Origin of the sequence: Dokdonia ponticola, from assembly GCF_042653865.1 — a bacterium.
Taxonomy (GTDB): Bacteria; Bacteroidota; Bacteroidia; order Flavobacteriales; family Flavobacteriaceae; genus Dokdonia; species Dokdonia ponticola.
This window is the reverse complement of the sequence record NZ_JBHSFV010000002.1, coordinates 349,751-465,093: the sequence shown is the minus strand read 5'-3', so window position 1 is coordinate 465,093 and position 115,343 is coordinate 349,751. Positions and strand designations below refer to the sequence as shown.

Sequence of the window (115,343 nt, the reverse complement as noted above, 5' to 3'; positions counted from 1 at the left end):
TGGCTTTCATGATATCACATTTTTTTGTAAGGGATTACCAATGTGACTAGCGTCCCTTGTTCATTGTATTTTTGTCTATTTTCTATGGTTACAGAACCTTCCCTATTAAAATCTTTAGAAAGTATTTGTAAACGCTCGGAAGTAATCGTAGTGGCTAGTGAATTTTTATCTTTTCGCTTAGCTATTGGTTGCGAATGAATACCTACCCCATTGTCTGTAATTGTACATATGAGTTTCTGGTCTTCATACGTTATACGCACATGAATCTCTCTATTTTCTAGTTGATTGGTAAAGGCATGTTCAATGGCATTTTCAACAAAAGGTTGAATCAACATAGGCGGAATTTCAAATGCATTGGTATCGATGGTCTCGTCTATAGAAACGGTATAATTGTAGGACTCATTTTCTAAGTTTTGTAATGAAAGGTAATTTTCAATGGCTGCTAATTCTTGAGAAAGTAACACCATTTTTTCTCGTGAATTTTCTAGAATAATACGAAGGAGTTTTGAAAATTTAGAGAGGTACACCACCGATTTCTTTTCTTCTTTATTTAAAATCATTCCTTGCAATACCGAGAGTGAATTAAAGATAAAATGAGGAGTCATTTGTGAGCGTAGGAGTCGTTGCTCCACAATAATGTTGTGTGTTGTGGCTTTAATATTTCTGAATTTAAGATAGAATATGATCCCACCTAACAGCATAGAAATAAGTAAAAATATAATAATGGAAACTAGATAGTTACGTTGCGATTTTTTTAAATTCTGTGATGTATCATTGACCGTCTTTGTTAGTTTCAATTCTCGTATACTAGCTGAATCAAGGGCTTGTTTGTATTTGTATTCAGCTTCTAGTTGCGCAATTTTTTCTATATTTTTTTTATTGAAAAGACTATCATTTAAAAATTTAAATATTTTATGACTTTCAAATGCTTTTTTATATTGATTTGTATTTTTATAAATTTCTGCTAATAATTTTGAGGCATCACGTTGATAATCTATCAGTTCAAGTTGATTTGAAATTTCTTGGCTTTTTAAGGCAAAATTCAAGGCATTTTTATATTTTTTTTGTTTTGTATATACGGTTGCTATGCCCAAATAAGAATTGCACAACCCTAGTTGATTGTCCACTTCTATGTTGATTTCTTTAGCTTCCTCATAATATTGATACGCAATAGAATATTTTTTTAAAGCTACATGCACGTCTCCGATATTATTTAAAGATAAAGCTTGACTTCCTCTATTATTTATTTCCTTAAACTTTTCTAGTGCATCTTTAAGATATTGATTGGCGTACTCGTAATCCTTCATGGCTTTGTATACAAGTCCTATATTATTTAAGTTACTTGCCATCCCATTTTTATCGGTACCATTTAAAAATCGATTAGATTCTTTATAGCATTCGATTGCTTTTTCATAATTTTCTAAGTGATCGTAAACAGGTCCCATATTTCCTAGCGTATTTCCTATGGATATGCTGTCACCACTTTTTTTCCCAATGATTAGTGATTTTTTAAAATACTCCAACGCCAGTGGATAATTGCTTTGGTGGGTGTATATAACCCCTAAATCACTAAGACAATAAGAGAGGAGGCTTTGGTTACTTGTTTCTTCACTACTATTCAATGCCTTTTTATAAAAAATAATCGCTTGATCATAGTCGCCTGTTAGTAAGTAAGACCATCCTATGTTATTTAAAACAACAAAGACTTCATCAATATCGTTGAGTTGTTCATAAATATTCAATGATTTTTTATAATTTTCTATAGCTTGTTTTTGATTTCCATTCTTATAAAAAAAACGTCCTATACTATTATGACATTCAGCAATTCCTTTTTTAAAATTAATCGCTTTATAAACCTCAATAGCTTTATTATAATTCTCTAAGCCTAGCGTAAAATTTGAATGAAATGCTTGAGACATTCCCATTAGATATAAGCTTTTTCCTATCCCCTTTTTATAATTTATCTCCGCTGCAATGTGTTTGGCTTCATTTAAGTACAATACCATTTTGGTACTATCTTGGTTAGTAAAATAAGATTCTGCTATTTCATTTAGTAGGTTTACCCGAACGGAATCATTAGTCGTGTGGGTATTCAATTTTATTTCTAGACTATCAATACGTGTATTTTGTGAAAAAATAGCCGTTGAGAAAAGTAAAAATAATCCTAAAAAAATTACACGTTTCATATAGGCAGTGATTGGTTTTAAAAATGGGCTACTAGTCATCATGACGCTGCTTTAAACGTACCCTTTACATAAGGAATAATCAACGTAACCAAAGTCCCTTGTTCATTATATTTTTGTCTATTTTCTATGGTTACAGAACCTTCCCTATTAAAATCTTTAGAGAGTATTTGTAAACGCTCGGAAGTAATCGTAGTGGCTAGTGAATTTTTATCCTTTCGCTTAGCTATTGGTTGCGAATGAATACCTACCCCATTGTCTGTAATTGTACATATGAGTTTCTGGTCTTCATACGTTATACGTACATGAATCTCTCTATTTTCTAGTTGATTGGTAAAGGCATGTTCAATGGCATTTTCAACAAAAGGTTGAATCAACATAGGCGGAATTTCAAATGCGTTAGTATCGATGGTCTCTTCTATAGAAACGGTATAATTGTAAGACTCATTTTCTAAGTTTTGTAATGAAAGGTAATTTTCAATGGCTGCTAATTCTTGAGAAAGTAACACCATTTTTTCTCGTGAATTTTCTAGAATAATACGAAGGAGTTTTGAAAATTTAGAGAGGTACACCACCGATTTCTTTTCTTCTTTATTTAAAATCATTCCTTGCAATACCGAGAGTGAATTAAAGATAAAATGAGGAGTCATTTGTGAGCGTAGGAGTCGTTGCTCTACGATGATATTGTGTGTTGCAGCCTTGATATTTCTATATTTAAGGTAAAATATAATGCCTCCTAACAGCATTGAAATAAGGAGAAAACCAATAATTGATCTTAAATAATTACGTTGTGATTTTTCTAAATTTTGAGAAGTAGCTTTCACTGTTTTGGTTAAGCTTAATTCTCTCATACTGGCTGAGTCTAAAGCCTTTTTATACTTATACTCATATTCTATTTGAGTTAGTTTTTCAATGTTCTCCTTATTAAAAAGGCTGTCACTTAATTTTTTAAAAAATATATGATTCGTATACGCCTTTTTATAATTTTTAGTTTCAAAATAAATTTCAGAAAGCAACCTATGTGCATCCTTTTGATACTCCATGAGATCTAATTCATTGGAAATTTCTAAACTTTTAATAGCATTAGGAAGTGCTTCTTTATATTTTTTTTGCTCCGCGTAACATTCTGCTATTCCTAGATAAGAAAGACTTATACCATCTTGATTACCTATATCTATGTTTATATTTTTTGCTTCTTGAAAATACGCAATCGCATTTGAATAATTTTTAAGTGTAACATTGGCATCACCAAGACTATTTAAACACTCAGCTATCTGTGGTATTATACCAAATTCTCTGTTTATGTGTAATGCTTCTAGTATGTATTTAATTCCTATTTCATTTTCATTTTTTTTTAGATAAATTGAGCCTATGTTGTGTTTAGTTGCAGATATACCTTTTTTACTTCCTATTTTTTCATAAATAGTTAATGATCTTTCTAACATAACTAAAGCATTATCGTAGTCTTCACGAGCTTTATAAATCAAACTAGTATTATTCAAAGAATTTGAAAGACCAAAAGAATCTTGCATTTTTTCAGCAAGTGCTATTGCATTATTATTATATTCTAAAGCTAAAGGATAATTCCCTTGCCTTTTATAAATTAATGCAATGTTTTTTAAATTGGTTGCTATCCCTTGTTCATGATTAGCTTCAGTAAATAATTGTAAACTCTTTTTAAAACTTTCAAGAGCTTCGACATTTTTTCCTAGATTTAATTGGTTAATACCAATATTGGTAATATAGCTGGGTATATTTCTTTCTAAACCCACTATTTTATCAGCTTCTATTGCTTTTTGAAAATATGTAGAGGATTTGTCATAATCACCTTGATATAAATATATAACACCTATACCATTATAGCAACCTGCTATATTTTTTTTAACATCATTATCTCTATATATCTGAGCAGCAGTTTCATAATAATTGATAGCTAACTCAAATTCAGATTGTGTCGTAGCAATAATACCACGCATATAAGTCGCGTTACCTATTCCCTTGCCAAAGTCAAGCTCATTAGATAAGGCCTCAGCTTTTTCAATATAACTTTTAGCTTTATCAATATCAGTTCTGTAATATAAATACGATAAGCGATCCAAATTATTTACACGTATAGTATCTTTTGTTTTGTTAATGATTAATGCGTTTTCTAAACTGTCAATAACCTTTTTTTGCGAAAAAACAGTGGTTGAACAAAGTAAAAATGCTCCTAAAAAAAATAAAGAAAACACATGTCTCATATAGGCAGTTATTGGTTTTAAAAATGGGCTACTAGTCATCATGACGCTGCTTTAAACGTACCCTTTACATAAGGAATAATCAACGTAACCAAAGTCCCTTGTTCATTATATTTTTGTCTATTTTCTATGGTTACAGAACCTTCCCTATTAAAATCTTTAGAAAGTATTTGTAAACGCTCAGAAGTAATCGTAGTAGCTAGTGAATTTTTATCCTTTCGCTTAGCTATTGGTTGAGAATGAATACCTACCCCATTGTCTGTAATTGTACATATGAGTTTCTGGTCTTCATACGTTATACGCACATGAATCTCTCTATTTTCTAATTGATTGGTAAAGGCATGTTCAATGGCATTTTCAACAAAAGGTTGAATCAACATAGGCGGAATTTCAAATGCATTGGTATCGATAGTCTCTTCTATAGAAACGGTATAATTGTAGGACTCATTTTCTAAGTTTTGTAATGAAAGGTAATTTTCAATGGCTGCTAATTCTTGAGAAAGTAATACCATTTTTTCTCGTGAATTTTCTAGAATAATACGAAGGAGTTTTGAAAATTTAGAGAGGTACACCACCGATTTCTTTTCTTCTTTATTTAAAATCATTCCTTGCAATACCGAGAGTGAATTAAAGATAAAATGAGGAGTCATTTGCGAGCGTAGGAGTCGTTGCTCTACGATGATATTGTGTGTTGCAGCCTTGATATTTCTATATTTAAGATAAAATATAACGCCTCCTAACAGCATTGAAATAAGGAGAAAACCAATAATTGATCTTAAATAATTACGTTGTGATTTTTCTAAATTTTGAGAGGTATCTTTTACTGTTTTAGTAAGTTTCAACTCTCTGATACTAGCCGAATCCAATACCTTTTTGTATTTGTATTCGGCTTCTAATTGTGCAAACTTCTCAATATTTTCTTTATTAAAAAGACTGTCATTTACTATTTTGAATTGTTGATGACTTATCAATGCTTTTTTGTAGTTACCTGTATTTTCATATAACTTGGCTAGTAAATCATATGAGTCACGCTGAAAACCTAAAGCTCCAAGTTTATTAGCAATAATATTGCTTTTTTGTGCATTTATTAAAGCATCTTTATAGTTTTTTTGTAAGTAATAAGATTCTGCTAGTAATTTATAGGTATAACATAAGCCTAATTGATCACCTAACGCCATATTTATTTTCAAGGCTTCTTTATAATTATCAATAGCCTTATTGTGATCTTTGAGGCGCATATAGACTCCCCCTATATAGGTTAAATAACGTGCTTGACTGTCTCTATCATTTATTTCCTCACTAATATTAATCGCCTCATTATAGTGTAAAAGGGCATTTTGATAATCTTTTTTTCCAAAATATACGAGCCCTAAATTTCCTAATCCTTTTGCCACATTTCTTCGAGTCCCAATTTTTTTTTGAATCTCTAATGCCCTATCATAATATGTTAGTGCCTGATCATAATTATTAGTAATATCATAGATAATACCAATATTGTTAAGAGCTTTAGCAATACCTATTGTGTCTTTTATTTCTTCAGATATTTTTAAAGACTTGGTGTAATACTCTAAAGCAGTAGGGTATTTCCCTTTCTTTAAATAGACACTTCCTATATTCAGGTTGCAGCTTGAAATTTCCAACTTATTATCATACTTTATATTAATGGCTAGCGCTTTATCATAATAAGTATTGGCTTGATCATAATCACCCATATCTAAATAATTGTATCCTATAAACTTTACAGGCAAAGCAGTTTCAGCCTCAAATCCATAGTTACTACTGATGTCTATTGATCTTTTTAAGTTAATAATGGAGTTGTTAAATTCTCCAGAGTAATGTAATGAATAGCCTATAGCTGCATAACACTTAGCAATTCCTTCCCAATTATTCAATCTTTCGTAAACTAATAATGCATTATTATATTGAGCAATGGCTTCTAGATAATTAGATTGCGCCTGTTGCATTTTCCCTTTTAAATATAAACTTCTTGCTTTTCCTTTTTTATAATCTATTTCTTCTGCATTTATTTGAGCATTCTCTACATAATCAAAAGCCTTATCAAAATCTTTCTTGTAATGTAAAAAAGCCAACTCATTCAATAAATTCACTCTTACTGTATCCTTTTCCGTATGCTTCTGTAATTCAAGTTTCAGACTATCTAGAATCGCATTTTGAGTATACACGGTTGTAGAGAAAAACCATACGATTACAAATAAAAAAGAAGATGTACTACTTATTTTCATGAAGTGAAGTGGTGGTTAAGGAACGAAAAATAGTCATTTTTATACAATAATGTTGGGCTTTTTAGTTTGATTCGATGTATCACACATGCTGGGTTTTTGATCATGGGGATATCAACAATTTATCAATAACTCGTATTAGATTTTTATATGTTTGAAATCCTGATTTTTACGCTTTCGCGAAAGCGTATCATCCTATAATTTAGAATCGTTTTGGTTTTATGAAGTATCCTATACATATCGAAGCGTATATAAGTGCAATGGCCTAGACGTTGAATCATTAAATATAGAAAACCCTTTTCGCTGATGTGGTTGTAATACTTCCTTATAAGTCACCATAGAAAAGGGTCTATTTAGTTAAAATACGCTTATTTTAGAGTCGTTAGCTCAATTATCGCACAAACTTTTTAGTAAAAATACCATTACTTACGTCTAGTTTTAAGACATAAACACCGCTAGCCAATGTTTCTATAGAAATGGTACTTTCTGTACCTGACTTTATTTTTGCTCCAGCCATGTTATAAATCTCATAGCCTTTTAACTGAGTAGAATTACTTGTACTTATCTGTAATTCTACATTTGTATGATAGACAGCGATATCACTTTCTAATGTCACATCAGAGATGCTTAATGCTGGATCTTCGGTTACCGAGTTAAAACCTGTCCACAACGCACCAGTATCTGTTACATACACCCCTGTGGTACCTGGAGGGATGATTAAATCAATACCACTGCGGTCTCCAAAAGTGTCTTCTCCACCTGTGCTGATTATGGCAGGTGTAGCAGCTAAAGAAGTAACACTATTAAGAGGATTGTCCAAAAATACATTTCCTTCCATCAAGGTAACACTGCTTGGTATCGTTATACCAGTTAGTAGGTTATTTTCGAAAGCACCATCTTCAATACTGATAACAGAATTAGGAATTGTGAGACTACTTATTTGATTATTCTGAAAACAAAGTTCACCAATACTTGTAATGCCGTTACCCAAACTAACATTTGTAAGTAGATTGTTTTTAAATACATTATTCTCTAAACTAGTTACGCTATCTGGAATAGATATGCTAGTTAATTGATTATCATAAAACGCATCTTCGCCAATAGCAAGTAGTCCATTAGGTAGTATCAAATCTGCTAATTGGTTTTCTGCAAATGCAAAATCACCTATAGTGGTAATTCCAGCAGGGATGGTAGCTGTTGTTAATTGATTTTCATACAAAAAACCCTCAGGAATACTTGTAAAAGTATTTGGAATTGTCACATCGTTAAAATCTGTAATATTATTCTGCCAAAAAACAAAAATTCCAATATTTGTAACACTGTTGGGAATTATGATATTTGTTAATTCATTCGATCTAAAAGCGCTATCGCCAATAGTAGTTACACCATCAGGAATACTAATACTTGTTAAGTTGTTAATTCCAAAAGCTATAGCTCCAATAGTGATTACTGTGTTAGGAATTGTTACAGTTGTTAAACCTTTTTGCTCAAAGGCACTTGCCCCAATTTCAGTAACACTATAGGTAACACCCCCATTGGTAACCGTAGCTGGTATATCAACTACAGTTCCTCCAGCAACATCATAATCTATAATACTTACGGTATTATTTGCACTCGAAGTAATTTCATAAGCAATAAAGTTCTGGACAAAATTTACATTTTCTGCTACCGAATTAAACCCGGTCCATAAAGCGCCTGTATCTGTGACATAAGGCCCTGTAGTTCCTAGAGGTATGGTTAAATCAATATTTGCACGGTTGTCAAAAGTATCATTAGCCCCTGTCGTTATGGTTGGCGGAACAGTAGCTTCAGAAATAACACTTGTTAAAGCATTACCAGCAAAAGCACTATCCCCTATACTAGTAACACTATCTGGAAAAATAACTGTGGTTAATAGATTATTTCTAAATGCATTAGTGCCTATTGTTTGAACGCTATTCCCTATTGTAAGACTAGTCAACTGATTGATGAAAAAGGCATTATTACCAATGCTCGTCACATTATCAGGAATAATTAGACTTGTTATTTGATTTTGAAGAAAGGCATCATCACCAATAGTCAAAAGACTATCAGGTAATAATAGTGTTGTTAACTGATTAGAATTAAATGCATTACTCCCTATACTCTCTAGACTATTTCCTAAGGTAAGACTATTTATAGGGTTGTTTAAGAAAGCACCGTTACCTATGCTTATAACAGAATCTGAAATAACAACACTGGTTAATTGATTTTGAACAAAAGCTGAATCACCTATATCAGTGACACCATTAGGTATTGTGAGTGTTGTTAATTGGTTAGTACTAAAAGCACTATTTCCAATACTTGTCACACTCGCTGGTATGGTCAGATTGGTAAGTTGGTTTAAAGCAAATGTGCCCAACCCAATACTTGTAATGTTATTGGAGATCGTAAGACTAGCTATCTGGTTATTACTAAAAGCGCTATTGCCCAAACTTGTTACCGTGTCAGGAATTATGATACTTGTTAATTGATTATTCGCAAAAACTTCCCCATCTATGAAAGTTACACTATTGGGGATGATAAAACTGGTTAATTGATTTCCTAAAAAAGCGGCATTCCCTATACTCGTCACCGTAGTAGGAATCACTGCACTTGTTAATTGTTTATTTGCAAAAGAGCCTGCGCCAATTTCTGTAACACTGTAGGTGACGCCTCCATTTGAAACAGTTGCTGGAACTGTGACAGTAACACCTCCAGCGGTATTGTAATTGGTTGTTGTAACAGTATTAGGATTTGTTGAAGTGATGGAATACGTGATAAAATTATCTATAAATGTTTGAGAATACCCTATACTGACTGCACATAGAGCGATTAAAAAAAGTAGTGTTTTTTTCATTTGATTACTATTTTGGGTTTAATAAAAAACCAAAATAGATGTATAAGACGTATCAGGAAATAGACAATCTTTTTTTGAGAGACTTCAAACCATAAGCGTTAGAATTCATTTTATAATCGTTATTCTATAAAAGTTAACTGTTGATTTTCTTCAAGTATTTGTAAGGCAAAGTTTGCTTTCAAGGATTGTAATGACGCAGAAGTTTATGCTGAGCGTAGCCGAAGTGCGAAAGCGTATAAAGTTGTATTTTGAAGATAGTTTAAGTAATTACTTTTTATTAGGAGTTACAATATAAACTAACTTGTATTCCAGAATATTCTAACCTTTTTAATTGCAAAATGAAAATAATATATTTGGTCATGAATCCTTATTTTTCTTTAAGAGATTTCCGTATCTTACCTTTAAATAAAAAGATTGGATTTACTTACAACACTAACCTGGTTTTCTAGTTTGGCATTTATGTATTTTGGTGTTAACTGCTTTTATTCAAAGTTTATCATCGCAGAGTTTGAACGTTATGGATTACCAAAATACAGGAAACTAACAGGTTTTCTTCAAATTATAGGGGCAGTAGGATTATTGGCAGGACTTTACTATAGTCCATTACTACTCCTATTGGCATCTGTGGGATTATGTTTATTGATGCTCTTAGGGTTTATTGTTAGACTAAAAATTAAAGATAATTTTATTAAATCCTCTCCTTCTTTTACGTTTGCGGTAGTGAATTTATTAATTGCATTAAAAACGTTTACTACTTATTTTTTATAACGTTAAATAGGCAATTGTAAGATTCATTACTATAAATAAGAAGGCAGGAAATGATTTATATAACTTGTCATTCACTAAAAGGTGCATGATTATGGATCCCATTAATAACGTAGCTAATCCCAAAGTACTGATTAAAGTTAAAGTTTCAAATTTTATCGAAGCTAGTAGTAGTATGGCTAAACTTACTTTTAAAAAACCTATAACATAACAAAAGGTTTTTGATAAGCCATACACCTTAAATTCCTCTACAATGGTTGTAGCATCACCACCTCTCCAAATAGTGTTTTTCTTGGGCTGTATCAACCATACATTTAAAATGCTTATTCCTACAATTACTTTTAAAATAATGAGAACATAATCGATCAACTCCATTGATTCTTGATTTTAGTGGTTTTAATATTGTATCTAATTTATAAAAAATAATCCAACTAAACCCATATAAGGGCACATACTCAGTAACTGTGTTCAATAGATATTTATGAAACTGCTTTTTCTATTGTAACTAAACCACTTTGCACTTTAGTAAAGAGTGGTTTAGGTTAAAAAATAAATGAATAAACATTCAGTTTATTATTTGCCTGACTCCAAACAAATTAAAAATAAACCACTTGTTAAAGTATAGTATCATCGTACTCTTTTCAAAATTATGAAGATACCTTCTGAGCTAATAATTTATCAATCAATTCCTCTTTAGTAAGATGATGAAAAATGGTATGTATTTTCTGTACTAATGCTGGATTCAGATCCCTGTTAGGCTTGGTTTTAAAGATTTTCTTAGCCCATAACAAGGTATTGTTATCTTCTAGTTGTTGTGGGTTTGCTTTCGCGAAAGCGGAAAAAGAAATACCCAACTCTTCTTCAAACTCTGGAATTTCCTTTACTTCTTCTTGCTGTAAAATCGTAAGCGCATATCCCGTCGCCCCTGCCCTAGCCGTACGTCCACTTCTGTGTACATACATATCGTAAAATTCGGGTAAGTGATAATTGACCACATACGTAATCTCTTTGACATCAATTCCACGGGCTGCAAGGTCTGTCGCCACCAAAATATCAATATGCCCTTCTCTAAACTGCCCCATAATTCGATCACGAATCGGCTGACTTAGGCTTCCGTGGAGGGCTCCTGATGAGAATTTATGGATGGCTAAGTTTTTGGCTAATTTGTTAACCGCTGCTTTGGTTTTACAAAATATGATCCCACGCTCCCCCATGCGGGAGTTTAAGAAATGCATTAATACATCTAATTTCTCGATAGGCTCCACCACCACATATTCATGCGTAATCCCCTGATGTCCGATCGTTTCCATATCTGCTTCGATATGAATTGGATTTTTAGACATATACTTTTGAATAAGCTGCTTAATGGCTCCAGGCATCGTCGCTGAAAAAAGAAACGTCCGCCGATTATTGGGCATGGCTGCGACAATCTCATCGAGTCCGTCTTTAAGCGAAGTCACCATCTCATCGGCTTCATCTAGTACGAGATAATTGGCATTCTTGATGTTGATCGCTCCTCGTTTCATCAAGTCAATAAGGCGTCCAGGTGTAGCAACGACGATCTGAGTTGATTTGGTGAGGCGTTCTATTTGAGGTTTTATTGGTACTCCTCCACAAATCACAGCTGCGGTGACTTCGGGTAATTCTGAAGCAAAGGCCGTGATATTAGCGTGTATTTGTTGTCCTAACTCACGTGTAGGTACCAAAATAACCGCTTGTATAGTGGGATTGGTGCGATCTATCAATTGTAAAAGAGGAACGCCAAAAGCCACTGTTTTACCAGAACCTGTTTTTGCAAGCGCAACCACATCCTTTTTTGATGTAAACAACTCAGGGATTGCCTTTTGCTGAATATCTGTTGGTGTTGTAATTGCAAGGTTGTTTAATGCTGTTTGTAAAGGAGCAATAACGCCTAAATCTAAAAAAGAAGTTGCCATACTATATGGATTTGTATATAATTGGTATTCATTTCGCTCCTACCTATCGAACAGGTAGATTTGTGAAGAGTATAAAAAGCACCTAATTATGCTTCTTGCAAGGTACGTTTTGACTTACGATATAAATACTTAGGATAAATGCTGCGTTTTGCAAAACGATTTAGGTTACTAGCATTGATCATTTTGATGTATACAGGCTTTGTCACTCCAAAATACTCATACGTAGTGCCATCTGTAAAAGTAATTTCTAATAAGAGCCCTTTGTGCTGATAGTCTGCAATGGCAGCGTTTGTGATCGTTTCTGTGTAAGCGGGCAATTCTTTTTCTTTGGTTTCTGGTGCCATACTTACTAGAAAATGGTATCCATCTATAATCCGACGACTCTGTATTTCTGCTTCGTCCTTCAAGATATCTTCGTCTTGAAATTTATCTGGATGCCATTCTTTGACAAGATTTCGGTAGCTTTTTTTTAGTTCTTTAAGGTCAATTTCTTTTTCTACCCCAAAGAGTTTTTTGTATTCATTGATGCGCTTCATAGACGTACTTTAATTAGGGCGCGAAACTACTCCTTTTAAATGTATTTAGGGGTATGTATGACCTAATAAAAATACTCCCCACAAAGTAATACCAGTTATTAATTGAATTTACTGGAAAAGAAAACGATGATTTTTTTCTTTATATGAGAAAGAAAATTAAAGCATAGTCTAAGCTACGGTTTCTTTTTTCTTATGAAATAGAAAGGAAAAAAGGGTGTTTTATTACTGTAAATTCAATTGGTAAATGGTATAACAATCATTTTGTATGAAATTTGCACAAAAATAGCCTATAATACATTGGATTATTTTGCTTGTAATTCTCCAGATTGTAATGCTCCATTAATGTTGGCAGTAATAATTTTATGAGTTCTAAAAAAACGTGTGCCATCTTGACGCTTTAATTTAACAATGGTGGTTCCATCTTTTTTACTTTTAATTCCAGTCACAACAACAATACTTCCTTCAAGATTCAAATCAAGGGTAATACCACCACGCTTTTTGATAATGTTCAGTTTGGGGAGTTGAATGTTTTTGTAGGTGTTGGTTTGTAGTTTTCCGATTTCAAAAACATCACCTACCTTCACATCTGCTATTTTTTCAGATTGCGCAAAGAGTCCTAGAGTGCTTAGCATAAGAGCAACTAATAGTATATACTTTTTCATTATGATAATTTTTAAAACGTTTTTTTATTGATTTCTTATTTCATATTCAAATACATAGCAATTTATGAAAAATGATAGATTTTAAAGAATCGTTTGATTTATTTTTTTTGGAAGAATTATGCACAACAAAAAAGCCCCATCTTGAGATGGAGCATCACATTTAACTTAAATGTAACTAATTTATTTATAAAAGATAGACTTAGGAGCACCTGTATTGAATGAGATCTGTGGGATCACAATCACACTGCTTACTATCTGTACATAATTTTTCAGGCCATTGTGATGAATCGGTGATTTCTTGAAATTTAGCATCACTACGTGAAGGGTCATAATCAACTACTTTCAAAAGTAAAGAACCATCATCATTACACTCAAAGATATAGATGATTTGTCCTTTGTATGGGGAGTGATCTGAAAGTAAGTTATAATTAGAAACTTTTTTTCCTCCTGGTCCACAGTGACCAAGAGTTGCTAAAATAGAATCTGATTCAAAACCAGTATCACTTCCATGACGCCACATTCCTTTAGCTTCCCAACAAATTACAGTAGAAAACTGACCTTTTCCATCTTTTAATAAGGCATCAACGCTAAATACGCTTGGGTCTTTATAGGCATTATTATCATAGAGGTCGATGCTTAATTTTCTATTTGTGAATGTACTAGCCGTTTTTTTAGCATAACAACTTATGGTAGAGATAGGATTGGGAGTTCCTTTCTCTCCATTTCCAGGCCCCTCACTTAGAATACGACTTACCGGAGCATAAGGTTTTAAAAGCGTTGTCAAATCATCTTGTAAGCCATGCATTTGCTTAAGACCAAGACACCCTAACCAATTTTTAACAACAGTAACCTTATTATTTGTTACAGTTCCTCCACCTCCATGAAAAGTGACAGTACTATTGGAATTAAAATCTATGATTTGATTAGTAGGCTGGGAGCCGCCATCACAACCGTGTCGTAATACAACAATGGCAGATTTGGCAGTCGTTGGTGTAGTTTCACTCATAATAGAATAGGTTTATAGTTTTAGTAGTTATTATTAGATATTCTGAATGTATGCATTCTAAATGATATAATTTATACGTGAATAAGATATGATACAAAACCCGCTGAATATTAAACCCGAATTATGCATTAGAAAATCTATTACGACTTAAACAAGCTTCAAAATATACCGTTACACTACCTTTTTAAGTTTAACCATAACGATGCTATACTAAAGCTCAGAAAATGTCATATTTTATTACTTCTTTAAGCCTCATTACGAAGTTCTAATGCATAATTCGGGTTTCATTCTCACAAATCAATTTAGAACAACAAAAAAGCCCCATCTTGCGATGGAGCTTTTTATTAAACTTGAAGTATATGTATTAGATAACTTTTACGTTTACTGCGTTTAAACCTTTGTTTCCTTCTTGTAGATCGAATTCAACTTCATCGCCTTCACGAATTTCGTCTACTAATCCAGAGATGTGCACAAAATGATCTTTGTTTGCACCTTCTTCAGTGATAAATCCAAAACCTTTAGTCTCATTGAAGAATTTTACTGTTCCTTTGTTCATTGTAATGTAATTAAAATTTATAATACTTATTAAAGTACAAAGGTGATGCCATTAATTTGATATACAACTAATTAAATGGATTATTTTACAAAATAAGCGAAAATAAATTTATTGCAATCGCCAATCACCCGACTACCAAACACTTAGCTAAGTAGAGGATGTATTTAATTATGAAAGAATAGTTCTGATTTCCCCGACAATTACCCGTCATTAGCCCGTATTCTGTTTTTATAAGCATCAAAAATAGGTAGTTTTGGTCTGTTAATTCAACACTATGCAAAAAACACAAAGACGTTATGACTTAGATTGGTGGCGCGTGATCTCCATCTTTTTAGTTTTTTTACATCATGTAGGGATGCCTTTTAATGGTGATAATTTTCATATTATGAACGAAAGTTCTAGTAAACTACTAGATGATGTCATGGTCTTTTTTGAACAATTCAGACTTCCCTTATTATTTATAATATCAGGTACAGGAACTGTTTTTGCTTTTTCCAAACGCACTTGGAAACAATTTATAAAAGAACGTGCATCCCGGTTATTAATTCCCTTGATTTTTGGGGTATTTATTATTGTACCCCCTCAGACGTATATAGAAAACATCAACTCTTATGCTTCTTTTATCGATTTCTATAAAAATATTCTGAACCATATAGAAGTCAATCATCTTTGGTTTATTGAAAACTTATTCTACTTATCTGTACTTCATATTCCTTTTATTTTATTCATAAGATCGAAGGCTGCTATCACTTTTAAGAAAGCGATTGGTCATTTTTGTGCTAAACCCTTAGGAATGGTAACATTTGTTATTCCGCTTATTCTACTAAAAATCATCTCTAAAAAATACTATCCCGAAGATAATACTGATATCACCAATCTATCCACTACCCTCTTTTATGGGTATTTCTTTATCGCAGGAATCACATTGGCTGCAACGACTTCATTATGGAGTTCTCTTAGAAAATATCGAAAGTACAACCTCTTTCTTACAGGTGTCGCCATCCTCTTATTTTATACCTACTATTTCTTACCCAATGATATCGCAAGTGCGTATTGGGATATCCCGACGCGATGGACTATTTGGTATGGTGTCAGTGCCCTAGTGAGTTGGACAGTCATTATTACGTTACTAGGGTATGGACAAGAATGGTTTGCAAAATCAAGTGTTGTATTGACCAAGCTTAATGAAGCCATCTACCCTTTTTACATATTACATCAGACAGTACTTATTGTTATTGGGTATTACGTGCTACAACAGTCTTGGAATATCCCTGTAAAACTTTCTGTTTTGGCGATTACATCTTTTATTGTGATTATCTTCATCTATCGATTGATGGTGTATCCATTAAAAATCACTCGTTTTCTCTTTGGAATGAAAAAACGAGCAAATTAATTAATGCATATCTTATAAATAATAGGTACATTGACACCAAAAGGAACTCTTTTTGAATTCAATTTTCGACACTATGAGATTTACAATTACCCTATTATTTATATTTTTTGTTTTTATTAATGTATCAGCTCAGAAATCTTCTGCTACGCTATTTTTTAAAGATGGTACTTCCCAGCAAGGATATGTCATAGGTGATGCATCATGGGATATTCGATTTAGCAAAGAATTGAAAGGTAAAAAAACCACCTATGATTTTAAAGAATTAGATAGTCTTCATATTACAGAAAATGAGCAATTAATCTCCTATCACATACAAAAATACAGGTTTGGTAAAAGCTCAAAAAAATCAAAGAAATTAAAGTATACCATGGCTCAATTGATTATTGATGGTCCTGTTCGATTTTATATACAGAAATTAAAATATACGACGCCAGAATCTGTAGAAACAATTAGATATTCAAACGGTCATGTAGAAGAAAAAACAGCGCTCGCAACCGACTATTCACAGCATAGTTTATTTGTTATAAAACCAGATGAAGATCGGTTATTTTGGCTTTATACTCCCGGAGGTGGCTTATTTTCTAGAAACTTTAAAAATGCAGCTACAGAATATTTTCAAGACTGTCCTGCAGTTATCGCAAAAATTGAATCTGGCGAGTTTAACTCGAAAACCGTAGCAAAAATGGTTCAGTTTTATAATAATCAATGCCAATAGATAGTCAATAGAAATTCTATGTTATAATTTTTAATCTGCCCCTTAAGTGGTAGTGAGGTTTTATACGCTTTCAAGGAGTGATAACGACGTAGAAGTTTATACTGAGTTTATCGAAGTACGAAAGCGTAAACCAATATAAATATAGTGTCAACCAAAAATTTTACATTCGTTGACACTTCTTTTGCATCTGTTTGACACTTATCGGCGTCTATCGATTTAGTTTTATCAAAAATAAAATCACGATGCAAAAATTAGTAATTACCCTTATGATTATGACTGGCGCTATAATGACGAGTCAAGTGCAAAACAGTAAAGAATCCTATACGCTAAATCTCGAAAAAAGTCTGTTGTACTGGAAAGGCTCCTATACCTTTAACATTAGTGAACACAATGGGATAGTTCTTTTTAAAACTGGTGAACTCGCTACAACAGATGATTTCATTACTGGAGGATCGTTTGTGATAGATATGCAATCTATAAACAATATGCCTGATAGTGATCACAAAGGCCCTATTGAGCATTTAAAAGACACTGATTTTTTTGATGTAGAAAAATTTCCAGAAGCCAAACTTGTATTTACGGCTGTTGAATATTTACCTAACTCCAATACACACAAAATTTATGCAGACCTTACCATCAAAGGAATTACAAAGTCTATTAAATTTTATGCAGATGTCGATGGGGTAAAAAAGACCTTTAAAGCCCATTTTAAGATAGACCGTACACGCTGGGGGATTACCTACAACAACAAGGCGAAAGATAAAGCGATTTCTGATGCCATAGAATTTAAAGCTTTTTTAAAGTTTTAAAGGATCAGTCAATCAAATTTTAACAAAAAAACCATCAGTGACGATGGTTTTTTTGTTTTGTAATCCTTTTGGATATTAAGCTAATCTTACTTTTACAGCGCTTAAGCCTTTATCACCTTGCTCTATATCAAATGTTACTTGATCGTCTTCTTTAATATCATCTATTAGATTTGTAGCGTGTACAAAGATATCTTCATCAGTATCTTTTACTTTTATGAATCCAAATCCTTTTGCGTTATTAAAAAACTTTACGGTACCTTCTTTCATTTTAGTTATTTTATGAGTCGTTATTAATTTATGTATGAATTTTCTTAACATGATTTTTGTTTTATTAAATTAGAATTATGTAACAGATTTTCTATTGCATAATTCTGGTTAAAATTTACATTGTTTCTAGAACAATGTTTACTGTTTGTTTTTTGCCTAACATTTTAAGCATTTTGGTGTGATCATAAATCGCCTGCACCATCGATTTTTTTACATGATAGGGCATGCCGTATTCTTGAGCTGTTTCCGATACAATTTTAGTAAGATCTTTGTAGTGTATATGACACACGTCTGGCAATACGTGATGTTCTACTTGGTAATTCAATCCGCCTATAAGCCAGTATAAAAGTTTGCTGTTAGGAGAAAAATTAGTCGTCGTTTCAAATTGATGTCTGTACCAGTTATTTTGAACTATTCCTTGCGTATCAGGAAGGGGGAACTCATTAGCTGGCATAATATGGGCAATTTGAAAAACAATACTCACTAACATTCCTGTTACAAAATGCATGGCCAAAAAGGCTAATAAAATCAGCCACCAAGGATGAGGAAGTAAGATCATAGGAAGCACAATAGCATAGGAGTAATAAAGCAATTTCCATGCAATCATACGTATTAGAGTCTTATTATATTCATTTTTTTTATCCAAAAATCCCATCTCTTTATAACGTTTTAAACGGACAAAATCTTTGGTGGTAATCCACGAAAGTGTTGAGATTCCATAAAAAAACCAAATATACAAGTGCTGGTATTGATGCACCCAATAATGCTTAGCATGAGGTGAAAATCGAAGGAAAAAAGGCGCGTTTAGGTCATCATCTGCTGCATCAATATTGGTGTAGGTATGATGCAATATGTTGTGTTGTATTTTCCAAATAGTGGCATTGGCACCTATCATATTAAACGTATATCCTAAAAGTGTATTAATCTTCTTATTTTTAGAATATGAGCCATGTATGGCATCGTGCATCACGCCCATTCCGATACCTGCCATTCCCAATCCGCTTAGGATGTAAAGGGTAAATAACAACCATACTGGGGTTACAATACCAGAGGCAAGCGTGAGGAGCGGTACAAAGAATAAGCTCAGCATACATACAGTTTTAAAAACCATATTTGCATTGGCATTCCGGCTTTTTTTATGCGTTTTAAAATAGGTGTTTACTCTGTTACGTAAGGTTTTAGAAAAGTCATGATCTATGACTCTAGAAAATTTTAAGGGATCGATACTATTACTCTTTATTGGATTGATACTCCTTCAAAAAACAATGAATTCTGTGTGTTAGGAAGCATAATGGGCACTCCAAAAACCTACATGCAATTGTTATGAAGATCTATGACGAAACAGCTTTATATTGACTGATAATCGTCTATTAAAAAATTGAAGAGAGCGAAGTATTGATAAAAGTTGTAAGAAATTAAAAATGAAAGCTGTCTAAATAATTAACTTTGTAAATATAGACTAAATAAAAGTAGGAATAACAAAAACCGAACAAGAGCCTTATTAAAACCTTTATAATAAGCAAAGTAACTAGTTATTTATTTCTAGTTTATACCCCACGCCATGTACATTGGTGATTTTAATGGAGGTATCGTCTTTTAATTTTTTACGAAGTTTGGAGATATACGTATCAAGACTTCTGCCCACAATCACGCCATTATCTTCCCAAACTCGTTTGGTAAGTTCATCTCGCTTAATGATCTGATTGGGTTGTGCTACAAAAATGGCTAACAATTCACATTCCTTTTTAGAAAGGCCAATCTCTACAGCCTCTTTTACTAATTTATTCTGTTCTGGATAAAAAGCAAAGATTCCGATAAAACTATGTGCAGTATGGGTTTCAGAGGTTGTGTGACTTTTTTTGCTTTCGCGAAAGCGTACCCATAACCGATCCCAAAAAGCCAGATATATGAGTACTAAAAAGAGAATAAATAGGAGTATTAAAAAGAATTGTTTACTTAAAAATGAAGTAGATTTCCCTGTAAATTGCGTTTTGATGGTAAAGCAATTTTCTGGCAAAACCCGGTTTGCACAAGGAATAATGTCTCTTTCTACATCATTTAAAATTCCAAAGCTATAGGCTACTTCTTGCCCCTCACATTCAATCACCTCGATAAGATATTGATCTGGAAGCGCTGCTTTTTTAAAATTTGTTTTTACAATACCTACAATATCATTGGGTGTAATAGAAAGAGGGCGCTCAAAAGAAAGTTCAAACAACCATGGGCTAATCTCAATCACAGGAAGCACAATAGACGTGCTGTCCTCATTAGCAAGAAGCAATTGATTTCCCACTTCTCGTAAAGCAATTTTCACTCTTTTAGGTATATTTTCGTCTTCCTGATTTGGGGTGAAAAAGAGCCACAGTAGGATCATGAAAACCACAAGTGCCAACCATGCGTAGCTATTTTTTCTGTTAAACATCATAGTTGCAAATAACACCTAATTTCTCGACTTATTACAGAGGTTGACATTTCTTTTACACTTTTTTGACACTTTCTGAAGGTGTAGTACTGGTTGTAAACCCCCATTACCATTGGATGATAGAGATACCCACACCCACCGTAGTTTGTTGATGATTATAATCTATTAAGTTTTCGCCATAGCCATGAAATACTTGTGCTAGAATTTGAAGATTATCCAATACCTTAAACGCATAATCTAATCGGACACTGCCTCTACTTTTAGAGCCTCCTCTGAGGGAATGTTTAGCTATAATACTGACATCATGCCTTCCTTTGGAAAAATTAGAAAGTAACTCTGCACGACCAACATAGTCTTGTATGTCTGGATTATTATCTTCGGTTTCATTTTCTGGTAACCGCCACCAAGGGCGTAACACGACACTCCAAGCTGGACGCTCCCAACCAAATTGTAACACAATCCGATTCCAACTTCTTGAAAAAGGATCTGATCGCCCGTTACTTTGATGATTTACACCTATACCACTTAAAACACCTTCAAAACCAAAAATTTTGTAAGGCGTATGAAAAACAAGCATCAATTCGGGTTCATAATTGGTTTCTCTAAAAGGTCTTGAAATACTGGCACTATACAACTGCCATCTAGAAGATTGTGTGTATCCAATCCACAGGTCCCCTCCTAGCTCATCTCCAAATATTTTTTTTATCGCTCTCGATTTAAAACTAAGTTGAAATTTGAGTTCTGTATCAGAAAAAAGTGTAGGAGTCGTTACCGTATTTAACGGATTTGGACTCGTAGGGAGATTGTTAATTGCAGAAGTATAATTGGCAAATAACACATACACTGGTTTATAGGGTGTTACTTTAAATAGCTTGGTGCTATCATCTTTTAGTAACCACCGCTTAGATAAAGTTTCTTTCCTGTTTTGAAAAAAGGTTTGTCCTATGCTATTGCTCGTTATAAAAATAAATACGAATAGGAAACGATAGGTATTCATGGGTAATATTGCTTTTGTTTTGATATAGTGCCTTGATGTAAAAGTACTAAGATCGTAAGATATCTCTTTTGTACAAAAATAGCAGGATATCTATAGCATACGCTTTTGTAATTCAATAAACGTATTAAAAATTATAAACATCTGTTTGATAATACGCTGCATTTTATATCTTTAGATGGCTTATTCTTCACTTTATAACATACAGTATGTCACAATCCAACCAAAATTTTATAGACCAATTTCCAAAACACATTAGAATTATTAGTATGGGAGATTCGTTGTACCATTACGCCCGTGTGATTTCAAATACCCGTTTTGGCCATTTACCCGCTATGATTGCCTATTGCAAAGCAGCCAGTGATGTACAGGATTGTCTTGCGTTCTGTAAAGCGCATACGTTTCCTTTCAGAATAAGGTCTGGGGGACATCAACATGAAGGAATGTCTTCTGGAAATGGGGTGCTCATTATTGATCTGTCAGAGATGGATACTATTGAATACTTAGACCATGACCATGCATGGATTTCTTCAGGAAAACAACTAGGAAAAGTATATTCAGCATTAGAAGCACGTGGTCAGATCATTCCTGGTGGTGGTTGTCAGTCTGTCAATGTAGGCGGATTAACCCAGGGAGGTGGCTGGGGACCTTCTATTCGGAAATATGGGATGACCTGTGACTCGGTTCTTGAATTTGAAATCGTCCTTGCCGATGGTACTATTGCGTATCCCTCTGCTACACACTTGCCAGACTTGTTTTGGGCGCTCAAAGGTGGCGGTGGTGGAAATTTTGGTGTGGTGACAAAGTTTAAATTTAAATTATCATCGCTTGGAGAAGTCACTACCTCTTTTTCATTACTTTGGACAGAAAGAAATGAGGCCATAAAAGCACTAAAAATATGGACTGTCCTTCATGCAGATCTCACAGCATTAGATCCTGCCTTATCTACTGCGTGTGGAATGATGATCGCTGATCCTAAGGGAGCAAATCTTCCAGAGGGACATCTAAGTGCGGTGCATAGTCGTATGGGAGGACTTTTTTACGGTTCTAAAGACGCATTACTCGCACTATTAAAAAAACATTTTGGAGATTTGATTCCAGAAGAAAGTGGTTTTGTTTCCCTTTTAGAGAAAAAGCACCATCCATCCAATAAAAAAAATCTAGCTAGCCAAAAAGAAACGTTTTCGCTTTCAAGACATCAAAGTGTTGTTTCTGAATTTGTGAATCCCACTACGCCCATGTACAATCCTACTGTACTTCATGATCGTTGTGGAGATCGTAACCTCCGAGTACTTCCTGATGCCCCCGCTTCTACCTGTGATCGTCCGCATCCTCATAAAGTGACTTCGGGCTTTCCGAAAGCAAGTACAGTCCAAGAACATCATGCGTTAGTAGAGGCTATCTATGAGTATTTAGGACGTACCTGTTTTTATTCAGATGTAAGTAGATATATGAGCTTTCATTGTTTGGGAGGTGCGGTCACACATCATCCAGAACAACGCGCTTTTGCATTCCCTACAAAACCATATTTATTACAAATACAATGTTGGTGGGATGATGCAGGAAATGCGTTTACCAATGAAGAACGAAATAAAACCTATGTACACTGGGTAGTAGATTTCAGAAAAAATCTATTGCCTCATATAGAAAACGCCTTTATCAATTTTGTAGATAAATCGTTAGTACCACATCCAGAAACCCCTGCAGGGCGTCTTGACCTTTTAGAAATGTATTACGGGGCTAACTTTAAAAAACTACGTGAGATAAAAAAGAATTATGACACTGACAATCTATTTGATTTTGAGATGAGTATTCCTCAAGATAAAAAGTAAGTACACATACTCATTGGAATTTTTTTGAGGTATGAATTGATGATGTTTACGCTTTCGCGAAAGCGCATACAGAAAGAATTATATAGGTATTTATGCCCTTATCTTTCTATTCAGAAATCTCTAACACCTTTTTAGTAACTATAAACAAGGTATTTAGAATTTTTATGACTATAAATATAGTCAAATAACTATATTTATAGTCATTGTTTGGAAAAAGTTATATATTTGTCCTATGAAAGAACTTACAAAGGCAGAAGAACAAGTCATGCAATACGTATGGAGATTGGAAAAAGCTTTTCTCAAAGACATTGTAGATGCATTTCCAGAACCAAGACCTGCGTATACCACCATTTCTACAGTAGTGCGCGTACTGGTCAAAAAAGAGTTTTTACAATACGATACCTTCGGAAAAATAAGACAGTACTCTCCTACCATTTCTAAAGAAGCCTATTTTAAAGGGCATATCAAAGATGTGATTGGGAATTTTTTTAGTGGTTCTGTAAGCACATTTGCTTTATCCTTTACCGAAGGAGAAGATATGAATCTTACCGAATTGGAAAAGATGAAACGTATGATCGAAGAAAAAATAGAACGTTTAAGAGAAAATGGAAATTAATATGTTATCGTATCTTTTTCAAGTCATGATTGCTTTTTCAGTGCTATATGTTCTATATCGTTTCGTATTTAGTACACTTACATTTCATTCGCTCAATAGAGTTGTTCTACTAGCGATACTTCCTTTATCTATTGGATTACCGTTACTAACACACATCCTGCCTCCTATAGTACACCCTATCCAAGAAATACCGCAATTAGTTGAGCAAATGACCATAGTACTCACGACATCTGCATTACCTGCCGGAGATGAGCATGTAATTATGAATTCTTTTAACTATTGGATTCTTGTCTATACTAGTTACTTTTTGGGTCTTGGGATTTACTTACTTCGATTTTGTGTGAGTATACATCGTTTGTTTCGTATTAAAAAAAAGGCTACCGGTATTCGTCAGGATGATCATGTTCTTTATCAAGCTCCTGTTTCAAATATCTTTTCCTACTTCCATTGGATATTTGTGCCTCAGTCAATCACATATGACCCCCTAATTATAGCACACGAGAAAGCGCATAGCCAATTTAAACATACAATAGATATCTTACTTGTTGAAATCTACATTGCTTTCTTTTGGTGGAATCCGCTGGTATATCTATACAGGAAATCTTTGAAATCTGTTCATGAATACCAAGCAGATCAATGTGTACTTAGAGAAGATGTAAAAACATCTGACTATTTACAATTAATTGCACAAAGCCTAGAAATTAAGAGACCTAATCAGCTTTACAGTTATTTTAACACCCCCATTCTCAAAAAACGTATAGATATGATGACCAAAAAAACCTCTCATAATCGTTCAAAGCTTATGTATTTTCTACTACTTCCCGTAGCTGCACTATGCTTCATCGCTTTTACAAAACCAATGACAGCACCTTCTATTGTGCAAGACACTTTACAAATTATAAAACATACGGACATCACGCCTACGTTGGCTTTTCCTATTGAAGGTGGTTCAACGCAACAGATTACGGCTTTTTTTGATGCAGATATAAAAGACCCAACAACTAAAAAAGAAAAAGTACATACAGGAATAGATATTAGAGCAGCAATAGGTACACCCATCATCGCTACTGCTGATGGTACTGTTTTTCTATCTAGAGAAGTTGGTGCATGGGGCAATCTTATTAAAATCCAACATCAAGATGGTTATGAAACTTGGTATGCACATCTAAAAGATTTTAATACACATTATGGGAAATCTGTAAAAAAAGGAGATGTGATAGGCTATGTAGGTATAACAGGTAATTCTTCAGGCCCTCATTTACATTTTGAATTAAAACATGATAAACAAAGCTTGAATCCTCTTAACTATTTCGAAAAATAAAAAAATATCATAATCCAAACATATCTACGTTACGTATCTAAGTTTTATTAATGCACATATATCCCTACATTAATTATTTTATGAAACGCATTTTTTTATTTTTTCTTTATATGAGTGCCTACCAAGGGTACAGTCAAATGGTTGATCAAAGTTTAATAAAGCTAGATTCTATTTCCCTAAGCACACAGGTTGAAGCCATCACAGCTATAATGCAACAGCAAACTCAGGATAGCTTACGTCACGTTTTTATGACAGAACATTGGGACACGATTACATTTAACCCATATAAAGAATATCAACTCACCTACCCTTTTGGGATCACCTTTAGCGATAGTACCTATGCCTCTCCTGTGGCTCATAAAAAGGTAATAACCTCTCGGTATGGATGGCGTAATCGAAGAGCGCATAAGGGTATTGATATCGATTTGGTTACTGGTGATGATGTGATGGTGATGTTAGATGGTAAAGTACGCGCAGTGAGAACCTTTCCTGGATTGGGGAAAACTGTTGTAGTAAGACATGAAAACGGCTTAGAAACGGTATATGCACATCTTTCTAAGCAATTGGTAAAAGTTAATGATCTCGTTACCAAAGGTACCGCTATTGGAAAAGGCGGTAACACAGGAAATTCTAGAGGGAGCCATTTGCATCTAATTGTGAGTTATAAAGGAATGTATATCAATCCTGAGTATTTATTTGAATTTGATGAAGAAAATAGTATCCGAAATCAAGAGCTTTGGGTCAATCGAAAATGGGTCACTCCGTATTTACATAGTTCTAAACGACAAACGTCTATTGTCACTTCAACGACCTACGACGAGGCGCTTGAAAACAAAGCGCAGCAAAAGAAAATCTATGTGGTTAGAAAAGGAGATACACTTTCTAAAATTGCTAGTAAATACAACACGTCGATCACAGCGATTTGTAAAGAAAATTCGATTACCAAAACAAGTACGTTGAGAATTGGACAGCAATTGGTGGTGAATAAGTAATGCTTTGCGGGTTTTAAGGTGATGTGTACGCTTTCGCGAAAGCATACACTGTAGCTAAAAGTAATATAGCAACCATAGAAGGAAATAGTATTGTGATTCAAGGTACCGTCATCCCAATAGGTCAAACGTATAAATCGAATATTCATAGGTTATTAGAGTAGAAAATTCTTGCTTTTTTCTATATTGCTATTACCAAAATTCAAACCAACACACATTATGGCTACAAAAGATATGATTTTAGGAAAATTACAAACGTTGATCACTCAAGATTTTAACGACCCTAAAGCAGCGTTTGCATTTTTTGATGAAGATGGCAATGGCACTTTATCAAAAACAGAAATTGTAAGACTCCTTAAAAAAGCAGAGATTTCTGGACTTATCCGTGGCTTTGTGGCTAACAAACTTATAGAGGGCTACAGCAAAGATGGGGATGAAGAAGTGAGCTGGAATGAATTTAAAGCTGCATTGGACGAAATAAAGGAATAGTTCGTTTTTACATATATAAGTGTGTGCAAGATGATGCAAACATCACTTTGTTAATTGATTTATGGGTATGCTCCTACCTGCCGGCAAGCAGGTTCGCGAAAGCAAAACAAACGAGATTATCTAGAATCTATAAAATTAAATTTGTTTGTGATATAACACGTGATCTCGAGCGACTTCGAGTAGTTTCTACATTAGATCTAATATCAATTTCATCTAAAATGAGTTCTTCTGGAGTGTCTTCAATAAACAGTTCTTTTGCTTCTTGGAATTTTAAATTCCCTAAATTTTCAATAAAAGAAACACGTACTTGATAGGTTTCTGCGTCCTTAAATCCTTGAAATAAATCATGCGACTCTAAGGTTTCTCCTCTAAAAAGTGGTTTTACAATGCTGCGATGTTGTAACAGCCCCTTTTGACTGGTTAAAAATCCAGTTCTGTATAATTCCCCTTCGCGGATATAGTATACTATTTTGTAAAACAATGTCGGTATTTGGATGGTCTCCTCCCCTACATCGGTTACAAAGTCTGGATCTGTACCCAATAATAATGGACCTGTCATCAAGGATATTTTAAGAGATTGTTTCACCACTTCATGGTGTAAGATATAATCTTCGATACGTCTCCACACACCCCTATTTAAGCGATCTACCTGGGGTACGGCATTAGTGTAATAAAAGGTTGAAACGGCGGCTTTTTTAGCGATTGCTGTCGTTTGTCCCCATTGCACATCTTCTCTTTTGGTTAAATGTCCTCTGTCAAAATCACTACCTGCGGCTCCATACAGTTCTTGTCCTAATTGATGTACTTCTGGAATCCGACTGTCTTTCCTCCAAACGTCACTCCCTGAAAAAAGAGCTTCCCTGCTTATAGATTTAAAAAAAGCACCATCTATATTGGTCGCCGTATAATAAGGAAATTTCCGAAACGGACTATGCAATACACTAAAATGTACATAGTCCAAATAATAATCTTCCCAGTGTAAAGTCTCTTGCCGAAACTTTTCTATTTCTTGCCTATCGATAAGCGGTACTGCTACGGTATGACCTTTAAGAAAGGAAGGGGAATATGCCATTAGATGCTATTATATTCTTTAAAAACTCATTTGGCAAATAGTACTTAAAGTGCCATCAAATGGTGTTTTAAGTACTATTTCCTAAAAATTTACTGTTTGAGTTTATTAATTTCTTCTTTCATGTGTTTTAACTGCATTGATATGGTCTCATCGGTGTTGTAATGTTCTAGAAATCCTATTTGTAATAATTCTATTTGTATATATCTAGGGCTATATAGCTGTAGAAATACATTTTTAAACTTCGTTGTGATATCTAATGTTGGATCTGCGATAAAATTATTTTTAAAGAGGAATAGCGCATACTCTGCTTCTGCTATACTAATTCTGACGTCTAAGTCTACATTGAGTCTTTCTTTTGTCTCAATATCTTTATAGAGCATTAACACATGGGTTTTAACGTCTTTAATACCTTCAAAAGCTTCACAAGTTTTTAAGTGATCAACGAGTGTTTTACTCCCTAATCCTTCTAAAATATGTCCTATTAAAATCATATTGGTAATCGCATCTAAGCAATCAGCATCATAGAGATCTTTAGAAACGCTAAAACTTTTCTGATAATTAGCAAATGCTTTAGAGAGGTAGCTTATAGCACTTGTTTTTTCAATTTTTGACCTTACACTGAATTTTGTAGAAGCAAACTTATACGCATTGGCAATGATGTTTAATCGGCTTGGGTTTTCGCCGATAAGGCATAAAAATTCTATCTCTCGTAAATCCTCTTCAAGAGTTTTCTTTGTAAACTTCCTTGTTTTTATAATACAATATTGCTCTAAGGCGCCTATAGAAAAGGTTCCTTTTCCATATTTAAAGAGTTCTTTAAATTTTTGAAATGCAATTTCATATTCATCTAGCTCATTGTAAATTAGCGCTTCTTTTTCTAATACAATCGCGTCTAGGAGATTGGATTGTTCTGCTTTTTCTAGATAAATATTTAACTTTTCGAGGGTTCTGTCTTTATTATTTTTTCGATCTCTGATCTCGTTTAATAAGTTATCCAAATCAGTGTGAACCTGCGAGTCTATCACATAATCTAATGCATCCTTTTTACTGTGTTTTCTGTTAGTGAACGTATAAAATTGGTTTCCATAGCACTGATAAGCACCCCAAGTATTGGTACGGCGATGATTTTGGAAACAAGCCATACGGGCTTTCTGAACGGAGTTTCCAAAATTGTAGCCTTGGAACATATTAGCATAAAAAGTTTCTGAGAATTCTTTCGCGGCAGCGTCATCAACCGCCCAACCAGAAATAATGATAGCTTTAACACCCATTTCAATAAGTTGGGTTCCTACATTGGCAGCTAGTTTATACCGATTTCTACTGAATGAATCATCTGATGCATTCATTGCCCCTGAGTAGCAACAGTTGATAAATACAAACTCTGGCACGTATCCTATCTGTCGTAGTTTTTGAGGATCAATGAAAATTCCATCACCGATCGCGATACCTACTTTTCCATTTTCTATATCATAAAGACCATGCCCTGCAAAGTGCATAATCTTATATTGCTCATTGTAAAGCTCATTGGTAATGTCTAACGATGATGCCCCAATAAGCGGATATGTTTTGTATGCGTATGCATCAAAGGCTTTGGTTACTCTCTCGGCTTCTGCTTTGGCGGCTGGAAGTTCTGGTAATGTGTTGTCATTATAGATCGGATCTCCAATCACAAGAACATTTTTATTATATAATGCGACTTGATTAAATCGCTCACTATTAGAAGTTACTAATTGTCGAATGAATGTCGAACTCACGGCAATAGGCATGTCCCCCGCTTTGGAATCATGTAATAATTCCCAAGGAATCTCTGCCGACTTTTTATCAACTTTAATAATTAAGTTTCCTTGGTTTCTAAAAACATTTTTAAAATCATTTGGAATTAACATCGCAAATAGCGTGTTGGATAAACGCTGATCCCATTTTGACACATGGGCTTGTGCTTGTAATATATGCTGGATATCCTTAAAATCTATGGCAATAAACTCTTCTTCTACTCTAGCTAATCCATTGGAAGCGTAATACTTAAATCCATTTTTATGATCCTCTCTATCTACATGGGTAATGTGTAAGTTATACCAATTACCATAACTATCAGAGGTGTAAGATTGTTTTTTCTTAGCGCCTGTTCTTCGTATAATTCCCTTGTTGAGTGTAAATGGAATACGTACATCATCGTGTCTAATATTACTTAATATAAAATACGCTTGGCTTGCTATGGATTCATAATAATTGATAATTTCAATGTTTTTAATAGGTTTTAAGCCTTGTGTAGCGCCTTCATTTTTCAAATATTCATTGGCTTTTGCGACACCTAATAAAATCCCTTTTATAGATTCTTCAATAGGAAGTTTTCCAAAACCTATTCCCATTAATATGAAAGAGATTCCAGAGGCATATTTTTTTGCTTCTGGTAGCGTATAGTTATCCCGCATAAACATCGCATATTTTAATGCAGCGAGTTTTACCGTTTTAGAGAGTAAGAATTGTGTTAGGGATTCTGAAGATCCTAAACCGCATATAATGGCTCCTTTAGGTTGTGTGCCGAGGTTGAAAAAGACTTCACTCTCTCCTATTTTACCCGGATAATGACCAATCCCCATACGCTGTGACAAACGATCATTAAGATATCCATCTAGTGCTTTTTCTGCACTTAAAATAAGATCCATAAAAAAGTGTCCTACCATCACGGGATACGATGATTCCTTTAAATCCCCATTAATAACTGTGACTTGAAATTCTTCTGATGGTACGCTTTTTTGTTTTTGTGTACCAAAAATAGCATCAACAACGGCTTCTGAGTCCACTAAAGGCGCTACATATTCATGAACATCTGTAATAACTTCTGCCCCTCCTCTGCTTAAAGTAGGCTGTGTACTCAGCTTATTGGTTTTACCTCTTTCTAAAAGTTCCATGACACCCTCAAAAATTGAAGGCTCATTAGCAAGTTCCCCGTGACCTATATCTGTATAATACAAATTATTGCTTTGTAATAGCTGTTTTGGGATCCCTGTTTTCCAGGTTACACTACCATCTCCAAACGAAGTGGCTTTGTAAACGAGTTTTTTGTGTGATGATAAAAATCGGTTTTTAAAGGAATAATCACAGACGGTTTTGTCTGCTTTTCCACATATATAATAAATCTTATCAAAAAAATCACTCTTTTCTTCGGTTTCCAAGTCTTTCAAAAAGGAAATGACATTGGATCTATAGTCATTAAATTTTGACAAGGAATCCTTATTATCTGAGACATCTGGAATGATATCTAAGTGTGCCTTACTTTTTATGGAATTCCAAAAAGTCGCCGTCCAAAACTTACGTTGTGTGACTTCTTCTACGGGCAGGAGCTCAAACACGCCAGGAAATTTCCAAAAGATTTTCAGTAAATCTTCTTTATCATTCCTAAAATCAATCATAGCGAGTTGTTTTACTCGTCGGCTATGTCCTGTGAGGACTTCCATAATCAGATAAGACCCTAGCCAAGGGGTACCTAGCATTACAAATTTATTATTCTTTGGCTGTATAAAGGCGTTCCATGTTTCGGGGAAATCCATCATAAACTGTCTTGCTAAGAGTCCTCCCATCGAGTGCGCTACAATATGTACGTTTACATTGGCTTTAAGCATTCTTTTAATAAGTGCTTCTAATCCAACAGCGGCTTCAGAAACTGACTTCCGCCAGTCAAACTCATAAGATACTACATCATACTTTGATGAAAAGTGATCTCCAAATTGTTTGTAAAACTTCTCAACAACCCCAGACGCTTTGACATTTTTTGCATCCACAGCAAGTTTATCGACGATAGCCCCTTTATTGAGGGCTCTCATTTGAATCCACTGATCTTTACCTGCAGCACTCAACGTAGATCCCATAATCCCTGGGATTAAAATCAATACATCTCTAGTAATGGTTTCTGGTTCTTCAAAACGAACCCCAGCCATGGACAGTTTATCTAATAAAATACCACGTTGACCATGAGCATATACTTCTTTGGTATATAAGTTTTTAACCCCACTGCTTGATGGGACTAAGGCTTCTAAAATAGCCTCACATGAATTTTCATTTTTAAAATAGTTAAAGTGATTGGTCTGAGCATCTTGAGAGGTAAAAAGATAATATCCATCCAAACGCTTTACCCCATATACCATACTACTCGTATCCACAACTAAGTCATTGGCTTGTCTGTAAAAAAGATTCGCAAGAATGACCTTTAAGGACTCAAAAGACACCCCTCCTACTTCGGAATCTCCAATAATATTATACAAATCACTTTCGACACTGGTATCTGCAGCGTTTAGCATTTTTTGAAATAACGACCCTGGAATCATACTATTTAATCCAGGCAGCACGTCTGCGTCATCTTTCTGACTAATCAGCTCTAATAAAAACGATTTTACAATTCCATATATGGGATTTTTGATGCCAAACGCTAAGGAAATGGTATTTAATAGAAGATTAAAGAAATGATCGACACGCTCAGATAAAATAGTTGTTCCATTGGCAGGTGCTGCCACGCGAACGATCTTGTTCACCGTAATTTTCTTTTTAAGAGCGAGTTTGTTGATCTCTTGTATTACATCATATTCTTGAAGTTCTTCTTTCCCTTCAGCGATGGCTTTTTCTTTTTTTCTTAGAAAAATATCTTGCTCATTTTTACTAAAGCCAACTTCCTGATTTTCGTTATTGTTATAATCACATTTTGCCAAAATATCAGCAACAAGTCCTCCTCTAGAATGGCTCATAATATCTAGGCTACAGTTTTCTGGACACACTTTTAAAAAGTCTAAAGCATTTTTTAAAGGGCTTTCAGATAACGTATAGTGATCAAAAGCGATCACATTATTCTTGTATTGCGTCCGTAATGTATCCCAAGTATCACTCTCTTGTAACTGTCCAAAAGCATCTACAGAAGAAGAAAGCGTTCCGTGTATGAGTAGCAAATAATGCGTGAGCTCTTTATTTTTTTTGAAGGGAACTCTTTTAAAGCTTTTGTCTATTGTGTATAGTCCTGGATTCGGTTGCACTTTGTTGTCATACTTCTCGCCTAAAGCAGCCATGGTGGTTGCTGCCACACTTTTTTTAGGCTTAAAAATGCTAAAGAACTTAACAACTGTCTGTTTTACAGAACCTCTCGTATCTGCTTGTGTAGAAATTTGAGTTTCAAAAACGTAGTCACCTTCAGTGACAGATCGTTTTTTGAGTACCCGTTCATCATATATTTCTTGAATATCTTCTGGATGACCTATCCATTCTGTTTGATCAGAAAACTGTAAAGCGACAAGATCATTCTCTTCAAACTCAACATTGATTTCTTTGCTGTGTGATCGGGTCGTTGAGAGTTCTATGTACTCCTTTAATTCAAACATAGAAGCAACATCAGGAGGTAACGAAACATTCATCTGTTTCGCATTTGCACTGGTACCGTATAATTTTGCTTTTTTAGTCATCATCTGCTAGTATTTAATTAAAAAAAAACATAAAATCACAAAATAAAAGAGCCATCACTTAATTGATAGCCAAAATTATTTTGGATATTTTAAATAGTAAAAGGGGAATTGTCTAAAAAAGGGAACCTAAATATACAAAAAAAGATAACTGCTTATTACTTTGCGTTATTCTATAAGCTCCTAAATTTTTCGAGTAATTGACCCTTTACCAACTTTTGAGTATTCAATACTATGTTTTTAAAGAATACAGGACCATACAAGATAAGAGGTATTTTTCTGAGTACGCTTTCGCGAACCTGCCTGCCGGCAGGAGCATACCCAATAAATTATTAATTATATTTATACGATGTCTATCCCTTCAAAAACACTATTTGACTTTATTTCCTCTACAGTGGAACTTTCCCATACAGATCAGGCAGCTATTGAAAATATCCTTTCTCTAGAGACCTATCACAAATATGACATACTTATAAAACAAGGACAAGTCTGCAACACCTTACGTTTTGTAGTTTCAGGAGTTTATAGAGTCTACCGCATTGAAGATGGCAAAGAGATCACGAGTTATTTTAATTATGAATCCAGAAATCCTTTTGTAGCTTCCTTTGTGAGTCTTCTTACTCAAAAACCTAGTGTAGAGATTGTTGAATGTATCCTTCCAGGCACAGTACTATCGGTATCGTACAAAGATTGGACATCCCTTTACGACAAAAGTCCATCGTTACATACCTTTGGAAGGCGCATGGCTGAGTATAATTATGTCCTAGCCATGGAGCGAATCGAATCTCTACAATATCAAACCGCAACAGATCGCTATAGGGCTTTTATACAACTATATCCATCGTTACTGAATAGGATTCCACATCACTATATTGCCTCCTATTTAGGTATTACGCCAGAATCTTTGAGCCGGATACGGAAACAGCTTTAAAATCTTACCATACATCAATGCCCATCATTGTTATAATGCTCAACTTTGAACTATGGAAAACAAAAATACATACCTTGACTGGCTCAAACTTTCTCAACTCACTGAGAGCGAAACTACCATCGCATGTTTTGAAGAAGTAGAAAAACAGTATACCCATGCTAGTAGGTATTATCACACCTTAGGGCATGTGAATGATTTATTTACGCACATTAAAAAAGCAGGGCTATCTGATGTAGAAACAATAATACTCGCGCACGTGGCCTTATTTCATGATGTTATTTACAATAGTGTTTCTAAAGAAAATGAAATCAAGAGTGCTCAATTTGCCCAACTATGGTTAGAAAAACTTAATGTAAAAAGGTCGCTTCGTGAGCAGATAGAAATCATAATTCTTGCGACAGCTACGCATATCGCTGATGATTCATTGGCGCAGTTATTCCTTGATATGGATCTATCAATTCTAGGCGCCTCTCCAGAAAAATACACTGATTATTACAAAGCAGTTAGAAAAGAATATAAGAACATACCATTGTTCCTTTATAAACGTGGTCGCAAACGGTTTTTACTAGAAACGCTTGCCAAATCATTCATTTTTTACACCCAAAAATATCGAAAATTGTATGAAAAACAGGCGCGGGTGAATATGCAAGAGGAATTAGATCGTTTGTAAGTTATTATTTTTCAGATATAGATAATGGCGTATACGCTCCTGCCTGCCGGCAAGGCAGGTTCGCGAAAGCGTGTGAAAAATCAACTAAAAGAATCATAAATCATTCTAAAGTATTCATACATTTTCGAGTGGTTATGTATCTTGCATACTCATGAAGAACACCCCTGAAATAGCCTTAGAAGCTGTACGAAACTATTTGAATCAGATTTCAGAACTCACCGATACGGATTGGAATTTCTTTTCTTCTAAACTCATCAGACGTGAGCTTCCGAAAAAAACTATTTTTTTACCCGTAGGTACTGTAGAAAATCACATCTCTTTTATCGTATCGGGCATTGTGCGGCTCTATATTCCAAAATCAGAACCTAGTAAGGAAATCACTTTTGGGTTTAGTTTTAAAGAGCAATTTATCAGTGCGTACGATTCGTTTTTAACCCGTAGACCATCGCTGTACGAACTTCAAACCCTCAACAATACGACGCTTCTAAGTATCACGTATGATGATTTACAAGAGGTGTACAGCACTACTCAAATTGGCAATCTCATCGGAAGACTCACCGCCGAACGCTTATTTCTTATCAAATCCAAAAGAGAACAAACCTTATTGAATTATACTGCTGAAGAACGGTATCTAGACCTTTTTAAAAACCGCCCCGAAGTCATTAAGGAAATCCCTTTAAAGTATATTAGTTCCTACATTGGCGTCACACCACAAGCATTGAGTCGTATTCGGAAACGGATTATACCAAGCAAATTATAAATCTACGTGATGTATTAGTTAACCTAGGTTCATTGTGGGATGCTTGTATCGACTGTAACTTTGTAAAAAAAAGTTATGGCAATCCTTATTCTAGTGGGGTTCTTGTGGTATGCAAGTTTGTTTTTTCAATCCTTTTTTCTACATAGATATGCGGCACATCAGACGTATACGATGTCTAAAACAGCTGAGAAAATTACGTTTATCCTTACATGGATTTGCCAAGGTCCTAGCTATCTAAGTGCGTATGGCTATGGGATTATGCATCGCATGCATCATGCGTATACAGACACGGAGAAAGATCCGCATTCTCCGACCTATGACAACACGCTATTTGCGATGATGTGGAAAACCAAAAACATCTATCAGGACATTAATAATAAACGGATTACGGTACATCAAAAATTTACCAAAAATATCCCGCAGTGGAAACGTTTTGATCAATTTGCAGGATCTCGTGGTTCTCGTATTTTTTGGATCATTACCTACACACTGCTTTTTGCATTTTTAACCACGACTTGGTGGCAATGGCTATTATTACCTGTTTTATTCTTGATGGCGCCTATTCATGGTGTGATCATCAATTGGTTTGGACATATTTATGGGTATGTGAATTTTAAAACGACAGATACCTCTAAAAACTTATTCCGATTTGATTTCTTAATGATGGGCGAAGCCTATCATAACAATCATCATAAACACAGCACAAGAGCTAATTTTGGTGGCGTACATTGGTATGAAATCGATGTCACTTATCTCATTATGCGTTTGCTACACAATATTGGTGTTATCCAACTTAAAATGAGTGCTATTAAGGCGTAATAGGTTGATAGTTTTCAAAGCATCACCCATTACCCAAATAGTGTTGCTTTTAGATTTCTTGCATTCATTTCGGCTATATTGGTAATAGAAATTCCTTCCGGACATTCTACTTCACAAGCCCCAGTAAACGTACAGCTTCCAAAACCTTCTTCTTTCATCTGATAAGTCATCTCTTTGACACGCCTGTGTTGTTCTGGTTTTCCTTGGGGTAGTTTGTTTAAGTGATTAATCTTTGCTGCTGTAAATAAGGCTGCCGATGCATTTTTACACGTTGCTACACAAGCGCCACAACCGATACATGCTGCCGCATCCATCGCCTGATCTGAAATTTCTTTAGGGATTAAAATAGCATTCGCTTCTGGCGCTGTACCCGTTTTTGCACTGATATACGCCCCTTTTTCTATAATACGATCAAAGGCAGAACGGTCTACGATTAAGTCTTTAATGATAGGAAAAGAAGCTGCCCGCCAAGGTTCAACAACAATCGTATCCCCATCTTGAAAACTACGCATGTGGAGTTGGCAAGTCGTCACATTAGGGTGAGGTCCGTGGGCGCGCCCATTTATAAAGACCCCACACTGACCGCAAATACCTTCTCGACAATCATATTCATAGGCAATCACTTCTTCATCTTGTAATACAAGTTGCTCGTTGAGATGATCAAGGGCTTCTAAAAAAGACATATCCTCCGTTAAGCCATCTACAGGATAGCTTTTCAGTGATCCTTTGTCTTTAGGGCCGTCTTGTCGCCATATTTTAAACGTTACTTTCATATTTTTTATTAGTGAAACGCTGTTTTGAAAAGTCCAAAGGACGAATTCAAAATAGCTAGTTGAACCTGCCTATGCCGGCAGGCAGGCTAATCCTGCTGTTTACTGAACTTGTTTCAGTATCTAGCGGGATCTATGGTTTAATATCCTTTATTTCTGTAGGGTTGTTTGTGTGTACGCTTTCGCGAAAGCGTACTCAACGAGACCCTATTTATAGCTACGTACACTAGGGGTTACATTTTCAAACGCTAGCATCTCTTTATGTAATGTAAAATCACCCTTCTTATACTCCCAAGCGGAAACATACATATACGCGTCATCTACGCGAACTGCTTCACCCTCTTCAGTTTGGTACTCTTCTCTAAAGTGAGCACCGCAGGACTCTTCGCGCTCCAACGCATCTTTGCACATCAAAATTCCGAGTTCTATAAAATCTGCTAGACGATAGGCTTTTTCAAGCTCTGTATTCATTCCGTCGCTTTTGCCTGTCACCTTCACCTCTTTCCAAAAATCTTCTTGAAGTACCGTTATTTTTTTGATAGCATCTTCCAACCCTATTTTGTTGCGACTCATGGCACATTCTCGCCACATTATTTTACCTAATTCCCTGTGAAAATGATCGACTGTTTTGGTGCCGTTAATCTTTAAAATATGCTCAATATGCTGTTTAACCTCCTGTTCTACCTTATCAAATTCTGGATGGTTTGTACTAGGATGCTCTTCTTTGAGAACGCCTGCTAGGTAATTGTTAATCGTATTGGGTAATACGAAATAGCCATCAATACTTGCCTGTAACAGGGAGTTAGCGCCGAGTCGATTCGCTCCGTGATCTGAAAAATTACACTCTCCAATAGCATACAGCCCAGGAATGGTGGTCATCAATTCATAATCTACCCATAACCCTCCCATCGAAAAATGTGCTGCTGGGGAAATCTGCATAGGTTCTTTGTAGGCATCAATTCCAGTAATCTTTTTATACATGGTAAAGAGATTCCCATACCGATCTTTGATCGTGTCTAATCCGAATTTCTCAATGGCATCTTTAAAATCTAGATAGACTGCATTTTTAAGTCTTCCAACGCCATAGCCCGCATCAATCCGCTCTTTTGCTGCGCGAGAGGCAATATCTCTCGGCGCTAAGTTTCCGAAGCTAGGATACCGACGTTCTAAATAATAATCTCGTTCTTCTTCGGGAATATCATTGGCTTTACGCGTATCTGCCTTTTGTGTAGGTACCCAGATACGTCCATCATTTCGCAAAGACTCAGACATTAAGGTCAGTTTGGATTGTGCCTCGCTCGATTGAGGTAAGGCAGTAGGATGAATTTGTGTAAAACTAGGGGCTGCAAAATAAGCGCCGCGTTTATGGGCTTTCCATAGCGCACTTCCATTACATCCAATCGCGAGGGTAGATAACCTGAAAACTCGTGAATAGCCTCCTGTAGCCAATACCACAGCATCTGCTGCATATCGTTTTAATTCACCCGTAACAAGATCACGGACAATAATTCCTTTTGCTTTTCCGTCAATGACCACCAAATCCATCATTTCACTACGAGGAAACATCTGTACTTTTTTAGCACGAATCATTTTGTAAAGTTGAGAGTAAGCGGCCAGCAATAATTGCTGTCCTGTCTGTCCTCTAGCATAAAAGGTACGCTGTACTTGCACACCGCCAAAACTTCTATTGACAAGTACGCCACCGTATTCTCTTGCAAATGGGACGCCTTGCTGTACAAAATGGTCAATAAGGGGTGCCGATAGTTCAGCCAATCGATATACGTTGGCCTCTCTAGATCTAAAATCACCGCCTTTTAATGTATCGTAAAACATTCTCCAAACACTATCGCCATCATGCTGATAATTTTTTGCTGCATTAATGCCTCCTTGAGCTGCTACAGAATGTGCTCTTCGTGCTGAATCTTGATAGCAAAAACACTGCACATCATATCCTAACTCAGCAAGTGTCGCTGCAGCTCCAGCTCCTGAAAGTCCAGAGCCTACGACAATCACATTGAGTTTCTTTTTATTCGTAGGATTGATCAGTTGCGCTTTTACTTGATAGTTACGCCACTTATCTTCTAATCTTCCTTCAGGTATTTTTGAATCTAATTTCATTATGAGTAGCTATTTGAGGTACACAACACATGGGATAATCCCAAAACCTATAGCCATGATAGCGGCATAGACAAGGGATATTTTTGCTAGTATTTTTAATCCTTTCTTATGATAAAACCCCAGTGTTTTAAAGGCACTCTTAAGACCATGATGCAAGTGTAACCCTAATGGAATCATTAGTAACGTATAGAAAATCACATAATATATATTCTGGAAAAGACTATACGTTACTTCATAGACATCAATATTCCCAGTGGCATCAAATCCTGGGCTTTCACCAATACCTAGTTTGATACGGGCCCAAAAATTAGCCAGATGAATGATGATAAAAAGTAAAATGAGTGTCCCTATAATTCCCATATTTTGCGAAGTCCATGTGCTGTTATCTTTGGTATGATTTACCACATATTTTTGTGGCTTTGCTTTTCTATTCCTAAGGGTGATAAGCAATGCATATACAACATGTAGAATGATGGATAGGTACAATAGATAGGCTACTATTTTAATTAATAGACTCTCCCTTAAGGTTGTAGAATAGGAATTATAGAGTTCTCTAGCCATATCTTCCGGTAGCAATAAGATACAATTGGCAGAAAGATGAACGATAAGAAAAATACACAAGAAAAGCCCTGTTCCTGCAACGAGTGTTTTTCTGAAGAAAAGTGGATTTAATGCCATGTTCAAATGATATTTAGTAAATATAGAACAAGTCTTGCATATCTTCTAATCTCTTGCGGTTGTCTTTTATCTCTAAAAAGAAACCTTTATGACCTTATCTAGGTAGATGTATTCAGACACTTGTTAATTGCAAACGCTTTGACACTTCTGGGTCTTTAGGAATATACGGACATTCTACAGGAAGTACTAATTGATCAAGCTTGTGCGCACGCACATGCGTGTATTGTTCGCTGACATACGCAGAGATATCTTCTATTTCTAGGAGGTCGTCTTTGGCATAAGCTTCAATTTCTTTATTTCTAATCCCTATTTGGATCGCTCTTCGTGCAAGTTTTGCTCCATACGGATCGTGATCAGGATCCCATTGTAAGCGGATATTAGAGCTTTTAACAGCCTTTTGCCACATTTCTTTGGTTTCGTATATGCTTTTTTGATAATTAGAATATACGGCAAGCGAAAGATAGCGCTCAAAGGCTTCTCTTTTTAGATGAACGGCTAATACCACTTCTTGCCCTTCTTTGGTTCCCCAGCCGTTGCGATACATCATCCACAGAAAATTGGGTTTAATCCATGTCATTCTAGAAAGACTAAAGGGTCCACCAAAATATTGATGTTGCGTCGCAAAATGTCCAATTTCGGGTCGATAGGATTGATACACAATTACTTTTTCTTCATCGTATTGCGCCATGATATGTTGACCTGTTTGCGGCCAATCTTCGAGTTGTTCTTTATAGGGTTTTAGCTGTAGTTTCATAATTTTTAATGAATGCTTTTAACGCTTCATTTTCTGGATATTGATAACGAGTTCCAAAATACATTTTTGTAATTCTAATTTTTCCTATAATTTTTGAATTAAAAGTTTCTAATTCTTCGGCAGGCACCCATAATTCATTGTGAATAGGACCTCCAACATTTTCTATTTTAAATGTCGATAGAAATTCAGGATCAACTTCAAAAGCAGTGACAAAGCCTGCATATCCAGATCCCTCATCATCTAGATTCCATTTGGTAGCAATTTCTATAGCATACACTTCATTAAGTACTGGATAAAAGATAGGTTGCCACTCCAATCTCGGTGGAAATGCAGAAAAATCGGTTTCAAGAATTAATTCCAATTCTTTTAATCCTATTGGGCGATATAATGTGTTAGTTTTCATTGTTTACTATACGGTCATAAATGGCATAATCTTCATGTGTAAAACAAACAAAAATCACTTCCTCTATGATCGTTTGATTTTTATAGTTTTTTATAGTTTCTATCGCGATTGTAGCTGCTAGTTCTTTTGGGAATTTATAAATGCCTGTACTAATACAAGGAAAAGCGATTGTTTTCACCTTGTTTTCTATAGCGAGATGCATACTATTTTTATAACAGTTTTTAAGGAGTTCTTCTTTTTCTTTCCCTCCTTGATTCCAAACGGGACCTACCGTATGAATTACATACTGTGCAGGTAAATCCCCTGCTGTAGTGATCACCGCTTCCCCTACGTTGCACTTACCTTGGGTTGCTCGTATTTCCTGACACGCTTCTAAAATAGCAGGGCCTCCCTTTCTATGAATTGCACCGTCAACCCCAGAGCCTCCTAACAATGATGAGTTGGCGGCATTTACAATCGCATCCACTCGTAAGGTTGTAATATCTGATTGTATGAGTTTAATTTTCATGGGTTTGAATAGTATACATGACATCACTTCTTAAAACATATTTTACTCCATCAGTTATGGGGCGGCTTTCATGTTTTTGTTCATGAATAAAAAATAATGCCCTGCCTTTACGTGGCTGTATGGTCACATCGTTAAATCTAGTTTCTCCACCTATATAATTATCATTTAGATATATCATAAAGGTAATTCTACTTTCTTCTGTATCATTACGTTTAAAACGACCATCTATATGCCTTTTGAAACGCTGTCCCGCTTCATAGCGATAAAAACGAAACCGTTCATTTAAACCTAAAGGTGATATTCCGTCAACAATAAATGGGTGTGTTCCTATTGCAATTTTCCATAAATCAGCACTGAGCTTTATGTCTTCATGAATCAAACGATAGTTGTCTCTCACGTTCTTCATCATTTTTGCGCCCGTTTTTAAACCTACATCTGCTTCTGAATAGCCTTTTTGCTCACTAAACAGTATCAAATCATCACATTCCCTATCTGATAGAAATTGATCTATGGTCCATATTGTATCTGTTAATGTTTGTATTGTTTTCATAGAGACTATTGTATTTTAAACAAACTCATTTTGAAATGCTTCGATAAACTTCTTATTTTTTGAATAAATCGAGAAAACTACTTTTTCAAATACCCTTTTGTATGTAGTCTTCAATAATTCAGAAAATAAATGAGCAATCATCTGTGGATCATTTTGAAAGACCCCACATCCCCAGGCACCAAGAATTAATACTGTATGATTATTTATGGCTGACAAACCTAAAACCTTGTCTATCCTTTTTCTCATAATTCCTTCAATTTCTGACATCCGTTCTATTTCAAATCTCTTGACTACCCCCGTATTTACAGCTGTAGAAGTGATTATAGAACTGAATACAGGGCTATCTAATAATTCTCCGTTATCTTTTCTTACAATGGGTACTTCAGGACTGTAAATCATGCCGTCGGTATACATACAAGACTTCATGGCTCTATGCGTTTCATAAAATTCAAATGCTGACATCTGACAAGGATACAAGCCTGATGATCGTGCGATACTTTCTTCCTGAGCTTGCGCTCCATTGAAAAAACCACCTCCGGGGTTTTTCGCGGAAGCAAAATTTAGACACATAGGATTGGTATATCCTTCTGAGACATTTCTTAAAATCCCTTGAATCGTAGTTTCTTCTACGACTTCAAAAATAGTTTCATAGGCAGCTGTTATTGTTTTAGCAGCTAACATTTCATCGAGAGCTTCTGATGTATGAAATACCGTATTAAATACAGCATTTTGTTGTATTGCTTTTATGTCGACTTTTTCTTTATGCTTATTTATATAAAATCCTTGCTCTATGATTGCTAAGGTTTCTTTTGCTGTTATTTTTCGTGATGATTTTTGCATTTTTCTTCTCTTTTAATGCTCACAGAGGTTATAAAACAAACCTATATGATTCTTTAATTCCTCCCCTTCTCATCCGGATACAGCGATGTTAAGGTATCGCTTTGCCAAAATTCTTTGGTATCTATATCCATAATCGTTAACCTGCCTTTAAAAGCGGCACCTGTGTCTACATTATACACGTTATGTGCTTTCATAGGCGTTGTTTCCTGATAATTGGTGGTAGGCGTATGACCGATGTATATTTCATTATAATGTACAAAACGTTGAGGTGGATTCTTTTTTAGAATGTCTGAAGCAATGTTTTCTGCTAATAATGCCGCTTCCCATAACGTTCTGTCAAAATAATAGTTAGAGGCATACTCTTCTTTTAATACACCATGCATAGACGTGAATCCTGCATGAAGAAAGAGTCGATTTTCTGAGTCGATGTAATAATCCTGCAATTGGTTAAAAAACGCTTTGTGCCGATGGTTTGTTAGCAATCCTGTTTTCACATAGCTTTCTATGGTTTCTTTACCTCCATGTGCCAACCAAATGGGATTCGTTGCCCCTTTATTTAGCCATAAACTACACCATAGATCATGATTCCCGCGTATGAATATACAGGTATTGGTACTCGTTAAGCCTAACAGTTTTTCTACCGTTTGCGCCGACTCACTCCAACCGTCTACATAATCTCCCAGAAAAATAAGGGTGTCTTCTGGAGTCACTTTTGCCTTTTCCAGTACTTGAAGTAATGCTTTATATCCGCCGTGTATATCACCTATTGCTAGTGTTCGTTTCATTTTTATAGTTTTCTAATGATGCCAAATTAATCCATTTTCATTAAGCTCGTATTGGAAACGTTGCGCATCTCCAAATTCTTTATAAACCCGTTTTTTTTCTAAAATGATTTCCTCATAAGCTAAAAACATTTGCTTTGCAGCAATATGATGTGGCATTCTGCCGCATCCTGTACATAGCCCTGGAATACTTACAGAGTCAATCTGAGGGTGTTTTTTGCAGGCAATCAATATTGCTTTCATCGCTAAATAAGGATTTACAGAGGTAGCAATATTAAAATTCATCGGTACTCGCATTGTAGGCGCCGAAATTAAATAAGGAACTTCGGCATCTCCTGTTTCTAAAGTAATTGTTTGTCCTACTAAAAGTTCTCCTTCATCAGAGTTATAAATTTGCTCTTGTAGGTTTTCTTGAATATTCCAACCAAATCGTTCAGATAATACATAATCTAAACTACCATCCATAAATCCAAATGAATTTGCAGGACTCACAATGGCATCACTTTTTAGTAACGTAATATCACCTTTGATGATTTCAACATCTTTACAATCAGAAAAATAGGCTTTCCATTCTTTTCCTAAATTGTCTTCTATATATACAAGTTTAATATTCATTTTATTTTAGATTTATATAGTCAGCAGGAACAGTATCTGTTAACCAAACATTGTTTTCTGATTTGTAAAATTCATATCCATCTTGATGCATAGCACCTGACCGTATTGTCAAAATGGTAGGGACGCCTCGCCTAGCACCTACGCGCAAAGCGGTCTCTCTATCCTCACTCAAATGTACATGAAGCCGACTCATCTTTTGTAATCCTTGTTGTTGGATATCTTTTAGAAATTTTGGTACCGTACCATGGTATAAAAACGCTGGTGGCATGATGGCTTCATACTTCAAATCAACAGCCACAGAATGTCCTTGACTTGCTCTTATTTTGGTTTCATCTTCGTTAAAAGCAAAACGTTTTTTATCATTGGTTGCCACGACCTCTTTCAATCGATCCATGGTTACTTTTTTGCCTTGTGAAGTCATTTTTTGAAGCAAGGTATCGACCTCTGTCCATCCTTGCTCATCGAGTGTAATCCCAAGCGTATCGGGATTGTGCCTAAGTACGAGACTTAGAAATTTAGGTATATGTTTTGTATTCATTATTTTAATTTTTAATAGCACTTGTATGCTATTTTTGTTGATATCACGTTGTTTTATTCAGTATCAACTGTTTCTTTATCCGCTTTCGCGAAAGCGTACTCAGCATAAACTTCTGTGTAGTTACACGCCTTGAAAGCGTACTCATACTATGTATAATTATCATTTTTCATTTACTAAATTACATCATACTGCGTCACATACGCATCGTCTATATCTCTATAACTATTGGTGCAATACACATGATCTATGTGTTCTTTTAATTCCTCAAAACCATAATTAAATTGCGCATGAGTTACATATAAAAATACCTTGGAGGCGCCTTGATTTTTAAGCGCTTCTGCCAAGTGTTTAAAAGTTCGGCCTCCATCGGCGATATCATCTACGATCAGGCATTCTTTTACTTTTACATCGCCTTGGATACTAATGACGGGCTTTCCATTTATACGGACCTTATTTGACGGAATTAAGTCTGCATGAAGCCGTTCTGCAATCTGATGCGTGGTTTTATACGCCCCTGCATCTGGACTGACTAACACTGGATCGGTTCCAATAGCCTGATATGCCTGTTGTACATATTCAAAATGATCGATAGCTACCGAATTTTCTATGAGTGCCAACGATACAGCGCTGTGTGGATGGAGTACCGATACGCGATCAAATTTCATCGCATTGATAAAACGGGCAATCACTTTTAAATCAAAAGATTTTTTTTCGTGAAATCGTCTGTCAGAGCGTTGTCCGATGAGACAGTAAAGCGTTAATGTCGCTGTTGCTGTCTTGTCTAAGCAATGGTGTGCGTCCCAAGCTTCCTTGATCGTTGCGGCTGTAAATAAATCTTCATATGAGTTGCCTCGTAAAGAAACGGCTAGATTTCCTTCTTTTAAAATCGTAGCAGTAACTTGTCCGTCTCTAAACTTTTTTACGTGATAATCCATTGCTTTATCATTTACACTGATTCATTAATTCTTTTTCTAATAGCGTCTAGCGTGACGGTATTTTTAAACATTCCATTTTCATAAATGATTTGTAAAGCGCCCACCTGCTCCTCTTTTTCTGATACTTGGTCTTTTAAAAGGTAGGTTCCATCTTCTTTAACAACTTGCAACAACCCTTTTGCTGATTTTTTCACTCCGTTATCAGTAATAGGGTCTTTAAATATCTCTCTACGTTTCCCATTAACAACAACGGAGGTTGCTTTCATCGCAAACCCGAAGGTATCTCTAGTTTTAAATTGATAGGTAAAAGACCCTATACCTAGCACCACACTTGTACTTGCAAATCCTTTATCATGTAATCGTTTACAAATTTCTTCGGCTCTTTCTATGGTGATACTATCACCATAAATAGCTCCTATATGAGGGTTTAACACCTTAAATCCTTGCTTGTTTATCGTTCCTCCAAAAACATCCCAAAGAAGCTCTACAACGCCTTTTTCTTTCGGAGTCTTCCCGCTTAACTCATTATGTTCTCCACAAATAATCGCAACAGGATCTCCACTATCAGGACGAATCACCAATTTACCATTTCTTGATAGAATTTCTTCTTTAAGTACTGGAAGATATTCAGTTAATACTTTCCATAAATCCCAGGTATCACTTACCACCGATAGAATTCCTGTTGGATAGGTATTCATTAATCTTCTAAAGGTGCTTATTTCATCCTCTTTTGTTCCTGCACACATTACAGAATGCTCCGTCGCATTTACAGAACCCACCACGAAGTCTTTTGCATGATAATACCTACGTAAGCCACTAATCACAGGAAGTGTATCTGACCCTAAAAAAACAGATGCATGTCCCATCCCTGAAGATACGGCACTTTGCAATCCACCCATTCCTCTCATCGAGAAATCATGCCCTTGAAAATCAATGAAATCCACATTTTCTTTATCTGTAAGTAATGCCCAATGTTTAAAAATACGTTTGTATTGCAACGCTATAGACGCCGATGTCATGGGCAACCAGAGCATCGTAGATAAAATGGTTTCCAAAAAATTGGTGACCCAGTAAAAATCTTTATGGGTATTTACCACCGTCACCATCGGGATGCGAATTGGGACTTCTACGCCTTCAGGTAAGGACTTTACACGAATGGGCAGGTACTGTAAATCATGTAATTGCTCAAAGTGAGTCACATCATAGGTTGCTCCTAAATATAAAGACAATTCCTCTTTAATCTCTTGACACACCTTTGATTTTGATTTTGAAAAAAAATGATCTTGAAAATAATCATGTAACCATTGAATCACATATTGCTGTCCAAACGAAACTACGTTTTTACAACCTTCAGGAGCGTATGTATTGCTTCTTGGTGTCCAGTTAGAATACACTTCTTCTGTACCCTCAGGGTACTGTTGATGATGTCCTGTTTTATATCCGTCTGTTAATAATAATCCGTTCATAATGATGTATTGATTATAATTTAGTAGTGCTTTTTTGTTTTGATAAGGCTTGAGTGAGATTTTCAAATATGGGTGTCTTATATTTCTCACATAATGTGTACACATACCCACTTTTATAAAACCCTTTTGGACAAATAACTATCAATTTACCAGAAGCTACATACAAGCCTAATTCAACTAAAGATATTGGAGACAAAGCGTCAGGAAGAAAATTAAGAAGTATCTTGTCTGATATGGATAATGCGTCTAATTCCCATTCGACATGACGCTTCATTTCTTTTTTACTCAATGAATTATGCTTTTTATTTGTTGGATCAAAAAAGTGAGTATCCTTTGCTAGAATGTGCATTACCTCTTCTCTCCAGGGTGTTGTAAGCTTATCATCCATACTTCCTGCTAAAAATGTGTACGTATGTTCACTTTTCTTTTTAGGTACTTGTTGTTGTGATGTAAAAATCATGCTGTTAATTTGCGTAATAATGACACAAATATAAATTGAATCAGAATATCCTACAAATTTATTTTGTGTTATTTAAACACAAATACTATAAATTGCTACATATCAATGATTAAATTTCGAAAATAATTCCCTCTTTTTTAAGTTGGAAGTATCGTTTTGGGTTAAATTGGAATAAATTGGCAGGTCTTCCTGATCCTTTAGAAATCTTTTCATCTAATTCATCCAACACATTTAGTCCTATGATTTTCTTTCTAAAATTACGTCGGTCGATGGGTCTTCCTAAGAGGGTTGCATATAATTTTTCTAAATCAGAAAAGGGGAATTTTTTATCGAGCAGTTCAAAGCCTATGGGTTCATAGGTGATCTTGGCTTGCAGTCTCGAGATGGCTACGTCTAGAATTTTTTGATGATCAAAGGAAAGTGCTGGCAGGTCATTGATGGTAAACCATTGTACTTGTGAAGCATCTGTAGCCGCTACTATTTTAAAGGTATTGGGTCGTACCAATCCAACATAAGCAACGGTCACTACCCTACCTCTAGGGTCTCTATCTACATCTCCAAAGGTGTATAACTGCTCTAAGTAATTAATGGTAACACCTGTCTCCTCTTGTAGTTCTCTTTCGACAGCTTGCTCTAAAGATTCATCATTTAATACAAAGCCTCCTGGTATGGCCCATTTTCCTTTAAAGGGGTTGTATTTACGCTTGATCAACAAGACAGATATGACGCCTTCTTCATATCCAAAAACAACGGCATCTACCGAAAGTTTGATTTTTTGCATTTTTTATGTGTATATAAAACACAAATATACAGTATTCTTTAATAGTACAGTAAAACCATAATTAATAAACACAAAAACCTCAATAACCTGACAATTAGATTATTACAAATGTTAAAATTTAAAATTAACAAATAAAAAGCTTGTCGTACATTTATAAAATTAGTAATTTTAAGGAAATATTAAGGATAATTTATTACGTATTTAATTTTAAATTATTGAGTGTTTATGAAGAAAATTATAAATATAATAGAAGTGAAAAAATGAGTATTGTCAAACAAAAAATGATCTCTGGAGGTTTTTGGTGAGGTTGTCAACCAGAACTTCGAATCTGTAATTCAGATGATGAATGCCTATGTGGATTCTATAGCTTTGTTGTAGATCAACCTACAGGACCTATCAACATTTCTGATATTTGTACAGTTTAGAAAATGAATTCTTTGTAACACTAAAACCTAGGTGTGTCGTATCGATTTTGGTTGTTAATAAAAAATCAATATTTACACCAAAGAATTTTTATCGGATGATGACAAATAGGTGTTTTTTCGCTTTAAGCGAAAAAATATAAAACCCTCCTCCTCTAGCTTCTTCTTAAACAAAGTTGAAATAAGTCTTACACTAAGTTCTAAAATAACTAGCGTTGCCATTATAGGATCTTCTTAGAACCCAAGTTGTATTATATTCTGGAAAATAAGAATAAAAATTTGATAGCTGCATCGAACTATGTTATATCTAGAACTACTGGATGTATCAATATCAAATAAATAGATTTTTATTATTTAAAGTACTACCCTTACTCAAACAACGTCTTATGTACAGTAGCATAAGACATTTTTTTTGTTTCTTATTATGATGCAATCTGAATAGGAATATCTGATTTGATTTTTTCTTTGATTGCATTTTTATTGAATAATTTCTTTTTTTTACAATGGTACTTCATAACACATTTAAAATACCAATTAAAACAATATCGCTTTTTCAATAGCATGTAATGCCCGAGGCAATAGTAGATGCAAACCTAACAGATCACAAGTTGCTTTGAAAAATTTAAATTTGTATTTCGTTGAAATTCTCAACACTTGTACTGATGGCTATTTACAAAAAACATATCAATTTACACCTTAGATTTTATCTGAATGAACAGAAAGTACAGTCTAGTAGTAATTTTGAATGTCCACTAAAATCTGAATAATAGCTAATATCCTCAAAAAAATAGGAATATTATAAGCAAAGTTCTAGATCAAGATGAATATCCCTATTCATCAGCGCTTGATTCTATAAAAAACATTTGTAATACATACAATGTATTCAAAATCAACTTCTCAAATAACGGATACAATTAAAAAAAGGTTATAAAATATGCGTCAGAGAAAATAGCCATATAATTCTTGTTACATTTTTGAATTATAGTACATCTGTTTCCTGAAAATTTCTCTAATTAAGACAAAAAAACATTCGTACGCACTTCATAATTGAGGTGAATTGCAAAAATTAGAGCTTTCAAACATTTCATGTATCCCTAAATACATATTTAGTAAGTAGATAATTGACATTCTCTCTCAAATATGTAAGAAAGTAAACACCAAACTCCTCTTTAAAAAAAGAAAAGCTTTAGATTTTTACCAAAAACCATATAAATACCTCTATTACAAATACTTAAATTCAATTATTTGAATGTGATTTTGAGTGTTATTTCCAAAAACACTACCGTATTAGACACAATTGCCGAAAATGACACGACACTGCTGTTATTGACATGGGTTTGCCTTTTATGACTTTTTTAACATAATGACTCCCTGTAAGTTTACATCAGTTGTACAACATAAACCATTATTAACCATCCTTTTAAATCCCCCACAAAATGAAAGATTTTAAAAAGAATAACCCTTATTATGATCCATGACTATGCTATTTATAAATAGTTAACATGGCTATTAGAAAAAGTGATAGAACGTAATTGTTTTCTGAATTTTCACAGGAGCTTACACTACACATATCACACCTGTTAGTAGTCGAAAAAATAATTAAAAACTTTAAAACTTTAAAAATGAAAAAATCACTAATACTTGGATTAACACTAGGCATATTATTTAGCTGTAGTAACGATCTAGACGAAACAGAAACAGTAGCAAATGAAGCACTTGTTACAGAAACTGAAACTATAAATTCTGGAATCCTTGATGATCCAGCATTCAAATCTTTTGAATTAGACGGTGAGGTGATCACTGATCCTAGGTTGATAGAAGAAAGTTATGCTAATTCCCATTATGTAGAGCAAAACTATGCCTACAATAAAGTGGTCATGTATTCAACACAAGAGGAATTTAATGAATATCTTAAAGTAAATCCAGAGATAGCAAGACGTATTCAAGAAGCAAAAACAAGTACTGATGCTGGGATTTCCTCGTATAGTGGAAGTGCAATTGCAAATGGTGAAGTTCCAAGTTTGGCAAAAGAGCAAAATTTCCCTGTTGACGCTAATAGCAGAACACTTAGTAATTCTCAAATTGATGCCATCACTAACTTGGATACGTTTCATACTGATCTACACTATGCGTATGCGATAGCAAATTCCAGCACTTCTGGTCGTACCTATACATTTGATTTATATAGTAATCCAGATTTGACTACTGGAGGTATCGGTGCAAATAAAATTACCGCTTCAAATACGAGTACTACTGTTGGGACTACAACTATGAATATGAACATTGGATTTGGTTATATATTCAATAATAGTTTTGCTACCATCCATTTATCAAATGATTCGAATAGCCTGTATTATGTATATGCCGTTGAAAATGCGAATTATACAGGATCATATAAAGTGGTGGTAGTAGGGTCACGTCAGCATGTAGAATTAACACGAAGTAATTTTGGACCAAATAATGCTTCGCCAAAATCAATTTTTGCTTGGCAGTTGTAATATAAAAAAAGCTTATTAAACATAAAATATTAAAATAATGAAAAATTCAAAAATTTTTAAACTTATGTTGGTAGGAATGATCCTATTGACATCGATACAAACCTATGCGTTTAATAATTGTAGCGAGACAGATCTTGTTACAGCAATGTCAGTTGATGAAGATGTAAAATCACTTTTTGACATTTCAGCACGAGTATCTATTGCTTTAACGATGTCAGCTGGAGAGGTCCCAGATGAAGTAAAAGGCGCCATTAAAGATGCAAATGAAAAAATAGCAACGTTGAATAATAAAATCGATAAAAAATTTCCTGAGTATGCTAAAAAGAGTGAATTAGAACGAAGAGAAACTTTAAGGGAAATATCAGAAACACCTCAAATGAGGCTTACCCTAAAAAATTTCTTAAACTGTATAAAGGATGATCTATATGTCTTTGCGACGTGTGCATCTATAGGAACTAGATGGAAAACTGTTGGTTTTATAGGGTGCGTTAGTTTTTCTGTTATTGGTGATTTAATCATCTTTGTTGGAACTGGAGGAGCAGACGGCCCTTTTTTAACTGAAGAACTAATAGCTGAATTACGAGTATGTGTAGCCATTTTTTCTGATGCTGACCTTGTAACAATTAGTCAATGTGCACAAGTCGGTTTAGCAGCTCTATTTCTTGAAATAGTTACTGGTGTGGCATGTGTATAATAATATGGGATAAGATGTAAATATCTTATCAATTACAATTTATATTTTTATTAGTAGGAAATCCCATTTTTGAGTATGTACTCTGAATGGGATTTTTCCTAATTTATTTTTACCTAATAAAAATTACACAATAGACAAAGAAAGAATAGAGCATCACTGCTTTTTCATAACATTATTAAAAAATAGTTTAACAATTACTCAATAGCTCTAAAAATCTATTTTACTATAAATTAGAACTTTATATTAATTTTCGTTTAATTTTTAGTATATTTGATTAAACAAAGTTAGCAGTAATTAAGTCCAAAATACAATACACATTTACCAATACTATCTGTAGAAAACCCCCATTAATATGCCCCCAATATTAAAAATACTATCGATATATATAATATTATTTAGCTTGAACACGTATGGCCAAAAAAAGGCGTATCAAGATACCGTCAGTTTTCAACTAAAAACGGAACTATCAAAAAATCATCAAATTGACATCAAGAACTATTTACAAAGTATAGATACAACAAGTGCCCCTGTAGATCGAGCTAGAATATATAACGAAATCGCGATTACATATATTAAAGCTAGTTATTATCTAGGAACATCAATATCAGATAGTATTTATCATTATTCTAACAAAGCACTCTTATTAACCGAGAAGAAGAAAAGTGATCGGGATTTATTTAAACAATATTTGATCGCATTAAATAATATTGCTTGGTCATATAAAGAAGCTGGAAACCATATAAAGGCATTAGAGTTTTTTAATAGAACCTTAAAAGAAACAAAACAAATAAAGAGACCTATAGATTTCTATACTTATAGGCAAAATGCAACCACAGGAGCCGCGCTTATTTATGAAGCACAAAGTAACTTTAAATTAGCCATTGAGCAGTACAGGTCTTTACTTACCTATGTTGATGAAAATAATATTGATAAAAAAAATATTTCGTCTATCATATATATATACTTGGCAAGATTTTTTGGAGAACTAGATGAGGTAGATAAGGCCATCATTTATGCCAACAAAGGACTTAAAGTGTCTATAACCAACAAGATGCCTGAAAGAGAGGCGTTAGCTTATTTAGAACTAGCCTCCTTGAAATTAAAACAAAAAGAATATCAAAAAGTAGCTTTCTTTTTGTCTGAAGCATATACGATTTTAAAAGATTCTGAACTAGTAATTCTACTCTCCAAATACTATCTCATTAAAGCTTATTTAGCAGATGCTTCCGGAGCTATTTATCAAAAGATAGATTATGCAGAAAAAGCATTTGAATTAGAGGGTAAGAAAAGCGTTACTAGAAGACAAGTTGTTATTGGACAACTTTTATCTGATGCTTACAAAGAAGTAAAAGATTACAAAAAAGCATTAGCGTATCAAGAAAAAACAGTAAACATAGAAAAAGCATTAACCAACAATGAAGAGGTAAGAAAAAGCATGTTGCTTGCATTAGAGAAAAAAGATGTTAGTCTAAAACTAGAACAAGCAAAAAATCAAATGAAAAGTAGAATTATCATTATCATTTTACTATTGTTCATTATAGGTTTTATTACCGCATTATCTATCTATAATGATAGAAAAAAGAAAGTAATTCTTACAAAAATAATTAAACAAAAAAATGAGGAACTAAACGAATTAAACCAGACAAAATCACGCTTATTTACTAATATCTCTCATGAACTGCGTACCCCTCTCACACTGATTTCTGGTCCCATAGACCAACTATTGAATTCTAATAGAGAGACCCTTGAAATTACTGCAACCTCTAAACTAGAGATGATCAAAGAAAATGTAACTTCTTTGAAAAACTTAGTTAATGACATACTTGATTTATCCAAGCTTGATGCAAGCAAACTAGAACTGACACAACAATCCATTCACTTGGAAAATACGTTAACAAAAATTACAGGTAAATTCATTTCTCTTGCAGAGAAAAATGATATTAATTTCACCATTAACCTCGAAGGAATCAAAGGTCATATAATAGTAACAGATACACTTAAACTAGAAAAAATAATTAATAATCTCCTCTCTAATGCATTTAAACATACCCCTTCCAAAGAATCTATACATATCGTTGCGACTAGAGAAAATAGTCTCCTGAATATTATTGTACGAGATACCGGTTTGGGTATCCCTGAAAAAGATGTGCCTAAAATTTTTGATCGTTATTTTCAAAGTAGTGATCCAACCAAACCTCTAGAAGGAGGTTCTGGTATTGGACTCTCATTAGTAAAAGAATTAGTAGCCTTAATGAAGGGAGAAATCACAGTAGAGAGCCAGGTAGGAAAAGGAAGCTCTTTTACACTTACCATACCTGTAACAGAGGCTATAGTAAACGATACTGAATCATTTGACGAAGAAGAAAATGATAGCTCATTAGAAATCATATCTCTTGAACATCTTACTTTGCCTAAAAATTATGCCCCAAAAGAATTTACCATCTTAATTGTTGAGGATCATGCTGGCATGCAAAAGTTTATCACCTCTGTTTTAGATAAAAAATATAACCTTATCATCGCTACTAATGGAGAAGAGGCATTGGAAAGATTAAAGAATACAACCCCAGTAGATCTTATCATATCTGATGTGATGATGCCTATCATGGACGGTTTTACATTATTAGAAAATATCAAACAGTCTGATGATTATTACGATATTCCTGTGATTATGCTAACGGCTTTAGTAGAAACTGACCATAAATTAAAAGCATTGACCCTAGGAGTAGATGATTATCTAAGTAAACCATTTGACACTAAGGAACTCTTAGCAAGAACGTATAATCTAATCTCAAGATATCAACAACGTAAACAAGAAAAAGGAGAACGTTATCCGATGACCGATCAAGGTATTGCGACAACTCCAGAAAATATCAACCCATCAGAGAGCTTAATCGAAAATGATTACCTTCAAAATAAAGGAGATATAAAATTAATTGAACAGGTAGCACAGATTATTGAAGCAAATCTTGAAAACCCAACATTTAAGTTAAGTGATCTTACAAAACACGTTTATTTAGAGGAAAGACAGTTACGAACTAAAATAAAAATGACAACTGGGTTGACTCCTAAAAAGTTTCAGCAAGAAATTATATTACTAAAAGCCAGAAAACTATTAGAAAACGAAACTTATGGAAGCGTAAAAGCAGTGGCCATTTCTGTAGGTATGACACACGTAACTCGATTTAGTAGACTCTATGAAGCGCGGTTTGGAAAACATCCCAATCGCTATTTTAAAGATGTTGGATTTTCAATTAAAAAAACTGGGTAAAACTTCCCTGATTCTTTATAATACCTCTAAAAAGAATGAAAATACGCACGCTTTAAACGATGTGTTTTACGCTCCTGCTTGCCGGCGAGGCAGGTCGCGAAAGCGTACTTAGATACACTATCATTTTTTCTTATAAAATGGATCTACGCCTCTGTAGATAGCCTTTATTTGATCATCCGTTAGGAGATACAGTTGCGCTATTGGGATTTTATTTTTATCGTATCCTTTGATTTGAGGTGTATTTGCTTTAATCCATGTTTCTGCCACTTCAACAATCATCTTATTTGCCAGTCCGCTACCCGTACTTCCTGTACCATTCACCATATTGGCTAATTCTAATTTTGGAGATTCACTAAATACGATTTGTGATAAACGTGCTCTATATTCTATGGTTGGAATCCCTAATGTTCTGTATGCTTCCTGTAAAATAATTCTGTCTAGTGAATGTCTGCCTTCATGCGCAAACATGGTTGCATTGTCTCTATATGAATCATAGCGTTCTATAAACTTTAATTGTAATGTAACTCCTTTGTACCCTTCTTTAACTAATTGGTTATAAAGCTGATCTAAAGCATCTAATTCTAATTTAGTCGCAAGTCCTGCTAATACCGCATTCTTATCTGATGATAAAGATGACTCATATACTGTTTTGTGTATTTTATTTTCAGCTTTTTTCCTTTTTACAGAATCAGTGACATTTTCCCAAGCACTAATTCCTAAAAATTTAAACATCTTTTTTACCCTTAAAAACCCTCCTTCTATAGCAAAGCCTCCTGCTCCCCTATCTTCCCAATACCAACTAGGATATCCATTAGAAATCATCATATCTAATTCAGTAAAGTTAAAATCGGCGCTATGCCCATATTGCTCTACTTCACGGACGCGTTCATTTACAACATGTCCCATAACTAACCCAAAAATAGGAGAACTACTAGTTCTTCCTAGCATAGTGAACGCACCAAATCTAGATCGGATAAGATTTCTTAGCGCCCGTAAGTTAAATGTATCTTTTTCCTTCTCGGGTATAGTTATAGCGTTGTATAACAATTCACTTTCTGAAGTTAAAAATGACATAAAATCCTCAGTACTCCCTTCTTCAAGTGTCATTTTTCTATAATATTCATCCGTATACTTTTCAATTGTTCCTAGGTATTTTGAATACGCTACAATATCCTGTATTTCTTTATTATTTTTTATTGTGTTGTTTTCATTATACATCCATACTGTTGCCATCATGGCTGCGTAGGTATAGAATCGGGTGTGTCCTAAAGTTGTTATCAGTGTTATTTTTTCTTCAGTATTTAATGGGGTTGTATTCCATTTTGAAAGTACTTTTTGAAGCTGTCTTGCAGGTTCTTTAAAATACGCATACACGCTCTCCATATCAGAAAACCTATAATATGAAAGCCATCCTTTTAATGCCATATCACCATCGTTACGCAGTAAGGAAATCCCCAATAAGGTTTCAGCAGCATTTACATGGGTTGGATTGATCGCCAGAATTTCTTGTAGCATACCAGAAGCTTCTTTTAAAAGCCTTGTGTCAAATGCTATGCGGTTATTTATTTGAAACAAAGCTTGTTCAAAAACGGCATTAGCATATTTATGTTTGGCATATATTTTATCTGCATCGGAGGTGGCTATCTGCATTGATTTTTTTGCCGCTTCCATTGATTTTGTATAGTTTTTTGCCTCTAGCTCTATTCTGTGTGCGACAATCCATGTTTCAGATCTATAATCTCCAATACTATCAGCTTGTAACAATCTTTTTATAGCAGCATCATAGTCTTTATAAAATTTCCAATCTTGTATCGCTAATGAGCGCAATGCTTTGCATTGCTCCTCTTTGGTAGCGGTATCATTGACTAATACTGCCAAAAAAAGATTTCTGGAATTTTCTAATTGCAACGAACCTTCAGCTTTATATGCCCCTTGTAATTCTACTTCTGCTTTTACAACTTGTGCAGATACACCTATAGAAAACATACATAATACCGCTATTACACTTACTCGTTTTAAAAACATACATTAGTGCATTTAATAATTCTTATGAAGCAAATATAACTAAATAATTAGTTTGAACTAACTATTTAGTTATATTTGGTATTATTTATTCTATATGGACTTGCATCCTATGGAGATCGATCAGCGTACATCATACCTTTATGTGCTTTCGCGAAAGCGTACACAGCAATAATAGTATTCAATGCATATAATTCTATTATAATATAAACGTAATGAAGCCTTACACATCACATCCAATTACAAAACTGGATATAACAGCAAGGCTTCTCTCACTAATTATTTTTTAGTATTTTAGATCGCTACATCTGGTGCTGTGAGTCTCCCCCACATCTTTTCCATCGTTTTGATTTTTTCGGTTTCTCCCATTTGCGTTAAAATATTGTTCACCGCATTGTAGGCAGAATCTAACGCTCCTACAATCCAACCATGATGCACAGAGCAGCATTCTCCAGCTATGTTTAAATGTCCGTCAAATTCTGGTGTTAATAAGGTTTGATACAAATTTGTAAACTGACCAGGCCCAAATAAAGCAAAAGCCCCTCCACCTGCATGATTATCCCAGAACCACGTTTTGGTTGTTTCTTCTGGGTGATACCCTGCAAATGATCCGTATACATCTGCATCTGGATATAAGTACGCGATTCCTTTGAGGCATTCGTTCACACGCTCCTCATCTGTCAATGCACCCATACGTTCGGCATCTTGTGCCCAGCAGTATACTTGTAAAACACCCCCTTCGGCATCATATCCGTAGGATGGGTATACAATTTGTCGATTAGAGCGATCTGAAGTTCCTACACCTAACCCTACATCTTGGCGTTCACCTAGGGTTGCCCAAAATTTAGTTTTAAACGTAATAAAGGCTTTAAAAGAGGGCATATAACTACATTCTCTAATCGCTCGAGCTTTTGAAAGTGAAAGGTGATCAAAGAAGTTTGTTTTTAACTCCCCACTCAAATAGGCACCGTTGGGCAACGTACTAATCACATACGGATATTCTTTTGTCACTATTTCTTCTCCTGTACCTTTAGCTACTTTTACTTTGATTCGCATGCCGCCTTCAGTATCATACAACAGTGGATCGTGTTCAACTTGAATGACTTTATGATTCATAAAAACTCGTTGTTTTTTGTGAGAGGGTTGTCCTTCAACTGGTTTAGGAGGATGCGCAGGAGGTACACTTGACGGCGGTTGCGCATCTTTCGTTAAGTTATCTGGCGAATAGCCTTTTTGCCCTTTTGCATTTTCAATCATCCCAATTTCTACTTGAGCCCTATAGCCATCTTCTGGTAAGACACCTTCTTGTAAATCTAACACCGATCGACAGGCATCTGGAAAATGCTGCATCCCTTTATTCATCGTAATCATATAGATATTAGGATCCTCTAGATCGTAGGGATTCATACTGCCTTCCCAATCATATAAAGCGAGAACCATCTCTACAAATGACACGGCATACATTCCTGTGCCCACATTTAATGTTTCTAGATAACTTGCTACACTGTAGGGTAAATGATGATGTTTTTTACCCATTTTTGGATCATAATATTCACCAAGATCTTCTAATTTGAATACGTTTGTCAAATATCCCCACATAGAATAGTTATCAAACTTCATTAATTTATCAAACGCTTTATCAAAATCTTCATCTCTAAACGCATCCATAAAAGGACCATTTACTTTTTCAAGTACCATATTGATAGGTAGATATGGATCACCACCTGGTAATGACGTTTCTGTGACCCAAACCATAGGAAGGTCACCGCCTGTATCTTTCCCAAAATTGAGCGGATTTAAACCCGCATTTTTAGCAATGATAGGTGCCTTCATGTTATTATAGCGTAAACGTTGTACGTCTGAGTTATAGTAAAACTTACGCCATGCTACCATCTTATCGATCATTTTATTACGTTTAAGAACGGCATTCAGGGATAAGCCTAAATGTTGTACGGGCAACATATCTGGTGAGAATTGAGGAATACGCATTCCTCCTACCTCTCCATATAAACAAGCAGTATTGGGGTCTTTTGAATCATACTTTGTGGAATACCAAGTGTCAATTCGACCTCCCACGCGATCAGAACTTTCAAATACTTCAAATTCAATTCCTAAGGATTGAAGAATGAGCCCTGAATAGAGTCCTGCAAAACCACCACCCACAATTCCAACAAGTGGGGTATCTGATGATTTTTGAAGCGAACGTAATCTGGCGATGTTACTTTTAGATTGCGCTCGTTGATTTTTTAATTTGGAAGCATAATTTTCTCCATGATTTTTAATCAAATAATCAGAAAATGCTTTACGCATAGATCCTTTAGAGGATTCGGTTCTTTTACCTGAAATAGTACGTTTTAGATTGGGGTTGTTAAATGAAAGATAACTCATTGATTTATTTAATTATAAGGTTAATGCTACTATATGTAGAATGGTGAATACTAGACAATTTAACAAATCTAATAGAGATTACTAACTTTTTTACACGGGAAACTACGTGGTTTTAAGAATGGAAAGCGTAGCTATGACATTTAAAAATAAAGGGGACGCCCCTTCCTACCGGCGAGACAGGTTCGAGACAGAGAGTAAATCTGAAATTTATATTTGGACTCTAGAGAAGTACGAAAGTCTATAAAAATATCTTTACAAGAGGTGGTATACGCTTTCGCGAAAGCGTACTAAGAAACAATAGACTAAGACATATATTGGGGTGAAAGCGTATATTTTACTTTTTAAACCGCAGGGCTTTCTCAACAGTAAGCGTTTTGTCCCAAACAATGGATACGCCTATACTTTCTTTGGTTTCTTTAATGTATTCGTACATACTCGAAAGTCCAACCGAAGCCCGTAAACTCCTTAGGTTTTCAAGATCTTGGATAGGCCATACTGCGCTTTGGTTATTGGTATTTTGAAAGGTCTGAGTACCGAAACGCTGAGGTAATAACGCATTCATCTGCAACCGATCATACATCGTAGCAGCATCATCAGGATCTAAATAGCCTAAGGTAACCATTTCTTCGACTTTGGGATAATACGTTCGCATTAAGTCATCATCACTATTTTGTAAAATAAGATATACAGAAGTATGCGCTTCTTTACTTAACGATTTTGGCCAATCACAGTTATTAAAAAACGCTTTTAGATACGCTTGATTATATGCATCTTGTTGCTGCATTTTTGTAATTAACGCATATTGTTTCAGTTTTGTACTGACATCCTCCTCCAGAATTGTTTCTGCGAGTAATGGCATTAATTCCATTCTAATTTCTTGCCCTTTATTTTTAAGAGCAATCAACTCTTTGTTTAACTTCTTGACGGAGCAGTCTATCACTTTTGGAGCATATAGCGAGGTGAGGGAGCTAAATAATACAATCATACAATGGTCTGGTATTAAATCTTTTTGCAAAAAAATAGGTTATACAATGCTTCTATTAAAAGTTACAACACAATGGCATAGCGTGGTGCGACTATGCCATGTGCTGAACTGGTTTTGAGAATAGACATATTGAGTGATTCTCAAAAAGTTGCGTATCTATAGTTTTTAGGGAACTACAACAGATACGCTGCATAGGGGTTACTTATACTTTAAAATAACGTATTTGGTTATTTTGTCTTTGCTAATTTTTTAAGTCTATCAGAGACTATTTGCATTTTAAGAGCAATCAGGCCTTCTACAGCAAGAGCGATGTCAGGATTATCGGTTTCTCCTCTAAACCATCTATGAACTGTTGTTCTTTCGGTATCGGATAAGACTGCAATCTTGGCGATATCACCATAGCCGAGCTTAGATTTAAGCTCTTTACGTTCCATTATTTTATTTTCTATGTTATTATTCATTACTTTGTGCAACAGTTTGCTCTAATGAGTGACAAAGATAGAGCATTACTCTAATATTACAAAATAAAATAGAGTATTATTCTATTTTAAATGAGGTGTTTACGTATGAGCATAAGCAATAGAACCAAGTTATTTGTGAAATCTCAAGGGATCACGATGAAGGCTTTTGAGGAATCAATTGGTGCTTCTAATGGCTATATAAATAACATTTCACGAAGTATTAGTCTTGAAAAAATAGACTTGATTGTCGAAAAATATCCCATCTTAAATATCGAATGGTTGCTGACGGGTAAAGGGGATATGCTTAAACCATTGTCTGCTTTTACCGAGCCTGAATCTCAATATGTGAATGAAGATGAAAAGACTAGGGCATCCATTACGGCAAAAGCTTTAATCAAAATTGATGCTTCTATGACGCATCTTCTTCAAGAAGTTTCTGAAATAAAAGAACAACTGATCAATAAAAAATAATCCATTTCTTATTTTAACTAATTTCTCTTTTTAAACAATATTTCTTTCCTATCCACTATCCATTAGAGATTTAATCGATAATCAATATTAAAATACGCTGACTCTTAGCTGAAAATTAAACGGTTTTATCCATAAAATATCCTGTCAGCCTAACCCAGAGAAGGTTATTATAAGGTATTCACTTTTTTATCTGAATTTAAAACTCTTTTTTAATCTATTTTACTGTGCTATAGAGTGCCATTATTTCTCTTTCTATGTTATTATTCATTACTTTGTGCAACGGTTTGCTCTAATAAACTATTGATAGAGCATCACTCTATAATTTATGGTAAAAGTAGCGTATTACGCTATTTTTTAAGAAGTAATTGGATTTATGAGTCTCAACAAAAGGACAAAAACATTTGTAAAATCTCAACAGATTACCATGAAGGCTTTTGAGGAGTCCATTCATGCGTCAAATGGCTATATCAATAATATTACCCGAAGCATCAGTCTTGAAAAAATAGATCTGATTGTCGAAAAATATCCCATCTTAAATATTGAATGGTTACTCACGGGTAAAGGAGATATGCTTAAACCTTTATCTGCTTTGAACGAACCTGAATTACAATATGTGAAGGAAGACGAAAAAACGAGAGCCTCTATCACCGCAAAAGCATTAGTCAAGATTGATGCCTCAGTTACCCAGTTACTTCAAGAGGTTTCTGAAATTAAAGAACAACTGACCAAGAAAAAGAAATAGTCTTTATCAAGGGTGTCTAATTAAAATGTACATATAGCTATTAGTGTTATGTACAGCAGGGATTTCACACGTTTTTTAAACCCTGTTCGTCTGATTAACAATCAGTCTTACGTCTTACGTCTTATGTCTAAAAGCGAAGCGGTCTTACGTCTTAGTCGGACACGACTATATCTTTATAATTTCTTTGCTTCTTCCCAAAACACATCCATTTCTGCCAAGGTCATATCGCTTAAGCTTTTCCCTAACGTACTGGCTTTACTTTCTAGGTATTGAAATCGTTTGATGAACTTCTTATTGGTCCGTTCTAAGGCACTTTCTGGATCTACCTTTAAGAAACGTGCATAATTAATCATTGAGAAGAGTACATCGCCAAACTCCGCTTCTATTTTCTCCTGATTGTTAGCGTTTACTTCGTCTTGCAACTCCCCTAGTTCTTCTTGTAGTTTCTCAAAAACTTGTTGCGGTTCTTCCCAATCAAAGCCTACACCTGCCACTTTATCTTGGATACGACTGGCTTTGACCATGGCAGGTAAACTGCGTGGTACGCCTTCCAACACGGACTTCTTCCCTTCTTTAAGTTTGAGTTTTTCCCAGTTACGCTCTACTTCTTTGGCATCGGCGACGTCAATGTCACCATAAATATGGGGATGACGGTCTACCAATTTATCTGAAATACTGTGTGCGACATCAGCAATATCAAAGTCCTTGGTTTCGCTTCCGATCTTCGCATAAAAAACAATATGCAATAGCAAGTCTCCTAGCTCTTTCTTGATTTCGTCTAAGTCATTGTCCAAAATAGCATCTCCAAGCTCATAGGTCTCCTCTATGGTAAGATGACGTAAACTCTGCATCGTTTGTTTCTTGTCCCACGGGCAACCGACACGGAGTTCGTCCATAATCGTTAAGAGTCTATCAATGGCGTCTAGTTGTTGTTGTCTTGTGTTCATACTTCTTTCATTTCCGCGTACCTGCCTGCCGGTAGGCAGGGGCGGAAATCTCATTTTTATTTGTCACTTACTTTCATATAATCCTCATACCCCAGTTTTAGAATATATACTCCCTTCAAGGGCGGAAATCTCTTGATTAAATTCTTAACTCTATTAAAGATCTAAATCCTCTCGTATTATTTTATGCGTGTCTTTGCGTTGCTTCTTGATTTTTAATGCCTTTTCCTTGGCAGCATATTCATTCTTATCAGATGTAAAACACATTTGACTTTCCGTAAAATAAGATCCTTTTTTGATCATCAATCCGTTATACCGACACTCTTCATACCCACAATCATGCTTTGAATACACGCCAAAATTGCGATGTTTTATTTTCTTATCCGAGAGTATTTTTTGTTGATTAGTTCTTATGTTTGTCCAAAGCTGCTGTTCGTCAGCCACCGTTAATTCCATGTCTAAGGTAGTGAGATCAAAATAAGTTTTCGGATCTTTCAACTGGTAAAAATTAAAGGTCTTTTCAAAAATGGTATTCGCATAATCCCTGATTTCTATACGATCATCAAGCGTTAACCTTTCATTTTCACAAATCGATCGGTACATTCCTAGCGTATTAAAGTCCGTATACTTTTTATGATTATCGATATAGTGAATGTATTCACTTTTAGATAATTGATTAAATTTCTTATCGATTTTCATTTATTACGATTATTATTAATCATCCCAAATTTTCAGCTCCTCGCTCCTTGTTTTTTAGCTTAATTACAATCATTCAGAACTTTAATGATTATCAATTCCCTTTTAGCTTTTCGGCTACCTCATTGTAATAGGCTTGTGTTAGTACTTCAGTCCAAGTTGTTGGTTGTCCGCCACCATACATGGCCAAATAGGTTACATCACTATACTTTGTAGAGGAATGCCAATGTTCTGTATTTTTCTCACATTTAATCACATCCCCTTGTTTTAAAATTACAGGGGCATTTCCTCTCTCTTGATAATATGCCTCTCCTGCTACAATTATTAAGACTTGTGCAGAACTATGTTTATGCCAATCTAATGTAGAGTTGGCTTTAAAAGTTGCCTTTGTAATGTTGTACCCTAATTCATTGTCATCGTGAATAATAGCATTCAACCAAGCTTCTCCGATATAATGGGTATTTGGTGCTTTTGTACCTTCTGTCAAATAAGAGGAAACTTGGTATTCTGAAGTTTGGGAAGATACAGATACTGAGAATAGAGCAAAAAGAAAGAAAATTGAATGTTTCATTTTATGTTTTTTAAAAGTTTTTATTTTATTGTTTGGGTTTCATAGTTTGTAAATAACTAATTGTTATGCTAACTAACTATTTCGAAATCCACTATGTAGTGGGGATCCTAGCATCTATTAAACGCTGCGATGTACCATCTTGCTTGTTTTAACCTTCATCTAATCGTTCTTAATATACTTACGAACTTCTAAGGTTAAGATCCCGCTATGCAGCGGGATTATTACCCTCTATTAAACGCTACGATGTACCATCTTGCTTATTCACCAGTACAATTTATTGAGGTGTCGTTCTCAATAAGCATTCTAACTCAATATTTTCAGATCCCGCCATACGGCGGGATTAGTACTTTCTATCAAACACTGCGATCTACGATCTTGTTAATTGATGAAAGTACTAAACTAAAAAAGCCTTTGCAATTAGATCGCAAAGGCTGTCTTCTTTTATAAAAAGTTATGCACTATTCTTCTTCCTCAGATGCTTCAGCAGCTACTGCTGCAGGTTCTGAAAAGTCCATCAGATCATTTTTCTGTAGGATATTATACCATTGCACCACTTTCTTAATATCACTAGGGTACACACGGTCTTCGTCATAGTCTGGCACCACATTAAAGAAAAACTCTTCTAGCTCGTCTTTAGAGACCTTATGATTGATGGTAGGACCTCCATCTTCTTTTTCTTTGATTTTCTCAAAAACCTCACGTAATGGAATCTCCTCAGTAAGGGTGTAAATCGCTATTTCTGAAAGAATACTTACATTATGACGCAATCCTACAGAAATACGCTTCCCGTCTAAGAGTGATTGTGCAACAAACCCACTACGTGTTTGTGTTTTTAACTCGTAAATACCTGGTTTTCCAGAAATCGCTAATATTTTATCTAAACCCATATAATGTATGTTATCAAATTTGGTCGGCAAATATGCGTTGCCCGAATGTAAAATCAAAATTTATTCCTCACGAAAATGAGGTCATTGTCATATTTTTAACACTTAATACCCATTTAATTTTAAAATGTCATATCCAAAGCGTAGTAATTTTTTAATCTAAAGACGCTACGATTATAGTGCATAGCCATAGTTATGTACTAAATGAGTAAGGAGTTTAGAATGAAAAGAACAAGCTGACATATGATATTTTATGGTTAAACCCGCATTATGCATTAGAACTTCGTAATGAAGCTTAAAGAAGCAATAAAATATGGCATTTTCTGAGTTTTAGTATAGCATCGCTATGGTTAAACTTAAAAATGTAGTGTAACGGTATATTTTGAAGCTTATTTAAGTTGTAATAGATTTTCTAATACATAATTCGGGTTAAAGGGATATCAACTATCTCTTTTTAGAAACCGCTGGAAAACGCATACGATAATCGGCGTCACATTTTCCTTTAGAGATATTGGTAAGACGTCCTTTTAAAATCCGCTTTTTAAGACTTGAGAGTTTATCTACAAATAAAATCCCTTCTATATGATCGTATTCATGCTGTATCACACGCGCAATGATACCATCAAAGGTTTCGGTGTATTCTTTAAAATTTTCGTCTTGATAGCGCATGGTAATCGTAGACTCTCTAAACACATCTTCAGTAATTCCAGGAATACTTAAACACCCTTCATTAAATGGCCACTCATCCCCTTCTCTCTTAATAATTTCTGCATTGATAAACACTTTTTTAAAGTCTTTATACATTGCTCTCTCCTCATCTGTAAACTCTTTGTCATTTGCAAAAGGTGACGTATCTACGAGAAACATTCTGATAGAAAGCCCTACTTGGGGAGCCGCCAATCCCAATCCGTTGGCACCATACATGGTTTCAAACATATTCTCGATCAGCTCAGGAAGCTTCGGATAATCTTCTGTTATAGGAGCTGCTTTTTTCTTTAAAACTGGGTCTCCGTAGGCTACTATTGGTAAAATCATGCTACTTATTATAAAGGTAATCTTGTAATATTATCGTGGCGCTTATTTGATCGACAAGTGCCTTATTTTTTCGTTTCTTTTTTCCAATTCCGCTGTCAATCATGGTTTGAAAAGCCATTTTTGAGGTAAATCGTTCGTCTTGACGAATAATTTTTAAGTCGGGAAAGGTTTTGAGTACGCTTTCGCGAAAGCGTAAAATGTCCGCCTCTACATCGGAAGCTTCATTATTCATCCGTTTGGGTTCTCCTATGACCATCGCCTCTACCTTCTCCTTCTGAATATATTCTTTTAAAAAAGGGATCAATGTTTTGGTATCTACGGTCGTTAAACCGGAAGCAATAATTTGGAGTTCATCTGTAACGGCAATCCCCGTACGCTTCGTTCCGTAATCTATCGCAATAATGCGTCCCATTCTTAAAATTTGGTGCAAAAATAAGGAAAACCAACCTATATCTTACTAGACAGCTACAGAATATACAGGAGTTATTAATTTTGTAGAAAATCTACGGCTAGAAATGTTTGTGAAGTTTTATCTTTGAAACTATAACTGATAAGACCACCATAATGTCTCCATCTCGCTCTCTTTTTCTACTCGTACTCTTTTGCGTGGCATGCCAAACAAAAAAAACTGTATCAAAAGATAGCTTAAAACTGTCTGATATAAACTTGGTAATTACTTCAGAGACATCCATAGATTCGGTTTGGGTCGCAGATATTGGACAAAAAGAAAGTCTGTTCCTGCCATTTAAAGATACCGTCAAAGTCGATTTAAAAAGAACCGTGAGTGATTTGTACAATGTCTACGTGCATGCGGGAGGACAACGTAAAGGAACACAACTATGGCTAGATGGCGATCGACTTCTCATCGATATGAGTTTTGATAATGAAAAACTTATCGTAGATAAGGTCGATACGTCAACACTATATGATGCTTCTATTAAGTATACAAAGACCTACAAAGAATTACTCACCACTGAAGCTGATAGTGCCACCATTGACAAATTTTTAATTTCGGAAATACGAAATCATATAGATACGCCTTTATCGCATGCGATTGTGGGTGATTTTTTATTCCGAAATCAAAATGATCGTGATAAAGTAGATCAAGTATATCGGATGATTCGGATGCAAACCGATACACTGAAAAGACATCTTATTAGTAACATCGATAAAATGAAGCACATCCTAGATCAAGAAGCGGTGCAGTTTGACCAATATGCTCTAGGTGATATTAATGATCAAACAACAACCATCACACTAGACCCCTCAAAAAAATATTTACTCGATTTTTGGTTTGTACAGTGTCAACCTTGTTTACTAGATCACAGGCGTATTGCTAAGAATCTAACTATTTTTGAAGATAATGACATTGAGCTTATAGGAATCTCTAGAGATACTAAATATAGGTCTTGGGAAAGGTATCTCAAAAAACACGACTACCCGTGGGTCAATGTGAGGGAACAAAATCCTGAAAAACGGTTAACGTATGATCTGTCCGTTTGGGAATTTCCTACCTATGCACTGATAGATCATACCGGGACTATAGAAGCTCGGTTCCATAGTTTTGCACAATTTGAAAAGTATATACATAAAAACAATAAACTAAGTTCCCGCTAGATACTGAAACGAGTTCAGTAAACAGTGGGATTAGCCTGCCTTCCGGCATAAGCAGGTTCAACTAGCTATTTTGAATTCGTCCTTTGGACTTTTCAAAACAGCGTTTCATTAAAATAAAAAGAGATCCCGCTGAAAAAGCGGGATTAATTCAACTAGCTATTTTGAATTCGTCCTTTGGACTTTTCAAAACAGCGTTTCATTAAAAAATAATAAAATTTACATTTGTTATGAATCAATTACAGAATCTAATAGAAAAAGCGTGGGACGATCGTTCTGAATTAAAAAACCGTGTTACTATTAATGCCATTCGGGAAGTAGTCGATATGCTCGATCGTGGTACATTACGCGTAGCAGAACCTACCGAAGACGGGTGGAAAGTGAATGAGTGGATCAAAAAAGCCGTGGTTTTATATTTTCCTATTCAGAAAATGGAAACCTTAGAAGCAGGTATTTTTGAATACCACGATAAGATTCCGCTCAAAAGAGATTACGAAAACCGAGGGATTCGCGTGGTACCCAATGCAGTCGCGCGCCACGGAGCCTATATTTCTAGCGGCGTGATCCTCATGCCTAGTTATGTAAACATTGGCGCCTACGTAGATGAAGGTACGATGGTCGATACCTGGGCCACTGTAGGAAGTTGTGCGCAAATTGGTAAAAACGTACATTTAAGTGGTGGTGTTGGTATTGGTGGTGTTCTAGAACCATTACAAGCAGCACCCGTCATTATTGAAGATGGTGCTTTTATCGGAAGCCGTTGTATCGTTGTAGAAGGGGTACATATAGAAAAAGAAGCGGTATTGGGTGCAAATGTCGTACTAACCATGAGTACGAAGATCATTGACGTAACAGGAGATGAACCCGTTGAAATGAAAGGGAGAGTTCCTGCACGTTCTGTGGTGATTCCAGGTAGTTATACCAAAAAATTTGCTGCGGGTGAATACAATGTACCTTGTGCACTGATTATAGGAAAACGTAAAGAAAGTACCAATAAGAAAACATCCCTTAATGATGCATTAAGAGAATATGATGTAGCCGTTTAGTAGCTATTCTATGGATAAAAAAATATTGATTATACAACACAAAATGATAGGCGATGTACTCACATCGTCTATTCTTTGTGAAGCAATCAAAACGAAGTATCCAAATGCCACGGTGCATTATCTTGTTAACGAACATACCCTACCCGTGCTAGAAAACAATCCGTTTATTGATGAAACAGTGGTATTTACACCAGAAATGGTCAAAAGCAGAAGAGCCGCAAGACAATTTCGTTCACAACTCCCCTTCTATGGCTATGATATTGTGATTGATGTCTACTCAAAAATTGGCAGTTCGCGCATTACAAAAGCAACAAAAGCTAAGCAGCGCATTGGGTATAAAAAATGGTATACCAAAGCATTCTACACGGATTTGTTCACCTACCATTACACCGCCGAAACCGAGGCTGGACTTGCGATTGAGAATCGGATGAAGTTGTTGCAGGCTATTGATACGAGTTTTCCTAAGGCATTAAAGCCAAAACTTTACGTAACGGATGCTGAGACCGCTTCCGCGAAAGCGAAACTAGCAGAGATTAAAACCCATCCAGATCAAAAACTATATATGATCGCTATTCTAGGGAGTGCACCCAATAAAACCTATCCCCTCCTGTATCTCGCCGTGGTATTAGATCATATCGTCGCTACCACGGATGCTAAATTGCTTTTTAATTATATCCCGAAACAATTAGACCAAGTAGAGGAACTACTAGCGCTGTGTTCCGAAAAAACACGTCAGCATGTGTTGAAAGACATCTACGGAAAAAGTCTACGGGAATTTATTGCGCTTACCAGCCAATGTGATGCCTTAATTGGTAATGAAGGAGGTGCGATTAACATGGCAAAAGCGATTGATATTCCGACATTCGCCATTTTCTCCCCATGGATTCGCAGAGCCGCGTGGTCACTGTACGAAAATGATCAGAATCATGTCGTGCATCTACAAGATTATGATGCAGCCCTTTACAACACAAAAAGCTTGAAGGATATCAAAAAGAGAGCTGATTTTTATTATTCCCAATTAAAACCTGAGATGATTCTGGAGAAGTTGGATGGGTTTTTGGGAGATCATTAATAAAACTATTTTTGAAGATAAATTCTATAACTAGTATAGAACAACACTAATGCTTTATATAAGGCAGGTCATAGTAAAACCTTTAATAGTATTCTATTTCCTGGGTAGTTTCTGAAGTTTTGACTCCGTTTTCTAATGTAATTCTTTGAGTCCAATTATTAAATGAGTCATATTTAAATATGAATACTTTTTCAATAACTGAATTATTTTTTTTGGTAATGAATTTAGATCGATTACCTAGATAGTCGTATTGATAAAAATAGAATTGCTGTGTAGCTTGAGTACTATCTAATACGGATAAAGATTTGATTTTTCGATTTCCATAATACGTGGAAATATCTATTGATTTGATTTCTCCTCGACTATCATAAAATATAGTTTTTGTTATATCTGAATTCGAATCATATTCATAAACTTCTTTTTCATAAATACTATCATTCCATCTATAATCCCATTTCTCTTTTAGCAATCTATTATCGTTATAAAAATATAGCATCTTTCCATCAAAATTTCCATTTAGTTTTTTGGTTTTTTGACTTAACAAAAGGCCATCTTTATATTGATATAGCGTTTTAGAGGTGTCGTCCTCTAAATTAGGATAATTTCTGATAGAGGTTATGATTCTCTCATGTTCATTATATTCATAAATAGTTTGAGAATCGAATGTAGAATCTACATGATACTTCTTTCTCTCTTTTACAAAACCCTTTTTATTAAAATGAATTATATGTCTTACCCCACTTCTGAATTTGAGCGTATCAATATTGTTATTAATTTTTACGGAATAAATATTTATTCTTTTTACGGATCCAAATAAATTCATTTTTTCTAAATCTGTTTGCTCAGATTCATGTTACAAATGAAAATTACAGAATAGTATACTGCTCAAGATTAGATATAGAAAAAAATATTTCAAATTAAATAAGTGATTTTCTTAAAATGTAATACAGCCAAGAGCAGTATTACAAAAACTTCTCCCGATACCAAGCCACCTGAGCTTTCAACCCTTCTTCAAAGTCAGTTGTTGGGGTGTAGTCCAGCAGTTTTCTTGCTTTGTCAATCGTCGCAGACGTTTTTAGCTGATCGCCAGGGCGTTTTCCGACATGTTCAATAACTGCTTTCTTCCCTATGATTTTTTCAATGAGTGCAATCCCTTGTCCAGTCGTATACACATCGGTACTTCCTAAATTAATGATCTCACCGTTACACGCCGCTTGATGGTCCAATAACTTTTCTAATCCATCGATGATGTCACCCACATACGTAAAGCTACGTTCGTGATGTTCACTTCCTTCATACAATGGAAAAGAGGTTTCTTCATAAATGGCTTTGATGAGTTTTGTGTATAGTTTTTCGGGACGTTCTCTAGGGCCGTACACAGAAAACAAGCGAATCGAACAGGCAGGAAGCTTCCCCGAGCGTTGTGAAGCCAATACAAGCTGCTCTGCGGCAAGTTTAGTCACGCCATAGTCAGATACAGGCATTGGGGCTTCTTCTTCGGTAGACGTTGCATGTAAGCCGTAAATAGAAGAGGTGGCAATATTGACAAATAACTGGGTATTTGCATTCTGATGAATCGCCCACTGTAACAAATTTTGAGTCGCTTGAATGTTATTGCGCTCATAATCTACAAAAGGTGTGGATGCCGAAATCCCAGGCTGTGCTGCAAAATGATAGATCACATCAATATCTGTCGGCAAGATCGTTGTTAAATCATCCAATAAATCAGCGACCAGCAAGGTAACACCAACGTTCTTGATATCATCAGCATTAATAGCTTTTAATTTCGGATCATAATACGTAGAGAAATTATCGATTCCTACGACCTCATGACCTTTAGAGATTAAACCTTCACAAAGATGTGAGCCTATAAAACCAGCGGCTCCAGTGACTAAAATTTTCATAAATCTATATCATCGCCCTTTACAATACCGTAATATGTATAAGCGTATCCTTTTTTACGTGTATTCTTTCGTATCGCCAAATTACGATCTAAAGACTCTTTTGTTTTATAGCCTCTTGGATGGTCCAAATGCAAACACAAGGCTCTATGCCGAATTTGTTTTCCTTTGATCCCAGCATTTTCTAAACGCTCCCCTAATTCTCTATCGGGTCCTCCGTATTGCATACGCTCATCATATCCATTGATACGAATCAAGTCTTCTAACCATGCAGAGGAGTTGCAATTATTAAAAGACGCATTAGAAGGGGTTACGGTGTCTAGTAATTTAGCGACCGTTTCACCACTTGCTAATTTACGGTACTGAGAAGCCCCCAAAGATCCATTTTCTTTTAACCAATCCACATTAAAACAATTACCCGATAAGATATCTTCTTTGGTAATCCCTTCGCTCAATTCCATGTCTAATTTGCAATAGCCTCCAGATAAAAACTTTCCTTTCTCCGCATAATTAGCATGTCGTTCTAGAAAATCTTCCTTTGGAATACAATCGCCGTCGGTAAAAACAACATACTCATGGGCCGCTTTTGTGAGGGAAATATTAAGTATGGTTTGCCTTCTATACCCCTTGTCTTCATGCCAGATATGACGCAAAGGTACTGGATAGTCCTCTTGAAATGATTTAATAAGGTCCTCGGTCTCTTTCCCTGAGCCATCATCAGCGACAATGACTTCAAAGTCGGTATACGTCTGTTTACTATAGCCATACAACACTTTCTCTAGCCATTTCACATTGTTATATGTGGCGATGATAAGTGTTATTTTAGGAAGTTTTTGCATTCGTTTGGTTTACTACAAAAATAAACTTTTATATTATAAAAAAGTTAGTAGTTTTGCTATCCTACTAAATTTATGGAAAAATTAACCGCAATCATCCCTACGGGAAACGAAGAACATAACATTCGAGAGGTGCTCGAATCTGTGTCCTTTGCTGATGAAGTGATGGTGGTAGACTCCATGAGTACTGACAATACCGTCGAAATTGCCAAGGAATATACAGATAGAATACTACAACGTAAATACCATTATTCAGCTTCTCAAAAAAACTGGGCAATCCCACAAGCAACCCATGAATGGATTCTCCTTGTGGATGCCGATGAGCGGGTCACTCCTGCATTAAAAGAGGAAATTTTGGCTATTCTTAAAAATCCACCTACCGATGGTACTGTGGCTTTTTGGATTTACCGAACTAACCATTTTATGGGAAAACGAGTTCGTTATAGTGGATGGCAAAATGATAAGGTGATCCGATTGTTTCGTAAAAGCAAATGTGCCTACGAAGATAAAATGGTACATGCTGAGATCATCGCTGATGGAAAAGTAGGATTTTTAAAAAACCGCTTTCATCATAATACCTATATCAGTTTAGATAGTCATATCATGAAACTGAATCGGTATGCTACTTGGCAGGCAAGAGATTATGATAAAAAAACAGGACGTCTTCATATCTATCATTTTGTCATCAAACCTTTTTGGGGCTTTTTTAAACATTACATTGTTCAAATGGGCTTCAGAGACGGCGTTATAGGTCTTGTAATAAGCTACATGCACTCGTATGCTATTTGGATGCGTTATGCAAAACTTTGGCTTTATAGACGGGGTTTAAAGTGATTTTCAAACGTTTTTTTAATGTTAGTACGCTTTCGCGAAAGCGTATAAAGAAAGCGTATGCTATAAACAACAAAAGCCCCTATCAAATAGAGGCTTTTTGTAAACGTATTTTTTTAATTCTTAATTATTCCCAAGAATAATAGGCAAGCCACTATCTCCAGAACCAATTACAATTACTTTAGAATTAGGAGATTCAGAAAGCTTTAAAGTAGCATCAATTCCTTTGTCTTGAAGGATTTTATCTGTAAGAGACGCACTTAAAATTCTGTTGGCATCTGCTTTACCCTGAGCTTCAATAGTTACTTTTTCTGCTTCTTTTTTAGCTGTAACTAATCTAAATTCATACTCTAAGGACTCTTGTTCTTGTTTTAGTTTACGCTCAATTGCTTGCTTAATTGTAGGAGGTAATGTAACATCACGGATCAGTATATTATTCAATTGAATATATTGATCTGCTACAATTTTTTCAGTTTCTTGAAAGATTTCTTCTTGTATCGCATCACGCTTACTGCTATATAGTTGCTCTGGGGTATAACGTCCTACCACACTACGCGCAGCACTTCGGATGGCTGGTTGAATAATCCTTTCTAGATAATCTTTTCCTTTTTGGTTGTGAAGTTTCCCCAAATCTGCGGTGACAGGATTATACCACGCCGTCGCATCAATTTGAATCTCCAAACCGTTAGAAGAAAGTACTCGCATTTCTTCAAATAATTGTTGCTGACGTGTTTCATAGTCAATCACTCGGTTCCAAGGAGCGATTAAGTGGAAACCTGGTCCTAAAGGGGCTTTGTCAGGATCTACACCATCTCCTAAGGTTTCGTACAAGACACCCGCGTGCCCAGCATCTATAGTAACCGCCGACTTAGCGAGTACAATAATAACAAGAATAAGGATCACAATAATAGGCAATCCAATTTTAGGTAATTTATCCATAATCTATTTTTTAAGTTAATTTTAAGTTTAAGTAAGACCGTTATATTTTCGCATAAACCACTCTATAGCAAGCAATAACGAAAGAACAGCCAGCAGCCATTTCCAATCGATTAAAGGTACAACATTTTCAGTGCTTTTTTGCACGGGTTTGTATCTAGTATCTACCACTAAAGAGGCTATTAGTTGATCTATGTTTGAAATATCATACAGTGCTCCGTCAGTATTAGTGGCTACTTGTGACAAGGCAGTCACATCTGCATTTAAAAATTGCTGTTCTACTTCAAAAGGAACAATGGTAAATGATCCCGAACGAGCAAGGCCTTGATCTTGCACTGTCACTGTAAATGCATAATCACCAGGTACTAGATTGCTCAAATCAATCTCATAGGCATTCCGTTGTAATAAAAAAGGAGCTTCATATACTTTTTCAGTAGCTTTATTAACCACTCGCATGGTTAGAGCCGCTCTGTTATCAAACACATAATTTTTATCAAAATACTGCGCGTATAATTTTACAGATCCATTGCCGTAATAAAAGGAGTCGTAGTCCAGATTGAGCCTGCTTTTCCGTTTATTGGAAGCTGCGTACTGGATGAGATTATCTATAAAATTATCAAAGGCTTCAAAACTGCGTGTATCTACAAAACTTTGAGCCCTCCATCTCCAAAGACCTTCCCCAAAAAAATATACTCCTCTTCTACCATTTTGATCTGTGGTGACTAATAAAGGAGCCTCTGTTGTAATGGTTCCTATTTTTTTATACAAAGCCACATCTGCTTCGGTTTTTAAGGTAATATCTCCAAAACTTGTTTGTAAGGGAGGAAAATCAGAAAAGTCAAGATCGTTTAAAACAAATGTTGAAAAATTAGGATTAGCGACACCCTGCACCTCTTCATCTTGCGTAGTAATCTCATGAAAAACGGCTGTTTGAAGTCGATTCAATATATTCCAATCGGTTTTAGGTCCCGTAATGGTCATACTATTTTTTCCTAGCGATTCAAGTTCGTTATACATTGGTTGAAAACTACCCGTAGGTTGATACAAAATAACGAGTTGATAGTCATTCAATTTCCCAACAGCTTCATTGGGTGTTGCAAAAGTAACGGTGCGTAACCGATTGCTTTCGATACTTTTTTTAAGCATCCCTAGATCAGGATGTACCATGTCAGAAACCAAAAGGACATTGGTTTTTTGGTCAATGACTTCTACCGCAAAGTTTTTAGTGTTATTTTTTTTATTGATCTCGTTTTCTATCGGCTGTAAGTTAATAGTATACTGCCTCACTCCTACACTATTTGCAGGAATCAATGCTGTTATGACTTGTGATTTATTTTGATCAGAAAAAGCAATATTTTCCTGATGTACCACGGTATTTCCAGAACGTATGGTAAGCCTAGAGGATACCTCCCGCGTGCCATTATAACTTGTGAAAACTTCTACGGGAAATGTATTGTTGATATAGGCATATCGATTGACATTCACTTGGCCTACAATAAGATCATCATACACAATCGTATCACCCGTAATCACTGGATATACATTTTGTTTGAAGTTTTTACTGCTGTATTCAAACGCTTCTCCAAAGGTTTGATTTCCATCCGAAAAGAGTATCACAGGCGCTACTTCATTTCTGTACAAGGTCGTAAATGAAGAGAATACTGACGAGATATTGGTTTGCCTTTCGGCGAAATCTAAGGAGTCTAGCGTCGTTACTTGTGTACCGAATTTAAAATACTGAATATCAAAGGCGTCATTTAAGGGTTTGCTTTCGCGAAAGCGTACCCATGCCTCTTTAACCTTTTCTTCATATCCTAGATACTGAATACTCGCTGAATTATCTACAGCTATTGCTAAAGAAGGCTTTTCTGTATAGTAGGTTTCTTGTTTGTACTTGGGATTAATGAGTAAGACTAAGAGCCCAAAAACAGTAAAAAAACGCAATAAAGCATAGACTTTATTGCGTTTTGTTTTATAAGCAGCCTTATAGAAATATTGAAATATGGCAACTGCTAAAGCGATGATGCATGCTCCAATAAGTAATAATAAGGTGGTACTTGTCATATATATAATTGGTCTAAGGCTTAGTTACTTTAGGTTAGCATCCCGCCGTCTACATTAAGCACTTGTCCTGTGACATACGCACTTAAATCACTTGCTAAAAACACACATGCATTAGCAATATCTTCTGGAGTTCCTCCTCTTTTTAAAGGAATGGCATTCCGCCAGCTATTGACGGTGTCTTCATCTAATTTGGCTGTCATTTCTGTTTCAATAAACCCAGGTGCAATCACATTGGTGCGAATATTACGTGATCCTAATTCTAAGGCCATTGATTTTGAAAATCCAATCATTCCAGCTTTTGACGCGGCATAATTGGCTTGTCCTGCATTTCCTTTGACACCTACCACAGAACTCATGTTAATGATACTTCCGTGGCGTTGTTTAAGCATGGTACGTTGTACCGCTTTGGTCATATTAAAAATGGACTTTAAGTTGATTTCGATAACCGTATCAAAATCTTCTTCAGACATACGCATCAAGAGATTATCTTTTGTAATCCCAGCATTATTGATTAAAATATCAATCCCACCAAAATCTTCGACAACGTCTTTTACCAATTGCTGCGCTTCTTCAAAATCGGCTGCATTGCTTTTATATCCTTTTGCTTTAACGCCAGTAGCTTTAAGAGCTTCTTCTAGCGCATTTGCAGCATCTACAGAAGAACTATAGGTAAATGCAACATTGGCTCCATGCTGTGCAAAAACCTCGGCAATGCCTTTCCCAATACCACGACTAGCTCCTGTGATGATAGCCGTTTTTCCTTCGAGTAATTTCATATAGGTTGGTTATTTAGTATATACTATTTGTTTCTTATCAAATATAAGGAAATGCATAGGGGTGTGCATAAAAAAACCTCTTGAAAATTCAAGAGGTTTTTAAAGTTTAAGATAATTTTATCATCCTTATTTTAGGTCTTAGCCTAAAACTTCAGCTACTTTTTTTCCAATTTCTGCTGGGCTGTCTACCACGTGAATCCCACACGCTCTCATAATGGCTTTTTTAGCCTGAGCAGTATCATCACTTCCGCCTACAATCGCACCTGCATGTCCCATGGTACGACCTGCTGGAGCTGTTTCTCCAGCGATAAATCCTACGACAGGTTTTTTACTTCCACTATTTTTATACCAGTTAGCAGCATCTGCTTCTAGCTGTCCTCCTATCTCACCTATCATCACGACAGCTTCTGTTTCTGGATCATTGATTAATAACTCAACAGCTTCTTTTGTTGTAGTCCCTATAATTGGATCTCCTCCTATTCCGATAGCGGTAGTGATACCAAGACCTTGTTTTACTACTTGGTCAGCCGCTTCATACGTAAGTGTTCCTGATTTTGAAACAATTCCTACATTACCTTTCTTAAATACAAAACCAGGCATAATACCTACCTTTGCCTCTCCCGGAGTAATCACACCTGGACAGTTAGGGCCAATTAGACGACAATCGATGTCTTTTATATAATTAGATGCCTTAATCATATCTGCAACAGGAATTCCTTCTGTGATGGTGATAATCACTTTAATCCCTGCATCTGCAGCTTCCATAATCGCATCGGCAGCAAAAGCTGGTGGAACAAAAATAATAGTAGTGTCTGCCTCTAATTCTTTAACGGCTTGCTCTACTGTATTAAAAACAGGACGATCTAAATGGGTTTGACCTCCTTTTCCTGGAGTCACACCACCTACTACATTGGTACCGTATTCAATCATTTGGCCAGCGTGAAAAGTTCCTTCACTACCTGTAAATCCTTGAACAATAATTTTCGAATCTTTGTTTACTAAAACGCTCATTGTTTGTTTTTAAGTTTTGCTGTTGCAAAAATAGTTTTTTGTATGGGTTTGCCGAAGGTATTTTTACAAATTTACACCTTGATATGAAATCATCGCTTCTTTATCTTCTTCTGCAGGCTGGCTCATTTGATAACCACGATACATTAAGCCATCTTTGATCTTCCAGATAGCCATAAAATGGGCTACGGGAACTTCTTCATTTGGATCTTCAATCATTCGCACAAAGTAGGTATATCGTATGGTGACATCATCTCCATCCTCTAATAAGTGAGTGATTTCACAACGTACACTCTCAAAAGACTTAGATGCTTCTGAAGCCATGGTAAGTACTTCATCTCTATTCATGTGAGAATACCCCGTTCTTGCATTCCAAAAAAGCTCCATCTCTGGATGAAGGTATTTTTTTATATTTTCAGTTTCGTTAAAGAAATCTGAGGTATAAAAACCACTTACGACGCTTTTACCGCTTGTATTCATTTTTTATTCTTTAATTGTTCTATCAGTTCTGGAACCATTCTCAGGTTGGCAATTTCTTTATATTTTTCTCTAAAATCTCCTGCGGGTGTTCCAAAGTAACTCTTTTTACCTTCTAAAGATTTGCTTACACCACTTTGCGCAGAGACCACTGCTTTTTCTCCTATGGTAATTCCGCTTGTAATACCGACTTGTCCCCAAAGAGTGACTTCATCTTCTATAATCACACAGCCTGCGATGCCTGTTTGTGAGGCAATTAATACTTTTTTACCAATTACTGTATCGTGACCAATATGCACCTGGTTGTCAATTTTTGTCCCTTCTCCTATGGTAGTATCTCCCGTAACGCCTTTGTCTATGGTACATGCAGCACCAATATCTACATGATCTTTGATCACCACGCGTCCTCCTGATTTTAATTTATCAAATCCTTCAGGTCGTTTTTTGTAATAAAAAGCATCAGCACCTAATACGGTTCCTGCATGAATGGTCACATTATCCCCAATCACCGTATGATCGTAAATACTCACATTAGAGTGAATGACACAGTTTTTACCTATCACCACATGATTTCCAACAAAAGTATTGGGTTGAATGGTGGTTCCTTCTCCAATTTTTGCTGTTTCTGAGATCGCTTTCGCGGAAGCGGAAAAAGGTTTAAAATAATCCGTCAGTACATTAAAATCTCTAAACGGATCGTCAGAAATAAGAAGTGCTTTGCCTTCTGGACATGGTACTTCTTTGTTAATAAGAACAATAGTTGCGGCGCTTTCTAATGCTTTTGTGTAGTATTTGGGATGATCTACAAATACGATATCGCCTAGAGTCACCACATGAATTTCATTCATTCCTAACACAGGAAAATCAGCATCGCCAATAGGTTGTGCATTGATGATGGTCGCAATTTGCTGTAAGGTATGAGTTTGAGGAAATTTCACAGTTAATGTATTAAGAATCTATTCGCATTAAAGAATGGTGGAACACTAAAAAATGAATTATTCTTTAACTCTTTCTTTATACGTCCCTTTGGCGGTTTCGATTTTAATTTTATCACCTTCGTTTATAAATAAAGGAACGTTCACCGAAGCTCCCGTTTCAACCGTAGCTGGTTTTGTGGCATTGGTGGCAGTATTCCCTTTAACACCTGGCTCTGTATGCGTTACTTCAAGAATGACACTAGCGGGCATATCTACAGATAAAGGTGCTTGATCTTCTGTGTTAATCAATACTGTTACTACTTCTCCCTCTTTTAATAAATCGGCTGCATCTATGGTGTCTTTTTGTAGCGTAATTTGCGTATAATCCTCTACATTCATAAAATGGTAGGTATCTCCTTCTGGATATAAGAACTGAAATTTATGCGTTTCTACACGTACTTCGTCAATTTTGTGTCCTGCCGAGAATGTATTATCGAGTATTTTTCCTGTGGTGACACTTTTCATTTTAGTACGAACAAATGCAGGACCTTTCCCAGGTTTTACGTGTAAGAACTCTACTATTTTATAAATATCGTGATTATAGTGTATGCACAATCCGTTGCGTATATCTGATGTTGTTGCCATTATGTATGCTATTTTGAGTATTTGATTATACGCTCCTGTCTGCCGTCAGGCAGGTCCGCGAAAGCGTATACATTATTAGTTTAATTTTAATTAGTACTAAAGTATCCTTTCATGATACCGCGTTGCGAGTTTCTAATAAATTGTAGAATCTCATCTCTTTCTGGTGTTGCTTCCATCTCTGCTTCTATAATTTCTACCGCTTGGGTATTATTATAGTTTTTCTGGTAGAGAATCCTGAAGATATTTTGAATCTCACGAATCTTTTCTGTGGTAAATCCACGACGACGTAATCCGATAGAATTGATTCCTACATAACTTAAGGGTTCCCTTCCTGCTTTTACAAAAGGGGGAACGTCTTTTCTTACGAGAGACCCTCCGGTCACAAATGCATGACTTCCTATGGTACAGAATTGCTGTACGGCAGCCATTCCTGCCAGTACAACGTATTCCCCTACGGTAATATGTCCTGCGAGTGTACTATTATTTGAGAAAATACAATTATCACCCACAATACAATCGTGTGCGATGTGACAATAGGCCATGATCCAACAATTTTTTCCGACTTCTGTTTTCATGCGATCAGAAGTCCCTCTATTGATGGTGACACATTCTCTTATCGTCGTATTATCGCCTATAATTGTAACCGTGTCTTCGTCGTTAAATTTTTTATCTTGGGGTATTGCAGAAATGACTGCTCCTGGAAAAATGCTTACATTTTTACCTATTCGAGCGCCTTCCATGATGGTTACGTTAGATCCTATCCAACTTCCTTCACCTATCACAACATTATTATGTATGGTCGTGAAAGGTTCTATAACTACATTTTTTGCAATTTTAGCACCAGGATGTACGTATGCCAGTGGTTGATTCATTCGTTAGTTGTTCTTTACTTTAACAATTTGAGCCATAATTTCGGCTTCTGATACTAGTCTCCCGTTTGCATAGGCACGTGCTTGCATTTGGCATATTCCTCTTCGTATAGGAGACATTAAATCCAGTTTAAAGATAAGGGTATCTCCTGGAACTACTTGTTGTTTGTAACGTACATTATCTATTTTTAGTAAGTACGTTAAATAATTTTCTGGATCGGGTACGGTACTCAACACCAATATCCCTCCTGTTTGAGCCATGGCTTCAATTTGTAAAACGCCTGGCATGACAGGTGCTCCAGGAAAATGACCTACAAAGAACGGCTCGTTCATTGTAACATTTTTCATTCCAATTACATACTGATCTGTAAGTTCTAAAATCTTATCAACTAGTAAGAATGGAGGTCTGTGCGGTAACATTTCCATGATCTGATTGACGTCTTTTACAGGAGGTGCATGTAAATCTACGTCAGGCACATGGTTGCGTCGTTCTGCCTTTATTATTTTTTGAAGTTTTTTTGCGAATTGCGTATTTACATAGTGTCCGGGCTTATTTGCTATGATCTTGCCTCGTATACGGGTCCCTACTAGTGCAAGGTCACCTATAACATCTAGTAATTTGTGACGTGCAGCTTCATTAGGATGATGTAACGTTAAATTATCTAAGATCCCATTAGGTTTTATAGCGATATGGTCTTTATTAAAAGCAACGCGTAATTTGTCCATGGTTTCTGGAGACAACTCTTTGTCTACGTATACAATCGCGTTATTAAGGTCACCTCCTTTGATGAGACCGTGTTCAAGAAGCATTTCTATTTCGTGTAAAAAACTGAACGTACGACTATCTGATATTTCTTCTTTGAATTCTGAAAGGTGTTTAATACTTGCATTTTGGGTGCCTAATACTTTAGTGCCAAAATCCACCATAGTTGTTACTTGGTACTCATCAGAAGGCATTAGGATGATTTCACTTCCTGTATCTTCATCTATGTAAGAGATAACTTCTTTTACAACATACTCATCGCGACACGCTTCCTGTTCTTTTTTTCCTGCTTTTTCTAATGCTTCTACAAAGAACTTTGATGAACCATCCATGATAGGAGGTTCAGAAGCATTTAATTCTATAAGAATATTATCGATTTCTAAACCTACACAGGCCGCTAGTACATGTTCTGTAGTTTGTATAGCAACGCCATTTTTTTCTAGATTAGTTCCTCTTTGCGTATTGGTCACTAATGAAGCATCTGCGGCTATCACTGGTTCTCCCTCTAGATCGACACGCTTAAATTTATAGCCGTGATTTTCATCGGCTGGCTTAAACGTCATCGTAACATTGGCTCCTGTGTGTAATCCTACACCAGTAAGAGTCACCTCTTTAGCTATTGTACATTGTTGTGCTCTAGCTTCACTCATTGATTTATTTTTTTGTCAAGTTGGTTAACCGTTTGAACTATCTTGGGTAAATTTTTAAAATGTACGTAGGAGCGATTCCAATCTGCATAAGCAAATGATGGAGAGCCTTGTAGAACTTCATCATCCTTTACATTACGCCCTATACCAGACTGAGCTTGAATACGCACACGATCTCCTATAGTAATGTGTCCTGCAATTCCTACCTGTCCGCCAATCAAACAATTTTTGCCAATTTTTGTAGAACCCGCAATTCCTGTTTGTGCGGCAATCGCTGTGTGTGCTCCTATTTCTACATTATGAGCAATTTGTATTTGATTATCTAGCTTCACTCCTTTTCTTATAATAGTCGACCCTAAGGTAGCTCTATCTATAGTAGTACCAGCTCCAATATCTACATAATCTTCTATAATCACATTTCCTGTTTGTGGAACTTTACTATATTCTCCTTTTTCATTGGGTGTAAACCCAAAGCCATCTGCCCCTACAATCGCTCCACTATGAATATACACAGAATGTCCTATAATACAATCAGAATAGACCTTAGCCCCAGCAAATAAAACAGAATTATCTCCTATCGTTACATTATCGCCCACATAGGCATTGGGATAGATCTTTACATTATCTCCAATTTTTACATTGTCGCCTAGGTAGGCAAAAGCACCTAGATAAAGACCTTCACCATAAGATGCAGACTCAGAAATATAACTTGGTTGTTCTATCCCTAATTTGTTTAATTTTACTTGATTATAATATTCTAATAATTTTGAAAATGACTTATACGCATCTTCTACTCGTATAAGTGTAGTGTCGATTTCATTTTCAAGTTCAAAGTCTATATTAACAATGGCAATAGATGCTTTTGTTGTGTATAAGTAAGAAGTGTATTTGGGATTTGCAAGAAATGTAAGAGATCCTGTAGTTCCTTCTTCTATCTTGGCAAGCTTAGAAACTTCGATGTCTGGATTCCCCTCTACCGTTCCTTCTAATATACCTGCTATTTGAGCTGCTGTAAATTTCATGTTTGGCAAAAATAACAAAAAACTTAGTCTTTAGGTTTGGGGTAACAGATATAGTTTTTAACGACTTCTTTAGTTAGGGATTTTAAGCTTAACTGATCACTCGCTTTTACTACGTCTATAATCCTACCATTAGACATGACTATATTGATTCCTCCTTGTGTGTAATTATAGGCTTGATTTGAAATAGTACCTGTAAAAACAAAATAAGAAGCTTCATAAGGAGTAATGTGATATTTTTCTATTAATTGATCAATATGCTTTTGCTTCTTATGCTCTGAAAATGGTTTTTTACGAATCTTAACGTTTAATAAATCTCTGTTTATAATAGACTTAGATAACTCTCTCAATACAAAATCATCGGTATAACACCACTCTTTCATTGCAGAAATAATATCATAATCATCTAACTGAGAAAACGTGTTTAATGTGGCTTTAAAATTATCTAGACCAATTTTATTCTTTAAGAAATAGGACAACGAAGTACTTGCTGGTAATGCTACTCCTGAATGAGAAAGTTCTTTAGCACGTTTTAAAACACGTGTAATAAGCTGCTCTGCCACCACTCCAGTTTTATGTAAATAAACCTGCCAATACATAAGTCGTCTAGCTACTAAAAACTTCTCGACCGTATAAATTCCTTTTTCCTCTACGACTAATTGATTTTCAAAAACGTTAAGCATGGCAATTATACGGTCTGTATTAATGTTACCTTCTGCCATACCCGTATAAAAGCTATCTCTTTTTAGATAGTCCGTGCGATCCATGTCTAGTTGTCCAGAAACTAACTGATTTAGAAACTTACGAGCGTATGTACCCTTGAAAATCTGAATAGCAAGCGTTAAACTTCCGTTAAACTCTTTATTTAAAGCCTCCATAAAAGCAGTCGATATCTGCTCATGATGAACATTTTCGATAATACTTTGTTCCATTGCATGAGAGAATGGACCGTGTCCTATATCATGTAATAGGATGGCAATAAGCGTCGCTTCTTCTTCTTCTTTGGAGATCTCAATCCCTTTGTCTTTAAGGGTTGTGAGTGCTTTTTGCATAATATGCAAACAACCTATAGCGTGATGAAAACGGGTGTGATGCGCTCCTGGATACACCAAATAAGAGAGCCCCATTTGTGTAATACGACGCAGTCGCTGGAAATAAGGATGCTGTATCAGATTAAAAATAACCCCATTAGGTATGGTAATAAAACCATAGATAGGATCGTTAATTATAGTAACTTTGGAAGACTGTTTTATCACAGTGTCATTTAAAAATTTAAACAAATATACCACTAATCATACTAGCTTTTTTGAGAGTTTTTATTTGCTTTCGCGAAAGCGTATACATACACCACACCATACATGAGTACAATTAACATTCTTTGGGTAGATGACGAAATTGATTTATTAAAGCCACACATTCTTTTTTTAGAGAAGAAAAACTATTCTGTGACCAAATGCACTAGCGGATTGGAGGCCATCGAAATCATAGATGAGCAAAACTTTGATATTGTTTTTCTTGATGAAAATATGCCAGGTTTGACAGGACTTGAAACCTTAAATGAAATCAAAAATAAACGTGAAAATGTACCCGTGGTTATGATCACCAAGAGTGAAGAAGAGTATATTATGGAGGAAGCCATAGGCTCTAAAATAGCAGATTATCTAATCAAACCTGTTAATCCAAATCAGATTTTATTAAGCCTCAAGAAAAATCTAGATCACAGCCGTTTAATTTCCCAAAAAACAGCTTCATCCTACCAACAAGAGTTTCGTAAAATCGCGATGGATCTCTCTATGGTCAACTCTTATGAAGAGTGGGCAGAACTTTATCAGAAATTAATTTACTGGGAAATGGAGCTAGAAACCATTGAAGATCCCAGCATGTTTGAGATTTTAGAATCTCAAAAAGCAGAAGCTAATTATCAGTTTTGCAAATTTGTAGATCGAAATTATGCAGATTGGTTTAGTTCGCATGATGGGCCAATCATGTCACATACGTTGTTTAAAGAAAAAGTAGTTCCTGAGCTCAAAAAAGGAGAACCTATACTATTTGTGGTAATTGACAATCTAAGATTTGATCAATGGAAAGCCTTTGAACCCCATCTTGCTTCTTACTATAAAAAAAGAGAAGAAGAAGCGTATTACAGCATCCTTCCTACAGCAACTCAATATGCCCGTAATGCCATCTTTTCTGGACTCATGCCGAGTGAGATGAAAAAGAAACATCCTAACTATTGGCTTGATGACACAGACGAAGGCGGTAAAAATATGCATGAAGCAGATTTTTTACGCGAACAATTGAAGAGATTACATCTAGATATTACCTGGGAATATCATAAAATCACCAATCTAAAGAATGGTAAAAAACTCTCTGATAATTTTAAATCTCAGAAAGATAATGATCTTACTGTAGTCGTTTATAATTTTGTGGACATGTTATCCCACGCCAAAACAGAAATGGAAGTTATTAAAGAATTGGCGAGCAATGATAAATCATATAGATCACTTACAGAAAGTTGGTTCAAAAACTCTCCATTACTAGAGATGATTCAACAAGCACAGCAAATGGGCTTTAAATTAATCATCACTACCGACCACGGTACGATTAATGTAAAAAATCCCTCTAAGGTAATAGGAGATAAAAATACGAGCCTCAACTTACGCTATAAAACAGGAAGAAGCCTTACGTATGAGGATAAGGATGTACTTGCTGCAAAAGACCCAAGAACAATACACCTTCCGTCTATTAACATGAGTAGCTCCTTTATTTTTGCAAAAAGTGATTTATTTTTCGCCTATCCTAATAATTATAATCACTATGTAAGCTATTATAGAAATACCTACCAACATGGAGGCGTATCATTAGAAGAAATGATTATTCCGATTGCAATATTAGATCCTAAATAATTTTAACACAGGTTTCTCTTATCTAGTAAGAGGGAGCAAAATCATTATATATACAAATAGAGTACTGTTCTAAAATAGAGTAGTACGCTGTTTTACTTTAGAATAGTGTGCTCTTTGATTCAAGATTGCTACTTCTCGACTGCGCTAGATCTGACATTGGAGTGCTAAATTATGATACTATTTGCAATACTATAGCAAAATAAAAATAAAAATCTACAAACAAATCCCTTCTCCCTCTGGGAGAAGATTAGGATGAGGGAAAAAGTCTTTTCATAAAGTAGGAAACAGTAATTCCTGTCACTCTTTTAAAATGATTGGTAAAGGATCGGGTATTGGAAAAACCTACTTCACTGGCTATGGCTTCTACCGTGTAGAATCTAAATTTTACATCTTCCTGAAGCTTATAGATGGCATGCTGTATACGTAAATCACTGATGTAGGTGGAGAAATTGGTTTCTTTTACTCCATTAATATACTTGGATAAATACGAAGAATTGGTTTCTAATCTTTCGGCTAATGATTTTAAAGTAACAGTACCATCAAGAAACTCTTGAGATTGCTCAAACTTTGTCAATCCTTTTGAAATTAATTCAATTTGTTTTTCTTCAAGATTTAAGACTGATTTTTCCTTTTGAACTTGTACTTCTGTCCTGTTTGCAGATAAACGCTGTTGCTCAAAGGTTTCTTGTAGTAATTGAAACTTCTTTTTACTTCTGTAATATGTTCGTATATAATACACAATAACCATTATTGAAACCCCTAATAATATAAAAGTGATATACTTAGTACGTTTCTCAAATGCTTTTTCTGAATTGAGTTTTGAAATTACGATATCTTTTTCTGCTAATAATTGAGGCAATGTATATTCTTGAGCGATACGATTCCCTATTTCTATATAATTGGAAGATATTTTTCGGTCAAACTCAATGAGTTTATTAAGATATACTAATTGATTTTCTGTTTCACCAATATCCTTATAATGATTAATTAATACCTGATACCCCTCACCTAGTTCTTCAAACTCATCATCGGTAATTTGATAGAGGCTATCTGCTTTTTTTATACTTTGTATGGCTTCTTCTTTACGGTTGAGTTGCCATAAGATGAGGCCTTTCATATTTAAAGATCGACTTATAGCATATAGATCTTCTGGATCTTCTAACTCAAGAAATTGATTCGTATATTTTAATGCTTCTTGATACGCCCCTTCTCTATATAGAATCCCTCCCTTAAGTCCAAAAAAAATAAGTTTGTATTCATCAATATTATTTTTTAGCCCGTAATGATATACCGAATCAATATATGTAGAAGCTAATTTTAATTCTTTTGCGTCATAATAATTTTTTGCAATAGAATATTGAACATCTATATATTCTTGTTCTTTACTTTCCCTAGGAAATTCTAAAAAAAGTGAATCATATACTCCAGACTTTATAAAAGAATTATATTTTAGAAAATATTTTAGTGTTCTTTGCCTATCTCCCCATTGAGAATTGAGAACATTAATGTTATATTCTAATTCTTTTAACATCTTCAAGTTATTTCTTTTTCTAGCATATTCAATAGCCTCTAATAGCATATTACTAGCTTTCTGATTCTCTCCTTGGTAATAATAATTTGCAAATTTTAAACTATATGCAAGTGCAGGTTGAGTTTTATCATCATAGTTTTCTGTATACGCAATCGCTTTATCCAAATAATCCAATCGTAAATCTTCTAACTGTCCAAGCATACTGTAGGCTTTTCCCATATTCAAAGAATCATTTTTTTGATGTGCTTTCCATAAATAGGTCATTGCAACCTCATGAGCAAAAATACTATCAGGTTCTATTTGATAATTTGGAGCTATTCGATTAAAATGAGCTATAAGCTCTTTATAATCTTTGTCTACTAGAGAATCTATGAGAGTGTATCCTTCTAGAATGGATTCTTGAGAATAGGTAGTTATTACCCTAAAAAAACAAAAAAAAAGTATAAAAACACAATGTTGCAATCTCATGAAACGAAAATAACCAAAAATTGCTTGGAATATTTATAAAAACGTCTAGAAAATTTATAAATGTACCAACACAAACATTGCGTAGTTACTAGAAAGCTTACAAATTTGTAATCATCAAAAAGAGAGCAATCTACCAACAACTATTATTATTAAAATTAGGGATTTAAAAAGTATTAGTGATGGCAGATAAATCAAAAATTGATTGGCAAAACATGATTGTAAAATCAAATGCCTACAAAGCTTTCAAAAGTAGTGAAAGGACAAACCTAGCGAATATTGTGTGTGGTGTACAATAGTACCGCTAGGTTTATTTAACATTTAAAAGTATTCCATAAAATAGGTCTATATAAATCACTATAGTGCGATTAGCATTTCATACCGCTATATGGAAGTACCATATCACTAGAGCTTAAAGAACTAATACTCGCTTCCTTCCTACAAAATTCTTACAAATTCCCATAAACACTACGTTTGTTTAATATTCACAAAGTGTATCTCTTTCTGTTTTTTTTATATATTTAGAATCCCAAGTTGAAAATTAAAAAATGGAAATCACCTACATACTATCCCAAATAGATAGTATATCAATGCGCATTATTGAAGCTACAAAAAGCAATATATTGCTTTTTTATGGTGAAATGGGTGTTGGTAAAACGACTCTTATAACTTCATTAGCCAAACAACTAGGCGTTACCGAAACGGTCTCTAGCCCAACCTTTTCAATAGTTAACGAGTATAGAACTTCAGATAATAAAGTCATCTATCATTTTGATGCCTATAGAATCAATGTAGAAGAAGAAATCCTAGATTTAGGCTTTGAAGAATATATAGCACAAGGAGACTGGATATTTATAGAATGGCCTGAAAAAATAAAGAGTTATTTACCAAAAGACAGCCAAAAGATATATATATCGATGAATGAAATAGGAGAAAGGCGTATAAAATTAACCTAGAAATGTTAAATTTATGTTAATTTTGTTAATAAAATCTTATTTTATATTGTAGGATAATTCTTAAAAAAAAATCAACTCTATAGATAAAAAACAAGAACGAAAACAGTTAAACGAAAAAAAGGTTTTTAAAGGATACTATTAAATCAAGTGTAATCATAAGAGAAAGCTCTTTTTTTTTATAAAAAGGCGCGAATATACAAAAAAAAAAGTATAGTGTAACTTTACCTGTGTTTATTGAATTTTGTAGCAACAAATCATTTAAACACTCACGATTATGAAAGTTAAAGCTTTACTTTTAGCGCTGCTTATCGCAGCCGCTACCGCCCTTATGTACACTGCAACCAACGAAACAAATGCAGACCAAGCAATCGAAAAGAAAAAAAGAAAACTCATCCCTGCTGGATAAAATCAAAAGGAAAACTCTTTTAACGGGCACTATTATTGCAAGTTTAATAATAGCATGCCCGTTTATTTTTTATCTCTATCAAGGGTTTCCTGTTAGTCCTATTTGGGAATCACCTTTTGGAACCTTTAGAAGTTATTATTGGGAAGATATCAATTATCTTGCTTGGGTCATACTTGGTAAATTAATTCCTTTTCTGTTACTATTGATTTGGTTTTTCACCTGTAAACACTGGTGGTATCATGTGATTTTGGTACCTCTTTGTATGTATGCTTTTCAAATTTACTCTACTTTGGATATGGACGTCAGAAACGCTGACACTATAGAAATATATGCATTAGCACCAATAATATTCTTTATGGCTATTTTTTCTTATACGATCAGAACGCGCGTATTTGATAAAATCCATGGTATAGATTTAAGTGAATTAAGCCGTGTGAACTGGAAAGGTGAATTACAAACCAAGACAAAAGATGAAGATGATGTAGAAGATGATGAAGATGACGAACCTTTATTTATGTCTCAAGAATAACACTTTATACATAGACTTCTTTTTTCTTCTTTTAATCCGTATTTTTGAGTACCAACCTGATACAACTATATGGATACACCCAACAGTCCTTTTACACGAGCACAATTATTACCTCAGGAAGAAAAACTAGAAATTGCTACACAAAAAGGAGATTTATTTATAGGAATCCCAAGGGAAACGCATTTTCAAGAACGACGTGTATGCCTTACTCCTGACGCCGTTGCCGCACTTACTGCCAATGGTCATCGCGTCCTTGTGGAATCTAAAGCTGGTAAAGGAGCACGATACTCAGACAAAGATTATAGTGAAGCTGGCGCCGAAGTGACAAACGACACATCAAAAGTATTTTCGTGCCCCATGATTCTTAAAGTAGAACCACCATCACTAGAAGAACTGGATATGATTAATCCGCAAACGGTATTAATCTCTGCACTACAGTTAAAAACACAAAAGAAAGCCTACTTCGAAAAATTGGCTAGTAAAAGAATTACAGCCATCGCTTTCGAATTTATAAAAGACGATGATGGCACCTACCCTGCCGTTCGTACCCTTTCTGAAATCGCTGGTACTGCAGCTGTTCAAGTAGCTGCAGAATTGATGAGTAGTCCCGAATTGGGCACAGGTATGCTTCTAGGAAATATTAGTGGTGTTCCTCCTGCAGAAGTTGTCATTATTGGAGCCGGTACCGTAGGTGAGTTTGCTGCACGATCTGCTATAGGACTGGGTGCAAATGTCAAGATATTTGATAATTCTATAACCAAACTGCGTTGTATACAAACCAACATAGGCAGGCCTATGTACACATCTACCCTGCAACCTAAAAATCTATTCAAAGCGTTAAAACGCTGCGATGTCGCTATTGGTGCCGTACGAGGAACTAATAGATCTCCTGTTATTGTCACAGAAGCCATGATAGAAAGCATGAAAAACGGGGCTGTCATCATAGACGTGAGTATTGATATGGGCGGATGCTTTGAAACTAGTGATGTGACTTCACACGATAAACCCACGTTTGTAAAACATGGAGTAACCCATTATTGTGTCCCTAATATTCCTGCTCGATTTGCTCGAACAGCCTCTATATCATTAAGTAATATATTCACTCCCTATCTTTTGGATATCGGAGAAGAAGGAGGTATAGAAAATAAACTTCGTTTTGACAAAGGATTGAAAAACGGTTTGTATTTTTACCACGGCGTTTTAACCAGCAAGTCGGTGGCAAATTGGTTTAATTTAAACTACCGAGATATCAATCTTCTTATTTTTTAACATATGCGTTTATTACATCGAATAGGGTACTATTTAGGTGGTTTCTCTTTAGGCTTGATCATTCTAGCCTTTTTCTTTAGCGGAAAAAAAACAAGCTGTGCTTATTTTCCAGAAGCTAGAGTTTTAAAAAACATTAATTTAAAGTCGTATACGCTTTCGCGAAAAGCGCAAGAGTCCTTAACTCAATTGCAATTAGATACGATTGCCGTAAATAGCGTGCTAAAAAATGGAGACATTGACTTTAATGAAAGCCAACCTAGAAAAGAACCTTGTGGAGAATATGCCGTATACGGTCAAACTTCAGAAGAACAATTGCTTAAGATTGTTCTTGAAAATTGCGAAGAAAACGTATTGATTAAAGAAGTTTCTTTAGCTAAAGATTAAGTGTTGCTGTGTATGCTTTCGCGAAAGCAAAACAAAAACGGACAACAATCAAAAAAACCCCGTGTAAGTATTTATACCAGTTATTAATTGAATTTACTGGAAAAGAAAACGATGATTTTTTTCTTTATATGAGAAAGAAAACTAAAGCATTAAGCTACGGTTTCTTTTTTCTTGTGAAATAGAAAGGAAAAAAGGGTGTTTTATTATAGTAAATTCAATTGGTAAATGGTATTATTATATCTTTCTTCGTTTACGCTCTGCCTTGATCAATTCTAACTCACGATTCGTTTGCCCAGCCACTGATGTGTTTTCCTCAGCTCTTCGTATTAAGTAAGGCATCACATCTTTTACAGGACCAAAAGGAATATATTTTGCTACGTTATACCCTTCTGAAGCCAGATTAAAACTAATATGATCACTCATACCATATAATTGCCCAAACCAAACGCGTTTGTCATCTATTGCTATAGATTTATCTTTCATGATCTCCATCGCTAGTAAGCAACTAGACTCATTATGAGTTCCTAAGAATACAGAAATGTCATCTATATGATCTAATATATAACGTAGGGTATCATTAAAATTAGCATCTGTCTCCGCTTTATTTGCGCAGATTGGAGTTGGATATCCTTTAGCTTTAGCACGATCATTTTCCTTCTCCATATACGCACCACGCACAATCTTTACTCCTATTTTAAATCCTTTTACTTTTGCTTCGAGGTGAAGCTTTTTAAGATAATCTAACCGATCCCAACGGTAACATTGAAGTGTATTGAACACAATAGCCTTTTCTGTATTGTATTTCGCCATCATATCTGCTACAAGATCATCTGCAGCATCTTGCATCCAGCTTTCTTCTCCATCTATGAGTACCGCGACATCAGTTTCTTTGGCTTTTTTACAAATTTGATCAAAACGATTTACAATTTTATCCCACTCTTTTTGTTCCTCTGGGTTCAGTGTCACTCCTGCTGTCTTTTTTTCCCAGATAGCAAAACGCCCAAAACCAGTAGGTTTAAAAACAGAAATAGGCATGGCATCCTTCTCATTGGCAAAATCTGTAAGCTCTAAAACCTTATGGAGGCAAGCATCAAATTGCGATTCATCTTCTTTCCCCTCTACAGAATAATCTAGTACTGAAGAGACCCCTGCTTCATAAAGTTTATCCAAGACAGGAATACAATCTTCTTCATTGACCCCTCCACAAAAATGATCAAATACGGTAGAGCGAATTAATCCTTCTACAGGCAAATGAGCATTAAGTGCAAACCTAGTCATGGCAGTACCTATACGTACAAGAGGTTCTTTTGATATCATTTTAAACAGAAAATACGCTCGCTCAAGTTCACTATCTGATTTAAGGATAAAAGCACGTTCTGTATTATCAAAAATGGATGCTGCCATAGTCGTCAATTTTATGCTACAAATATAATTCAAACTGAATGTGAATTACACAAAAAGATGTAATTTGGTGCCATAAAATAAAATTTATGCAGTCTATCAAAGCTTCGAGCTATGAAATAGTTTTTAACACCTCTGGATATGAGATACTCAACACCCTCATTCAAACGGCTACTTACTCAAAAATATTTATCATTGTAGATAGTCACACGCAAGAACATTGTCTTCCGTTATTTTTAAGCACCTTAGAAACATCAATCGCTATAGAAGTTATAGAAATTGTGCCTGGTGAAGAAAACAAAACGATTGAGACCTGTTCTGGTGTATGGGATGCCCTAGCCGACCTTGATGCAGATCGCAAGGGACTGATTATTAATCTAGGAGGTGGCGTTGTAACGGATTTAGGAGGGTTTGTCGCAAGTACCTTTAAAAGAGGCATGGATTTTATAAATATCCCTACCTCTCTACTCGCTATGGTAGATGCCTCTGTAGGTGGTAAAACTGGAGTAGATTTAGGAACGTTAAAAAACTTAATAGGAGTCATTAACAACCCCAAATTAGTAGTAATAGATACTGGTTTTCTAGCAACTCTCCCTAAAATTGAAATGCGTTCAGGATTAGCAGAAATGTATAAACATGGACTCATCGCTAGTAAAGCCTACTGGCAACAATTATCCGACTTGACAACAATGACGACTAATGATCTCAATGCACTTATTTATGATAGCGTCTTTATAAAGAATGAAGTAGTTCTAAAAGATCCTACAGAACAAAACCTACGCAAAACACTTAACTATGGACATACGCTTGGTCATGCCATAGAGTCGTATTGCTTAAGCCACAAAGACTTAAAAAAATTACTTCATGGAGAAGCAATTGCAATTGGAATGATTTTAGAAAGCTATATTTCAGCTAAAATAACAGGTCTTCCACAGTCTCAACTTGATCAAATTCATAAAGTACTTTCTGATATGTATGATCCTGTGAGTTTCAAAAAAAACGATATAGAACATATTATTGAACTTCTAAAACACGACAAAAAGAATTCCAATGGCAAAGTAAAATTTGTCCTTTTAGAATCCATCGGAAAAGGGATTATAGACCAAGAAGTGCCGAACGAATTGATTTATGAAGCTTTTGATTTTTATGCAGCCACTCCATAAATAAAACTTATTATTTACAAATAGCGCTCTTTTATAATGGATACATGATGCTTTTCATGACCTACGGTAATAAAACCTAACGCTCTTACTGACATAGGACTTCCACTACCCGTTCCTATTTCCTTGAGCATCGTATTGTCAAGATTCTTGAAAAGTGCAATTGTAGCGTCTCTAACGGCTTTATACTCCTCTATGAGAGAATTCATCGATCTAGAATCAGCTTTGGATGGAGGTATAAAATCATTTTGATCAAAACCTAGAAGATTCACCTTGTCTTTTCTTGCAAATCGTAAAGCTCTGTATGAGAATATTCGTTCGGTATCCATAAGATGTACTAAGACTTCTTTAGGAGTCCATTTACCAACATCATATCTATAGCTCAATTTATCAGAAGGGATATCATTAAAAAAAGAAATAACCTCTTCGCTACTTTCCCGAAGAGCATGAATAAGAGTTGTATCTCCATCTATCATTTTTATAAATGGTGCGTAATATGGATTATACTCTGAAGGAGTTAAATCTTTAGTGTACATAGCTATTGTATTTAAAAAAGTAAAGGTACTAAAAAACCCTTCTAGGTATTCTAGAAGGGTTTTTTATGATTCTTATTAGAACCTTAAACTAAATCTTGAAAAATAGAATGCATTAATCGCTTCTTATCGTTGATGCTTTCCTCGAGAGATATCATCGTTTCTGTACGATACACACCTTCTATATCATCTAGTAAGAAAATAATATTTTTTGCATGATTCGTATCTTTTGCTCTTATTTTACAGAAAATATTAAATTTTCCTGTAGTTACATGTGCTACGGTAACAAATGGTATTTGAGCAATACGCTCTAGTACAAATGTCGTTTGTGAAGTTTTGTTCAAAAATACACCTACATAAGCTATAAAAGAATATCCTAATTTCCCATAATCTAGGGTGAGCGAGGAACCAATAATAATCCCTGCCTCTTCCATCTTTTTTACACGAACATGAACTGTTCCTGCAGATATGAGTAACTTTTTTGCTATATCCGTAAAAGGAATTCTGGTATTCTCGATGAGCATATCCAGTATTTGATGGTCAACTTCGTCTAGTTTGAATTTTGCCATTATCGTTTGATTCATTGAATTAAATTCAAAATTAATTCATTTTTATTGAATAATGTGTAATAATAAAAGGTAATTTTAACTACAACGTTATCGTAACATCCTTATCTAGTTCAAGATGTCTTACATCTGGTTTTCCAATTAATTTTTCTTCTAGAAGTTTTTTTATTTTAAACCCTGAAACATCTATAACTCGGTGTCCAAACATAGAAGATGTCTCATCTTTTAAAGCAAACTCAGGAATAAATTCAATGCGATTTATATTCAATTTTTCTGAATATTGAATTCCTACATCTCCATCTACAGCGTTTATAAATAAAATATCACAATAACATTTTTGATGAACTGGAATCGTATAATAGACATTTTCAACCCCTGTTTTTGAGTGGCTTATGCAATCTAATGCTGCTACAATTGCTAAAAACATATATTGTCTCGTGACCTCTCTATCGTAATCACTTGGATAATGACCTGCCTCAAAGAGCAATGTAGGCACCCCATCTGCCTGAAAACTATCTCCTGTACAGTTAATATTAAACCCATCATCATAGAGCCCTATATTACCAGGTAAATAAGGTGTTAACTCTTTATACATATGTGCTATTACATCCATAGACCGCTTTCGCGAAAGCGTAATACCTCTACTTTCATCTGCAGAAGGGGCTAAAAAAGAAAGAATCGAAGGAGCACCCGTAGACTCAAAGCCATAAATAGTACGTTGACCATGAAGATTAAAACAAAAATCAGGTTTAAATTCTGAATATATATCCCATAACAACCTACTCTCAGGTTGAGATTTATTTTGAGCATCCCTATTCAAATCAACCTGATTAGCATTCGCACGAGTATAAGCCTTGGCGCCATCAGGATTTAAAATAGGAATTACACAAAGTGTGCATGAAGATAAAATCGTATTAAAAATTGAGTTTTTATCTCCTTGTTGAAAAGCTTTAAAAAGATCAAATAGTGCTTTTGTGGTGGTACTTTCATTCCCATGCATTTGTGACCAAAGCAAAATTTTTATTCTTCCAGTTCCCACTTTGACTGAATATATAGGTCTTTTTTCTACGGAAACACCTCGCTGTTTTACCTCAAATGGAGATGGTAATGCTTCTAATAATTCCTGAATAGAGTCACTATGGATGTAACGCCCAAAGAGCTGTTTTTCGTAATTGTTTTTATGCCAATCTATAAGTGTTTCCAAATGTAGTACTGTTTTCTGTTTACAAAGTTAAACTTTATAAAATTTACATTTGTAAACGCATCAATCAGGGGTATATATTCCATTTGTAAACACAATACTAAGTTATGAACCAAAGATATTATGGAAATAATCCATATAAACAATATTTAAAATATAATTATATTAAAATCAAATTATTATAAATTTTATATAAAGTGATAGTTTAAAATTAAAAATAAATAAAAGATAAAATTATTGTAACACAAACATCAAAGATTTACATTTGTAACGTATATATCCCAAACGGAAAGATTTACAATGGTAAACAACAGAAATTTTACGCAAAGACTAGAGAAAATTCTTAAAGAATACGAATTATCTGCAGCTACTTTTGCCGATAAAATTAAAGTAGGACGGGCTACGATTTCACATATTTTGTCAGGAAGAAATAAGCCGAGTTTAGATTTTGTGATGAAGGTGGTACATACATTTCCTCAAGTAGATTTGTATTGGTTGTTAGAAGGAAAAGGTGTCTTTCCAAAAATAGAAAATAGTCCGCCCTCCTCTTCTACAACTAATACCAAAACACAATCTCCCATCGCAACCGAACAAGCAAATGTGAATACCGAGACTACAAAAACAAGCCTAAATTCTTTAAAGGACCCTACTTCCAATAAAAAAATAAAACGAATTATTCTCTTCATGGAAGATGGCTCTTTTGAAAGTTACGAGATGCCATAGCACAAACATTTTGTATTTTTACACTATGGTGAAAAATATCTTATATCTACTTGTGATTATCATGGTCGTTTCCGCCTGTAAAACACCTCAAAGAGATTGCAACTCCTTTAAAACAGGAGAATTTAGCTATGAAGAGCTTATTGACGGAGAACTTGTTACCACACGGTTTACTCGTAACGATACGTTAGAAGTAGCCTACTTTAATGACAAGGTGGACTCCTCAAGTGTTAGATGGATTAATGATTGTGAATGGATTGTCAAGAAGATCAACCCTAAAAGCATGAGTGAGCAAAAAGCAGTCCATATGAAGATTCTGTTTACCGAGGGAGATCTATACACCTTTGAATACTCACTGGTTGGAAAAAATATAAAACAACGAGGAACCGCAAAAAAACTAAACTAATGTTCGATATATTTGCTACTACAGATGCTTGGGTCGCGTTACTTACACTTACATTCCTAGAGGTCATCTTAGGAATTGATAATATTATTTTTATTACCCTTGCTTCGGATAAACTCCCTGAAAAAAATCGCAAAAAAGCAACTAGTATAGGATTATTACTCGCTATGGGCATGCGTATCATCTTATTATTTGGGATCTCGTACCTCATAGCGTTAAGTGTTCCTTTTTGGCATATCAATAATTCATGGATAACTGTAGGCATCAGCTGGCAAGCAATCATCTTATTTGCCGGAGGAATTTTCCTTTTGTGGAAAAGTGTTCACGAAATCCATGAAAAAGTCGACGAAGCTGGTCTTGAAGAACAAGAAATAAAAGATAAGAGTTCTTCATCATTAACAAAAGCTATTGTACAAATCGCGGTGATTAATATTGTCTTCTCTTTTGATTCCATTCTCACTGCCGTAGGGATGACAAGCGGACTTTCCTCTAACCCAACCGATGCGCTCATCATTATGGTGATTGCGGTAGTCATTTCTATTGTTATTATGATGCTTTTTGCAAACCCAGTCGGTAGTTTTATAAATAAACACCCTTCTTTACAAATATTAGGACTTTCATTTCTGATCCTTATAGGGTTTATGCTTATTGCAGAAGCAGCCCATTTATCGCACCTTAATATCTTTGGATCCGAAATAGGAAGTATCCCTAAAGGATATCTTTATTTTACGATTGCATTCTCACTTCTTGTAGAGTTTCTTAATTTCCGATTTCGTAAAAAAGTAACCACAAGAAAATAAAAAGAACTACTTAAAAATAGCAAAACGACTATCATTGGATAGTCGTTTTTTTTATTCATACATTTTTTAAAATACCTAATTAATTCATTTTTAATGTTTTATTATTTATGGCACGCAACTTGTTATACAGAAAACGTGTTCGTCAATCAAACACATATTTACGAATCTAAAAACGACTATTATGAAAAAATTAGCTTTATTACTCGTCGGTTTATTGACCATAGGATCTACCACTTATGTTGCAGCAGAAACCACAAACACAGTTCGTCGTGGTTCTGTATACGATGGTAGCAAATATATTTTTGTAGAAAATGGCATTGAATTTTCAGTATTTCCAGATGGAGAATTTGATTTTTTCATTCCTCAATACACAGATGGTCTTGCCGTAAGTATTAATGCTGGACCTGTAGGGATAAGTTTTAATACTGGATTTGACTATGATCCGTATGTACAATACGATGATTATGGAGCAGTTATTCAAATAGAAAATACACCCTTATTTTACGATTATTACGGTCGTTTAATTCAAGCTGGAGATGTACGCATTAATTACAGAAATAACAGACTTGTACAAGTAGGAGGATTATTTATTCACTATAACAACTTTGGCGTATACTCACACTACACTGGATTCATCAATCCATTTAATAGGTATTATGTATACAATCCATATCACTCGTTTTTTTACAGACCTATTTTTAACAGATGTCTTGTATTTACAACGCCGTATAGAAGATTCTACACCCCGTTACGATACAGTTACGCATATCATAGAAATAATTATTACAGAGGATATGCAAATGGGTATCACAACTCAAGACGTGACTTTAGACGTCCTTCAAATGGGCGTGTTGCACACAACAATGGACGCCGTGATAACGTAGATCGCAATAACACTCGCTTTAGAAGCGCATCAACAACATCACGGACTAATTCAAGAGGGATTGCAAGTAGAAATGACAGAAATACATCTAGAGGTAATACAAGAGGTGTTGCATCTAGAAATGACAGAAACACATCAAAAGGAAATTCAAGAGGCGTTGCATCTAGAAATGATAGAAATACATCAAAAGGAAACTCAAGAGGCGTTGCATCTAGAAATGATAGAAATACATCAAAAGGAAACTCAAGAGGTGTTGCATCTAGAAATGACAGAAACACATCAAAAGGAAACTCAAGAGGCGTTGCATCTAGAAATGATAGAAATACATCAAAAGGAAACTCAAGAGGCGTTGCATCTAGAAATGATAGAAATACGTCTAAAGGAAACTCAAGAGGTGTTGCATCTAGAAATGATAGAAATACGTCTAAAGGAAACTCAAGAAGTGTAGCTCCTAGAAATACAAAAAGAACCAGTAGCGCTTCAAGGTCATCTTCTAGTAATCGTGCAAAGAGTTCAAGAACAACACGTCAAAGTGCACCTAAAGCAACACAACGTAGTTCTTCTAATAAAAGATCAAGTGCTGCTTCAAAAAGCACAAATAGAAGTAGTTCAAGCTCCTCAAAAGCAAGATCAACGTCAAGTAGATCACGTAGAGGATAAAAATATAGATTTTTGGTTGGTTAGTTTGGGAAGTCCCTTATTGCAAATAGCAATGGGGACTTCCCTTTTTTATATACTTTCCTTTATACGCTTTCGCGAAAGCAGTAAAAACCACACAACCATCGTTTTAAATAATGTATATCAAATTTAGACACATTACGTATCTTTAGGGTTCAAAACACAAATACTAACCATGAATAAATCAATCATCCTTATTGCCATTCTTATACTTTCTATCGCTTGCAAAGAAGGCACTACAGAGCAACCTGAAACAACAACACCAATGACCGAAGCAGACATACTTGCCAAAGCCAAAGAAATTCACAAAAATGTGATGACCTTAGATACCCACTGTGATATCAATGTCAAAAATTTTACAGACTCTATTAATTATACTCAAAAATTGACCTCGCAAGTCAATCTCCCTAAAATGCAAGAAGGCGGACTAGATGTGCCCTGGTTTATCGTATACACAGGGCAAGACTCTCTGAACGCTGATGGATATAAAGCTGCCTATGAAAACGCGATGTCAAAGTTTGACGCTATTCATAAACTCTGTGAAGAAATTGCACCAGATCAGATTCAACTAGCGACCAGCTCAGAAGAAGCAAGACAAATCTGGAAGTCTGGCAAAAAAGTAGCGATGATTGGTATCGAAAATGGATATCCCGTAGGGGAAGATATAGGTAATGTTGAGAAGTTTTACAATCTTGGCGGGCGGTATATGTCCTTAGCGCACAACGGACACAGCCAATTGAGTGATAGTAATACGGGAGAGGCAGATAATGTATGGCTTCATAATGGTCTAAGTGATTTAGGGAAAGAAGTAGTGGCAGAAATGAATCGTGTTGGAATGATGATCGATGTATCGCACCCAAGTAAAGAAGCGATGCGACAAATGATTGAGCTTACCGAAGCCCCTATTATCGCATCCCATTCTTCAGCACGTGCTTTGTGTGATCATAGCCGCAATCTAGACGATGAGCAATTACAATGGATGAAAGAAAATGGTGGTGTGGTGCAAACCGTTGCTTTTAAAAGTTACCTGAATACAGAAAAGAATGATGCCCGACAAGCCAAAGAAACGGAAGTTCTAAAAGTCATAGCAGATTCTATGGGGGTGCAATGGATGGAGCGAAGAGAAGCTTTTGCACTTCCTCCGGCAGAGAGAGCAGCCTTTTTTGAAGCCTATATGAAAATGCTCCCAATACAAAAACAAAAATTAGCCACAATGACAGACCTCCCTCCTGCTGTAAATGTGTCTGACTTTGTAGATCATATTGATTATTTGGTTGAAAAAATGGGCATAGAACACGTAGGCATCTCGTCAGATTTTGATGGTGGTGGAGGCATTGAAGGTTGGGAAGATGCTTCTGAGACTATGAATGTAACCATAGAACTCGTAAGACGTGGCTATACCGAAGAACAAATAGAAAAACTGTGGAGTGGTAACCTCTTGCGTGTTTTGGATGAAGTACAAGCTATCGCAAAAGAAATACAACAAGGATAATTCCACCTCGCTTTGACAGAAGAAGAAATAAAAAACAAGGAAAAACGTAAGAACGCTCCTCTTACTAAAGAGGAATATCTTACGTTTTTCTTTTTCCCTTATTTTGAAAAGTATACTGAAACAAATCAAATCAGTTTTACTAAAAACTTTAATGAATCAGAAGACAAACGTTTTATAAAACACGGATTTGATACTAAAATAAAACAAGCAAAAAGCGCAAGAATACTAGGGTTTATATTCTATGCAATCCTTTTATGTATAGCTATAATGCTGATAAAATACTTCAATTTAGTATAAGAACACGCTACATATCCCGTTCTGTGCAAATCTGATTGATCCGTAAACGCAGTTTGCGCTCATAATCTTCCTGAAGCCAATCTCTGTAATTTTGTGTGTTATTCATAATACTATACGAGTATTGACGTACCCGATATGCAATATCATCTTTTAATTTTCTAGCGAGAATACGAGCATCAAATACATCTTCGCTATTATCAACCACCATAAGCGCATGTTGCTCTACGGCGTTATCTAATGCTGTTTTTGCTTTTTTACCTTCTGCAACAACTTTCTTGTATTCTTTTTTGATGTCAAAATAGACTTTATCCGTATTTGCAAATTCTTTTCGCAAATCGGGAGGCATCACATAAGAAAAGTTTCGTTCGATCTCTTCATCTCCTATGAGATTTTCTAGATAGAAATCAGGAAATTTAAAAATCTCTTTCCAATCAATAGGCGCTTCCCAAAGACCAAAACGAGCTGCATTGTTTCCTAAGTCAAGAACTTTAAAATTCTTTTTATTAGGTAAAATTCGAGACCCTCGACCAATCATTTGAAAGTATAAGGTCAATGATTTTGTCGCCCTGTTTAAAATAATGGTATCTACTGTAGGTTCATCAAAACCAGTCGTTAAGATACTTACAGAGGTCAAGATCGCGTCTGGTGTATGCTTAAACCACTTTAAAATCTCTTTACGCTCTTTGGCACTATTGGTATTATCTAAATGTCTTATCGCGTATCCAGCTTCCAAAAATGTTTCTTGAACATATCGAGAGGTATTGATCCCATTGTTAAAAATAAGGGTCTTCTTCCCTTTTGATTGATCCTCATAGGCTGCCAACAATTTTTCTTGCATGGATGCATCTGTATACAGGATATCAGAAGATTTAACGGTGTAGTCACCATTGATTCCTAACTTCAAGGAAGACAAGCCTACGTTATAAGAGATCGTCTCTGCCTTTGCAAGAAACCCTCTTTCAATAAGCGAAGGGATACTTTCACCAATTAAAAGCTCATCATAGTTATCCTTCATAGGTAACTTGATGTTAGAACTTAAAGGTGTTGCCGTAACCCCAAGGATAAAAGATTTATGAAAGTAGCTAAAAAGCTTTCTAAACGAGTTATAATGTGCTTCATCTATAATAACAAGACCTACATCATCAAAACTTATTTGTTCTTCTTGCAATCTATTGGTTAGTGTTTCTACCATAGCCACGTAACACATATAGTTCTTGGCTCCTTCTAGCGTCTTCACGTCACTTGAAATGACCATATTGGGCACTTTAAATTCCGAGAGCATGCGTGATGTTTGTACGGAGAGTTCTATACGGTGTGTAAGGATAACTACTTTTTTGTTTTTCCTTTCAATGTATCTTCTAACGATTTCAGAAAAAATAACCGTCTTTCCTCCTCCCGTAGGAAGCTGGTATAAAAGGTTATAATCTTCCTGACAACGATCCATGCAGTCAAAAACGGCGTCGAGATCTTTTAGTTGATAATCGTATAATTCTTTTTCTGTTTTTTTATTTTCTTGTAAAATCTGACTCAAAAATGCAGTTCTTTTTAGTGATTAGAATGGAATCTTGCAAAACTAAGTGATTTTTATGCTTTCGCGAAAGCATAACTCATAAATCTCACTATGGCTATCAACAATTAATCAACAAAATCGTTAGCCACCTCTTCAAAAAGGTCTGTATTTGTCCAGTTTTGAGATTCTGATTGCTCAATAATCCCTTCTAATCTACTACCAAAATCTTCTTTGAGCTGATGATAACTCAAATATTGAAGCGCTTCTTTGAAGGAATTGAGCATACTCTTATAAAAAGTTTCTGGCATATAAGGTAGTGAAGCGCTAAAGGTCTGAGCAATTTCAATGTTAAATAACATCAAATCGCCTAGTAATTTCGGGTCGACACCTAATAGTTTGTATTGCTTAATAAACTTTTGAGCTACAGACCGTCTTTTTCGGGCTCTTTTTCGTTTGGTGGGGAAATATTCGTTGCTAATTTTAATTTTTGCAGCTTCAATAAGTGCCTCTTCTTTTGGATTAAATACAAAATCGTAAAACGTCTTTACTTCAGGGATTCGATCATATAAATCTATAAGCTGCTCTTTAAGGGCATTTTGATCTAACGCTTCTAAGTATTTTTTTAACGCACGCTTACTCATAATCTTTTTTTAAAATACAAACGAATTTATACTAAATTTTAGTGGCAAAAAGCATTACAAAAACTTAAATTTGCAAAGCACAAAATACAAAAATCTACATACCATATGAAAACACTTCAAAATCCTAAAGCTATAAAACTTATTCACAAACTCATCGAAGATGTTTCTCAAAATGGAATTATTATAAACACGGTAGTTGATGATCTAAGAGCGTTACGCCCATTCACCATTCAAGAAGAGCTTCCGCTATTGGCTAAAGCGACACGTCTTTCTGCCGAGCATATCGAAGAAAACGAAACTTTTGCCATTCCCATTCCACAAGACGAGCCCATTGAAGGTGAAGAAATAGAAGTTATTGAAAGTAATCCTAATGAAAGTTTTCATTATTTCCTGTGTCTGATACGCGATATTGATAAAAAAGTAAACGAAGAAGAATTAAGGGAATACGTAAAAGCACTCAACGAGTACTAGTAGCTATTTTAAATATACTAAAAGTCCCATGATCCGTTTAGATCATGGGACTTTTTATATGGTATTATTTTCTGTTATGAACTCGCTTATCTTAAGAGCTGCTTGTTTTACTCGGTCTTACCTCTATTTTACTAGGTAATGTCCTCGGGTTCATATGTAATAAGTCAAGCACCATTTGTCCAATATCTTCTGGTTGGATGCGCCAATCTTTTCCGTCTTCAGGGGAGCGACCTCCAAAATGACTACTCACCGACCCAGGCATAATCGTGGTGACTTTTACATCGTCGTTACGTACATCAAGCATCAAAGCTTGTGTAAAACCTGTTAGACCGAATTTACTCGCATTATAAGCGGTTCCTTTGGCAAAGAAATTTGTCCCTGCGAGACTAGAGATGGTGATGATATAGCCTTTAGCTTTCTTAATAGCCGCTAGACTTGCTTTCACAGAGTGAAAAACTCCCGTAAGATTCACCCCTATCGTTTCTTTCCACTGATCGATGGTTAATTCACTAATGGGTGCAAAATGCCCTACACCTGCATTGGCAATCAACACATCCAGTTGTCCGTAGGTTTTGATTGTTTCCTTGACGACAGCTTCCATAGCTGCATAATCACGTACATCTGCAGCGAGTGGTAACACCTTTCCTCCCTCATGGGTAAGTTCATATGCCGCTTTATACGTCTGATCTTTATCACGTCCTGTAATAACGATTCGCATTCCTGCTTTTAGGAGTTGTTCTGCAATTCCGTACCCAATACCCTTAGTACCGCCCGTAATTAGCGCTACTTTTCCATTAAGTTGATTCATTGTATCTCGTTTTGAGTAAAGTTACAAACGCTTTCGCGAAAGCGTATAAAGAATCTTTAAAATTTAACTTTATAAGTAACTAACAATAGATTGTCTAATCCCCACCTCGATAGTATCTTTGCAAAAACTAGAAAATAATGCTCAAATCATTCCGTATTTTAAGTCTATTAGAAGGGATTTCTTTTTTATTGATCCTATTTATTACCATGCCGCTCAAATACATTTGGGATAATGGCATGCCTAATAAAGTAATCGGAATGGCGCATGGATTCCTTTTTCTAGGATATATTGTGATGGCAATTCTGATGAAGCCAGAACGAAAATGGGACAACAAAACGCTAGCCATTGTATTAGCTTGTTCTGTTATCCCATTTGGAACATTTTGGATGGATAAAAAATACCTAAGAGATTAAATCCAAGGTATCGCTCTTACTTAAAAAACGGAATACTAATATAATAATTAGGCGTTTCTCCATTGCTTGCTTTTACTGCATTAACGATAGGTAATACAAACGCAAGTACACAAAGAGTGATAAGTCCTATAATGCCTAATCCGAGAAGGAGTATGGCAGGAATACACAATAGTGCATATATAAAGAGGCTTATTTGAAAGTTTAGAATCGATTTTCCGTGCTCATCCATACCGATCACTCTGTCTTTGTTGGTGATCCATAATATAAGAGGTACAATAAACCCTCCAAATCCTGTGACATAATCTAATAGTTGTGACAAGTGCGTTAGGACGAGTAATTGCCTGTCTTCCCTAAGTGCTGTTTCTTGATGTACGATTTCCATGTGTTGATTGATTTATGATTGATTTACAATATATATGTATCGCTTTTCTCTAAAATGTTACACGATTATGTAATTTTGCAGGAATGAACACACAAGACACTATTGTTGCATTGGCAAGTCCGGCTGGTGCTGGAGCTATTGCCGTAATACGCGTATCTGGACCTGATGCGATCGCTATCTGTACACCTTTATTTAGATCCAAACGAGGCAAAGATTTATCCAAGCAGAAGACACATACTATTCATTTAGGCCATATTGTAGATGGACAACGTGTACTAGATGAGGTGTTGGTTTCTTTATTTAAAGGAAGCAACTCTTATACAGGAGAACCTACGGTTGAGATTTCGTGTCATGGCTCTAGCTACATTCAGCAAGAGATTATACAATTATTATTACGCCAAGGATGTCGTGCTGCACAAGCGGGAGAATTTACCTTACGTTCGTTTATTAATGGAAAAATGGATCTTTCTCAAGCCGAAGCGGTGGCTGATCTTATTGCGAGTGATAATGAAGCAAGTCATCAGATCGCCATGCAACAAATGCGTGGTGGTTTTTCTAATGAGATTGCACAATTACGTCAGGAATTACTCAATTTTGCATCGCTTATCGAACTCGAACTTGATTTTTCTGAAGAAGATGTCGAGTTTGCCGATCGTACGCAATTTAAAGAATTGATTGCTCGTATCACCAAAGTCCTGAAACGCCTCATTGATTCTTTTGCCACAGGAAATGTGATTAAAAACGGAATCCCTGTAGCGATTGTTGGCGAACCCAATGTAGGGAAGTCTACCCTACTCAATGCTTTATTAAACGAAGAGCGTGCGATTGTTTCTGATATTGCCGGTACCACAAGGGATACGATAGAAGATGAGTTGAGTATCGGTGGGATTGGCTTTCGATTTATTGATACCGCAGGAATTAGAGAAACGATAGACGTAATTGAAGGGTTAGGGATCCAGAAAACCTTTGAAAAAATTGGTCAAGCACAAGTGGTGGTCTATTTATTTGATGCTTCCCTGTCTACCCAGGCATCTCTCCCAGAGGGAGAGAAATATAAATCGATTGTAATCGAGATTGAGAAAATAAAGAATCAGTTTCCGCTGAAGCCACTCCTAATTGTAGCCAATAAAGTAGATCAGCTCAATAAATCAGAAATTGCTAGCTTACAAAGGGCAATTCCCAACCTTCATCTACTCTCTGCCAAGCAAAAAGAAGGAGTGGATGCGCTTAAAGCGAAATTATTAGATTTCGTAAACACCGGTGTATTACGTAATAATGAGACCATTGTCACGAACTCTCGCCATTATGATGCGCTCCTAAAAGCCCTCGAAGAAATCGAAAAAGTACACTATGGCCTCGATACTGATCTATCTGGAGATTTGATGGCCATTGATATCCGTCAGGCCCTGTATCACTTTGGAGAAATCACAGGACAAGTGACTAATGATGAGTTGTTGGGGAATATTTTTGCTAATTTTTGTATTGGGAAGTAGATTTTCTATAGATTATTCCTATTTAATAACCTTATAAAATTACCTTTATTTTACTGAATTAAATAATTTTTAACCGTATTGATTTTCAAATAATTATTATAATTTTACTTTTTATAAATATATTTTATGTTTCCAACTAGACTCCTCATTATTAGACTATATGTACTCTTATTACTTTTTTTTTCTATTTCTAGTATAAGCTACGCTCAATGGGAAACTTTGAATACAGGTCTAACAGATAATTTTGCTGGTGTTGTTTTTATAGGTAATGTAGGTGTGATTTCAAGTGAAAATGGGATTTATTATACGCTAAATGGCGGTGATAATCCAGATGATTGGACACGTTATGAAATCACAGATAACGAAGAACTTGCTACTCTTTACAATACAACAAACTTCATAAAATGTATTGCAAAAACGAATATCAATGGTGATAATTTTGGTATAAATATTATAGGAAATAATCCTATTACTCAGCGTGCCATATTAATGCGAATTTCTTTTCCTTCATTAGAATATACAATTCTCGAATTAGATATTGAAAATAGTTCTTTTAATGATGTTGATTATTCCAAATTTACTAATAGATTTTATGCTGTGGGTGATAATAGTCTTATCATACGTTTTGGAGTTGGAGATCCAATTACTGAATATCAAATTGTTAATGCAAATGAAATCGGAGATTTCAAATCAATAAGTTTTAGTTCATTAACTCCTAACGGAAAAATAGGCGCTGTAGGATCTTACTTTTTTTTCGGAACAATCCCTGATTTTTTGCAAAAATTGGAGACCCCAAATGTAACACATAATACCATCATACATCGTAATAATACTAGTATGTACTCTTTAAATGACACATATACAAGATACGATTATTCACAGTCTACAGAAGTTACTCATTATAATTATGGTCCTATAAATGGACAAACTATTGTAAACAAAAACAACCGTCACGTGATAGGTACTGATCATGGTATATTTCTTTCTAATACTGAAAAAACACTATTAGAATGGCAACCTAGTTCACAAACTTATAGCATCAATTCAATATGGACAGAACTAAACTCTAACGATCCTGTATATGCATGTGGTAATAATGGTCTCCTTTTAAGAAATTACAGTGTTACCAGTGAAGCAAAACCCTACGTAGCTGTTGATCTTCAAGGGGCATGTTTTATTAGTGCTACTAGTGATATCGAAATAGAAGCTATCATAGGAAGTTCAGATAACTGTAGTTGGTCTATAAATGGTACAGAAGTTAGTACTTCTTGTGGAAACCTTGAATATACTTTTGATACGCCAGGAATGTATGAGGTTGAGCTTTCTGTAGATTATAATAATTTAAATACAACTGTAACTGGAAACATAAGTATTTTAGAAACCCCAGAAATAGATAAACCTATAACTATAGTAGATGAAATACTTTGCCTTGAAGAACCCATAGAAATTATTATAAACAATACACAAGAGGGTGTGTTTTATACCCTGCACGAAGAGACTACAAATGCTTTAATTGGACAAAGCCCTGAAGGCAATGGAGGGCCAGTAACATTAATATCACAACCCATTAATCTAACTGGAGATTTTTATTTGAGATCACAACATGTTCTAGCGCCATCTTGTCAAGCATATTTTACTGAAACTTTTAATGTCATTGTTGAGCAAACAAACGCAGACTTTCATGTGGATCTCATTAATGCATCTATTAATGAGAATGTAAACTATTATGAAACCGCTTTTCAAACTAGTTTTTATGAGTGGGATTTTGAAGGCCCTGCTTTAATACCTTCAAGTACTGAAGCAAATCCATCAAATAGTTATACTGCAGAAGGAATATTCTCCGTAACATTAACTGCCAATTCTGAAAATTTTTGCGAACATTCTACTATGCTAAATAGTCCAAATATATACGAAGAACCTTCAGATGAGCAATTGTGTTGGACATATGATAATCAAAGTGATAATCCTAGTTGGAATGGGAATTACACACCAGATATTTCGCATATAAGAGAAATATCTGATGGATACCTTACTGGAGGATATTATAGAAATGAAGTTTTTGGAAGTAATCACGGACTATCACTCGAAAGTGATATTGTACAAGGAGGATACTTAACCAAACACGATTATAAAGGAACTCTAAAATGGATTGTATATTCTGCTAATCCTTCTTCTGGTTCACGTCCTTGGGTTACATCATCTGTAGAAGATCATGATGGTAATATTTATCTTGGAATGGAATACGAAAGTTTTAATGGAGGCTTTTATGACAATGCAGGTAATTTCATTTCTGGTAATGATTTAGATAATGGGGGTGCCATTATTAAATTAGATGCTAGAGGGAAATTAATCTGGCACATGGCTATACGTACTTTTCTTCCTACTGGTCTAGAAATAGATACTGATAATAATTTATTGATTAGAGGTCATTATGATATCTATAATGATAGCCAACACACCGTTTATCTTAATAATGAAGTTGTGGGAGAGGTAGGCGAAATTATTTTCCCAGACGCTAGTCTTAGGTATTGTAATGCAATTATCAAAACGTCTAGTGACGGTGACATAGAGTGGGATATAGAAATTTTTTCTACTTCAGGTACTTTTGGAACTTTTGCCCAAACCAGAAGAATGGGTATTGATCAATTTAATAATTATTATGTCCAAGGCACCTATAGAAATCATATGTACATCTATCATAAAGGATCGGAACAGCCTACAATTCTTGATTATCATGAGTATGACCCAGGAGGAAGTAATTATAATCACCTTTTCAAACTTGATACAAATGGGGCTTTAGATTGGGTAACTCGTAGTTATACCATAATAAATGGAGATTATCATAATGCATGGGCAAATGATATAATTACAGATCCAGATGGTAACACGTATTTAACAGGATATAACAATAATAATATTAGCTCTTTCAATCAAACACATTACGTTGAGCAAGCAGATGGGTCATTATTTTCTTCGACAAATGCTAAATCAATGTTTGTAAATAAGATAAGCTCTAATGGATTTTCTGAATGGATTGTGGGTAGTGATATTAGTACTTCTTCTGTTCCAGCTTCTGGATTTAAGATCGATATTGATGATGATGAAAATATTTATGTAGCCGGAAGAGTAAATTTTACTCAAAATAGTGATACAGATATCACGTTTAATTCCAATACAGAAGGTTCTATCACTGCTACAATTAACAATTTAGATTTATTTGTGAATACCTATCGAAGTAATGGAGAATTAAGGGAACTTGCTATTTTTGATAGTGTATTAGAAGAGCGCCTTGTTGGAGGATATAAAGGTTTTTTTAGAGGGAATAATAATAATTACTACTGGAGTACAAATTATGGCTTTTCATCAGAGGCAAATGGTCGTGTTAATCATCTTAATGAAAGCTGTGCAACGATACTTCAAAACACATCCCTATCAATAGAAGAAATTACAAACTTAGCATCAATTTCTATAAGTCCAAACCCTACAAAAAATCGTGTACTAATAGAAGCCGATGTTAATAATACTATTCAAGAGATAGAGGTTTACAATACACTCGGACAGCAAGTCGCTATTAAAAAATACCCTACACTAAAAAGTGTATCTCAAGAAATATCTGAAGCCCCAGGCATATATTTCTTTAAAATTACAATGGGAGATGGAAATATAGTTTTGAAGAAGGTTATTAAAATAAATTAACCTAAACACTACGATCCCCTTCTAAAAGCCCTCGAAGAAATCGAAAAAGTACAGTATGGACTTGATCCTGATCTTTCTGGAGATCTCATGGCCATTGATATCCGTCAAGCCTTGTATCACTTTGGAGAAATTACAGGACAAGTGACTAATGATGAGTTGTTGGGGAATATTTTTGCTAATTTTTGTATCGGGAAGTAGTACACTCAAAAATACTAAACTAAAATAATATAATATACACTTAATCAGATTACTGTGTTTTTATTCAGTATTCAAGGTTGACTATTTTTTGTTAAATTTTAGTATTTTTTGTACCTATTTTGTACCTCATTTTCATTTTTAATATTACTTTTGTTTTTAAGGGGAAATTATTGAACTTAACAACACTTAATCGACCTTATTTCTATCTAATAGTACTTATTAGGGTGAAAATTATTGAAAAATGAGTTCTAATATTAGAGTTAGGAGGGTTTGTGAAAATTGTAATAATCCATTTATTGCAAAGACAACAGTGACTCGTTTTTGTGGCGAAAAGTGTGCTAAAAATGCTTACAAGAAAAGAATTCGTGTAAAAAAGGTGAAAAAGTCGAATGCTCAAACATTCAAAATTCAGTTTGAACCTTTAGAGATTATACAAGCAAGAGAGTATTTGACCGTTAAAGAAGCAGCTACACTACTAAGTATTTCTAAAGAATCTGTTTACAGACTAATTAAAATTGGCGAACTTAAAGCTTCAAACCTTTCTCAACGATTAACACGAATTAAAAAGTCTGAGATTGAAAAACTCCTCACTTAATTCTATAAATATATAATTATGGCAAATGTGACTGTGCGCAAAAAGAAACTAGCAAATAACAAGCTAAGTCTTTACCTAGACTATTCATCACCTATTATAAGTCCGAAAACAGGAAAGCCAACAAGACGTGAATTTTTGAAGTTACAGATTTTTGCAGAACCAAAAGACATTACTGAAAAAACCCATAATAGAAAGACGATTGAGTTTGCTGAAATCATTAGAGCCAAACGTCTGTTACAATGGAGAGACAAAGAATTTGGTTTGAAAGAAAACGTACACTTAAATGTTAGTTTTGTAACTTTTTACGATACTATAGTTGAAGAAAGACTAAACATAGGTAGTTATTCAAATTATCTAGCGTGGAGGGCATCCTTAAATTATTTTAAAACGTTTATCCAGGGAGATATTCAAACGAATCAATTAAATGAAAATCATGTTAGGCAATATCGCATCTTTTTGCTAACCACAAACAATCTTAGGGTCAAGGCTAAACAGAAGTTGTCAATTAACACAGCTTCCTCCTATTACAAACACTTTATTGCAGTTTTAAAAAAGGCACACATGAGAAACTTATTGCCAAAGGACTTATCTGAAAAAGCAGAATACATTAAAGAAGAACAAACGCATCGAGAGTATCTTACAGAAGCAGAACTAGGCCTCTTATGGAAAACTGAAATTAAAATTGAAAAAGTAAAGCATCTAGCATTTTTTGCGGCACTAACAGGCTTGCGTTTTTCTGATATTATAAATTTGAATTGGGAGAATATTTTTAACGATAAACATCAAGGCTATTACATAAAATTGAGGGAACAAAAAACAAGTAATATTAACAACCATCCAATATCAAATACCGCTTATAAGCTACTTGAAATACAAGGCACCACTAAAGGACAGGTTTTTGTAAATATAAAATACACCCAAGTAACAAGACCTTTAAAAGATTGGATTGAGCGTTCTGGTATTAACAAGAAAATCTCATTTCATAATTTCCGTCATAGTTATGCTACATTGCAGCTTGCCAACGGTACTGATATTTACACAGTATCAAAACTACTCGGTCATAAAAATGTATCTACAACTCAAATTTATACTAAGGTTATGGATAAAAATAAAATTGAAGCTGCTAATCGAATTAACTTAGATTTAGATGGATTACTATAAAATATACAAAGATCAATATGATCGTAGTTTGGAAACAATATTAAATGATACTATTGAAAAGCTCAAACTAGCTAAATCTAACAAAGCTAATTTTAATACAGAGTTTAATGCTATTAAAAAAGAGTTATCAGAGAAGCCTAAAGAAATTCACAGCCAATTTAAAAATGATGATTTACTTGAATGTTCAGAACTATTTTCTAAAAGATACAGCCTAATCGATGAGGCAGAGCCAGAAGATGAGAAAATATCTATTGTGTTAAATAATCAGGTATTAAAAGAATACAAAAAACGAAGCAATTCTGATTATGATTATGATGAGTTTATAATAAAACTAGCTAAGCTAGACGCTACTAATAAAATTAACAGTCATTTTTCCATGGATCGGAATTATTTTGAATTAATTTATTTCACAGGAAAATACCACTATTTAAATGATAACTATTTTGATAAAGAAAGATCTCAAATTTCAAAAGAAATTGCTAAAATGAATGATATTAAATACCCTAAAGAAATAGAAAAAATAAACCCAAAACCTAGTCAATCTAATTTTCAAGATGATATACTACTAGAAAAAGATAAATTTTTAATCCTACACACTTTAATATCTCTTATTAAAAGTAAAAAGATGTCCACCATAGAGATTGCCAGAGTTTTGGTTCTTACCAATATTAAAAAATCAAAATTACTATCAGAAAAATATAGAAATGTAGAGGGCTATAAAATTTTATCCAACGGTATAGATGCCGTAGATAGTTATAAAAATAAAAAGGAATGGATTTTAAGTGTATTAAGTAAACTAGAACCCTATAAATTGAAGGAAATAAAAGCAAAATTAAGATTATTATTAAAAAATCTTAATGAAAAATAAAAGTAATTTAACTAAAAAAGCATTGTCATAGCTTCCAAATAAAAATCACAAATTTCTTATTTTATGACAATTACGCCTATTTTTGTCTAAATTCCGCTTCCCACTCAAGACCCCACTAATTATATAAAGTGATAGCACTTCATAATACTTTCGTTTAAGATTAATTTAATATAAACAAGTATTATGAAAAAAAAGAAGCTATTATCTCAGCAACTTGTAAGTCAACTCGCCAAAGAAATTTCTATAAACCTAACAAAGGAGTTAGGTATTATACAAAACCAAAATGAAGACGTCCTCCTTACAATTGA

The 115,343-nt window shown here is 35.1% G+C and carries 108 protein-coding genes and 1 pseudogene (2 of these 109 running past the window's edge); 44 read left to right on the top strand and 65 right to left on the bottom strand.

Annotated elements, in window-relative coordinates; all coding sequences use genetic code 11:
* The 5 genes from ACFO3O_RS06085 to ACFO3O_RS06065 all read right to left on the bottom strand — a co-directional run.
* Positions 1-10 carry the start of a LytR/AlgR family response regulator transcription factor gene (locus ACFO3O_RS06085; RefSeq protein WP_379977670.1) on the bottom strand. 728 nt of this gene lie to the left of the window's left edge, so the window shows 10 of its 738 coding nt (coding positions 1-10); the start codon lies at positions 8-10; its stop codon lies beyond the left edge, outside the window.
* Between the two features lie 4 nt (positions 11-14).
* The gene (locus tag ACFO3O_RS06080; protein WP_379977669.1) at positions 15-2,186 is read right to left on the bottom strand and encodes a tetratricopeptide repeat-containing sensor histidine kinase; all 2,172 of its coding nucleotides are present in this window, start codon (positions 2,184-2,186) and stop codon (positions 15-17) included.
* Positions 2,187-2,224: 38 nt separating this feature from the next.
* Positions 2,225-4,465, bottom strand: coding sequence for a tetratricopeptide repeat protein (locus tag ACFO3O_RS06075; RefSeq protein WP_379977668.1), 2,241 nt, complete (start codon positions 4,463-4,465; stop codon positions 2,225-2,227).
* Positions 4,462-6,663 (bottom strand): tetratricopeptide repeat protein, encoded by a 2,202-nt coding sequence (locus ACFO3O_RS06070; RefSeq protein ID WP_379977667.1) that lies wholly within the window; start codon positions 6,661-6,663, stop codon positions 4,462-4,464. The genes ACFO3O_RS06075 and ACFO3O_RS06070 overlap by 4 nt, the downstream gene beginning before the upstream one ends.
* Before the next feature lie 388 nt (positions 6,664-7,051).
* The gene (locus tag ACFO3O_RS06065; protein WP_379977666.1) at positions 7,052-9,517 is read right to left on the bottom strand and encodes a leucine-rich repeat domain-containing protein; all 2,466 of its coding nucleotides are present in this window, start codon (positions 9,515-9,517) and stop codon (positions 7,052-7,054) included.
* A 414-nt stretch (positions 9,518-9,931) separates the two neighbouring features.
* Between ACFO3O_RS06065 and ACFO3O_RS06060 the strand changes: the two genes are divergently transcribed.
* On the top strand, positions 9,932-10,285 hold the full coding sequence (locus ACFO3O_RS06060) for a DoxX family protein (protein WP_379977665.1): 354 nt from the start codon (positions 9,932-9,934) through the stop codon (positions 10,283-10,285).
* On the opposite strand, the gene ACFO3O_RS06055 is transcribed toward ACFO3O_RS06060, so the two are convergent.
* The 6 genes from ACFO3O_RS06055 to ACFO3O_RS06030 form a co-directional block, all read right to left on the bottom strand.
* Entirely contained in the window at positions 10,280-10,657 is a 378-nt protein-coding gene (locus ACFO3O_RS06055) for a DoxX family protein (RefSeq protein ID WP_379977664.1), read from the bottom strand. The genes ACFO3O_RS06060 and ACFO3O_RS06055 overlap by 6 nt on opposite strands.
* Before the next feature lie 272 nt (positions 10,658-10,929).
* Positions 10,930-12,219, bottom strand: coding sequence for a DEAD/DEAH box helicase (locus ACFO3O_RS06050; RefSeq protein ID WP_379977662.1), 1,290 nt, complete (start codon positions 12,217-12,219; stop codon positions 10,930-10,932).
* Positions 12,220-12,305: 86 nt separating this feature from the next.
* Positions 12,306-12,755 carry a KTSC domain-containing protein gene (locus ACFO3O_RS06045; protein WP_379977660.1) on the bottom strand — a complete coding sequence of 150 codons (450 nt, stop codon included), beginning with the start codon at positions 12,753-12,755 and terminating at the stop codon, positions 12,306-12,308.
* Positions 12,756-13,057: 302 nt separating this feature from the next.
* Positions 13,058-13,417 (bottom strand): hypothetical protein, encoded by a 360-nt coding sequence (locus ACFO3O_RS06040; protein WP_379977659.1) that lies wholly within the window; start codon positions 13,415-13,417, stop codon positions 13,058-13,060.
* A gap of 199 nt (positions 13,418-13,616) precedes the next feature.
* Complete coding sequence (locus ACFO3O_RS06035; protein WP_379977658.1) at positions 13,617-14,423, bottom strand: hypothetical protein; 807 nt, start codon at positions 14,421-14,423, stop codon at positions 13,617-13,619.
* 364 nt (positions 14,424-14,787) lie between these two features.
* Positions 14,788-14,979: a cold-shock protein gene (locus tag ACFO3O_RS06030; protein ID WP_299207550.1), complete on the bottom strand. Its 192-nt coding sequence runs from the start codon at positions 14,977-14,979 to the stop codon at positions 14,788-14,790.
* 274 nt (positions 14,980-15,253) lie between these two features.
* On the opposite strand from ACFO3O_RS06030, the gene ACFO3O_RS06025 reads away from it, so the two are divergent.
* The 3 genes from ACFO3O_RS06025 to ACFO3O_RS06015 all read left to right on the top strand — a co-directional run bounded on the left by ACFO3O_RS06025 (position 15,254) and on the right by ACFO3O_RS06015 (position 17,896).
* Positions 15,254-16,372 carry an acyltransferase family protein gene (locus ACFO3O_RS06025; protein WP_379977657.1) on the top strand — a complete coding sequence of 373 codons (1,119 nt, stop codon included), beginning with the start codon at positions 15,254-15,256 and terminating at the stop codon, positions 16,370-16,372.
* Between the two features lie 73 nt (positions 16,373-16,445).
* A complete protein-coding gene (locus tag ACFO3O_RS06020) occupies positions 16,446-17,087 on the top strand; it encodes a hypothetical protein (RefSeq protein WP_379977656.1) in 642 nt (213 codons plus the stop codon).
* 242 nt (positions 17,088-17,329) lie between these two features.
* Complete coding sequence (locus ACFO3O_RS06015) at positions 17,330-17,896, top strand: YceI family protein (protein ID WP_379977655.1); 567 nt, start codon at positions 17,330-17,332, stop codon at positions 17,894-17,896.
* Between the two features lie 75 nt (positions 17,897-17,971).
* Here the strand turns inward: ACFO3O_RS06015 and ACFO3O_RS06010 are convergent, their stop codons facing one another.
* The 4 genes from ACFO3O_RS06010 to ACFO3O_RS05995 all read right to left on the bottom strand — a co-directional run bounded on the left by ACFO3O_RS06010 (position 17,972) and on the right by ACFO3O_RS05995 (position 21,582).
* A complete protein-coding gene (locus tag ACFO3O_RS06010) occupies positions 17,972-18,214 on the bottom strand; it encodes a cold-shock protein (protein WP_379977654.1) in 243 nt (80 codons plus the stop codon).
* Between the two features lie 64 nt (positions 18,215-18,278).
* Positions 18,279-19,253, bottom strand: coding sequence for a fatty acid desaturase family protein (locus tag ACFO3O_RS06005; protein WP_379977652.1), 975 nt, complete (start codon positions 19,251-19,253; stop codon positions 18,279-18,281).
* A gap of 438 nt (positions 19,254-19,691) precedes the next feature.
* On the bottom strand, positions 19,692-20,588 hold the full coding sequence (locus ACFO3O_RS06000; RefSeq protein WP_379977651.1) for a winged helix-turn-helix domain-containing protein: 897 nt from the start codon (positions 20,586-20,588) through the stop codon (positions 19,692-19,694).
* A 103-nt stretch (positions 20,589-20,691) separates the two neighbouring features.
* Positions 20,692-21,582 (bottom strand): phospholipase A, encoded by an 891-nt coding sequence (locus ACFO3O_RS05995; protein ID WP_379977650.1) that lies wholly within the window; start codon positions 21,580-21,582, stop codon positions 20,692-20,694.
* 206 nt (positions 21,583-21,788) lie between these two features.
* On the opposite strand from ACFO3O_RS05995, the gene ACFO3O_RS05990 reads away from it, so the two are divergent.
* From ACFO3O_RS05990 to ACFO3O_RS05970, 5 genes are all read left to right on the top strand, one after another.
* Positions 21,789-23,411, top strand: a complete 1,623-nt coding sequence (locus ACFO3O_RS05990; protein WP_379977649.1) for an FAD-binding oxidoreductase — start codon at positions 21,789-21,791, stop codon at positions 23,409-23,411.
* Positions 23,412-23,643: 232 nt separating this feature from the next.
* Positions 23,644-24,027: a BlaI/MecI/CopY family transcriptional regulator gene (locus ACFO3O_RS05985; RefSeq protein ID WP_379977648.1), complete on the top strand. Its 384-nt coding sequence runs from the start codon at positions 23,644-23,646 to the stop codon at positions 24,025-24,027.
* Between the two features lies 1 nt (position 24,028).
* Positions 24,029-25,348, top strand: coding sequence for a peptidoglycan DD-metalloendopeptidase family protein (locus ACFO3O_RS05980; RefSeq protein WP_379977647.1), 1,320 nt, complete (start codon positions 24,029-24,031; stop codon positions 25,346-25,348).
* An 80-nt stretch (positions 25,349-25,428) separates the two neighbouring features.
* Positions 25,429-26,340, top strand: coding sequence for a peptidoglycan DD-metalloendopeptidase family protein (locus tag ACFO3O_RS05975; protein WP_379977646.1), 912 nt, complete (start codon positions 25,429-25,431; stop codon positions 26,338-26,340).
* 216 nt (positions 26,341-26,556) lie between these two features.
* Positions 26,557-26,826, top strand: a complete 270-nt coding sequence (locus ACFO3O_RS05970; RefSeq protein WP_379977645.1) for an EF-hand domain-containing protein — start codon at positions 26,557-26,559, stop codon at positions 26,824-26,826.
* A 127-nt stretch (positions 26,827-26,953) separates the two neighbouring features.
* Here the strand turns inward: ACFO3O_RS05970 and ACFO3O_RS05965 are convergent, their stop codons facing one another.
* Both ACFO3O_RS05965 and ACFO3O_RS05960 read right to left on the bottom strand, forming a co-directional pair.
* The gene (locus ACFO3O_RS05965) at positions 26,954-27,898 is read right to left on the bottom strand and encodes a DNA/RNA non-specific endonuclease (protein WP_379977644.1); all 945 of its coding nucleotides are present in this window, start codon (positions 27,896-27,898) and stop codon (positions 26,954-26,956) included.
* Positions 27,899-27,987: 89 nt separating this feature from the next.
* Entirely contained in the window at positions 27,988-33,345 is a 5,358-nt protein-coding gene (locus ACFO3O_RS05960; protein ID WP_379977643.1) for a DUF7379 domain-containing protein, read from the bottom strand.
* 343 nt (positions 33,346-33,688) lie between these two features.
* Here ACFO3O_RS05960 and ACFO3O_RS05955 point away from each other — a divergent pair, with 343 nt between their 5' ends.
* The 4 genes from ACFO3O_RS05955 to ACFO3O_RS05940 all read left to right on the top strand — a co-directional run bounded on the left by ACFO3O_RS05955 (position 33,689) and on the right by ACFO3O_RS05940 (position 36,519).
* Complete coding sequence (locus tag ACFO3O_RS05955) at positions 33,689-34,270, top strand: Crp/Fnr family transcriptional regulator (protein WP_379977642.1); 582 nt, start codon at positions 33,689-33,691, stop codon at positions 34,268-34,270.
* Between the two features lie 52 nt (positions 34,271-34,322).
* A complete protein-coding gene (locus tag ACFO3O_RS05950; protein ID WP_379977641.1) occupies positions 34,323-34,940 on the top strand; it encodes an HD domain-containing protein in 618 nt (205 codons plus the stop codon).
* Positions 34,941-35,091: 151 nt separating this feature from the next.
* Complete coding sequence (locus ACFO3O_RS05945; RefSeq protein ID WP_379977640.1) at positions 35,092-35,700, top strand: Crp/Fnr family transcriptional regulator; 609 nt, start codon at positions 35,092-35,094, stop codon at positions 35,698-35,700.
* Between the two features lie 75 nt (positions 35,701-35,775).
* Positions 35,776-36,519 (top strand): acyl-CoA desaturase, encoded by a 744-nt coding sequence (locus tag ACFO3O_RS05940; RefSeq protein WP_379977639.1) that lies wholly within the window; start codon positions 35,776-35,778, stop codon positions 36,517-36,519.
* A gap of 29 nt (positions 36,520-36,548) precedes the next feature.
* Here the strand turns inward: ACFO3O_RS05940 and ACFO3O_RS05935 are convergent, their stop codons facing one another.
* From ACFO3O_RS05935 to ACFO3O_RS05865, 15 genes are all read right to left on the bottom strand, one after another.
* On the bottom strand, positions 36,549-37,292 hold the full coding sequence (locus tag ACFO3O_RS05935; RefSeq protein WP_379977638.1) for a succinate dehydrogenase/fumarate reductase iron-sulfur subunit: 744 nt from the start codon (positions 37,290-37,292) through the stop codon (positions 36,549-36,551).
* Between the two features lie 204 nt (positions 37,293-37,496).
* Positions 37,497-39,407 (bottom strand): fumarate reductase/succinate dehydrogenase flavoprotein subunit, encoded by a 1,911-nt coding sequence (locus tag ACFO3O_RS05930; RefSeq protein WP_379977637.1) that lies wholly within the window; start codon positions 39,405-39,407, stop codon positions 37,497-37,499.
* A 9-nt stretch (positions 39,408-39,416) separates the two neighbouring features.
* The gene (locus ACFO3O_RS05925) at positions 39,417-40,085 is read right to left on the bottom strand and encodes a succinate dehydrogenase cytochrome b subunit (RefSeq protein ID WP_379977636.1); all 669 of its coding nucleotides are present in this window, start codon (positions 40,083-40,085) and stop codon (positions 39,417-39,419) included.
* Positions 40,086-40,197: 112 nt separating this feature from the next.
* Positions 40,198-40,839, bottom strand: a complete 642-nt coding sequence (locus tag ACFO3O_RS05920; protein WP_379977635.1) for a DUF4291 domain-containing protein — start codon at positions 40,837-40,839, stop codon at positions 40,198-40,200.
* A complete protein-coding gene (locus tag ACFO3O_RS05915; protein ID WP_379977634.1) occupies positions 40,814-41,242 on the bottom strand; it encodes an ADP-ribosylation/crystallin J1 in 429 nt (142 codons plus the stop codon). Before ACFO3O_RS05915 ends, ACFO3O_RS05920 begins: the two co-directional genes overlap by 26 nt.
* Positions 41,232-41,750 carry an O-acetyl-ADP-ribose deacetylase gene (locus tag ACFO3O_RS05910; RefSeq protein ID WP_379977633.1) on the bottom strand — a complete coding sequence of 173 codons (519 nt, stop codon included), beginning with the start codon at positions 41,748-41,750 and terminating at the stop codon, positions 41,232-41,234. Before ACFO3O_RS05910 ends, ACFO3O_RS05915 begins: the two co-directional genes overlap by 11 nt.
* Positions 41,740-42,300, bottom strand: coding sequence for a prolyl hydroxylase family protein (locus ACFO3O_RS05905; protein WP_379977632.1), 561 nt, complete (start codon positions 42,298-42,300; stop codon positions 41,740-41,742). Before ACFO3O_RS05905 ends, ACFO3O_RS05910 begins: the two co-directional genes overlap by 11 nt.
* 15 nt (positions 42,301-42,315) lie before the next feature.
* Positions 42,316-43,140 carry a TIGR02452 family protein gene (locus ACFO3O_RS05900; protein ID WP_379977631.1) on the bottom strand — a complete coding sequence of 275 codons (825 nt, stop codon included), beginning with the start codon at positions 43,138-43,140 and terminating at the stop codon, positions 42,316-42,318.
* A 53-nt stretch (positions 43,141-43,193) separates the two neighbouring features.
* Positions 43,194-43,925, bottom strand: a complete 732-nt coding sequence (locus ACFO3O_RS05895) for a metallophosphoesterase family protein (protein WP_379977630.1) — start codon at positions 43,923-43,925, stop codon at positions 43,194-43,196.
* Positions 43,926-43,937: 12 nt separating this feature from the next.
* Positions 43,938-44,537, bottom strand: coding sequence for a macro domain-containing protein (locus ACFO3O_RS05890; RefSeq protein ID WP_379977629.1), 600 nt, complete (start codon positions 44,535-44,537; stop codon positions 43,938-43,940).
* A gap of 1 nt (position 44,538) precedes the next feature.
* Complete coding sequence (locus ACFO3O_RS05885) at positions 44,539-45,075, bottom strand: RNA 2'-phosphotransferase (RefSeq protein ID WP_379977627.1); 537 nt, start codon at positions 45,073-45,075, stop codon at positions 44,539-44,541.
* Between the two features lie 173 nt (positions 45,076-45,248).
* Positions 45,249-46,010 carry a phosphoribosyltransferase family protein gene (locus tag ACFO3O_RS05880; protein ID WP_379977626.1) on the bottom strand — a complete coding sequence of 254 codons (762 nt, stop codon included), beginning with the start codon at positions 46,008-46,010 and terminating at the stop codon, positions 45,249-45,251.
* A gap of 11 nt (positions 46,011-46,021) precedes the next feature.
* A complete protein-coding gene (locus tag ACFO3O_RS05875) occupies positions 46,022-47,476 on the bottom strand; it encodes a nicotinate phosphoribosyltransferase (protein WP_379977625.1) in 1,455 nt (484 codons plus the stop codon).
* A gap of 13 nt (positions 47,477-47,489) precedes the next feature.
* Positions 47,490-47,936 (bottom strand): nucleoside 2-deoxyribosyltransferase domain-containing protein, encoded by a 447-nt coding sequence (locus ACFO3O_RS05870; RefSeq protein ID WP_379977624.1) that lies wholly within the window; start codon positions 47,934-47,936, stop codon positions 47,490-47,492.
* Positions 47,937-48,045: 109 nt separating this feature from the next.
* Positions 48,046-48,717: an NUDIX hydrolase gene (locus ACFO3O_RS05865; RefSeq protein ID WP_379977623.1), complete on the bottom strand. Its 672-nt coding sequence runs from the start codon at positions 48,715-48,717 to the stop codon at positions 48,046-48,048.
* Positions 48,718-50,761: 2,044 nt separating this feature from the next.
* Here ACFO3O_RS05865 and ACFO3O_RS05860 point away from each other — a divergent pair.
* From ACFO3O_RS05860 to ACFO3O_RS05850, 3 genes are all read left to right on the top strand, one after another.
* A complete protein-coding gene (locus ACFO3O_RS05860; protein ID WP_379977622.1) occupies positions 50,762-51,637 on the top strand; it encodes a hypothetical protein in 876 nt (291 codons plus the stop codon).
* Positions 51,638-51,674: 37 nt separating this feature from the next.
* Positions 51,675-52,331, top strand: a complete 657-nt coding sequence (locus ACFO3O_RS05855) for a hypothetical protein (protein WP_379977621.1) — start codon at positions 51,675-51,677, stop codon at positions 52,329-52,331.
* A gap of 400 nt (positions 52,332-52,731) precedes the next feature.
* The gene (locus ACFO3O_RS05850) at positions 52,732-55,599 is read left to right on the top strand and encodes an ATP-binding protein (protein ID WP_379977620.1); all 2,868 of its coding nucleotides are present in this window, start codon (positions 52,732-52,734) and stop codon (positions 55,597-55,599) included.
* Positions 55,600-55,719: 120 nt separating this feature from the next.
* On the opposite strand, the gene ACFO3O_RS05845 is transcribed toward ACFO3O_RS05850, so the two are convergent.
* The 4 genes from ACFO3O_RS05845 to ACFO3O_RS05830 all read right to left on the bottom strand — a co-directional run bounded on the left by ACFO3O_RS05845 (position 55,720) and on the right by ACFO3O_RS05830 (position 61,455).
* Positions 55,720-57,624, bottom strand: a complete 1,905-nt coding sequence (locus ACFO3O_RS05845) for a tetratricopeptide repeat protein (protein WP_379977619.1) — start codon at positions 57,622-57,624, stop codon at positions 55,720-55,722.
* Between the two features lie 291 nt (positions 57,625-57,915).
* Positions 57,916-60,009 (bottom strand): flavin monoamine oxidase family protein, encoded by a 2,094-nt coding sequence (locus ACFO3O_RS05840; RefSeq protein WP_379977618.1) that lies wholly within the window; start codon positions 60,007-60,009, stop codon positions 57,916-57,918.
* Between the two features lie 334 nt (positions 60,010-60,343).
* Positions 60,344-61,024 (bottom strand): DUF6624 domain-containing protein, encoded by a 681-nt coding sequence (locus ACFO3O_RS05835; protein ID WP_379977617.1) that lies wholly within the window; start codon positions 61,022-61,024, stop codon positions 60,344-60,346.
* A gap of 197 nt (positions 61,025-61,221) precedes the next feature.
* Positions 61,222-61,455 (bottom strand): hypothetical protein, encoded by a 234-nt coding sequence (locus tag ACFO3O_RS05830; protein WP_379977616.1) that lies wholly within the window; start codon positions 61,453-61,455, stop codon positions 61,222-61,224.
* A gap of 105 nt (positions 61,456-61,560) precedes the next feature.
* Between ACFO3O_RS05830 and ACFO3O_RS05825 the strand changes: the two genes are divergently transcribed.
* A complete protein-coding gene (locus tag ACFO3O_RS05825) occupies positions 61,561-61,926 on the top strand; it encodes a hypothetical protein (RefSeq protein WP_379977615.1) in 366 nt (121 codons plus the stop codon).
* A 373-nt stretch (positions 61,927-62,299) separates the two neighbouring features.
* Positions 62,300-62,668: a hypothetical protein gene (locus tag ACFO3O_RS05820; RefSeq protein WP_379977614.1), complete on the top strand. Its 369-nt coding sequence runs from the start codon at positions 62,300-62,302 to the stop codon at positions 62,666-62,668.
* Positions 62,669-62,841: 173 nt separating this feature from the next.
* Here ACFO3O_RS05820 and mazG read toward each other — a convergent pair whose 3' ends face one another.
* The 6 genes from mazG to ruvX all read right to left on the bottom strand — a co-directional run bounded on the left by mazG (position 62,842) and on the right by ruvX (position 67,210).
* Positions 62,842-63,615 carry a nucleoside triphosphate pyrophosphohydrolase gene (gene mazG / locus ACFO3O_RS05815; protein WP_379977613.1) on the bottom strand — a complete coding sequence of 258 codons (774 nt, stop codon included), beginning with the start codon at positions 63,613-63,615 and terminating at the stop codon, positions 62,842-62,844.
* A gap of 153 nt (positions 63,616-63,768) precedes the next feature.
* Positions 63,769-64,311 (bottom strand): hypothetical protein, encoded by a 543-nt coding sequence (locus ACFO3O_RS05810; RefSeq protein ID WP_379977612.1) that lies wholly within the window; start codon positions 64,309-64,311, stop codon positions 63,769-63,771.
* Between the two features lie 91 nt (positions 64,312-64,402).
* Positions 64,403-64,879, bottom strand: a complete 477-nt coding sequence (locus tag ACFO3O_RS05805; RefSeq protein WP_379977611.1) for a cupin domain-containing protein — start codon at positions 64,877-64,879, stop codon at positions 64,403-64,405.
* Positions 64,880-65,337: 458 nt separating this feature from the next.
* Positions 65,338-65,766, bottom strand: a complete 429-nt coding sequence (locus ACFO3O_RS05800; RefSeq protein ID WP_379977610.1) for a DUF5606 family protein — start codon at positions 65,764-65,766, stop codon at positions 65,338-65,340.
* 441 nt (positions 65,767-66,207) lie between these two features.
* The gene (gene def, locus ACFO3O_RS05795; protein WP_379977609.1) at positions 66,208-66,798 is read right to left on the bottom strand and encodes a peptide deformylase; all 591 of its coding nucleotides are present in this window, start codon (positions 66,796-66,798) and stop codon (positions 66,208-66,210) included.
* Position 66,799: 1 nt separating this feature from the next.
* Positions 66,800-67,210, bottom strand: a complete 411-nt coding sequence (gene ruvX, locus ACFO3O_RS05790; protein WP_379977608.1) for a Holliday junction resolvase RuvX — start codon at positions 67,208-67,210, stop codon at positions 66,800-66,802.
* 254 nt (positions 67,211-67,464) lie between these two features.
* Between ruvX and ACFO3O_RS05785 the strand changes: the two genes are divergently transcribed.
* The 3 genes from ACFO3O_RS05785 (at position 67,465) to ACFO3O_RS05775 (ending at position 70,530) form a co-directional block, all read left to right on the top strand.
* Positions 67,465-68,415, top strand: coding sequence for a TlpA family protein disulfide reductase (locus tag ACFO3O_RS05785; protein ID WP_379977607.1), 951 nt, complete (start codon positions 67,465-67,467; stop codon positions 68,413-68,415).
* 227 nt (positions 68,416-68,642) lie between these two features.
* Complete coding sequence (locus ACFO3O_RS05780; protein WP_379977606.1) at positions 68,643-69,458, top strand: 2,3,4,5-tetrahydropyridine-2,6-dicarboxylate N-succinyltransferase; 816 nt, start codon at positions 68,643-68,645, stop codon at positions 69,456-69,458.
* A 10-nt stretch (positions 69,459-69,468) separates the two neighbouring features.
* Entirely contained in the window at positions 69,469-70,530 is a 1,062-nt protein-coding gene (locus ACFO3O_RS05775) for a glycosyltransferase family 9 protein (RefSeq protein WP_379977605.1), read from the top strand.
* A gap of 82 nt (positions 70,531-70,612) precedes the next feature.
* Here ACFO3O_RS05775 and ACFO3O_RS05770 read toward each other — a convergent pair whose 3' ends face one another.
* The 3 genes from ACFO3O_RS05770 to ACFO3O_RS05760 form a co-directional block, all read right to left on the bottom strand.
* Complete coding sequence (locus tag ACFO3O_RS05770; RefSeq protein ID WP_379977604.1) at positions 70,613-71,353, bottom strand: hypothetical protein; 741 nt, start codon at positions 71,351-71,353, stop codon at positions 70,613-70,615.
* A gap of 139 nt (positions 71,354-71,492) precedes the next feature.
* On the bottom strand, positions 71,493-72,434 hold the full coding sequence (locus ACFO3O_RS05765) for an NAD-dependent epimerase/dehydratase family protein (RefSeq protein WP_379977603.1): 942 nt from the start codon (positions 72,432-72,434) through the stop codon (positions 71,493-71,495).
* The gene (locus tag ACFO3O_RS05760) at positions 72,431-73,270 is read right to left on the bottom strand and encodes a glycosyltransferase family 2 protein (RefSeq protein ID WP_379977602.1); all 840 of its coding nucleotides are present in this window, start codon (positions 73,268-73,270) and stop codon (positions 72,431-72,433) included. The genes ACFO3O_RS05765 and ACFO3O_RS05760 overlap by 4 nt, the downstream gene beginning before the upstream one ends.
* A gap of 72 nt (positions 73,271-73,342) precedes the next feature.
* Here ACFO3O_RS05760 and ACFO3O_RS05755 point away from each other — a divergent pair, with 72 nt between their 5' ends.
* A complete protein-coding gene (locus tag ACFO3O_RS05755; protein WP_379977601.1) occupies positions 73,343-74,101 on the top strand; it encodes a glycosyltransferase family 2 protein in 759 nt (252 codons plus the stop codon).
* A 120-nt stretch (positions 74,102-74,221) separates the two neighbouring features.
* Here ACFO3O_RS05755 and ACFO3O_RS05750 read toward each other — a convergent pair whose 3' ends face one another.
* From ACFO3O_RS05750 to ACFO3O_RS05700, 11 genes are all read right to left on the bottom strand, one after another.
* Entirely contained in the window at positions 74,222-75,037 is an 816-nt protein-coding gene (locus tag ACFO3O_RS05750; RefSeq protein WP_379977600.1) for a prohibitin family protein, read from the bottom strand.
* A 27-nt stretch (positions 75,038-75,064) separates the two neighbouring features.
* Complete coding sequence (locus ACFO3O_RS05745) at positions 75,065-77,098, bottom strand: VWA domain-containing protein (protein WP_379977599.1); 2,034 nt, start codon at positions 77,096-77,098, stop codon at positions 75,065-75,067.
* 29 nt (positions 77,099-77,127) lie between these two features.
* Positions 77,128-77,874 (bottom strand): 3-oxoacyl-[acyl-carrier-protein] reductase, encoded by a 747-nt coding sequence (gene fabG / locus ACFO3O_RS05740; protein ID WP_379977598.1) that lies wholly within the window; start codon positions 77,872-77,874, stop codon positions 77,128-77,130.
* 138 nt (positions 77,875-78,012) lie between these two features.
* Entirely contained in the window at positions 78,013-78,885 is an 873-nt protein-coding gene (gene sucD / locus ACFO3O_RS05735; RefSeq protein WP_379977597.1) for a succinate--CoA ligase subunit alpha, read from the bottom strand.
* A gap of 63 nt (positions 78,886-78,948) precedes the next feature.
* Positions 78,949-79,362, bottom strand: coding sequence for a nuclear transport factor 2 family protein (locus tag ACFO3O_RS05730; protein ID WP_379977596.1), 414 nt, complete (start codon positions 79,360-79,362; stop codon positions 78,949-78,951).
* Entirely contained in the window at positions 79,359-80,297 is a 939-nt protein-coding gene (locus ACFO3O_RS05725; RefSeq protein WP_379977595.1) for a UDP-3-O-(3-hydroxymyristoyl)glucosamine N-acyltransferase, read from the bottom strand. The genes ACFO3O_RS05730 and ACFO3O_RS05725 overlap by 4 nt, the downstream gene beginning before the upstream one ends.
* Before the next feature lie 57 nt (positions 80,298-80,354).
* Entirely contained in the window at positions 80,355-80,921 is a 567-nt protein-coding gene (gene efp, locus ACFO3O_RS05720; protein WP_379977594.1) for an elongation factor P, read from the bottom strand.
* 86 nt (positions 80,922-81,007) lie between these two features.
* Complete coding sequence (gene lpxA / locus ACFO3O_RS05715; RefSeq protein WP_379977593.1) at positions 81,008-81,793, bottom strand: acyl-ACP--UDP-N-acetylglucosamine O-acyltransferase; 786 nt, start codon at positions 81,791-81,793, stop codon at positions 81,008-81,010.
* Between the two features lie 3 nt (positions 81,794-81,796).
* Entirely contained in the window at positions 81,797-83,203 is a 1,407-nt protein-coding gene (locus ACFO3O_RS05710) for a bifunctional UDP-3-O-[3-hydroxymyristoyl] N-acetylglucosamine deacetylase/3-hydroxyacyl-ACP dehydratase (RefSeq protein ID WP_379977592.1), read from the bottom strand.
* Complete coding sequence (gene lpxD / locus ACFO3O_RS05705) at positions 83,200-84,222, bottom strand: UDP-3-O-(3-hydroxymyristoyl)glucosamine N-acyltransferase (RefSeq protein ID WP_379977591.1); 1,023 nt, start codon at positions 84,220-84,222, stop codon at positions 83,200-83,202. Before lpxD ends, ACFO3O_RS05710 begins: the two co-directional genes overlap by 4 nt.
* Before the next feature lie 23 nt (positions 84,223-84,245).
* On the bottom strand, positions 84,246-85,472 hold the full coding sequence (locus ACFO3O_RS05700; protein ID WP_379977736.1) for an HD domain-containing protein: 1,227 nt from the start codon (positions 85,470-85,472) through the stop codon (positions 84,246-84,248).
* A 105-nt stretch (positions 85,473-85,577) separates the two neighbouring features.
* Between ACFO3O_RS05700 and porX the strand changes: the two genes are divergently transcribed.
* The gene (gene porX / locus ACFO3O_RS05695) at positions 85,578-87,125 is read left to right on the top strand and encodes a T9SS response regulator signal transducer PorX (RefSeq protein ID WP_379977589.1); all 1,548 of its coding nucleotides are present in this window, start codon (positions 85,578-85,580) and stop codon (positions 87,123-87,125) included.
* Between the two features lie 247 nt (positions 87,126-87,372).
* On the opposite strand, the gene ACFO3O_RS05690 is transcribed toward porX, so the two are convergent.
* Entirely contained in the window at positions 87,373-89,124 is a 1,752-nt protein-coding gene (locus ACFO3O_RS05690; protein WP_379977588.1) for a helix-turn-helix domain-containing protein, read from the bottom strand.
* A 545-nt stretch (positions 89,125-89,669) separates the two neighbouring features.
* On the opposite strand from ACFO3O_RS05690, the gene tsaE reads away from it, so the two are divergent.
* From tsaE to ACFO3O_RS05665, 5 genes are all read left to right on the top strand, one after another.
* Entirely contained in the window at positions 89,670-90,077 is a 408-nt protein-coding gene (gene tsaE / locus ACFO3O_RS05685) for a tRNA (adenosine(37)-N6)-threonylcarbamoyltransferase complex ATPase subunit type 1 TsaE (RefSeq protein ID WP_379977587.1), read from the top strand.
* 274 nt (positions 90,078-90,351) lie between these two features.
* Positions 90,352-90,483 (top strand): hypothetical protein, encoded by a 132-nt coding sequence (locus tag ACFO3O_RS05680; protein ID WP_379977586.1) that lies wholly within the window; start codon positions 90,352-90,354, stop codon positions 90,481-90,483.
* Positions 90,431-91,012 carry a hypothetical protein gene (locus ACFO3O_RS05675; RefSeq protein WP_379977585.1) on the top strand — a complete coding sequence of 194 codons (582 nt, stop codon included), beginning with the start codon at positions 90,431-90,433 and terminating at the stop codon, positions 91,010-91,012. Before ACFO3O_RS05680 ends, ACFO3O_RS05675 begins: the two co-directional genes overlap by 53 nt.
* A gap of 69 nt (positions 91,013-91,081) precedes the next feature.
* The gene (locus ACFO3O_RS05670) at positions 91,082-92,281 is read left to right on the top strand and encodes an alanine dehydrogenase (protein ID WP_379977584.1); all 1,200 of its coding nucleotides are present in this window, start codon (positions 91,082-91,084) and stop codon (positions 92,279-92,281) included.
* 3 nt (positions 92,282-92,284) lie between these two features.
* Positions 92,285-92,665 carry a DUF4258 domain-containing protein gene (locus ACFO3O_RS05665; protein WP_379977583.1) on the top strand — a complete coding sequence of 127 codons (381 nt, stop codon included), beginning with the start codon at positions 92,285-92,287 and terminating at the stop codon, positions 92,663-92,665.
* 234 nt (positions 92,666-92,899) lie between these two features.
* On the opposite strand, the gene ACFO3O_RS05660 is transcribed toward ACFO3O_RS05665, so the two are convergent.
* Entirely contained in the window at positions 92,900-94,069 is a 1,170-nt protein-coding gene (locus ACFO3O_RS05660; protein WP_379977582.1) for a proline dehydrogenase family protein, read from the bottom strand.
* A gap of 86 nt (positions 94,070-94,155) precedes the next feature.
* Between ACFO3O_RS05660 and aroB the strand changes: the two genes are divergently transcribed.
* Entirely contained in the window at positions 94,156-95,229 is a 1,074-nt protein-coding gene (gene aroB, locus ACFO3O_RS05655; RefSeq protein ID WP_379977581.1) for a 3-dehydroquinate synthase, read from the top strand.
* Between the two features lie 14 nt (positions 95,230-95,243).
* Here the strand turns inward: aroB and ACFO3O_RS05650 are convergent, their stop codons facing one another.
* The 3 genes from ACFO3O_RS05650 to ACFO3O_RS05640 all read right to left on the bottom strand — a co-directional run bounded on the left by ACFO3O_RS05650 (position 95,244) and on the right by ACFO3O_RS05640 (position 97,529).
* Positions 95,244-95,762: a DinB family protein gene (locus ACFO3O_RS05650; RefSeq protein WP_379977580.1), complete on the bottom strand. Its 519-nt coding sequence runs from the start codon at positions 95,760-95,762 to the stop codon at positions 95,244-95,246.
* Between the two features lie 83 nt (positions 95,763-95,845).
* Positions 95,846-96,328, bottom strand: a complete 483-nt coding sequence (locus ACFO3O_RS05645; RefSeq protein ID WP_379977579.1) for an Lrp/AsnC family transcriptional regulator — start codon at positions 96,326-96,328, stop codon at positions 95,846-95,848.
* 79 nt (positions 96,329-96,407) lie between these two features.
* Complete coding sequence (locus tag ACFO3O_RS05640; RefSeq protein WP_379977578.1) at positions 96,408-97,529, bottom strand: M14 family zinc carboxypeptidase; 1,122 nt, start codon at positions 97,527-97,529, stop codon at positions 96,408-96,410.
* 297 nt (positions 97,530-97,826) lie between these two features.
* Here ACFO3O_RS05640 and ACFO3O_RS05635 point away from each other — a divergent pair, with 297 nt between their 5' ends.
* The 6 genes from ACFO3O_RS05635 (at position 97,827) to ACFO3O_RS05610 (ending at position 102,799) form a co-directional block, all read left to right on the top strand.
* A complete protein-coding gene (locus tag ACFO3O_RS05635; protein ID WP_379977577.1) occupies positions 97,827-98,249 on the top strand; it encodes a helix-turn-helix domain-containing protein in 423 nt (140 codons plus the stop codon).
* Positions 98,250-98,274: 25 nt separating this feature from the next.
* Complete coding sequence (locus tag ACFO3O_RS05630) at positions 98,275-98,652, top strand: DNA topoisomerase IV (protein WP_379977576.1); 378 nt, start codon at positions 98,275-98,277, stop codon at positions 98,650-98,652.
* Complete coding sequence (locus ACFO3O_RS05625) at positions 98,652-99,449, top strand: TerC family protein (RefSeq protein ID WP_379977575.1); 798 nt, start codon at positions 98,652-98,654, stop codon at positions 99,447-99,449. The genes ACFO3O_RS05630 and ACFO3O_RS05625 overlap by 1 nt, the downstream gene beginning before the upstream one ends.
* A 181-nt stretch (positions 99,450-99,630) precedes the next feature.
* Complete coding sequence (locus ACFO3O_RS05620; protein WP_379977574.1) at positions 99,631-100,992, top strand: hypothetical protein; 1,362 nt, start codon at positions 99,631-99,633, stop codon at positions 100,990-100,992.
* A gap of 193 nt (positions 100,993-101,185) precedes the next feature.
* The gene (locus tag ACFO3O_RS05615) at positions 101,186-102,502 is read left to right on the top strand and encodes a dipeptidase (protein WP_379977573.1); all 1,317 of its coding nucleotides are present in this window, start codon (positions 101,186-101,188) and stop codon (positions 102,500-102,502) included.
* 12 nt (positions 102,503-102,514) lie between these two features.
* On the top strand, positions 102,515-102,799 hold the full coding sequence (locus ACFO3O_RS05610) for a hypothetical protein (RefSeq protein ID WP_379977571.1): 285 nt from the start codon (positions 102,515-102,517) through the stop codon (positions 102,797-102,799).
* Positions 102,800-102,806: 7 nt separating this feature from the next.
* Here ACFO3O_RS05610 and ACFO3O_RS05605 read toward each other — a convergent pair whose 3' ends face one another.
* Positions 102,807-104,330, bottom strand: coding sequence for a DEAD/DEAH box helicase (locus tag ACFO3O_RS05605; protein ID WP_379977570.1), 1,524 nt, complete (start codon positions 104,328-104,330; stop codon positions 102,807-102,809).
* Between the two features lie 104 nt (positions 104,331-104,434).
* Complete coding sequence (locus tag ACFO3O_RS05600) at positions 104,435-104,950, bottom strand: DUF6155 family protein (RefSeq protein ID WP_379977569.1); 516 nt, start codon at positions 104,948-104,950, stop codon at positions 104,435-104,437.
* Between the two features lie 105 nt (positions 104,951-105,055).
* Between ACFO3O_RS05600 and ACFO3O_RS05595 the strand changes: the two genes are divergently transcribed.
* Positions 105,056-105,421, top strand: coding sequence for a hypothetical protein (locus ACFO3O_RS05595; RefSeq protein WP_379977568.1), 366 nt, complete (start codon positions 105,056-105,058; stop codon positions 105,419-105,421).
* A gap of 91 nt (positions 105,422-105,512) precedes the next feature.
* On the opposite strand, the gene ACFO3O_RS05590 is transcribed toward ACFO3O_RS05595, so the two are convergent.
* The gene (locus ACFO3O_RS05590; RefSeq protein ID WP_379977567.1) at positions 105,513-106,229 is read right to left on the bottom strand and encodes an SDR family oxidoreductase; all 717 of its coding nucleotides are present in this window, start codon (positions 106,227-106,229) and stop codon (positions 105,513-105,515) included.
* A gap of 137 nt (positions 106,230-106,366) precedes the next feature.
* On the opposite strand from ACFO3O_RS05590, the gene ACFO3O_RS05585 reads away from it, so the two are divergent.
* Entirely contained in the window at positions 106,367-106,642 is a 276-nt protein-coding gene (locus ACFO3O_RS05585; protein ID WP_379977566.1) for a DUF3817 domain-containing protein, read from the top strand.
* 16 nt (positions 106,643-106,658) lie between these two features.
* Here the strand turns inward: ACFO3O_RS05585 and ACFO3O_RS05580 are convergent, their stop codons facing one another.
* On the bottom strand, positions 106,659-107,024 hold the full coding sequence (locus ACFO3O_RS05580; RefSeq protein ID WP_379977565.1) for a DUF4870 domain-containing protein: 366 nt from the start codon (positions 107,022-107,024) through the stop codon (positions 106,659-106,661).
* 83 nt (positions 107,025-107,107) lie between these two features.
* Here ACFO3O_RS05580 and mnmE point away from each other — a divergent pair, with 83 nt between their 5' ends.
* The 7 genes and pseudogenes from mnmE to ACFO3O_RS05545 form a co-directional block, all read left to right on the top strand.
* Entirely contained in the window at positions 107,108-108,517 is a 1,410-nt protein-coding gene (gene mnmE / locus ACFO3O_RS05575) for a tRNA uridine-5-carboxymethylaminomethyl(34) synthesis GTPase MnmE (RefSeq protein WP_379977564.1), read from the top strand.
* A gap of 219 nt (positions 108,518-108,736) precedes the next feature.
* A complete protein-coding gene (locus ACFO3O_RS05570) occupies positions 108,737-112,213 on the top strand; it encodes a T9SS type A sorting domain-containing protein (protein WP_379977563.1) in 3,477 nt (1,158 codons plus the stop codon).
* Positions 112,214-112,216: 3 nt separating this feature from the next.
* Positions 112,217-112,411, top strand: a pseudogene (locus ACFO3O_RS05565) (tRNA uridine-5-carboxymethylaminomethyl(34) synthesis GTPase MnmE); the annotation flags it as partial.
* Between the two features lie 241 nt (positions 112,412-112,652).
* Positions 112,653-113,006, top strand: a complete 354-nt coding sequence (locus ACFO3O_RS05560) for a helix-turn-helix domain-containing protein (protein WP_379977562.1) — start codon at positions 112,653-112,655, stop codon at positions 113,004-113,006.
* 18 nt (positions 113,007-113,024) lie between these two features.
* Positions 113,025-114,167, top strand: a complete 1,143-nt coding sequence (locus ACFO3O_RS05555) for a tyrosine-type recombinase/integrase (RefSeq protein WP_379977561.1) — start codon at positions 113,025-113,027, stop codon at positions 114,165-114,167.
* A complete protein-coding gene (locus ACFO3O_RS05550) occupies positions 114,154-115,035 on the top strand; it encodes a hypothetical protein (protein WP_379977560.1) in 882 nt (293 codons plus the stop codon). Before ACFO3O_RS05555 ends, ACFO3O_RS05550 begins: the two co-directional genes overlap by 14 nt.
* Before the next feature lie 183 nt (positions 115,036-115,218).
* Positions 115,219-115,343, top strand: the start of a protein-coding gene (locus tag ACFO3O_RS05545) for a helix-turn-helix domain-containing protein (RefSeq protein WP_379977559.1). The gene runs 202 nt beyond the window's last position; the window shows 125 of its 327 coding nt (coding positions 1-125); it begins with the start codon at positions 115,219-115,221; the stop codon falls past the right edge of the window.

What these genes read in the sequence shown, in the direction of transcription:
- ACFO3O_RS05595 (WP_379977568.1), top strand. Translation starts at nt 105,056, where the DNA reads ATGAAAACACTTCAAAATCCTAAAGCTATAAAACTTATTCACAAACTC.
- ACFO3O_RS05775 (WP_379977605.1), top strand. Translation starts at nt 69,469, where the DNA reads ATGGATAAAAAAATATTGATTATACAACACAAAATGATAGGCGATGTA.
- ACFO3O_RS06035 (WP_379977658.1), bottom strand. Translation starts at nt 14,423, where the DNA reads ATGAGTGAAACTACACCAACGACTGCCAAATCTGCCATTGTTGTATTA.
- ACFO3O_RS06045 (WP_379977660.1), bottom strand. Translation starts at nt 12,755, where the DNA reads ATGAAGCGCATCAATGAATACAAAAAACTCTTTGGGGTAGAAAAAGAA.
- ACFO3O_RS06000 (WP_379977651.1), bottom strand. Translation starts at nt 20,588, where the DNA reads ATGATGTTTAACAGAAAAAATAGCTACGCATGGTTGGCACTTGTGGTT.
- ACFO3O_RS05950 (WP_379977641.1), top strand. Translation starts at nt 34,323, where the DNA reads ATGGAAAACAAAAATACATACCTTGACTGGCTCAAACTTTCTCAACTC.
- ACFO3O_RS05895 (WP_379977630.1), bottom strand. Translation starts at nt 43,925, where the DNA reads ATGAAACGAACACTAGCAATAGGTGATATACACGGCGGATATAAAGCA.
- ACFO3O_RS05865 (WP_379977623.1), bottom strand. Translation starts at nt 48,717, where the DNA reads ATGCAAAAAATCAAACTTTCGGTAGATGCCGTTGTTTTTGGATATGAA.
- ACFO3O_RS05875 (WP_379977625.1), bottom strand. Translation starts at nt 47,476, where the DNA reads ATGAACGGATTATTATTAACAGACGGATATAAAACAGGACATCATCAA.
- ACFO3O_RS05805 (WP_379977611.1), bottom strand. Translation starts at nt 64,879, where the DNA reads ATGAAACATTCAATTTTCTTTCTTTTTGCTCTATTCTCAGTATCTGTA.
- ACFO3O_RS05845 (WP_379977619.1), bottom strand. Translation starts at nt 57,624, where the DNA reads ATGTTTTTAAAACGAGTAAGTGTAATAGCGGTATTATGTATGTTTTCT.
- ACFO3O_RS05760 (WP_379977602.1), bottom strand. Translation starts at nt 73,270, where the DNA reads ATGCAAAAACTTCCTAAAATAACACTTATCATCGCCACATATAACAAT.
- ACFO3O_RS05680 (WP_379977586.1), top strand. Translation starts at nt 90,352, where the DNA reads ATGAAAGTTAAAGCTTTACTTTTAGCGCTGCTTATCGCAGCCGCTACC.
- ACFO3O_RS05910 (WP_379977633.1), bottom strand. Translation starts at nt 41,750, where the DNA reads ATGAAAATTAAACTCATACAATCAGATATTACAACCTTACGAGTGGAT.
- ACFO3O_RS05710 (WP_379977592.1), bottom strand. Translation starts at nt 83,203, where the DNA reads ATGAGTGAAGCTAGAGCACAACAATGTACAATAGCTAAAGAGGTGACT.
- ACFO3O_RS05905 (WP_379977632.1), bottom strand. Translation starts at nt 42,300, where the DNA reads ATGAAAACAATACAAACATTAACAGATACAATATGGACCATAGATCAA.
- ACFO3O_RS05560 (WP_379977562.1), top strand. Translation starts at nt 112,653, where the DNA reads ATGAGTTCTAATATTAGAGTTAGGAGGGTTTGTGAAAATTGTAATAAT.
- ACFO3O_RS05940 (WP_379977639.1), top strand. Translation starts at nt 35,776, where the DNA reads ATGGCAATCCTTATTCTAGTGGGGTTCTTGTGGTATGCAAGTTTGTTT.
- ACFO3O_RS05730 (WP_379977596.1), bottom strand. Translation starts at nt 79,362, where the DNA reads ATGAATACAAGCGGTAAAAGCGTCGTAAGTGGTTTTTATACCTCAGAT.
- ACFO3O_RS05635 (WP_379977577.1), top strand. Translation starts at nt 97,827, where the DNA reads ATGGTAAACAACAGAAATTTTACGCAAAGACTAGAGAAAATTCTTAAA.
- ruvX (WP_379977608.1), bottom strand. Translation starts at nt 67,210, where the DNA reads ATGGGACGCATTATTGCGATAGATTACGGAACGAAGCGTACGGGGATT.
- porX (WP_379977589.1), top strand. Translation starts at nt 85,578, where the DNA reads ATGAGTACAATTAACATTCTTTGGGTAGATGACGAAATTGATTTATTA.
- ACFO3O_RS05585 (WP_379977566.1), top strand. Translation starts at nt 106,367, where the DNA reads ATGCTCAAATCATTCCGTATTTTAAGTCTATTAGAAGGGATTTCTTTT.
- ACFO3O_RS05770 (WP_379977604.1), bottom strand. Translation starts at nt 71,353, where the DNA reads ATGAATTTATTTGGATCCGTAAAAAGAATAAATATTTATTCCGTAAAA.
- ACFO3O_RS05960 (WP_379977643.1), bottom strand. Translation starts at nt 33,345, where the DNA reads ATGATGACTAAAAAAGCAAAATTATACGGTACCAGTGCAAATGCGAAA.
- ACFO3O_RS05925 (WP_379977636.1), bottom strand. Translation starts at nt 40,085, where the DNA reads ATGGCATTAAATCCACTTTTCTTCAGAAAAACACTCGTTGCAGGAACA.
- ACFO3O_RS05765 (WP_379977603.1), bottom strand. Translation starts at nt 72,434, where the DNA reads ATGAAAATTTTAGTCACTGGAGCCGCTGGTTTTATAGGCTCACATCTT.
- ACFO3O_RS06040 (WP_379977659.1), bottom strand. Translation starts at nt 13,417, where the DNA reads ATGAAAAAGTATATACTATTAGTTGCTCTTATGCTAAGCACTCTAGGA.
- ACFO3O_RS05855 (WP_379977621.1), top strand. Translation starts at nt 51,675, where the DNA reads ATGAAAAATTCAAAAATTTTTAAACTTATGTTGGTAGGAATGATCCTA.
- ACFO3O_RS05660 (WP_379977582.1), bottom strand. Translation starts at nt 94,069, where the DNA reads ATGGCAGCATCCATTTTTGATAATACAGAACGTGCTTTTATCCTTAAA.
- ACFO3O_RS05970 (WP_379977645.1), top strand. Translation starts at nt 26,557, where the DNA reads ATGGCTACAAAAGATATGATTTTAGGAAAATTACAAACGTTGATCACT.
- ACFO3O_RS05930 (WP_379977637.1), bottom strand. Translation starts at nt 39,407, where the DNA reads ATGAAATTAGATTCAAAAATACCTGAAGGAAGATTAGAAGATAAGTGG.
- ACFO3O_RS05550 (WP_379977560.1), top strand. Translation starts at nt 114,154, where the DNA reads ATGGATTACTATAAAATATACAAAGATCAATATGATCGTAGTTTGGAA.
- lpxD (WP_379977591.1), bottom strand. Translation starts at nt 84,222, where the DNA reads ATGAAATTTACAGCAGCTCAAATAGCAGGTATATTAGAAGGAACGGTA.
- ACFO3O_RS05990 (WP_379977649.1), top strand. Translation starts at nt 21,789, where the DNA reads ATGTCACAATCCAACCAAAATTTTATAGACCAATTTCCAAAACACATT.
- ACFO3O_RS05750 (WP_379977600.1), bottom strand. Translation starts at nt 75,037, where the DNA reads ATGGATAAATTACCTAAAATTGGATTGCCTATTATTGTGATCCTTATT.
- ACFO3O_RS06005 (WP_379977652.1), bottom strand. Translation starts at nt 19,253, where the DNA reads ATGCTGAGCTTATTCTTTGTACCGCTCCTCACGCTTGCCTCTGGTATT.
- ACFO3O_RS05820 (WP_379977614.1), top strand. Translation starts at nt 62,300, where the DNA reads ATGAGTCTCAACAAAAGGACAAAAACATTTGTAAAATCTCAACAGATT.
- ACFO3O_RS06025 (WP_379977657.1), top strand. Translation starts at nt 15,254, where the DNA reads ATGCAAAAAACACAAAGACGTTATGACTTAGATTGGTGGCGCGTGATC.
- ACFO3O_RS05800 (WP_379977610.1), bottom strand. Translation starts at nt 65,766, where the DNA reads ATGGGTTTAGATAAAATATTAGCGATTTCTGGAAAACCAGGTATTTAC.
- ACFO3O_RS05945 (WP_379977640.1), top strand. Translation starts at nt 35,092, where the DNA reads ATGAAGAACACCCCTGAAATAGCCTTAGAAGCTGTACGAAACTATTTG.
- ACFO3O_RS05995 (WP_379977650.1), bottom strand. Translation starts at nt 21,582, where the DNA reads ATGAATACCTATCGTTTCCTATTCGTATTTATTTTTATAACGAGCAAT.
- ACFO3O_RS06075 (WP_379977668.1), bottom strand. Translation starts at nt 4,465, where the DNA reads ATGATGACTAGTAGCCCATTTTTAAAACCAATAACTGCCTATATGAGA.
- ACFO3O_RS05920 (WP_379977635.1), bottom strand. Translation starts at nt 40,839, where the DNA reads ATGAAACTACAGCTAAAACCCTATAAAGAACAACTCGAAGATTGGCCG.
- ACFO3O_RS05915 (WP_379977634.1), bottom strand. Translation starts at nt 41,242, where the DNA reads ATGAAAACTAACACATTATATCGCCCAATAGGATTAAAAGAATTGGAA.
- efp (WP_379977594.1), bottom strand. Translation starts at nt 80,921, where the DNA reads ATGGCAACAACATCAGATATACGCAACGGATTGTGCATACACTATAAT.
- lpxA (WP_379977593.1), bottom strand. Translation starts at nt 81,793, where the DNA reads ATGAATCAACCACTGGCATACGTACATCCTGGTGCTAAAATTGCAAAA.
- ACFO3O_RS05590 (WP_379977567.1), bottom strand. Translation starts at nt 106,229, where the DNA reads ATGAATCAACTTAATGGAAAAGTAGCGCTAATTACGGGCGGTACTAAG.
- ACFO3O_RS05625 (WP_379977575.1), top strand. Translation starts at nt 98,652, where the DNA reads ATGTTCGATATATTTGCTACTACAGATGCTTGGGTCGCGTTACTTACA.
- ACFO3O_RS05580 (WP_379977565.1), bottom strand. Translation starts at nt 107,024, where the DNA reads ATGGAAATCGTACATCAAGAAACAGCACTTAGGGAAGACAGGCAATTA.
- ACFO3O_RS05650 (WP_379977580.1), bottom strand. Translation starts at nt 95,762, where the DNA reads ATGTACACTAAAGATTTAACTCCTTCAGAGTATAATCCATATTACGCA.
- ACFO3O_RS05780 (WP_379977606.1), top strand. Translation starts at nt 68,643, where the DNA reads ATGAATCAATTACAGAATCTAATAGAAAAAGCGTGGGACGATCGTTCT.
- ACFO3O_RS05630 (WP_379977576.1), top strand. Translation starts at nt 98,275, where the DNA reads ATGGTGAAAAATATCTTATATCTACTTGTGATTATCATGGTCGTTTCC.
- fabG (WP_379977598.1), bottom strand. Translation starts at nt 77,874, where the DNA reads ATGAAATTACTCGAAGGAAAAACGGCTATCATCACAGGAGCTAGTCGT.
- ACFO3O_RS05955 (WP_379977642.1), top strand. Translation starts at nt 33,689, where the DNA reads ATGTCTATCCCTTCAAAAACACTATTTGACTTTATTTCCTCTACAGTG.
- ACFO3O_RS06050 (WP_379977662.1), bottom strand. Translation starts at nt 12,219, where the DNA reads ATGGCAACTTCTTTTTTAGATTTAGGCGTTATTGCTCCTTTACAAACA.
- ACFO3O_RS05620 (WP_379977574.1), top strand. Translation starts at nt 99,631, where the DNA reads ATGAAAAAATTAGCTTTATTACTCGTCGGTTTATTGACCATAGGATCT.
- ACFO3O_RS05880 (WP_379977626.1), bottom strand. Translation starts at nt 46,010, where the DNA reads ATGGATTATCACGTAAAAAAGTTTAGAGACGGACAAGTTACTGCTACG.
- ACFO3O_RS05935 (WP_379977638.1), bottom strand. Translation starts at nt 37,292, where the DNA reads ATGAAAGTAACGTTTAAAATATGGCGACAAGACGGCCCTAAAGACAAA.
- ACFO3O_RS06065 (WP_379977666.1), bottom strand. Translation starts at nt 9,517, where the DNA reads ATGAAAAAAACACTACTTTTTTTAATCGCTCTATGTGCAGTCAGTATA.
- ACFO3O_RS06015 (WP_379977655.1), top strand. Translation starts at nt 17,330, where the DNA reads ATGCAAAAATTAGTAATTACCCTTATGATTATGACTGGCGCTATAATG.
- ACFO3O_RS05840 (WP_379977618.1), bottom strand. Translation starts at nt 60,009, where the DNA reads ATGAGTTATCTTTCATTTAACAACCCCAATCTAAAACGTACTATTTCA.
- ACFO3O_RS05985 (WP_379977648.1), top strand. Translation starts at nt 23,644, where the DNA reads ATGAAAGAACTTACAAAGGCAGAAGAACAAGTCATGCAATACGTATGG.
- ACFO3O_RS05665 (WP_379977583.1), top strand. Translation starts at nt 92,285, where the DNA reads ATGCGTTTATTACATCGAATAGGGTACTATTTAGGTGGTTTCTCTTTA.
- ACFO3O_RS05690 (WP_379977588.1), bottom strand. Translation starts at nt 89,124, where the DNA reads ATGAGATTGCAACATTGTGTTTTTATACTTTTTTTTTGTTTTTTTAGG.
- ACFO3O_RS05645 (WP_379977579.1), bottom strand. Translation starts at nt 96,328, where the DNA reads ATGGCAAAATTCAAACTAGACGAAGTTGACCATCAAATACTGGATATG.
- ACFO3O_RS05830 (WP_379977616.1), bottom strand. Translation starts at nt 61,455, where the DNA reads ATGAATAATAACATAGAAAATAAAATAATGGAACGTAAAGAGCTTAAA.
- ACFO3O_RS05885 (WP_379977627.1), bottom strand. Translation starts at nt 45,075, where the DNA reads ATGAATACAAAACATATACCTAAATTTCTAAGTCTCGTACTTAGGCAC.
- ACFO3O_RS05675 (WP_379977585.1), top strand. Translation starts at nt 90,431, where the DNA reads ATGCAGACCAAGCAATCGAAAAGAAAAAAAGAAAACTCATCCCTGCTG.
- ACFO3O_RS05745 (WP_379977599.1), bottom strand. Translation starts at nt 77,098, where the DNA reads ATGACAAGTACCACCTTATTATTACTTATTGGAGCATGCATCATCGCT.
- ACFO3O_RS05900 (WP_379977631.1), bottom strand. Translation starts at nt 43,140, where the DNA reads ATGCAAAAATCATCACGAAAAATAACAGCAAAAGAAACCTTAGCAATC.
- ACFO3O_RS05890 (WP_379977629.1), bottom strand. Translation starts at nt 44,537, where the DNA reads ATGAATATTAAACTTGTATATATAGAAGACAATTTAGGAAAAGAATGG.
- ACFO3O_RS05755 (WP_379977601.1), top strand. Translation starts at nt 73,343, where the DNA reads ATGGAAAAATTAACCGCAATCATCCCTACGGGAAACGAAGAACATAAC.
- ACFO3O_RS05600 (WP_379977569.1), bottom strand. Translation starts at nt 104,950, where the DNA reads ATGAGTAAGCGTGCGTTAAAAAAATACTTAGAAGCGTTAGATCAAAAT.
- aroB (WP_379977581.1), top strand. Translation starts at nt 94,156, where the DNA reads ATGCAGTCTATCAAAGCTTCGAGCTATGAAATAGTTTTTAACACCTCT.
- ACFO3O_RS05975 (WP_379977646.1), top strand. Translation starts at nt 25,429, where the DNA reads ATGAAACGCATTTTTTTATTTTTTCTTTATATGAGTGCCTACCAAGGG.
- sucD (WP_379977597.1), bottom strand. Translation starts at nt 78,885, where the DNA reads ATGAGCGTTTTAGTAAACAAAGATTCGAAAATTATTGTTCAAGGATTT.
- ACFO3O_RS05670 (WP_379977584.1), top strand. Translation starts at nt 91,082, where the DNA reads ATGGATACACCCAACAGTCCTTTTACACGAGCACAATTATTACCTCAG.
- ACFO3O_RS05615 (WP_379977573.1), top strand. Translation starts at nt 101,186, where the DNA reads ATGAATAAATCAATCATCCTTATTGCCATTCTTATACTTTCTATCGCT.
- ACFO3O_RS06020 (WP_379977656.1), top strand. Translation starts at nt 16,446, where the DNA reads ATGAGATTTACAATTACCCTATTATTTATATTTTTTGTTTTTATTAAT.
- ACFO3O_RS06030 (WP_299207550.1), bottom strand. Translation starts at nt 14,979, where the DNA reads ATGAACAAAGGAACAGTAAAATTCTTCAATGAGACTAAAGGTTTTGGA.
- ACFO3O_RS05965 (WP_379977644.1), bottom strand. Translation starts at nt 27,898, where the DNA reads ATGGCATATTCCCCTTCCTTTCTTAAAGGTCATACCGTAGCAGTACCG.
- def (WP_379977609.1), bottom strand. Translation starts at nt 66,798, where the DNA reads ATGATTTTACCAATAGTAGCCTACGGAGACCCAGTTTTAAAGAAAAAA.
- tsaE (WP_379977587.1), top strand. Translation starts at nt 89,670, where the DNA reads ATGGAAATCACCTACATACTATCCCAAATAGATAGTATATCAATGCGC.
- ACFO3O_RS06010 (WP_379977654.1), bottom strand. Translation starts at nt 18,214, where the DNA reads ATGTTAAGAAAATTCATACATAAATTAATAACGACTCATAAAATAACT.
- ACFO3O_RS06070 (WP_379977667.1), bottom strand. Translation starts at nt 6,663, where the DNA reads ATGAAAATAAGTAGTACATCTTCTTTTTTATTTGTAATCGTATGGTTT.
- ACFO3O_RS05980 (WP_379977647.1), top strand. Translation starts at nt 24,029, where the DNA reads ATGTTATCGTATCTTTTTCAAGTCATGATTGCTTTTTCAGTGCTATAT.
- ACFO3O_RS06055 (WP_379977664.1), bottom strand. Translation starts at nt 10,657, where the DNA reads ATGGAGTTGATCGATTATGTTCTCATTATTTTAAAAGTAATTGTAGGA.
- mnmE (WP_379977564.1), top strand. Translation starts at nt 107,108, where the DNA reads ATGAACACACAAGACACTATTGTTGCATTGGCAAGTCCGGCTGGTGCT.
- ACFO3O_RS05825 (WP_379977615.1), top strand. Translation starts at nt 61,561, where the DNA reads ATGAGCATAAGCAATAGAACCAAGTTATTTGTGAAATCTCAAGGGATC.
- ACFO3O_RS06080 (WP_379977669.1), bottom strand. Translation starts at nt 2,186, where the DNA reads ATGAAACGTGTAATTTTTTTAGGATTATTTTTACTTTTCTCAACGGCT.
- mazG (WP_379977613.1), bottom strand. Translation starts at nt 63,615, where the DNA reads ATGAACACAAGACAACAACAACTAGACGCCATTGATAGACTCTTAACG.
- ACFO3O_RS05860 (WP_379977622.1), top strand. Translation starts at nt 50,762, where the DNA reads ATGAAAAAATCACTAATACTTGGATTAACACTAGGCATATTATTTAGC.
- ACFO3O_RS05870 (WP_379977624.1), bottom strand. Translation starts at nt 47,936, where the DNA reads ATGATTTTTACATCACAACAACAAGTACCTAAAAAGAAAAGTGAACAT.
- ACFO3O_RS05810 (WP_379977612.1), bottom strand. Translation starts at nt 64,311, where the DNA reads ATGAAAATCGATAAGAAATTTAATCAATTATCTAAAAGTGAATACATT.
- ACFO3O_RS05555 (WP_379977561.1), top strand. Translation starts at nt 113,025, where the DNA reads ATGGCAAATGTGACTGTGCGCAAAAAGAAACTAGCAAATAACAAGCTA.